Here is a 110,613-nt window from a genome sequence, read left to right on the forward strand (position 1 = left end):
AATCTGACGAAGAACCGGCTGAACACCGAGATTCAGTCCGACATCGACGTCTTCTACGCCCAGCGTGAGGAGGACCTCGGCGAGGAGGCGACCCGCGAACTCGAACGGCGTGTCGTCCTCTCCGTCATCGACAGGCGCTGGCGCGAGCACCTCTACGAGATGGACTACCTCAAGAACGGCATCGGCCTGCGTGCGATGGCTCAGCGCGACCCCCTCGTGGAGTACCAGCGCGAGGGCTTCGAGATGTTCACGACGATGCAGGACGGGATCAAGGAGGACGTCGTCCGCCTCACCGACACCCTCGAGGTCACGGTCAACCGGGCCGAGGGCGCTGGGGACGAGGACGCCGAGGTCGAGGTCGACGCGGCCGAGCTGCGTCACACGACTCCGAAGATGCAGCTCTCCGCCCCGTCCGAGGACGGCGGAACCTCGGTCTCCGAGGACGAGTCGGAAGCCGCAGATCAGCCGCAGCCGGCCAACCGTGCGCAGCGGCGGGCGAAGAAGAAGGCGAAGCGCTGATCCCAGCCAGGCGATGACGACTCGCCCTGTCCCCGCAGCCGTGCGGAGACAGGGCGAGTCTCACATCGTCTGCATCGCCGTCATCGTCCACCGGTTCGTCAGCAGTTCGAGGCGGATCGCGACCGCGCGCACCCGGGTGGCCGTGCGGACCATCACCGTGACCTCGGCGACGCCTGCATGCACCCGGCACACCCTGGCATGTCCGGCCTGCAGCGTTCGGGCAGCTGTGTGCTCGCGCATCGGGGTCGCAGGGGCGATCTCGGCGCGCAGCTGGGCCCTCCGGTCGATCCGGGTGAGCAGATCGGCGTCGACCCAGCGGGCGATCGACTCGCTGCGGCGGATCCCGGAGAAGATCTCCAGGCACGCGATCGCCAGCGACTTCGCCGTCGCTTCGATGCGGTCGGCGTCATCCGTGGGAGGCACGGCCGCGGCGGGTTGTGGGCGCGGATGCACAGCCTGCGATGTTCCCACGGAGGCGCGGCGTGGGCGGGTGAGGACGAGCGGGGCGCTCATGGTCGGATCTCCAATCGCTGTCCGGGCATGATGAGGTCGGGGTCGGCGCCGATGGTCGCGCGGTTCTCGGCATGAATCGCCGCCACAAGTTCGGCCTGATCGGCCGTCGAATCGGTGAACTCCCCGGCGATCGACCACAGACTCTCCCCGGGCTCGACGACGTGGATGCGCGGTGCCCGGTCGGGGGCGGCACGGGGTCCGTCACGGGGTCCGTCGTCCCGCGGTGCCCTGTCATCAGATGCCTCCTCGTCAGGAGACTTGTCCTCGGGTGCCCTGTCAGGAGCTGATTCGTCGGGACCTGGCTCCTCGGGGGAGTCCGCGGGAGGCTGACCGCCGCCGGAGTCCCCGCCGGGGGAATTGCCGTCGGGACCGGTCGTCGGCCAGCCGGGATCACGGGGTGCGGCGGGTACGGTCGGCCAGCCGGGATCGGGTGCGGCCGGTCCTGCCGAGTGCGCGAACTGAGCGGAGCCGGCGACTGCGGTGGTGGCGAGGAGGGTCGAGGCGAGCGTCCGCGGTGCCCAGCGCAGGGCTGCGGCGCGCAGGCGCATCCGCATCCGGCCCGCGGGGAGGAGACGGAGTGCGAGTCCGAGCGCGGCGACGAGCCCGAGCCGGGAGAAGGCGAGCGTCGCAGCCGAGGCGAGGACGAGGACGATGAGATCGCTGACGGAGTACGGCTGGGGGAGTCCCGCCCACAACGCGGCGGTGCCCCCGAGCAGGACCGCCCAGACGGTGGCGCAGAGACCGAGAAGATACATGTCGAACGTCCTTAGTGAAAGTGGTTCCACTAGAGTGACGTTTAATGATGTTTGCTGTCAATAGTTCTTCAATAACTACGTCGCTGTAGTTCGTTGTCCGGCGATCCGTGCTCTTGCGGACGCGCGGAGCCTCGGGCATGCTTCACGATATGGATGAGCGCATCGATGCCTTCCTCGACGACCTCGAAGCCATGCACGCATGGCAGGAACGTCATGCCCGACGCGGCGAGTTCGCCGACGAGCTCGCCGCGCACACCGCCGAACGCACCCTGCTCGAGCGTCTGCGCGGGGCCGTGGGCCAGGAGATCCGGGTCTCGACCGAGTCTCGTGAGATCACCGGAGCCCTGGTCTTCCTCGGGGCAGGGATCATCGTCCTCGACGGGCCGGCGGTGACGATCGTGTCACTCGCAGCCGTGGTCGACATGCGGATTCCCTCCCGCAGGCATCGGGCCGCCGAGGGCGTGCTCGAACGCCTCGGGATCGCCTCGGCGCTGCGCAGGCTGGCCGCGGCAGGCGAGGAGATCGCCGTCGAACTGCGGGCCTCACAGGGGACGATGCGCGGACGCGTCGAACTGGTGGCCGCCGACTACCTCGAGATCGCGGGGCGGATCGTGCCGCTCTCGCGCATCGCCTCGGTCCAGGCGCGGGTGAACCCCTTTGCCTGAGCATCCGGTGCGCGGCGAACCGACGGGACTGCTGTCTCCCGCCGGTCGGACGACGTCAGTCGTCGATGAGGCCGGCCTTGATCTCGTGCTCGGTGCGCTCGTACATGCGCTGGATGTAGGCCTCGATCTCGGCCTTCTCCACGCGCCACTGTCCGCGGCCGCCGACCTTGATGGCGCGGAGGTCGCCGGTGCGCACGAGGGCGCGCGCCTGAGCGATCGAGACATTGAGCAGCTCGGCCACATCGGTGAGCGGCAGGAAGCGGTTTTCGACGACCATGAGCGTTCTCCCAAGTTCCATGCGACGACTGATTTTACCGAAATCATTGCTTTGACCTCGTTTGGTGTTCAATACTATCACTCACAAGCAGTTCCTGTCATGGAAAATTCTGCCGGATCGGAGATGCAATGGAGCTCTCGAGACGCTTTCGCCCTCCCCGCTGGACCGATGCCCGACTCCTCGTCGGCGCCGTCCTCGTCGTCGCGGCGATCATCGCGACGTACCTCCTCGTCAGCGCCGCTACGGCGACGACCCGGGTCTGGGCGAGTGCAGCTGCGCTCGTGCCCGGGCAGACGCTGAGCGCCGACGATCTCGTCGTCGCCGAGGTCAATCTCGCCGACGTCGGGGAGAAGTACCTCTCCGCGGATGCGCCGCTGCCGCAGGGCACGAGCGTGCGCACGGTCATCGCCCCCGGCGAACTCGTGCCCGCCTCGGCGGTGGCACCGATGGCCGAGCTCGAGGGGCGGATCGTCGCGATCGACATCCCCGGCTCGGTGCCCTCGGTCGTCGACACCGGCAGCCTCGTCGATGTCTGGGCCCAGCCCGAGGCCTCGGGGCTCGACGGGCAGACGGCGGATCCCGAGCAGATCGTCAGCGCGGCCCCGGTCGCCCACATCTCCCGCGACGTCGGCAGCTTCGGGGTCGGAGACGGCGCCCGGATCGAGGTCTTCGTGCCGGCCGCAGCACTTGCGAAGGTGCTCGCCGCCCTCGACGGCACGAGCGTGCTCTCCGTCGTCGGCGCCCCCGGCGCCGTGGCCGAGGACTGAGCGCGATGCCCCAGGTCCTCCTCGCCGTCGACTTCGAGTTCGATCTCATCCTCTTCGAGCTCCTGAGCGACCTCGACGACGTCGAGGTCGTCGCCAGACCGGCCGACGAAGTCGAACTCCTCGCGCTGTGCCGGACCGGGGACGCCGACGTGGCGATCCTCGGCGAGTACTTCCCCGGCCTCGACGCCGAGGTCGTCGCCCAGATCCAGGCCACCGGCACGAAGGTGCTCGGCGTCGGCGCAGACGAATCGGCTCTCGCCCGCCTCGGGATCACCGCCTCGGTGCCGGCGACGGCAGAGGCGGCTGTGGTCTCCCGAGCGCTCGACGACGTCCTCCGCAGCGCCGTCGTCCCACCCCGCCCGAGCGCTCCGCCGAGCCGCGGACGGGCGAAAGGGCGGATCATCACGGTGTGGGGGACCGGGTCCTCACCCGGCCGGACGCTCACGGCGGTCAACCTCGCCGATCAGGCGGCCCGGCTCGGGAACCGCAGCGTCCTCGTCGACGCCGACACGGTCGGGGCGATGGCGGCGACGACGCTGGGCCTGACGGAGGAGTCCTCGCATCTGGCGAGCCTGTGCCGGCTCACCGCGGAGAAGTCCCCGCCCACCGAGGTCGCCGCGGTGCCGCATGCGAGTGTGCGTGAGGACTTCCACGTCGTCACCGGTCTCACCCGCCCCGAACGCTGGCCGGAGGTGCGCGGGGCGGTGCTGCGCACCGTGCTCCACGATCTCGCGGGCCTCTACGACGTGGTCATCGTCGACGTCTCCGACCGCCTCGATCCCGACGACGACTTCGCCGACCCCTTCTACGACCGGCACGCTGCGACGCGGTCCGCCCTCGACGCAGCCGACACGGTCCTCGTGCTTGCCTCAGGCGACCCCATCGGACTGCAGAAGCTCGTGCGCCTCCTCGGCACGGATCGGGCCGAGACGCTGCGGGAGCGCATGCGCATCGGGATCACGAAGGTGCGCGCCTCGGCGGTCGGCGCCCCCGCCGAGGCCCGCATCCGCGAGGCGCTCGAGCGGTTCGCAGGCAGGGCGCCCGACTTCGTCTTCAGCGACGACCGGGCGAGCGTCGACGCCGCACTGCTGGCCGGGCGCACCCTGGGCGAGGCCAACCCGCGCTCGGCTCTGACCCGGGAGTTCGCCGAGGCGGCGGCCCAGCTGGTCCCCGCGCACAAGCGCGCCCGTAGGCGCGAGCGGCTGCGATCGTAGGATGGAGCCATGGCCGTACGCTGCTACATTCCCACCACGCTCGCCGCACTCGACAAGGGACTCGACACGGCGATCGCCGTCGCCCCTGACATCGCGGTCGCGGACCTGCGCCCCGACGACGCCGAGGAGTCCGAGTTCGCCGCGATGAGCATCGCCGCGGTCTTCGCCGCGACCGAGGCCCTGGGCGCGGAACCGCCCACGCCGCGTGTCGTCGTCGCCTACGACGCATCGGAGACCGCACCCCGCCGGCCGCTCACCGACGGCTTCGACCTGCTCACCCTCGAGACGGTCGAGACGGACCGTATTGCGAGCTTCCACCTCGACGAGGCCCCGGTCTGGGACGCAGCAGTGCATGCAGGTGGGGTCGAGGCAGGGGAGGACCTCCTCGGCGATTCCGATCTGCTCTGGTACGACCGCAGCGAACTGGGCGACCTGCTGCGCGAACGCGGCTGAGCCGCACCTCGGCGGCTGATCGCCGGGTCTCAGCCGACGGCGATCTCCGCGAGCGCGTCGAGGCGCTCGGTCAGGCGGGCCTCGAGGATGGGCACGAGCGCCTGTTCGATCATCGAGCCGAACAGAGGCACCGAGGAGCTGATCTCGGCGCGGATCTCCAGGGCCGTGCCGGTGCCGCGCCCGGTCAGCGTGATGAGCGCGTCGATCTCGACCGGTACCCCGGCCGCGTGGGCGGTCATCCGCACCTCGGCGGCATCCCCGATGACGTCGCCGGGGACCATGTAGACCTCGACGAGCTCGGCGCCCGCGGGCAGCTGCGAGGCCAGGGTGGAGGGCAGCTCGTTCGCCGGCACCTGAGTGCGCACGGTGACCTCGGTGTCGGGATCGACCCGCTGGGTGCTCGCCCGGGAACCGAGCTCCTCCCACGTCGAGGCGGCGGCGAGGGCGGCGAGGAAGTCGGGGAGTCCGACCGTGTAGTCGTGGCTGAGTGTCAGAGTTCGCATGGTCCCAGTCTGCCAGCCGGAAACGCTCCCGGCGCGGCACGCTGACCGGCGTGCCTTTGTCGCCGATTGGGCATAGTGTTGGGGGTGCCGGCCCGGAGTCGAGCCGGCGACAATCATTGTGCGCTGATCGTAGAGGTGTAAAGGTGTCTCAGGTCTCATTTTCGGACATTGCTGGAGAGTGGAGGAAGCAGAAGGGGCAGGGCGCCCCGGAGAATTTCATCGAAGCGTACTATCCCCGGTTCGAACCGGGCACCGCCGAGGCGGGAGCTGAGGCTCTCGCGGCCGCCGCAGCCACCCACTACGCACTCGGTCTCGAATACGACGGCACGACTCCGGCGATCAGCATCTACAACCCCTCGGTCGACTCCCCGGAGTACCTCGACAACCACACTGTGATCGCCATGGTCCTGCCCGACATGCCGCACCTGGTGTCCTCGATCGTCTCCGACCTCGCCGCGAGCGGCCGCGCGATCCGCCTCGTCCACCACCCGATCATCGCCGTCGACGGCCACGGGGCGAACCTGAGCATCCTCTCGCCCGCCGAGGCCCCGGCCGTGTCCGCCGACACCGCGGGCATCCCCGTGATCAGCGAGACCATCGTCGAACCGACTGCCGACAATCCACATCAGCAGTCGTGGATCCGCCTCGAGATCGACCGCCTGCCCGAAGAGGACTTCGCCGCTCTCGAGACCCAGCTGCGCAGCGTCCTCGACTACGTCGCTGCGGCCGCGAAGGACGGGGAGGCGATGGCCGAGAAGGCGAAGTCGATCGCCGCCGAACTCCAGGCCCGCCCCCCGCGCCCCGAGCTCGCCTCCGAGGCCGAAGCCGCGGCCGAGCTGCTCACCTGGCTCGACGGGCACTTCACCTTCCTCGGCTACCGCGAGTACGACTACAGCCACGACGCCGAGTCGAGCAGCCTCGAACCGATCGAGCACACCTCCCTGGGCATCTCGGCCCTGCGTCCGCTGGTCAAGTCGCCGCTGTCGAACGCAGTCGCGGAGAAGGCGCTCGAACCGCACGTCCTCGTGCTCACGAAGGCGAATTCGCGCTCGCGCGTCATCCGCGGGTCGTTCATGGACTACATCGGGGTCAAGACCTTCGACGAGTCCGGTCAGATCGTCGGCGAACGCCGCTTCGTCGGCGTCTTCAAACCCGAGTTCTACAACGACAGCGTGCTCAACATCCCTGTCATCAACCGCAAGGTGCGCAAGATCCTGTCCGCCAGCGGCTTCCCGACGGGTTCGCATTCGGCCAACGAGCTCCTCGGCATCCTCGAGACCTACCCGCGCGATGACCTCCTGCACGAGGACACGCAGGCGATCTTCGACGTCGTCATGCAGATCGTCGACATGCAGGAGCGCCGCCAGTCCCGCGTCTTCGTCCGCAGCGACCCCTACCAGCGCTTCGTCTCCGTCATCCTCTACCTGCCGCGCGACCTCTACGACACCGCGGCCCGCGTGCGCGTCCAGGAGGTGCTCAAGCAGTTCTACAACGCCGAGAGCGTCGACTTCGACGTCCTGCTCACGGAATCCGCGCTCGCGCGCATCCACTTCGTCGCCCGCGTCGCCCGCGACGAGGAGCTGCCCCAGATCGACCCGGAGACCGTGGAGAAGCGCATCGTCGCCGCGGTCCGGTCGTGGGCCGAGGACGTCCATGCCTTCCTCGCCCCCGCCGAACGCGGCGACAGCGGCACCGCCCTGGCCCGGGCCGACCTGTGGTCGCGGGCCTTCCCGCCCGGCTACGGCGAATACCACACCCCCGCCGACGCCGTCGCCGACGTCGCCCGCTTCGAAGCGCTCGATGCCGGTGAGGGTGCGGCCGTACGCCTCTACCGTCCGAACGACGACGAGGACGCCCCGGTGCGTCTGGCCCTCTACCGTGACGAGCGGGTGGGACTGTCCGCGGTCCTGCCGTTCCTCACCGCGTTCGGGGCCACCGTCCTCGACGAGCGCCCCTACGAACTCGACCTCGCCGACGGCAGCCACCGCTACATCTACGACTTCGGGCTGCGCTTCGACCGCGAACTCGGCGACGGCGACTGCGAACGGGTCGCCCAGGCCTTCATGGCAGGCTGGGAGGGCCGCAAGGAGGCCGGCGTCTTCGACCGGCTCGTCGTCTCCGGCCTCGACTGGCAGCAGGTGACGATCATCCGGGCGCTGGGCAAGTACCTCCGCCAGGCCGGCTTCACCTACTCCGACGCCTACGTCGGGGAGGTCTACAGCGACAACCCGGAGATCTCCCGCCTCCTCGTGGACTACTTCTTCGCGAAGTTCGACCCCGACGCCGATGACGCTGGACGCGATGAGGCGATGATGGGCATCGACCAGGCGATCGAGACCGCACTCGGCGACGTCGCGAGCCTCGACGCCGACCGCGTGCTGCGCTCCTCGCTCGAACTGCTCCGGGCGACCCTGCGCACGAACTACTTCCAGAACGCCTCCGGTCAGCTGCCCACAGCGCTCGTGCTCAAGATCCGGCCCACCGAGCTCAGCTTCGTGCCGAAGCCGAAGCCGGCGCTCGAGATGTGGGTGTACTCCCCGCAGGTCGAAGGCGTCCACCTGCGCTTCGGCACCGTCGCCCGCGGCGGTCTGCGCTGGTCGGACCGGCGCGATGACTTCCGCACCGAGGTCCTCGGCCTCGTCAAGGCGCAGATGGTCAAGAACGCGCTCATCGTCCCCACCGGCGCCAAGGGCGGGTTCTTCCCCAAGCAGCTGCCCCCGATGAGCGACCGCGACGCGTGGATGGCTGCCGGTCAGGCCGCCTACGAGGTCTTCATCGAAAGCCTCCTCGAGGTCGCCGACAACCTCGTCTACGCCGCCGACGGCACCCAGCAGGTCGTCCACCCCGACCGGGTCGTCCGCCATGACGGCGACGACTACTACCTCGTCGTCGCCGCCGACAAGGGCACCGCGCGCTTCTCCGACGTCGCCAATGCGATCGCCGAGCGCCGCGGCTTCTGGCTCGGCGACGCATTCGCCTCCGGCGGCTCCGTCGGCTACGACCACAAGAAGATGGCGATCACCTCCCGCGGTGCGTGGAAGTCCGTCGAACGCCACTTCCGCGAACTCGACGTCAACACCGCCGAAGACGACTTCACGGTCGTGGGCATCGGCGATATGAGCGGCGACGTCTTCGGCAACGGCATGCTCCGCAGCGAGCACATCCGCCTCGTCGCCGCCTTCGACCACCGCGACATCTTCATCGATCCCAACCCGGACGCCGCGACGAGCTTCGTCGAACGACGCCGGCTCTTCGATCTGCCCCGGTCCTCGTGGCAGGACTATGACCGGGACCTCATCTCGGCAGGCGGCGGCGTCTTCCCGCGCTCGGCGAAGTCGATCGATCTCAGCCCCGAGGCGGCGGCCGCCCTCGGCGTCGACCCCGGCAGGCGCAGCCCGGCCGAGCTCATGTCCGAGATCCTCGCAGCCCCCGTCGACCTGCTCTACAACGGCGGCATCGGCACGTACATCAAGTCGAGCTCGGAGAGCCACGGTGACGTCGGGGACAAGTCCAACGACGCGATCCGGATCGACGGCGACGACGTCAGGGCACGGGTCATCGGCGAGGGCGGCAACCTCGGCGTGACCCAGCTCGGCCGCGTCGAGGCGGCACTGAACGGGGTCGCGATCAACACCGACGCCGTCGACAACTCCGCCGGTGTGGACAGCTCCGACCACGAGGTCAACATCAAGCTGCTGCTGCGCACCCTGCTCCACAAGGGCGCGTTCGCAGCCGAGGACCGCGAGACGGTGCTGCTGTCGTTCACCGACGACGTCGCCGAGCGGGTGCTGGCGAACAACTACTCCCAGAACGTCGTCCTCGGTGAGGCGCGTTCGCAGACGGAGTCGATGTCGGGCACCTACGGTCGGATGCTCAGCTACCTCGAGAAGCACGCCGACCTCGACCGTCACGTCGAGTTCCTGCCCAATGCCGAGGAGCTCGCCAAGCGGGAGTTCAGCTCGTACGTCTCCCCGGAGCTCGCGGTGCTGCTCGCGTATGCGAAGATGCACGCCGCCGATGAGATCCTGGGCAGCGTCGTGCCCGACGAACCGTGGATGCAGCGTGAGCTCGCCGGCTACTTCCCCGACGCCCTCGTCGAGCAGTACGGGCAGCTCATCCCCGAGCACCCGCTGCACCGGGAGATCGCCACGGCCAAGCTCGTCAACCGCATGGTCGACCGGGGCGGACTCACCTACGTCTACCGGATGCTCGAGGAGACTCCGGCCTCGGTGCCGCAGATCGCCCGCGTCTTCGTCGTCGTCTCCGAGATCTTCGGCCTCGACGACTTCTTCGACGCGGTCACCGCACTCGACAACGAGGTGCCCACGGCCGTCCAGGTCCAGCTCCAGCACGACTACGTGCGGCTGCTCGACCGGTCCTCGCGCTGGCTCGTCCAGCAGGCCCCGGACACCCTCGACGTCGATTCGGGCATCGAGCTCTACGGCAAGGTCGTCGCCGCCCTGCGGCAGCGCGTGCCCGATCTCGTCGACGGCTTCGACGCCGAGGCGATGGCCGCCAAGGCGCAGGAGTACATCGATGAGGGTGTGCCGCAGGAGCTGGCGTGGCGGGCGGCGGCGCTGCTCGACGAGTTCGCCCTCCTCGACATCACCCAGCTCGCCGCCCGGACGAATGAGTCCGCGGAGGACGTCGCCGAGGTGTACTACGCCGTCAACGACAAGTTCTCCGGGTCGCAGGTGCTCGCGGCCATCGGCGATCTCGACCGCTCCGATCGCTGGTCGGCACTGGCCCGCGGTTCGCTGCGCGACGACTTCTACTCCGCGATCCTCTCGGTCGCCGGTTCCGTCATCGCCGCCACGGACACCCCGATCTCGGGGACCCCGGACGAACGCGCCAAGCAGCGCCTGGCCGAATGGCTCGAGCGCAACGAGACCGTCGCCGAGCGTGTGCTCGAGACGATCGAGACCGTGCTCGCCCTCGACACCGTGACGCAGGCGCCGCTGTCGGTGCTGCTGCGCATGCTGCGCGGCGTCGTGCGCTCCTCGGCCTGGGAGTCCGAGCACAGCGCCTGATCGACGGCGGGTCCGGAGCGCTGCTCCGGGCCCGCTGAGGTCTCCCACCGGCTTTCACAGAACAGAGGACCCGTGCTCAACGAACAGCTCGCCGCCGAAGGCATCACCGATGAGGCGGATGTCGAGTACATCCATCTGCTCGTGGGGGACTGGCAGCTCATCGCCGACCTCTCCTTCGCCGACCTCGTCCTCTGGGTGCCCTCGGCCAGCGGCGCCTACACCGTCGTCGCCCATGCCCGTCCGACGACGGGGCCCACGCTGTTCAACCGCGACCTCCTCGGCGCCCGGGCCACGGGCCTCGAACGCGACCTCCTCGGTGCCGCCGTGGCCTCGGGCGCACTCGTCACCGAGACGGCTCCGGCCAAGGATCTCGGGGTCAACGCCGGCACCGAGGAGACCGAGGTGTGCGCCGAGGCGGTCCCGCTCAACCGTCACGGGGAGACGATCGCGATCCTCGTGCGCTATTCGGAGGGCCTGCGCCGGCGGGGATCCTCGCGCCTGGAGAAGCACTACCTGGAGGCCGCTCTCGCCCTGCTGACCATGGTCGCCCAGGGAACGTTCCCCGACCGGGAGGCGCCCAGCGGCGTGCGGCACGGGGAGCCGCGGGTCGGTGACGGGATCTTCGTCCTCGACCGGGACTCCCGCGTCCAGTACGCCTCCCCGAACGCCGTCTCCCTCATGCACCGGCTCGGCCACGGCGGGGAGATCGAAGGCGCCTACCTCGCCGAGGTGGTCTCGAGTCTGAGCACGGAGCTGCGGCAGGTCGACGAGACCCTGCCGCTCGTGCTCACGGGCAGGGCGCCGTGGCGGACCGAACTCGAGGTCGGGCGCACAAGTGTGTCGCTGCGGGCGATTCCGCTCACCGACTCAGGGCAGCGGACCGGGGCGATCGTGCTGGCCAGGGACGTCTCGGAGATCCGGCGGCGCAAACGGGAGCTTCTCTCCCGCGACGCGATGATCAAGGAGATGCACCACCGGGTGAAGAACAACCTCCAGACGGTCTCGGCCCTGCTGCGGCTGCAGACGCGGCGCATCGACTCACCTGATGCGAAGGCCGCGCTCTCGGAGGCGATGCGCCGGGTCTCGATCATCGCCGTCGTCCATGATGTGCTCAGCCAGGGAGTGGAGTCCGAGGTCGACTTCGACGAGGTCGTCGACAAGGGGCTGCGGCTCACCCCTGAGCTGACGAGCCCGCTCGTCCAGGTCAGCCTGCAGCGCAAGGGCAGCTTCGGCACGATCTCCTCGGCCGACGCCACCTCGTTGGCGCTGGCGATCACCGAGCTGATCACGAACGCGATCGAACACGGCTTCCCGCTCGAGAAGCAGGAGAGACTGGCCCCGGGCGAGACGCTCGAAGGACACGTGTGGGTCATCCCCGAACGCGACGGCGACCATCTCCACGTGACGATCGCCGACGACGGCGTCGGCCTCGGCGAGGCGGTGAGCCCGGGCAACGGTCTGGGCACGCAGATCGTGCGCACCCTCGTCTCCGCCGACCTCGCCGGATCGATCCAGTGGCGCGAGCGCGAGGGCGGGGGCACCGAGGCGATCCTCGATGTGCCGCTGCGTCCCGACTCCTACGACTGAGACCCCTCCGCCCCGGACTCCTCTGCCCCGGACTCCGACGTCTGTGCGGGAGCAGGGGCCGGAGTCGGTGCGGACATGACAGAGTCCCCAGCTCGAATCACGGTGATCGTGGTCCGAGCAGGGGACTCTGGTGAGTGCAGGCGACCTCAGCCTGCGCGACGGGCACGGGCCGCACGGCGCTTGAGCGCACGACGCTCGTCTTCGCTCAGTCCACCCCAGACGCCGGCATCCTGACCGGATTCGAGCGCCCACTGGAGGCAGGTCTCGGCCACTTCGCAACGACGGCACACAGTCTTAGCCTCTTCGATCTGGAGCAGAGCCGGACCCGTGTTGCCGATGGGGAAGAACAGTTCCGGGTCCTCATTGAGGCATGCTGCACGATGTCGCCAATCCATGGTGACCTTTCGACGGAGATGATGAAACTCGGTGTGCGCGCACGACAACAGCGGCGCGCAACTCTCACAGTCAAGGTTCACATAACCGTTTTGGGCGCACAAGAGTCTGGCAGTGTGAAGTTTCTGACAAATATTCTGCCCATTCTCCTGCTATGGGGTGCTCGACGCAAATCCGTCCACCGCGCGTCTCACTCTGCAGAAGGAGGATGTCTCAGACGTGAATGGAGTCTGCCGCGGACGTGAAGTCGCCGCGCAGGTCAGCCCCCGAGACGACCCCCGGTTCACGGCGGTTCCGGCAGTAGACTGGCAACGGCTGCCACCGGTCACGACGCTGTGTCCGCGCGGCCGATGACAGCACTGGGACGAGAACCGATGGAGGACTCATGACGGAATCGCAGGCACGCATCATCGCAGTCGGCGGGCACACCCCGCAGATCGACCCCGGAGCGTTCGTCGCCGCCGGTGCGACCCTCGTCGGCGACGTCCGGGTGGAGAAGGGCGCGGGAGTCTTCTACGGCTGCGTGCTGCGGGCGGAGAAGGCCCCGATCACTATCGGCGAGGACTCGAACGTCCAGGACAACACCGTCATGCACACCGACGAGGGCAAGCCCGTCGTCATCGGCAGGCGCGTGTCGATCGGACACCAGGCCCTCGTCCACGGGGCCCGGGTCGACGACGACGTCCTCATCGGCATGCACGCGACCGTGCTCAATGACGCCCGCATCGGCACCGAATCCCTCATCGCCGCTGGCACCGTCGTCCTCGAAGGCACCGAGATCCCGCCCCGCTCCCTCGTGGCCGGGGTGCCGGGCAAGGTGCGGCGGGAGATGACGGAGGAGGGGGTGGCCAAGGTCCGGGAGAACGCCCAGGCCTACGTCGCGCTCTCCGCCCTTCACCGGGACACCGCCGAGGAGGTCGACCCCGCCGACACGGCAGGGCGATCCGCCGACGCAGCAGAGCCGTCCGCCGACACGGCCGAGTACTGAGAGAGTTCATTCGCCCCGGCCAGGGCGATTTGAGAGGATTGGGTCGTGAACGAAGAATTTGAATCCGCAGCAGATCGTGTCGTCATCATCGGCGGGGGACCGGGAGGCTACGAAGCCGCCTTCGCCGCCGCCCAGCTCGGCGCCGACGTCATGCTCATCGAGCGCAACCGCTGCGGCGGGGCCGCGGTCGTCACCGACGTCGTGCCCTCGAAGTCCCTCATCGCCACGGCGGAGATGATGGACGAGATCACACGGTCGGCGGGCCTGGGCATCCGCATCACCGGCAAGGACGAGACGACCGAGGAGCATCCCGACCACGACCGGGTGACCGCGGACCTCAAGGCCGTCAACGAACGCATCGTGTCCCTGGCCAACGCGCAGTCCGACGACATCCACGACGGCCTCATCCGCGCCGGCGTCAAGGTCATCAAGGGCAGCGCGAAGCTCGTCGGCCGTGACCGCGTCGAGGTCGTCGAGCACAACGGCACGGAGTACACGCTGCGGGCCTCGACGATCCTCCTCGCCGTCGGCGCCCACCCGCGTGAGCTCGCCACCGCGCAGCCCGACGGTGAGCGCATCCTCTCCTGGACCCAGCTCTACGAGCTCGAAGACCTGCCCGAACACCTCATCGTCGTCGGCTCCGGCGTCACGGGCGCCGAGTTCGCCTCCGCCTACCGGGCCCTCGGTGCCGAGGTCACGCTCGTGTCCTCCCGTGAGAAGGTCCTGCCCGGTCAGGACGAGGACGCCGCCGACGTCCTCGAGTTCGTCTTCCGCACGAAGGGCATGAACGTCCTCTCCCGGTCCCGGGCGGAGTCGGTCAAGCGCACGGACAACGGCGTCGAGGTCACCCTCGCCGACGGCCGTCGGGTCGAGGGCTCGCACTGCCTCATGGCCGTCGGCTCGATCCCCAACACCGCCGACCTCGGCCTCGAGGCCGCCGGGGTCAAGGTCAACGACGCAGGCTACATCGTCGTCGACGGCGTAGCCCGGACGAACCGTCCCGGCATCTACGCCGCCGGAGACTGCACCGGTGTGCTGCCGCTCGCCTCGGTCGCGGCGATGCAGGGTCGGATCGCGATGTCGCACGCCCTCGGCGATGCCGTGCAGCCGCTCAAGCTGCGCAACGTCGCCTCGAACGTGTTCACGGCCCCGGAGATCGCCACGGTCGGCTTCACGCAGCAGAACTACCGCGAGAACCCCACGGACATCGACACCGTCATGCTGCCCCTGGATACGAACCCGCGGGCGAAGATGCTCGGCATCGAGGACGGCTTCGTCAAGATCTTCGCCCGGCGCGGATCCGGGTCGATCCTCGGCGGCGTCGTCGTCGGCCCACGGGCGAGCGAGCTCATCCTGCCGATCACGATGGCCGTGGAGAACCGTCTCACCGTCGACCAGCTCTCGGCCTCCTTCGTCGTCTACCCGTCGCTGAGCGGCTCGCTCACCGAAGCCTCGCGTCGCCTCCACCGGCACCTGTAGGAGAATCTTTCCTCCTCACCTGCCGATTTCGCCTCCCCCGATGCGTCAGAGTGGTGTCGGACGCTTCTGCCCGGCACCCACGGCGCCGTGTCGGCGTCACGAGAAGAGGAGAGAGACATGAGGTACGCACTGCTGCTCATGGGCAACGTCACCGACGCCGACTGCGGCGAGGACGGCGGTCCCGATCCGAGCGAGTTCATGGCCTTCGACAAGGAGATCACCGACGCCGGCATCGTCGTCGGCGGCTTCGCCCTCGAGGGCCCCGAACACGCCGTGAGGGTCAGCGACTCCGTCGTCACCGCAGGTCCGTTCGCCGAATCCGGTGAGTTCGTCGGCGGCAGCTACGTCATCGAGGTGCCCTCGATCGACGAGGCGATCGCATGGGCGAAGCGCAGCCCGGGATCGCGGTTCGGCCATATCGAGATCCGGCCCGTCGCCGACTACTGATGGAGCCGGCCGAGCCCGCCCGGGTCCTCACCGCGATCGGCGCGGAGGAACGCGGGCGGCTGCTCGCGGCGCTGGCCGCGAAGTTCCACGACCTCGATCTCGCCGAGGAGGCCCTGGCCGAGGCCATGCTCCGCGCTGTCGAGACGTGGCCGGACAGAGGGGTCCCTGACCGTCCGCAGGCGTGGCTGATGACGACGGCGAAGAACCGGGCGATCGACCTCATCCGCACCGACGGCGCCCGGGCCCGCAGTCTCGCCCGGCTGCGCATCGAGGACGAGTCCCGGCCCGGTGACCACGACGATCCTGCCGACCGCCTCGGCGAGGCCCTGAGCACCGCCGACATCCCCGACGAACGGCTGGGACTGTTCTTCACCTGCTCCCATCCGACGCTGGGGGAGAGCGAGCGGATCGCACTCATCCTCCGATTCCTCGCCGGCTGGACCACGCCCGAGGTCGCTGCGGCCTTCCTCGTCGACGCGAGAACCATGCAGCAGCGGATCGTGCGGGCGAAGAGGCGGATCACCGTGACCGGGATCCCCTTCGGCGCCCCCGCACCGGATCAGCTGGCCGAGCGGCTGCCCGGGGTGCTGCGGGCCGTCTACCTCATCTTCACCCAGGGCTTCGTCGCGACCACGGGTCGGTCGCACGCCCGCGTCGACGTGCAGGAGGAGGCGATCGGTCTCAGCCGTCTCCTCGTGCGGCTGCTGCCCGAGCAGGTCGAGGCCCAGGGTCTGCTCGCGCTTCTCCTGCTCACCCGTTCGCGGGCGGGAGCCCGGATCGCCGCCGACGGCGCACCGGTGCCCTTGGCCGAGCAGAACCGGGCGGACTGGGATTCGGCGCTCATCGCCGAAGGGCTCGGACTCGCCCGTGCGGCCGCCGCTCGGGCAGGAACCAGCCGGGCAGGGGCGGAAACGTACACGGTGCAGGCGGCGATCGCCGCCCTCCACGCCGAGGCGGCGTCCTTCGCCGACACCGACTGGCCGCAGATCCTCCTCCTCTACCGGATGCTCGCCCGCCTCGACCCCTCACCGGTGGTCAGGCTCAACCTCGCCGTCGTCCGCGGTCGGGTCGACGGGCCGAGGGCGGCGCTCACCGCCCTCGATGCGCTCGCTGATGATCCGCAGCTCTCCCGCCATCGCCCCTTCCACCTCGCCCGAGCGATCACGCTGCGGGAGCTGGGCCGGGACGCGGACGCCGAGGCGGCGGTCGAGGCGGCGCTTGGGTGCCCCGGCAATGACGCGGAGTCCGAATACATCACTGCCCGGTTCACCGACAGCGGTCGGTGAACCGGGCAGGAAAGCGTGCGACGGCGCGGTGCCTCAGGCGGCGAAGCGGATGATCGGCTCGCCGGACTTCACGGCAGTGCCGGCGTCGACGAGCACCTCGGAGACGGTGCCCGAATGGCCGGCCTTGAGCGGCTGCTCCATCTTCATCGCCTCGATGACGGCGAGGGTGTCACCGGCTTCGACCGTGTCACCGGCGGCGACGGCGACGGAGACGATCGTGCCCTGCATGGGCGCGTTGAGGGCGTTGGACTCGTCGGCGAGCTGAGCGCCCTTGCGGCGCAGGTTGCGCTTGCGGCGGGGCACGCTGGGGCTGGGGACGTGGCCGAGGTCGGAGATGACGTCCTTGGGGACCGAGACCGTCATCCGGCGACCGTCGACCTCGACGACGACGCTGAAGCTGTCGGCAGTGGTGCTCATGTGATCTCCTGTGGTCGGTGCGGCAAGCGGGTTGACGAACGCGGTCTCGAGCCAGTTCGTCCACACGTCGAAGTCACCGGCGAAGGCGGGCTCCGAGACGAGGACGCGGTGGAGCGGCAGCAGGGTCGAGACGCCGTCGATGCGGTATTCGGCCAGGGCGCGCCGCGAGCGTGCGAGCGCCTGGTCACGGTCGGCGCCGGTGATGATGAGCTTCGCGAGCATCGGGTCGAAGTCGGTGCCGACGACGCTGCCCTCGCCGATGCCGGAGTCCAGGCGCACACCCGGACCCGCAGGGGCGCGGTAGTTCTTCACGGTGCCGGTGGCGGGGAAGAACGTCGTGGGATCCTCGGCATTGATGCGGAACTGGATCGCATGGCCGCGCACGGCGGGGAAGGCCTCGGGAAGCTGCTCGCCCGAGGCGATGCGCAGCTGCCAGCCGACGAGGTCGACTCCCGTGACCTCCTCGGTGACGGTGTGCTCGACCTGGATGCGCGCATTGGCCTCCATGAAGATGATGGTGCCGTCGGTGCCGAGCAGGAACTCGCACGTCGCCGCCCCCACGTAGCCGACGTGGGCGAGCACGCGGATCGAGGCTTCGGAGACGATGCGCTCCTGCTCCTCGGTGAGGAACGGGGCCGGGGCCTCTTCGACGATCTTCTGGTTGCGGCGCTGGAGTGTGCAGTCGCGGGTGGAGAGGACGCGGACGTTGCCGAAGGAGTCGGCCAGGCACTGCGTCTCGATGTGGCGGGGGTGGACGATCTGCTTCTCGATGAGGCATTCGCCGCGGCCGAAGGCCGCGAGCGCCTCACGGGTGGCTGCGGTGAACGCAGCTTCGAGGTCGTCGGCGCTCGGGCAGGCGCGGAATCCGCGACCGCCGCCGCCGTGGACGGCCTTGATGACGACGGGGTAGCCGATGCGGTCTGCGACCTCGGCGGCTTCGGCGAGATCGGCGACGGCGCCGACCGAGCCGGGGGCGACGGGGGCTGCGACTGCCTCGGCGACCTCACGGGCCCCCGACTTGTCGCCGAGGAGTTCGATCGCGGCCGGGGGAGGGCCGATCCAGGTCAGCCCGGCGTCGATGACGGCCTGGGCGAAGAGGGCGTTCTCGGCGAGATAGCCGTAGCCGGGATGGATCGCGTCGGCTCCGGAGCGCTTTGCCAAGGCGAGGATCTTGTCGATGTCGAGGTAGGTCTCCCCGGCGCCGGTGCCCTCGAGCAGCCAGGCGTCGTCGGCGAGCGAGACGAACTCTGCGTCCGCATCGGCTCGAGTGTAGACGGCGACCGCTTTCATCCCCAGGTCGTGCGCAGCCCGGATGATGCGCAGGGCGATCTCACCGCGGTTGGCGATGAGGACCCGGCGCACGGGCGCAGTGGGGACGGTGGTGGACAGCGGTGCGGTCGTCTCTTCGGGGAGAACTGTGGTCATGGTGCTCCTTTTGTATGATCACAGATCAATTTAGGGATCGCCGCAAACGCTTTGTAGGACACCGATAAAAACTGGGAGAGAAAACTTCGAACGCCTCGGGCGTGTCCTCTCGACCGCTCCGAGTCTACCGCCGAGGCGTCCAGAGGTCGGGCCAGAACAGGCCGATCTCCTGGGCGAGTTGCCTCACAGTCGGCAGACTGAGGCCGAGCACGGTGAGGTGGTCGCCGTCGAGCCGGTCGACGAAGGCTCCGCCGTAGCCGTCGATCGTCAGCGCCCCGGCGACATGGAACGGCTCCTCGGTGGCGATGTAGGCCTCGAGCTCCTCGGGAGTCGGGGTGCCGATGAGCACGGCCGTCGACGAACGGGCCGAGCGGAGGTCGCGCAGCGCCAGCGGTTCGTCGGTGCTCGCGCGTTCGAGGAGGGCCAGCGAATGCCCCGTGTGCAGGGTCGTCCACTCACCGGCCATGTCGGCCCACACCTCGCGGGTCCTCTCCGCCGTCCCGGGTTTGCCGATCGCCTGGCCTCGATGTTCGAGCAGGGAGTCTCCGGCGATGACGACGCAGCTGAGCTCGTCTGCGAGCGGGGCAGGCAGGGAACCGGGCGGCATCGCGGCGATGCGGTCGACGACGGCGCGGGCCTTCGCCTCGGACAGGGCCGTGGTGAGGTCACCGACGCCGCCGGAGAACGTCTCCTCGATCGCATCCTCGTCGACCTCGGAGACGATGACGGTCGGCTCGATACCGGAAGCCGTGAGGATCGCGCGCCGCGACGGTGACTGCGAGGCGAGGACGACCGGGATCATCCGGCTCGGCCCTCGGTCTGCGGGTCGACCGGGTCGTCGGCAGCGGTCTCCGACGCTGTGTCCTCTGACATGACGCCCTCGGGCATGACGTCCTCGGACGCGACGGTCCCGGCGGCGTCCGACGCTGCGGCCGTGTCCTCGGGCGTCTCGCGGGTGTCGTCGGGAATGTCATGGGAGCGATCGACGGCGATGGGGGCCTCGAGACGTTCGGCGATCGCCGAGAGCACGGTGGAGGCCAGCTGGGCGTAGCCGAGCGCACTGGGGAACCGCCCCGACTCGTTGAGCAGGGACTTCCGGGTCGTGCCGGTGAGCGACCCGGTGGCCTGCAGGGGCACGGCCCGAGCCGAGAGCGCTGCCAGCCACTGGGAGCCGGCGAGGACCCGGGAGGAGCGGCGCAGGGTGGTCTTGAGCGGGTCGCGCAGCCCCGGCAGTCCGCCGAGGTTGGGGCAGACGAGGACGAAGACGGTATAGCGGCCCTCCCGCTGGAGGCGGTTGATCGCCTGGTTGAGTGCGGGAATGCCGATCGGTCCGTGGATGGGATGGATGACGTCGCCGGTGCCGATCGAGATGATCGCGAACCGCCGACGGTCCGACGACGGATCAGACCCGTGGCGGGCGAGCCGACCGGAGCTGAGTATCTCATCGACCTGCTCGGAGAGGGTGTCCGAGAGTGCCGAGGGGCGGGCGGTCGACTGCACGCGCACCGCGGTGCCCAACAGTCGGGCGAGTCCGCGTCCGATGAGCATGGCCGGGGTGTCGGCGGGGTCGTCGACGTCGATGCCGCACACCCAGGAGTCGCCGATGACGGCGAGTGAGGCGGTGCCGCCGTCGTCGTGATCCGGCGGGGCGGAGACCTCCTCGGCGATCGTGGGGAAGGGGCGATCGCCGTCGCCGTCGAAGCCGCGACGCAGGGACGAGGCCTGGTGGCGGAGCAGACCGGCGGCGGAGGCGCCGATGCCGACAGCCGTCCCTGTCATAGTGGCAACGGCGTAGAGCATGCGCTTGCCCACGAGAATCACCCTCCCTCTCGGGTCATCATTCCACCTCGAACGCGTCGTGACCAACTATTGTTGGAGCATGTCAGAGAACGAGAACACGCCGTCGCCGAACCGGCTGCGCGCCGCCTGGGCCTCGCATCGCCGAGGACACGCCGACGCGCAGCCGACCAGCGACGAAGGCCATGCGGGAGAGATCGATCCCGTGGAGATCGCCCATTCCCGGATCGAATCCGCATCCGAACCCTACGTGTCCCCGGGGCTGCGGGTCGCCGCCGCCTGGTCGTGGCGCTCGATCGTCGTCCTCGTGGCGATCGGGGTGGCGTTCTGGCTGCTCGCGAAGGTCTGGCACGTCCTCCTCCCGGTGCTCATCGCGCTCCTGCTCACGGCCCTGCTCGCGCCGCTGACGGGGTGGATGACGAAGAAGGGGATGCCGCGGGTGCTCGCGACGATCATCGCGTTCTTCGGATTCATCATCGTCGTCGCCGGACTCTTCACGCTCGTCGGCCAGCAGATCTACTCCGGGATGCCCGATCTCGTCGGTCAGGTGATGACCGGTTTCTCGAGCATCAGCAGCTGGCTGGCCCACAATCCCTTCGGCCTCGACTCGACGACGATCTCCGGCTACATCGACGACGGGGTGAAGTCGGCGACGGACTTCCTGCAGAACAACAGCTCGCAGCTGCTCGGGGGAGCGTGGGAGGCGACCTCCTCGGTGGGCTCGTTCCTCGCGGGACTGCTCCTGTGCCTGTTCACGACCTTCTTCTTCCTCTACGACGGCAAGCGGATCTTCCGCTGGGTGATGAACCTGCTGCCGGTGCCGGCCCAGCCGGTGGCCATCGGCGCCGCCCAGCGCGGCTGGACGACGCTGACCCAGTACGTGCGGGTGCAGATCCTCGTCGCCGCCGTCGATGCGATCGGCATCGGCATCGGCGCGGCGATCCTCGGCATCCCGCTCGTCATCCCGCTGACGCTGCTCGTCTTCCTCGCCTCGTTCATCCCGATCGTCGGTGCGATCGCCTCGGGCGTCGTCGCCGTCGTCGTCGCGCTCGTGTCGAACGGATTCGTCGCGGCGCTGATCATGCTCGCCGTCGTCATCGGCGTCCAGCAGCTCGAAGGCCACGTCCTCCAGCCGTTCCTCATGGGCAAGGCCGTGTCCGTCCATCCTCTCGCCGTCGTCCTCGCGGTCGCCGCCGGCGGCTTCCTCTACGGCATCGTCGGTGCGCTCTTCGCGGTGCCTGCCGTGGCGGTGATCAACACCGTCGTCAGCTACATCGTCCACGCCAACGGCCCCCGCGGAGGCGGGCCGCTGGACGAAGCCGAGCCCGACACCGAGGCGGAGGCCGTCCTCGAAACCGCGAAGGACAAGCTCGCCGAGGCGATCGACGACGCGGGCGCCGACCACTCCGCCGCACACGCCGCCGGCGGGGATTCCTCAAGTGCGGACGGGGCCGGCGACTCCGCGGGCGCGAACGCAGCCGGGGACTCCGCGGACGCGGCCGGGGCGAAGGGCGTGCAGCCCCCAGGCGCGTCGGGCACATCCGGCACCGGCACCTCCGGGGATTCCGACACCCCCAAGGAATCCGACGCCCCAGAGGGCAAGGAACCTCCGCAGGGCCGCTGAGACACACAACCGCTCGCCAGAAGTCCACACGCGATGGTCATATCCAGCGCGTGTGGACTTCTGTCGAGCGGTTGCCTGCGTGGGGCTCCAGGTACCGGCCCGCGGACGACTCTCCGCACGTCTTCGGGCACGAGTGTCGGCGCAGATCTTCGGGCACGAGCGCCGAGACACGCGTCTGAGGGCAGACATTGAGAAGACCGGTGGGCGGGTGCGATCGCACCCGCCCACCGGTCTTCTCTGCGAGGTCAGCTCAGCCGGAGAAGGCCTCGATGTTCGTCACCTCGACGGCGATCTCCTTGCCGTTGGGGGCTTCGTAGCTCGTCTTGTCGCCCACGGCGACGCCGAGCACGGCCGCGCCGAGCGGCGACTTCTCCGAGAACACGTCGATGTCGGAGTCGCCGGCGATCTCACGGCTGCCGAGCAGGAAGCGCATCTCGTTTCCGGCGACCTTCGCGGTCACGACGGAGCCGGGGGAGACGGTCTTGCCGTCGCTCTCGCTCTCTCCGACCTTCGCCGAGCGCAGCAGCTGCTCGAGCTGGCGGATGCGAGCCTCCTGCTTGCCCTGTTCTTCGCGTGCCGCGTGATAGCCGCCGTTCTCCTTCAAGTCACCCTCGTCGCGGGCGGCTTCGATTTTCTCAGCAATCTCTGCACGTCCCGGTCCGGAGAGGTGTTCAAGTTCCTTCGACAGGCGGTCGAAGGCTTCCTGGGTCAACCATGTCTCTTCCTGGGTGACATCCTCGGTCATGACTTCTCCTTCTTCGGTTCGATGCGCTGACGGCACGTCAGGCAACGAAAAACCGGGCGTGGGATACGCCCGGGCGGTGAATGAAACTACAGTCTAACCCATTTCGCGAGGATTACGATGATCTGGGTCACGATTCGGGCACCCTCGCGGGGAACTCCCATCGGCGTCGCCGTCAGGGAGGATGCACCTCGGCGACGGCAGGGAAGCTTGCGCGATGCCTGCCTCAGCGATGTCGCGACGACAACGAGGTCACTCGAACCAGCAGGCGTCCGCGTGGCCGGAGGAGGCGAGCTGGGTGGTGGCGAGGTCGACGGTGATCGGCCGCGGCTTGGTGGGATCGGCCTGCGGGTCGGCGTCGAGGCTGACCTCGGTGAAGCCGACGATCGCCTCGTTGCTGTTCGTGGCTTGGACGATGCAGTGGACGCTGCGCTCACGGTCCGGGTAGAGGGCCACGGTCACCGTGGTGCTCGCGGAATCGTTGACCGTGTACTCGACGGTCTGCGGATCGTTCGGCTTCGTCGGGGGCTGGAAGGCGACGACGCCGATGATGATGACGACGATGGCAATGACGGCTGTGCCGATGATCGTCGCCCTGCGGCTGAGGCGACGTCGCGGGGTGCGGGCGCGCCCGTAGCGGTCGCCCTGCGGTTCTGCGGCTGTAACCTCAGTCATTGAATTCCTCATCTGTCACTCTCGCGCACTAATCTAGAGTAGTCGATCCGTGATCTGCGATCATGCTCAGGCACGGACAGAGTGAGGAACGGCTCAGCGCCGAACCGAGAGGGGACCACCGAGAAATGACTGCGCTTCCATATCGCGGGCTGCGTCTGCTGGCTGTCCATGCGCACCCCGACGACGAATCGTCGAAGGGCGCTGCCACGAGTGCGAAGTACGCGGACCTCGGCGCACGGGTCCTCATCGCGACGATGACCGGCGGGGAGGCCGGAGACATCCTCAACCCAGCGCTCCTGCAGTCGCCGAAGGCCACCCGTGACATCGCGGGTCTGCGTCGCGAGGAGATGGCCTCGGCCGCCGCGGCGCTCGGCGCCGAACACGTCTGGGTCGGCCACGTCGACTCCGGTCTGCCCGAGGGCGACTTCGAGACCGAGATCCCCGCCGGCTGCTTCTACCGGGTGCCCGACGAGATCGCGATGCTCCCGCTCGTCCACATCATCCGGCAGTTCCGGCCCCAGGTCGTGACCACGTATGACGAGCTCGGCGGTTACCCTCATCCCGACCACATCAAGAACCATGCGGTGACGATGGCGGCCGTCGAGGCTGCGGCCGACCCCGAGGCGCACCCTGAGCTCGGAGAGCCGTGGGCGGTGCAGAAGGTCTACTACAACCAGGACCTGTCGGCGAAGAAGTGGATCACCATCCACGAGAAGATGGAGGCCGCCGGCCTCGAGTCGCCGTTCGCCGAGCACATCGAGGACTTCAAGAAGCGCGACGCCGAACGCGTCAACTGGCTCTCCACGCGCATCGACTGCGGTGAGTACTTCGGCGCCCGCGATCGGGCCCTGATCTCCCACGCCACGCAGATCGATCCCGAAGGCGGTTTCTTCTCCGCCTCACGCAAGGCCGCACGCACCTACTGGCCGACCGAGGAGTTCGAGATCGCCGTCGACCGCACCGGACGCGAACCGATGACCCCGGGCGTGGACTTCCAGGAGTCCGACCTCTTCGCCGGGGTCCGTTTCGACGACGGCCGCGTCGTTCCTGCCGAGGGGATGCTGCCCGCTTCGCCCGCCGACGACCGCCTTGAAGGAGAGAGCGCATGACCGCAGCGATGGAGATCCTCGCCGCCCCCGCGACGATGCTGGCCGCCGGCACCGCGACCCCGAGCGGGGGACCCGACCCGGACCTCGTCACCCCGGGCACGATCGGCTTCCTCACGACCTTCGGGATCGTCGTCATCGCGATCTTCCTCATCCGCGACGCGCTCAAGCGGGTGCGCCGGGTGCGGGCCCGTTCCCGGGCCAGCGACGCCTACCCGATCCCGCTGCGCAAGTATGCGGTGCCCAATCAGTCGAAGCTCTCCGGGGCCAACGCACCTCAGTCGGTCATCGACGGCACGGAGACTCCGACAGGGGAGCGCATTCCCGCCGACCCCGGACCAGGCGATTCGGCGTCAGCGGATGCTCCTAGCTCCGCCGAGGCGGCCGGGAGCGACAGTGCGGCCGAGTCCGATGCGGACCGCGGAGCGGGCTCCGAAAAGTCGTGAACGCAGACCGATTCGATTGACCTGACTCCGGCCCGGTCACAGCACAGCCTCGGTCACAGCACAGCGGGGGGGGGGGGGGGGGNGCAGACGACTGGTCCGGCCCGTGCCGCGGTAGCGGCGACAGCAGGCTGCAAGCTCGGCCGCCCATGACCCCAGCCGGCCACGGCTTCAGTAGGCGCCGACGGCGGCGAAGGCAACGGCCTGCGTATTCGGTCGCGTGCAGGCTCAGTAGGCGGCGACGGCGGCGACGAGGAGTGCCGCGAGGTGGCAGCCATAGCCGGCGATCGTGAGGATGTGGAAGATCTCGTGGAAGCCCAGCCACTTCGGGGCCGGATTCGGCTTCTTGATGCCGTAGATCACGGCACCGGCGATGTAGCACACCCCGCCGGCGACGACGAGGATGCCGACGGTGGGCAGGGTCGCCCAGATCTGCGGGATGTACCCCACTCCGGCGATGCCGAAGCCGACGTAGATGGGAACGAAGAGCCACCTCGGCGCGGTGGTGAAGATCGTCCGGAACGCCACCCCGAGTGCTGCGGCACCCCAGAGGACCGACAGGAGCACGATCGCCTGTCGGGGCTCAAGCATGAGCACGGCCAGCGGGGTGTACGTGCCCGCGGTGATGAGGAAGATGTTCGCGTGGTCGAGACGGCGGAGGACGAGTCTGGCCTTCGTCCGCCAGCGGCCGCGATGATAGACGGCCGAGGTGCCGAAGAGGAGCATGCCGGTGACGGCGAAGACGGAGGCGGCCAGCCGTGATTCGATCGTCGGGGAGATGATGACGAGGGCGAAGCCCCCGAGCATCGCCACGGGGAACGCCCCGGCGTGGAACCAGCCGCGCAGCTTGGGCTTGACCTGCCCGGCGAGTTTGCCGAGTTCGCTGCGCAGAGCCGATCGGCGGCGGGCGATGCGCAGCGGATGCGGGGCGCGGGCAGGGTGCTTCCGACTGTCGGACGCGGGACGATCGAGCGCGGGCGGGTCCGTGACGGGAGCGTTCATGGGATCAATCTATCCGGATCTCCTGGCAGGATGGCGATAGGCCCATGTGGTGGTCATGAGCGTCCGCAGTGCGACCCGGTCGGCACCGGTCGGGGCCGTCGCAGGTGAGGCCGTCCGGGGATAGTACTCTGTATGGTGTTCGACCGACCGATGGGCATGGGGAAAGAGGACGTCGTGGCGCGACCGATGAGTCTGCTCTACCGTCTCTATGAGCGGAGGCTGCTGCGCGAGCTCGAGACCTCGGTGCCCGTCCCCAGGCACGTCGGCGTGATCACCGACGGCAACCGCCGCTGGGCGAAGGAGTTCGGGGCGACGACCGCCGACGGGCATCGGGCGGGGGCCGACAAGATCGTCGAGTTCCTCGGCTGGTGCCAGGAGGTCGACGTCGAGATCGTCACCCTCTATGTGCTCTCGAAGGAGAACCTCGCCCGGTCCGCCGACGAGGTGGCCGTGCTCATCGAGATCATCTCCGACATGGTCGAGCGGATCGCGAAGCTCGACGACGTGTGGGTCCAGCTCGTCGGTGACCTCGAGATCCTCCCACCCGATCTGCGGCAGCGACTCGAAGCGGCGGCATCCTCGGGTGAGGGCGGCATGCGCGTCAACGTCGCCGTCGGCTACGGAGGGCGGCAGGAGATCGTCAACGCCGTGAAGTCCCTGCTGCGCACCCGGCAGGACGAGGGCACCGATCTCGAGACGATCATCGCCGAACTCTCACCCGAGCAGATCGGCGCGCACCTCTACACGAAGGGCCAGCCCGACCCGGACCTCATCATCCGCTCCTCCGGCGAGCAGCGGCTCTCGGGCTTCCTCATGTGGCAGTCGGCGTACTCCGAGTTCTACTTCTGCGAGACGTACTGGCCGGACTTCCGCCGCACCGACTTCCTCCGCGCCGTCCGCGACTACGGTCTGCGCCAGCGCCGCTTCGGCCGGTAGGTCTGTCGCCTGCTCGGCCCGTCAGGGTCTGTCAGGGCCCGCCGTGGCGTCTCCTCTGCCTCACTACAGCTTCTCGGCGACGAAGACCCATTCCCTCCCGGTCCGGTCGGCTGCGTCCCTGACCTCGCGGACGGCGAATCCCGTCTGCTCCAGCGCCGAGGTGATCTCCGCCTTCTCGTGGAAGCGCAGTCGGGACTGCGAGCCGATCATGTCCCCGGTGTCTGCGAATCGGTAGAGATGGGTGAAGGCGACGAAGGGCAGGTCGATCTGGCCGAGGGCGAAGGTCTCGGTGACCTCGCCGATGCCCTCGATCGTGAGGGTCCGCGGTGCCCGCCCAGCCCAGTCCGCCCACGGTCTCACTTCCGGGATCCGGGACTCGAAGACGAGATGACCTCCTGGCCGCAGGCCCCGGGCGCAGTCGGCGAACACCCCGCGCAGCTCGTCGAGGCCGAGGAAGACCTGGGCGACGTTGCCTGTCATCGTCACCAGGTCGGCGTCGAGTGCGGGGATGTCCGCTGACGTGCCGCGCCGGAAGTCGACGTCGGCGGATGCGGATGCGGCGGCCGCCTCGGCGAAGTCGATCGAGGCCTGGGCCGGGTCGATCCCGATGACCCGGAGTCCGGCGGCGGCGAGGGTGCGGGCGAAGACGCCGGTGCCGCACCCGAGGTCGACGACGGTGCGGGCGGAGAACTCCTCGGCGATCGCCCGATAGGCCTCGAGATCGTCACGGTCTCCGTCGAAGGCGTTGTAGACGGCGACGAGCTGCGGGTTCGCGAAGATCGCATCGGGCATGGGCCGAAACTAGCACAGGTGCCTTGCCTCGGTCGCACCCGATCCCATTCACTCGATGTTCACGACGCGACTTGGCAGAAAGTGCGTGCCGCAACGAGAAGTCGCCGCGATCGGGGATAGGTTGACAGTAGTTGGTCGACACCAACCCGGGGTTCGGGTGATGTCAGGATTCGGACCTCGGCGCTACGTACGCCACAGGGGTCCCCATGGCCGAAAAGGTCCACACATACGTTCTCGACACCTCGGTGCTTCTCTCGGATCCGGGAGCACTGCTGAGATTCGCAGAGCATCACATCGTCATCCCTCTCGTCGTCGTCTCGGAGCTCGAGGCAAAGCGGCACCATCCTGAACTCGGCTTCACCGCGCGCAAGGCGCTGCACATCCTCGACGACTTCCGCTCCGACTACGACCGGCTCGACGAGCCGATCCCCGTCGGCGATGCCGGGGGAACGGTCCGGGTCGAACTCAACCACGTCGACGCCACGACGATGCCGGTCGGCTTCGACCGGTCGGAGAACGACACCCGCATCCTCGCCGTCGCCCGGAACCTCGCCGCGGAGGGCCATGACGTCGTCGTCGTGACCAAGGACGTGCCGATGCGGGTGAAGGCCTCGGCGCTCGGCCTCCAGGCCGAGGAGTACCTGGCCGAGCTCGCGACGGATTCGGGCTTCACGGGGATGAGCGAACTCGCACTCGGGGACGAGGAGATGTCGGAGTTCTACGACTCCGGGTCGATCACCACCGATGCCGTGGCCGACGAGGTCGTCAACACCGGCGTCGTCATCACCTCGCCCAGGGGGTCGGCGCTGGGCCGGGTGCGGAGGAACAACACGGTGAGCCTGGTGCGCGGGGATCGCGACATCTTCGGCGTCCACGGCCGCTCGGCCGAGCAGCGGGTGGCCATCGACATGCTCCTCGACGATGATCTGGGCATCGTCTCCCTGGGAGGGCGAGCGGGAACGGGGAAGTCCGCGCTCGCCCTCATGGCGGGACTGCAGAAGGTGCTCGAGGAGAACAAGCACTCGAAGATTATGGTCTTCCGTCCCCTCTACGCCGTCGGCGGCCAGAACCTCGGCTACCTGCCCGGCAGCGAGGGGGAGAAGATGAATCCGTGGGCCGAGGCGGTCTTCGACACGCTCAGCGCCCTGGTGTCGAAGAACGTCATCGACGAGGTCGTCAACCGCGGCATCCTCGAGGTGCTGCCGCTGACCCACATCCGCGGCCGCTCCCTCCACGATGCGTTCGTCATCGTCGACGAGGCACAGTCGCTCGAGCGCAACGTCCTGCTCACGGTGCTCTCACGCATCGGGATGAACTCGAAGGTCGTGCTCACCCACGATGTCGCCCAGCGCGACAACCTGCGGGTGGGACGCCATGACGGCATCGCCGCGGTGATCGAGAAGCTCAAGGGGCACGAGCTCTTCTCGCATGTCACGCTCACCCGTTCGGAGCGTTCGGAGATCGCCGCCCTGGTCACCGATGTCCTCGAGGAGTTCGATCCCTTCCGGTCGTAGGGTCGCCTCGCCGAGGTGGGGAGAGCAGAGAGCACCGGGGCGGTCGGTTGACCGCGCCGGTGCTCTCACTCCGAGGGTGTCGGAAACTTACTTGTAGGTGCCGATCATCGTTGTGACGTCGAGCGCCTTGTCGAGGTCGGCCTCGGTGATCGAACCGTTCTCGACGAAGCCGAGGTCGATCGTCGCTTCCTTGACGGTCATCTTGTTCGCCACGGCGTGCTTGGCGATCTTCGCCGCCGCCTCGTAGCCGATGACCTTGTTGAGCGGGGTGACGATCGAGGGGCTCGCCTCTGCGAGGAAGCGGGCGCGTTCGACGTTCGCGGTCAGCCCGTCGATCATCTTCTCCGCCATCACGGTCGAGGCGTTGGCGAGGAGGCGGATCGACTCGAGGAGGTTCGAGGCCATGACGGGGATGCCGACGTTGAGCTCGAATGCGCCGTTCGTCGACGACAGCGCCACGGTCGTGTCGTTGCCGATGACCTGGGCTGCGACCTGGATCGTGGCCTCGCAGATGACCGGGTTGACCTTGCCGGGCATGATCGAGGAACCGGGCTGGAGGTCCGGGATCGCGATCTCGCCGAGGCCGGTGTTCGGGCCCGAACCCATCCACCGCAGGTCGTTGCAGATCTTCATGTAGCCGTAGGCGATCGTGCGCAGCTGACCCGAGGCCTCGATGAGACCGTCGCGGTTGGCCTGCGCCTCGAAGTGGTTGCGCGCCTCGGTGATCGGCAGGCCGGTCTCCTCGGCGAGGATCTCGACGACCCGTGCCGAGAACCCGTCGGGGGTGTTGATGCCCGTGCCCACGGCGGTCCCGCCCTGCGGAACCTCGGCAACGCGGGGGAGTGCGGACTCGATGCGCTCGATGCCGTAGCGGACCTGAGCGGCGTAGCCGCCGAACTCCTGGCCCAGGGTCACCGGGGTGGCGTCCATGAGGTGCGTGCGACCGGACTTGACGACCGTGGCGAACTCCTCAGCCTTCTTCTCCAGCGAGGTCGCCAGCGTGTCCATCGCCGGGATGAGGGTATTGACCAGGGCATTCGTCACGGCCACGTGCACCGAGGTGGGGAAGACGTCGTTCGACGACTGCGAGGCGTTGACATGGTCGTTGGGGTGGACGCTGATGCCCTTGTCGGCCAGGGCCTTCGAGGCCAGGGTGGCGAGCACCTCGTTGGTGTTCATGTTCGACGAGGTGCCCGAACCGGTCTGGAAGACGTCGATCGGGAAGTCGGCATCGTACTTGCCGGCGATGACCTCATCGGCGGCGTTCTGGATCGCTTCGGCACGGTCGGCGTCGAGGACGCCGAGTTCGAGGTTGGCCTTCGCCGCAGCCTTCTTCACCTGCGCGAGCGCGTGGATGTGGGCGGGTTCGAGGGTCTTGCCGGAGATCGGGAAGTTCTCCACGGCCCGCTGCGTCTGCGCGCCGTAGAGGGCGTCCTTGGGGACCTTCACCTCTCCCATGGTGTCGTGTTCGATGCGAAACTCTTCGCTCATGCGTTGCACGGTCCTTTCGGTGATGAGTGCGCCCGCGCCTGAGCGGGAAGTCCCGCCCGGCCGCGGAACCGGGTCAGGAGGCGTAGGACGAGACCGCGGCCTCGTCGCCCCCGTACTGGGCGACGACGGTCGTGTGACCGTCGTGGAGCTGATAGGTCATGCCGACGATGATGAGTCGCCCCTCATCGACGGCACGCGAGATCAGGGTCGAGAGCTGCATGATCTTCTCGACCGTGTCGATGGTGTTCTGCACGACGGTCTCGTTGACCGTCGTCCGGTTGTTCTTCCGTGCCCGGGCGACCGTGGGCAGGATGCGGGCCACGACGTCGGAGATGAACCCGGGCGGAGTGTCACCGGTGTCGTAGGCGTTGTAGGCCGCGGTCACCGCCCCGCAGCTGTCGTGGCCGAGGACGACGAGCAGCGGAGTGCCGAGGATCTCGACCCCGTACTCGAGCGACCCGAGGGTGACCGGGTCGACGACCTGGCCGGCGTTGCGGACGACGAACATGTCGCCGAGGCCGACGTCGAAGATCATCTCCGCGGCCACCCGGGAGTCGGCGCAGCCGAAGAGGGAGACGAACGGCGTCTGGTCGGCGCTCACCGCCTCACGGCGGGTGATGTCCTGGTTGGGATGTTCGGGCTCATCGTTGACGAAGCGACGATTGCCTTCCTGCAAGCGCTTCCAAGCCTGGTTGGGCATGACGTCCTGACCTGCTTCCGACGGTGGATGGGTGAGTGAGAGCGTCGCAGTCTCAGACGAGACCGCGACGGGCTGCTTCCTCGGCGGCTTCGACGTACGAGCGGGTCTTCGCGGCCTGGTGCTCGGCGAAGACCGAGCGGACCGTGCCCGACTTCGAGCGCATGACCAGCGAATGCGTGGTCACGTGACCGCCTTGGAACTTCACCCCGTCGAGGAGGTCGCCGTTGGTGATGCCGGTGGCCACGAAGTAGCAGTTGTCCCCGGTGACGAGATCGTCGGTGCCGAGCACCTTGTCGACGTCGAGACCTGCCTTGGCCGCCGCCTCGCGCTCACTGTCGTCCTGCGGCCAGAGGCGGCCCTGGATGACGCCGCCGAGGGCCTTGATGGCGCACGCGGTGATGATGCCCTCGGGGGTGCCGCCGATGCCCATGAGCATGTCGACGCCCGTGTCCGGGCGGCAGGCGGCGATCGCACCGGCGACGTCGCCGTCGGTGATGAGGCGGATGCGGGCGCCGGCGGCGCGGATCTCAGCGATCATCTCCTCGTGGCGGGGACGGTCGAGGATCATCACCGTCACCGAGGCGGGATCCTTCGTTCCCTTGGCCTTGGCGACGCGGCGGATGTTCTCCGCGATCGGCAGGCGCAGGTCGACGGCGTCAGCGGCATCGGGGCCGGTGACGAGCTTCTCCATGTAGAACACGGCCGAAGGGTCGTACATCGCGCCGTCTTCGGTCACCGCCATGACGGAGATCGCGTTGGGCATGCCGAGCGCGGTCAGGCGGGTGCCGTCGATGGGATCGACGGCGACGTCGCAGCGGGCACCGCCGCCGTCGCCGACCTGTTCGCCGTTGAAGAGCATGGGCGCTTCGTCCTTCTCGCCTTCGCCGATGACGACGGTGCCGGCCATGCGGACGGAGGAGATGACGTTGCGCATCGCGGCCACGGCTGCGCCGTCGGCGGCGTTCTTGTCACCACGGCCCACCCAGGGGGCGGCGGCGATGGCTGCGGCTTCGGTGACTCGCACGAGTTCGAGGGCGAGGTTGCGGTCGGGGGCTCCGGCTCCGACCTGAGCCTGCTGTGACCATTCGTCGGTCACTGCGACCGGTGGCGCCTCGGCGTCCACGCGGCCCCGGTCATGATGCGATTTCACGTCAACTGTGTCCTGGGAGTCACTCATGCCTCCAATTGTGCCACCCTCGGCAGGCGGGGGAGGACATCGGAGTGCGCTGGGACACGGGCTCAAGCAGGGCTCCCGCTGTGATCCCGGGCACGCTGAGAGTGCGCCGATTGGCTCGCGGACCCTGCCGCGGGGACAATGGGGAGGTGAGTGTCCGCAGCATCGACGAAGCGGGGAGCAGGTCGACGACCGTCGCACCGGCAGCCGCAGTCAAGGGAGTATCCATGTCCGACCAGTCCGGAGTCGTCCTTCCCGGGTCCCGGGAAGAGATGCGTCTGCTGCGGAAGAACTCGAACTGGGTGAATATGACCGTGGCGATCGCCGCCTGCATGGCCCTCGTCGCCGGTGTCCTGCTGCTGGCCCCGCAGCCGGAGGTCAGTCCCGAACGGGTCGTCGACTACAAGGCGATCGCCGAGGCGTCGCAGGCCAACACCGACTTCGACCTCATCGTCCCTGACGTCCCCTCCGGGTGGACGTCGAATGAGGCGAACCTCGATCCGATCAAGGGGTCGGATTCCTCGTCGTGGTACCTCTCGTTCCTCGGACCCGACGATCAGTGGGTGAGCCTCGAGCAGGCGCAGACCTCGGCGAAGTGGGCCGAGGGCAAGGTCGAAGGTGCCACGGCGGCCGAGACGGCTCAGGTCGGGGGACAGTCGTTCCAGATCTATCGTTCCGACGATGCCAAGGAGTACTGGGTGACGTCGAAGGGCGACATGTTCGTCGTCCTCAAGGCCATCGCCTCACCCGACACCATCAACTCCTTCGCCGACCAGGTCGCCGCCCAGCTCAAGTGAGCGCGGCGTCGCTGAAGGCAGCGGCGCACCCAGTTCACGAAGTGCTCAGTCGTCCTCGACTGACTCTTCACGTGCTTTGTCGAGTCGTTCGCGGGCACCGTCGAGCCACGCTTGGCAGCGGTCGGCGAGTGCCTCTCCGCGTTCCCACAGCCGCAGCGACTCCTCGAGGGGAAGGTTCCCGGCTTCGAGGCGCTTGACGGTGGTGACGAGCTCTTCACGGGCCTGTTCGTAGCTGAGCGTGCCGATGTCGGCTTCGTCCTGCTGGGTGACGGGTTCGGTCATGGTCAGCTCCTTGCTTCTTCGGTGGGATTCTCGGTCTTCGTCACCTCGGCGTCGAACCGTCCGTGGGCGACCCGGACGTGGACTGGGGAGCCGACGTGGACTTCGGAGACATTGCGGACGGCGACGCCATCCTCGGTCTGCACGACCGCGTAGCCGCGTTCGAGCGTGCGCAGCGGTGAGAGCGACCGGGCTTGGGAGCGCAGGTGGGTGATCTCGTTCGCACCGTGGTTGAGCAGACCAGTCATCGCCTGCAGGCTGCGACGGCGCAGCATGAGGAGTTCGTCTTCGCGCGCATCGACCATGGTCTGCGGCTCGGCGAGCACCGGCCGGGAGCGCACGGCGGTGAGCATCTCCTGCTCACGGTCGATGATGCGGTTGACGGCGGCGTCGAGGAGGGCACGCGCATTGAGGATGCCCATCGCCTCCTCGGCGACATCGGGGACGATCCGCTTCGCCGCATCGGTCGGTGTCGAGGCACGCAGGTCAGCGACCTCATCGAGGATGGGCCGGTCGGCTTCGTGGCCGATCGCCGAGACGACGGGGGTCGAGGCGTTGGCGACCGCGCGCACGAGCGCTTCGTTGGAGAAGGGGAGGAGGTCCTCCATGCTGCCGCCGCCGCGGGCGATGACGATGACGTCGATGTTCGGGTCGGCATCGAGTTCGGCGAGGTTCTTCATCACGCCAGGCACCGCGTCGGGTCCTTGGACTGCGGTGTTGCGGATCTCGAATTCGGCGGCGGGCCAGCGGACGTGGACGTTGCGCACGACGTCCTTCTGCGCATCGGAGTCGCGGCCGGTGATCAGCCCGATCCGGTTGGGCAGGAACGGCAGCCGCTTCTTCCGGTTGGGGTCGAAGAGGCCTTCAGCGGCGAGCTGCTTCTTCAGCCTCTCGAGCCGGGCGAGGAGTTCGCCGAGGCCGACGGCGCGGATGTCGTTGGCCCGCATCGTCAGCCGCCCGGTCTTCGTCCAGAAGTCGGCTTTGACGTTGGCGACGACGTGGCTTCCCTCCGTCAGCTGGGCGCCGGTGCGGTCGAGGACGTTCTTCCAGATCTGGACGGGCAGGGACATCTCGACGTCGGTGTCGCGCAGGGTGAGGTAACTGGCCTTGCCGCGGTGGTTGAGTTCGACGACCTGGCCCTCGATCCACACGCTCGACATGCGGTCGATGTAGGACTTCATCTTGTTCGAGAGCAGGCTCAGCGGCCACGGGTTGTCCGCGGTGGTCTCGGCAGCGGTGGCCGGCAGCTCCTGCGGGTCGACGGACTCGCCGAGCGTTCCGGGGGTGCCGGATATGCGTTGTGCCATGTCATCTCCTTGTCCCGGCCCAGCCTAGCGAACGGTGCGGACACGGCGGGGCAGGACGCGGCGGGCGGCGCGTGCGGTGGGCTGCTCGGTGTGGAATGGTTCACCTTTGTGGCTGACGTTCAGCCTCGAGACCTAGAATGGCACCGTGACTGCCGTATCTGTTCCCATGCCCACGATCCCGCGCAAGCGCGTCGCCCCGGAGGACATCCGGACGCCGGAAGGCAGCGACCAGAAAGTGCTCCTCGCCGCTCCGCGCGGGTACTGCGCCGGAGTCGACCGCGCCGTGATCGCCGTCGAGCGGGCGCTCGAGCACTACGGTGCTCCCGTCTATGTGCGCAAGGAGATCGTCCACAACCGGCATGTCGTCGAAACGCTCTCCGAGCGCGGTGCCGTGTTCGTCAACGAGACCGACGAGGTGCCGCAGGGCGCACGCGTCGTGTTCTCCGCCCACGGCGTGTCCCCGGCAGTCCACGCCGAGGCGGCCGCCCGTGATCTCTCCACGATCGATGCGACGTGCCCGCTGGTGACGAAGGTCCACCGTGAGGCTGTGCGCTTCGCCCGCGACGGTTACCGCATCCTCCTCGTCGGCCATGCCGGGCATGAGGAGGTCGAGGGCACAATGGGTGAGGCTCCCGAGCACATCACCCTCATCGAGAACCCTGAGGAAGCGAAGACCGTCGAGGTCGAGGACACCGAGCGGCTCGTGTGGATCTCGCAGACGACGCTGAGCGTCGACGAGACCATGGCGACGGTCGACATCCTCCGTCAGCGGTTCCCGCATCTGCAGGATCCGCCCAGCGATGACATCTGCTATGCGACTCAGAACCGCCAGGTGGCGGTGAAGAAGATCGCGCCGCAGGCCGATCTTGTCCTCGTCGTCGGTTCGGCGAACTCCTCGAACTCGGTCCGTCTCGTCGAGGTCGCCCTCGAACACGGTGCGAAGGCCGCCCATCGCATCGACTTCGCCCGTGAGGTTGACGAGACGTGGTTCAACGATGTCGCCACGGTCGGTGTGACCTCGGGTGCGAGCGTGCCCGACGGGCTCGTCCAGGATCTGCTCGGCCTGCTGGCCGACTACGGTTTCGCCTCGGTCGAGGAAGTCGTCACCGCGGAGGAGGATCTCATGTTCTCCCTGCCGCGTGAACTCCGCAAGGATCTCAAGGCCGCGGGCAAGAAGACCTCGAACAAGCGCGATGGCGCTGACCGTCAGCACGACATCATCTGAGCACCCCCGATCGTTCGGCGCCGGTGCGCCCGATCACTGCGTGCCGGTACGCCTTGTCATCCGGTGCGTGTGCGCGAGGTCATTGTGTGCCGGTACGCGGCCTCCTCAGCTCGGTCGCATCATCGCCGAAGCGCGGCCGTGAGAGTTCAGCGGCGCTGATCCCTCGACTGTGCGCATCGAGTTCGGCCACCGTGTCGAGTTCGTCGACGACGATTCCCGTCGACGGGAACTTCCGCGCAGTGACGAGGAATCGCGACTCGAACGACGAGACGAACCGGTTGTAGTCCTCCACCGAGCGGTCGAGGCTCGACCCCATCTTCGACACATGGGACACAAGGGTGCCGACGCGCTCGTAGAGTTCTGTCCCGAGCCGGAGGACGTCCGCCGCCGAGGTGCTCATATCGGCCTGACGCCAGTTGAGGGCGACGGTCTTGAGCAGCACGAGCAGTGTCGCGGGGGAGGCGAGGACGACGTTCTTGCCCAGGGCGTGGTCGATCATCTTCGGGTACGTTGCCGCAGCGGCGGAGAGCAGCCCGTCGGTGGGGACGAAGCAGACGACGAAGTCCGGTGCCGTGTCGAAGGCCTTCCAGTACTCCTTCGATGCGAGGGAGTCGACGTGGCGCAGCAGGGCCCGCGCATGGTTGCCGTCGATCTCGGTGTCCTCGTCCATCCGGGCTGAGAGCGGGGTCTTCGCGTCGATGACGATCGTGCCGCCGCCGGGCAGGTGGACGATCATGTCGGGTCGGTGCCGCTGTCCATCCTTGTCGGCGCTGACCTGGGTGTCGAAGTCGACGTGGGGGAGGAGGCCTGCGTATTCGACGATGCGGCGCAGCTGCACTTCTCCCCAGTCTCCGCGTTTCGTCGTCGAGTTCAGGGCGTTCGCCAGTGATCCCGTCGATTCCTGCAGGCGGAGGTTCTGCTGGCTTAAGTGGGAGATCTGGGCGTTGAGGCGGGTGATCTGTTCGAGCTGCGCCCGGTCCTGGGTCTGCACGCTCTCATGGAGGTGTTTGACGCTCGCGGCGAGCGGACCGATGGCGGCAGTGAGCTCCCCGGCCATCTGCGCGTCGGCTTCGAGATCCTCGGTGCGGTCGGTGAGGATCTTCGAGGTCGTCTCAGCGCGGGTCAGGCGTTCGACGTATCGGGAGCGGGTGATGGCGCGACCGAGGAGGAAGCCGAGGACGGCTGCGAGGACGATCGCCAGGAAGAAGGCGGCGATGACGCCGGCGGCGGGGAATGCGTTCATGGTCTCAGCGTGACAGAGGGCACTGACACGAGGATTCGGGGACCGCCTCGGCGCCGGGATAGACTTGGCTACCGTGGCACTGACAATCGGAATCGTGGGACTGCCCAATGTCGGCAAGTCGACCATGTTTAATGCACTGACCAAGAACCAGGTTCTCGCGGCGAACTACCCGTTCGCGACGATCGAGCCGAATGTGGGCGTCGTGCCCCTGCCGGATGCGCGGCTGACTCGGCTGGCGGAGATCTACTCCTCGGAGCGGATTCTCAACGCCACCGTCGACTTCGTCGACATCGCCGGCATCGTCCGCGGTGCTTCGGAAGGTGAGGGTCTGGGCAACCAGTTCCTCGCGAACATCCGTGAAGCCGATGCGATCTGCCAGGTCATCCGTGGTTTCGTCGATGAGGATGTCGTCCATGTCGACGGCAAGATCAGTCCCGCCGATGACATCGACACGATCAACACCGAGCTCATCCTCGCCGACCTGCAGACGCTGGAGAAGGCGCGGCCGCGCATCGAGAAGGACGTCAAGGGCAAGCGGGCACCCGCCGAGCTGCTCACCGCGATGGACGCCGCCACGGAGATCCTCGAGGGCGGCCGGACGCTCTACCAGGCGATGCAGGCGGATAAGTTCGACGTCTCGGCGCTGCGCGAGCTGCAGCTGATGACGACGAAGCCGTTCCTCTACGTCTTCAACGTCGATGACGAGGTGCTCGGCGATGAGGCGAAGAAGGACGAGATGCGTGCGCTCGTCGCACCCGTCGAGGCGATCTTCCTCGATGCGAAGTTCGAAGCAGAGCTTGCCGAGCTCGACGAGGATGAGGCACGGGAGATGCTCGAATCCACCGGCCAGGAGGAAAGCGGTCTCGACCAGCTCGCCCGGGTCGGCTTCGACACGCTGGGCCTGCAGACCTACCTGACCGCGGGACCGAAGGAAGCGCGGGCGTGGACGATCCCGAAGGGCGCCACCGCCCCCGAGGCGGCCGGAGTCATCCACACCGACTTCCAGAAGGGCTTCATCAAGGCCGAGGTCGTGTCCTTCGACGACCTCGACGCGAACGGGTCGATGGCTGCCGCGAAGTCCGCCGGCAAGGTCCGGATGGAAGGCAAGGACTACGTCATGGTCGACGGGGACGTCGTGGAGTTCAGGACAGGACTTCCGTCTCCGAGCAAGAAGTAGACCGTCATGGTGAATGAGCGAGTTGCCAGAGGCTCGGTTAGGCACGGTGCTACTCGTTCGACGACTACGACGTCGTTGATGAGCCCGTTGCCGCGGCGATATCGAAGGCATCGAGGGCGAACAGGAGGCCAACTGCAGGTTGGTTGAGCTCGCCAGCCTTGTGCGCTGAACGCGATCCGCTTGATTGCCAGGTCGTGACATCGTCGACGTCATACACGCTAGTGGACTGAAAGAAGAAAAACGGATGAGTCAACTTGGGGCATTTATCTGGGGCACCGCCGATGTGTTGCGAGGTCCGTACAAGGCCAGCCAGTACGGCAACGTCGTCCTGCCCATGACGATCCTGCGCCGTCTCGACTGCGTTCTCGCAGAACACCAAGCAATCATCGGACCGTTGGTGGAGCGCTTCGGGAACAATCCTGAACTGCTGTCCGCGCAGGTCCGGCGCGCTACCGGCCTGCCCTTCTACAACACCAGTCCCTGGACACTGAAGTCCCTGCTCGGGGATTCGAAAGGGCTCGAAGCAAACCTGAAACAGTACGTCAATGGGTTCTCCGACAACATGGACGTCTTCGAGCGTTTCAAGCTTGCCGACGAGATCAGCACGATGGCCGAAAAGAACATTCTGTACATCGTTGTGGAACGCTTCGCCAACATCGACTTGCACCCCAAGACGGTCACCAACGCCGAGATGGGTGACCTCTACGAATACCTCATCCGCACCTTCAACGAATCCTCCAACGAGGCGCCCGGCGAGCACTTCACCCCACGTGATGCCATCCGCCTCCTTGTGGACCTTGTCTTCGAAGGTGACGACGAGGCGCTGAGCACTCCGGGCACTATCCGGTCGATCTATGACCCTACGGTCGGCACAGGTGGGATGCTCTCCATCGCAGAAGAGCACCTGATCGGCGGCTCCGACAAGCCCGGACTGAACCCGCAAGCGCAACTGCGACTCTATGGACAGGAGTGGAACGACCACTCCTACGCCGTGTGCAAGTCCGACCTGCTCATCAAGGGGTACGACTCCAGCAATATCCAGCTCGGCGACACCCTCGCCGACGACAAGTTGGCTGGCCAGACGTTTGACTACTGCATGTCGAACCCACCGTACGGCGACGACTGGAAAGCCAGCCAATCCGCCGTCATGGACGACCTTAAAGAGCTCGGCAACGCATCCCGCTTCTACGCTGGCGGTGACAAGCCTAAGCAGAACGTGCCCGCCGTCAGCGACGGACAGATGCTGTTTCTCCAACACGTAGTGAGCAAGCTGCGCCCCAAGATCAAGGGTGGTGGCCGTGGCGGCATCGTCATGAACGGCTCCCCTCTGTTCAACGGAGGCGCAGAGTCCGGCCCGTCAAATATCCGCAAGTGGCTCCTCGAGCACGACCTCATCGACGCGATCGTGGCGCTGCCGACTGACATGTTCTACAACACCGGTATCGCCACCTACATCTGGATTGTGGATAACAACAAGCCCGAAGAGCGCCAAGGCAAAGTGCAGCTGATCGACGGCACCGAGTTCTATGCCAAAATGCGCAAGAAGCTCGGCGACAAGGGCCGTGAACTCACCGAAGGCAACCGCGCCACGATCGTGCGACTCTACGCCGACTATGCCGAGACCGAGCACTGCAAGATCGTCCCGATCGAAGAGTTCGCCTACTGGAGCATCACCGTGGAACGCCCTCAACGCGGCGACGACGGCGGGGTCATCACGAACGCCCGAGGCAAGAAGCAGCCCGACGCGAGCCTGCGCGACACCGAACGGGTCCCGTTCACCTATAACGGCAATACCCACGCGGATGAGGGTCGCAAGGACACCATCAAGGCCTACTTCGATACCGAGGTCAAACCCTATGTACCCGACGTCTGGGTGGATGAGAAGAAAACCAAGATAGGTTACGAGATCCCCTTCACCCGCTACTTCTACCGCTACCAGCCACCACGCCCGCTTGAGGAGATTGATAAAGAGCTCCACCAGGTCACCCGCGAGATTCTTGAGCTACTGAACGAGGTGACGGAGTGATGTTGAAGTTCCGAGGGGAACCCCTCCCAGCTTGGTTTGGAACTCCATCAGCCGACGCCGAGCTAGAGATCCTTCCGGTGGGGTACCTGTTTGAAAAGTTCCGGGAAATCCCAGGTGCAGGAGATGCTGACGCATACCAACGCCTGTCGTTAACCATGAACGGTGTGCTTCCCAGATCGCGAGGGGCGAATGACGGCCTGCAGCCGGAATCATTTGATTCCTACCAGCTGCTGAAGCCGGGTCAACTTGTGTTCAAACTCATTGACCTCCAGAACGTCTCTACGAGCCGTGTCGGCCTGTCCGACGACGAAGGACTCGTAAGTCCCGCATACATCGTAGTTCAACCTTCCGAGAAGGTTCTTCCACGTTACGCATACTGGTATTTCATGGACCTCTACTTTCGGCGAGTCTTCAATAACCTCGGTGAGGACGGAGTCAGAGCATCCCTCGGATGGGAGGGGCTGAAAGAGCTTCCATTCCCGCTTTTGCCGTTCGAGAAGCAACACCAGATTGTTCGGTTCCTTGATGTGGAGACGGTGAAGATCGACCACCTCATAACCAAACAACGCGAACTCCTGGGCCTGCTCCACCTTCGGAATGAGGCTCGCTGGCATGCTGCCTTCACCGGCTTTACTTCCGTGAAGACGCGCCCGTTGAAGCGGTTGCTTGTGAAAATGGACCGACCAGTGGTTGCGGGGGCTGGCGTCGTTACTGCGTTTCGTGATGGTGAGGTGACGCTGCGCTCGAACCGTCGTGAAGAAGGGTTCACGTTCTCCGAGACTGAGGCCGGGTATCAAGGGATTGCAGCGGGCGACCTCGTGTTCCACGGCCTCGATGGCTTCGCCGGTGCTGTCGGCGTCTCCGATAGCGATGGGCAGTCCACGCCCGTCTATCACGTATGTCGACTCCGTGACGAGGATGATGATCTCCGCTTCATCGCCTACTCACTTCGTTACCTTGGGCATAGCGGATTTTTGTCTACTCAGGCACCCAGCGTCCGTCAACGAGCAGTGGACTTCCGAAATTGGCAGACCTTCGGGCAGGTCCCACTTTCGCTACCAGCCGGGAGAGAACAGCAAGGGATTGTTGCGGAACTTGATGCAAGCGCAGCAGCGCTCGCTGATGCCAAGGTCACCATCGAGCGGGCAATTGGACTTTTACAGGAGCGGCGTTCGGCGTTGATTACAGCTGCGGTGACGGGGCAGATCGAGGCTTAGGGAGAAGATCATGGGTGTTCAGCACGAGAAGAGTTTCGAGACGGAGATCTGCGAGCACCTCGCGGCACACGGTTGGCTGTACGAGGAGGGGTTCGCTGGATACGACCAAGAGCGGGCTCTGATCCCGGAGGATGTGTTTGCTTGGCTGCAGGCGACGCAGCCTGAGCAGTGGGCGCGCGTCGTGCCGGACACCGAATCCCAAGTGGAGACTGAGCTCGCTAAGCGGCTACTGCTCGAGCGACTGGTGAAGGAACTGGATCAGCCCCTCGAACATGGAGGCGGTCTGCTTGCGGTGCTGCGTGGAGGATTTAGGAGGACTCCAGCGAAGTTCTCGATGTGCGCGTTCAAGCCCGCGACCTCAATGAACCCCAGGGCTCAAGAACACTACGAGGCGAACCGACTCCGCGTGGTCCGGCAGGTGCACCACTCTGCGAAGCGCCCACAGGACTCCATCGACTTGGTGTTTTTCGTCAACGGTCTGCCGATTGCAACGGCTGAGTTGAAGACGGACAACACGCAGTCGATTGATGATGCGGTGCGTCAGTACCGCAGGGATCGCCCGCCTAAGGGTGAGCCGCTGTTGAAGTTCGGCGCCCGTGCGCTGGTTCATTTTGCGGTCTCCACGGACGAGATTCATATGACCACGAAACTCGATGGTGCGAACACCGTGTTCCTGCCGTTCAACCTCGGTAACAACGGGGGTGCGGGAAATCCGGTCAATCCTGAGGGTGCTGCGACGTCGTATCTGTGGGAGCGGGTGCTGCAGCGTGACAACTGGCTGCAAATCCTGGAACGTTTCGTCAACCTGCAGATCACCGAGAAGGTCGATCCGATTACCGGCGCTCGCTCGCGTAGCCAGCAGATGATCTTCCCGCGCTTCCACCAGTGGGAGGCGGTCACCAGCCTGCTGGACATCACGCAGGCTGAGGGTCCCGGTAAGAAGTATCTGATCCAACACTCGGCAGGCTCAGGGAAGACGAACTCGATTGCGTGGCTCGCGCACGGTCTCGCGAATCTGCACAACAGCGATAACTCGAAGACGTTCGATTCGGTCATCGTTGTCACCGACCGGACCGTGCTTGACGATCAGTTGCAGAAAGCCATCAAGTCGATTGAGGACATCAAGGGCGTTGTGGGAACGGTCAACGCTGACGAGGTCCGTAAGGCATCGGCTTCCTCGAAATCGGCGCTTCTTGCTCAGGAGCTCAGTAGCGGCAAGCTCATCATCATCGTTACGTTGCAGACGTTCCCGTTCGTTTTGGAGGCCCTCGCAGAGCAGGGTGGGCTCGCGGATCGGAAGTTCGCGGTGATCGCGGACGAGGCCCACTCCTCACAGACGGGTACGAGCGCCCAGAAACTGCGCCAAGTCCTCTCGCAGGCCGAGGTCGAGGCGCTCGAGGATGGCGGCGAGGTGAGCGTCGAGGACGTGCTCGCTGCCGAGATGGCTGCCCGCGCTACGGCACAGAACATCTCGTTCTATGCGTTTACCGCGACTCCGAAGGGCAAGACGCTGGAGATGTTCGGACGCCCCGGTGCGGACGGGAAACCGGCACCGTTCCACGTGTACACGATGCAGCAGGCGATCGAGGAGGGCTTCATCCTAGACGTGCTGCGTAATTACACCACCTACAAGACCGCCTTCCAGCTCGCTCGCAAGACCGGCGACGCTGCGGACGGGGATGACCTGGTGGATGAGGGCGCCGCGAAGAAGGGTCTGATGCGGTGGGTGAGCCTGCACCCGACGAATATCGCCCAGAAGGTGCAGATCATCGTCGAGCACTTCCGCGAGAATGTCGCGCACCTGCTCTACGGTCACGCGAAGGCCATGGTGGTGACCTCGAGCCGTGCTGCCGCGCTAAAGTACAAAATGGCGATCGACGCCTACATCGACAAGCACGACTACGAGCTCGGCACTCTGGTGGCGTTCTCCGGCAGCCTGACCTCGGAGCAGATCGAGGACACCATGCCGGGCGTGCAGGAGCCCTACACCGAAGCGAACACGAACCCCGACCTGCGCGGGCGTGGCATCCCGCAGGCATTCGCCGGGGACCAGTTCCGGGTGTTGATCGTGGCGAACAAGTACCAGACCGGGTTCGACCAGCCGCTGCTATGCGCGATGTACGTGGACAAGCGCCTCGATGGAATCGAAGCAGTCCAAACCCTCTCACGCCTGAACCGCACCCTGCCCGCCCGAGGTAAGGACACCACGTTCATTCTCGACTTCGTCAACGACGCCGACACGATCCTCGAAGCGTTCCTGCCGTACTACCGGACTGCTGAGATCGTAGAGACTACCGACCCTGATCTCGTACATGACCTCGCACGAAAGATCGAGACCGTCGGGATTTACACCAGCGACGACGTGGACGAATTCGCGCGAGCGTTCATCATCGACAAGGATCACGGGAAGCACACCGCACCGCTGAAGCGGGCAGCCGACAGGTTCAACGACCGCTACGTCGCAGCAGTGATCGACAAAGCCAAGGCTGAAGTCGACGAGCTCGACTTGTTTCGCAAAGACGTCGGCTCGTTCGTGCGGCTCTACGACTTCCTGTCGCAGATCGTTGATTACCAGGACACCGACCTGGAGAAGCTCGCGCTGTTCCTCCGCCTCCTGCGGCCCCGCCTCACGGGTCGCAAGACCCCAGAGGAGCTGGACTTCAACAACATCGAGCTAACCCACATCAAACAGACCCGAAAGAGTGAAGGAGCTATTCCGCTCGTCGGCGATGGAGAGAAGCTCAATCCGATGGGCGTTGGCGGCGGACGTTCACGCGACCCGCACATGGTGGCGTGGCAAGAGATCCTCGGCAACATCAACTCACTGTTCGAGGATGAGGACTTCGACCCCGGCTCAGTGGAGTCGTGGGTGCAGGGCGTAGTCACGATCCTCGTACAGAACGAAGCGATTAAGGATCAGGTCAACGCCAACTCTAAGGAGCAGTTCCGCGAGTCCCAGACGATGGAAACGGCTGTCACCAACGCGGTGCTCGATCACCAGGACACCCAGAACACCATCTTGGAGAAGTTCTTTGAGAGCCCTCACCGCAGAGGACAGGTTGTTAAGGAGATCTCAGACCTTGTCTACTGGGAACTCCTGCATCAGACGGAAAAGAGGCTGCGACGCGACGACAGCGCAGAGCCAGCTGCCGATAATTCGTGATCTCTACTACGCAGCGGAGTGGCGCGATGCTTCGAGCAGATGTAAGAGCGAGACATCTTCGCGTCTGAATGGGGCTTACGTCTAGTTGTATCCTCGACTCATGACCGAGCCATCCATCGCACCCCGCCACGCAGCCATCTACCTTCGCATCAGCCAGGACCGCGAGATGGACGGACTCGCCATCGACCGCCAGCGCGAGGACTGCGAGAACCTCGCCCAGTTCCGGCGCTGGGACGTCATCGAGACCTACGTGGACCAGTCGAAGAGTGCCACCGACCGAACCGCGATCCGTCCGGATTACGACCGCATGGTTGCGGACTACCTGCTCGGACGTTTCGACGCGATCATCTGCTACGACCTCGATAGGCTCACCAGGCAGCCCCGGCAGTTGGAGGACTGGATCGACGCTGCCGAGCTGCGCGGACTCGCCCTCGTCACGGCCAACGGTGATGCCGACCTCTCCACCGACGGTGGACGTATGTATGCACGCATCAAGGCCGCCGTGGCGCGCGCGGAGATGGAGCGCAAGAGCGCCCGCCAGTCCGCCGCCCAGCGTCAGCGCGCCATGCAGGGGCGTGCTCCGAAGGGCATGCGCCCACTCGGCTACGCCGTAGACGGCGAGGTGATTCCCCACGAGGCAGAGGCCGTGAGGGCGATCTACGACCTGTTCACCAGGATCGAGCACCCCGAGTCGCTGCGTTCGCTCGCGCGGGCGCTCGGCGGCTCCGAGAAGATTGATGGCCTTTCGCCTCTTCCCAAGCACACGCACACCGTGAGTGTCGAGCGCGCCGCCGCCCGCGAGCAGCAGGGCCTCGAACCTCGACCGATCGTTGAGGATGGTCCGTGGTCTCCCTCGACCGTGCTGGGCATCCTGCGGAACCCGCGCTACGCGGCCCTCAGCACGTACACGCCGAAGTTCGCCCAGGCGGACGGGAAGCGCCGCCGGATGTGGAAGGCACAGATCCTCCGCGACGACGCCGGTGAGCCGATCCGGGGGCAGTGGGAGCAGATCGTCGACGACGAGACGTGGTGGAAGGCTCAGCAAGTCCTCGACGATACGGAGCGAGTGACGAACACATCCGGCTCGACTAAGCGCAAGCACCTTGGCAGCGGGCTCTACCGGTGCGGATACGCCGACGAGGAGACCGGCGAGGTGTGCGGGAGGAAAGTGACCGGAGCACCGCGCGGCTACAAGTGCGCAGGGCACATCGTCCGCTCGGGCGCGGCCATCGACGATTTCGTCATGACGGTCATCGCCAAGCGTCTGGCGCGCAAGGACGCGAGGGTCATGGTCGAGACTCCGGACGGCGGGCCGCACGCGGCAGGCATCGACTCGGCGATCAGTGACCAGCGGGCGCGCATTCTGCGCGCTGAGGCCGACTACGACGCCGAGATCATCGAGGCCCGCGACCTCAAGCGCGTACGGGACGCCGCAGAAGCGCGGATCCAGGAGCTGGAAGCCGAAAAGCTCATGCAAGGCCGCGCAGGCGCGCTGTCGCCGATCCTGGGCGTCGATGACCCTGCCTCCGCATTCCGGGAAGCGTCACTTGACCTCCGGCGTCAGACCATCGACGCACTCGCCACGATCACGCTTCTCCCGCAGCCGCGCGGGCGCAAGGGGTTCAGGACCGAGTCCGTCGTCGTCAACTGGAGGTAGACCACCTGGTTGGGTAGCCACGCGGAGCGTGGCCGGGAGACCTCTTGAGAGCGGCGACGTGGCGTAAGCGCGTCGATTCACCGAGCACGACTGCCTGTCGCGCCCGCCGCTCTCCTCAACCACGGAGGAGACCCGCAATGACCGCCCGAACGACCACCGACACCACGCCCCGCGCCTGGATCGGCTGTCTCGCCTGCTACAACAACGCTCGTCTCGTCGGCGAATGGTTCGCTGCCGAGACCGCCGACGAAGTCACCCTTGCTGACGTCCACAGCGGCGCTCACCGCGTGCGCCCTGGATGCGAGGAGCTGTGGGTCATGGACCACGAGAACATCCCCGCCCCGGGCGAGATGAGTCCGTCGGAGGCCGCCGAGTGGGCGCGCGTCCTCCTCGCGGTCCCCGAGCATCAGCGCGATGCTCTGCGCGCCTGGACGGCCTCCGGCAGTTATGTCGCAGAAGGCACCGGAGACCTGCCGTCTGTTCCCGACTTCGAAGAGCGCTTCTGCGGAACCTGGGGCAGCTTCCGGGACTACGCCGAGACCCTCGCCGAGGAGATCGGCCTCATCCCGCAGGACGCCCCGGAACAGCTTCTGCGTTACTTCAACTGGGATGCCTGGACACGCGACCTCGAACACGACTACACGGTTGTCCGAGCCGACGCGATCTCCGTGTACGTCTTCGGGGACCTGTGAAGGGAACGATCATGAGTGCTGAGTCCAACGCCTACAGCCACGCCGAGTCGTTTCGCTGGTGGGTCGGCAACCCCGAGATGAGCGGTGAGGAGGCTCACCTCCATGACCTCCTCGCCCTGCACAAGACAACCGTGGAGCTGATCCGCCAGCAGCGGGACCTTCTCGGGTACCACGACACCGATGCCGAATTGTTCGGCGATGACCCAGACGTCGACTGAGTTCAGAGTGCCCCGTAGCTTCGGCTACGGGGCACTCCCTTTCCGTTGGTTACCAGCAGCGGTAGCTCTCGTACAGCTTCTTTCCGAGCCACCAGAGCAGCCAGGCGAACAGAGCGCATCCGCCGAGGGCGGCGAGGGCAATGAGTGCCTTCGCCCACCAGGCACTCGCGGTGGCGAACGAGTCCCAGGCCCATCCGAGCAGCGGTCCGAGGCCGAGCATCTGCGTGATCCCGCCAACCATCCCCGAGAGCATGATGAACGCGACGGTGAACGGGACCAGGGCAAGGCACATACGACCGACCGTCGCCCAGGTGACCCTCGCCGAGAGTCGCTCGACTCGCCGCTCGGCCCGCCCGACGGCGCTGACCACTTCGTGGGCGCGGCCGGTAAGCTCGGCGAGCTTCTCGGAGCTGAGCCTGACCACCCGCTCTTCGAGCCCCTCGACGGTCTTCTCGACCCTCTGGACGGGAACCTCGACGGCCTCTGCAAGTCGGTCATCGAGTACCTTCACAGCGTGCTCGGTGAGCTTGCCCGTGTCGATACGGACGTGGCCGCGCTTACGGACGGCCTCGGCGAGGTCAGCCGAGGCTGAAGTCGTCGTCTTCAGCTCCTCGCTGATCTTCTGTGTCATCGTGTATGCGGCCAGGTCCGCCCTGGTGACCGAGGACCCGTCGGGCAGCTTCACGACCTCGCTGCTGCTCAGCTGCTGCGCGACGGCGCTCAGCGTCTTCTCGATCTCGTTCAGCCGCTTCTTCGTCTCGGCGTCGAGCGGCAGAGTGGAGGGCAGCTCGAGCTGCCGCGAGGTCGACAGGCGATCCAGCCGCGTCATCTGCTCCTCGTCCATCACCTTCACGTACTCGGTCAGGTCGGCGACGGTGTTCGTCAGCTTCGCGATCTGCTGCATGTTGGCGTCGTGCTGTGAGATCAAGTTCTCCAGGAGCTCCGTAGTCTTCTGCTGCTCGTCGGCCTGCTTGATCCTGTCCAGCGCTCCCATGAGCCTGTCCCTTCTGTGCGTGATAGTCGAAGATCTCTTGAGCACCTCCGGCTGTGAATTCGGGTGTCAGCGCCGAGGCCTTCTTCCGTCCGAGCTTCCCGTTGTCATCCCGGCGCATCTTGTAACTCCAACCGTCGCGGTTCGTCACCGCGAGCTTGACCCCGCGCTCGGCGAGGACGTGCTCGAACGCCTCGCGATTCGTTGAGCGCGAGTCGGTCAGTGCGTCATAGATCTTGTCCCCGAGGGCCTGCTCGAATCCGCCCGGCGCGAAGTCCTCGCGCCGCAGCTCCCAGTCGGGCTTCGGTTCCGCGGGATCGGGGAGCACCCGCAGGCCCTCGTCTGCCATCAGCTCGTCGTTCAGCTGGCGCAGTCCGTGCTTCCACGATGTGTACCGCTGGAGGCTCTTACCGGTGAGGTTGTCGTGGTTGATGACGAGGATGTGCGCGTGCCCATGGCCTCCGGCAGAGTCAGCGTGCACCGCGACAATGTAGTCAGCGCTGTGCATGCGTTCGGCGAGTTCAACGGCCACGTCCCGGATGCGCTCAAGGTCGGCTTGGGAGGTTACGTCGAACTCGTCGGGGTGGAACGCCAGCACATAGCTCTGAAGCTGGTTCGTCCGACCATGAGCAGCAGCGTGCGCCTCGGCACACGCTATGAACTCCGACGGGGTCGTCCCGCCGTCGACCATGGACATCGCATACGCGGCTGCACGCGTCGATCCGACCTTGATGAGCTCCTTTCGCACCTCAGGGTCACGCCCGTAGAGGATGTACCCAACGGCTCCTGCAGCGTTGGTCGAGGGACGGACGTTCACGGTGCTCATGTCCGTGTCCGATCGCCGAGCGAGGCGCGCACCTCGTCCACCGCAACCATCACCGCGTGAAGGAGACTGTCATCGACGACAGCACCCTTGCGGAGCGCCTGGTTCAGGTTCACACCAACTCGACGCAGCTGCTCTACTGCCGGAGCAAGAGACGTAGGCGCAGTCACCTTCACTCCCGCGTTGTTCTCCAGCTGATCGACCTTCGAGGACCTAGAGTCCAGCGCGTCGAGCATGACGGCACGAGCCCATGCGCTCGGCTTGACGCTGAGCACGTGGGCACGGCGGCGGATCGCATCGCGATCAGCCACCGTCAGCCGGACGTCGAGAGAGACCTCCCGACGACGGCTGTTCCGAGGCTCCACCGGAGCCTCGGCCGACCCTGCCCTCTGCGCAGCACCACGACCGGTGTTCACCTGGGGGTCGTGGTGCTGCTCCGCTGCCAGGGCCGGGTCTTCCGCACACCCCTCCGCACGAGCCCGACCAGCGCTGCTTGGGGAGTCGGGCTCGCTCTCCGGGGCGTACGGAAGACGGCCAGCAGGGTTTTTGTCGGACATTTCGCTGACGCTCATGTCCTCCAAGAACCGCTGGCCCTCGTCCTCGGTCGCTGCGCTCCCTGCGGGCGAGGGGGTCCCGGGACACTGACGCAAGTCCCGGATCGGAGTCGTCAGCCGTTCCACTGTGCCGCCTCCTCATGCTCGGGATCGACCGTCTGCGAGGCAGTTCCGTCGTTCACCGATCCCGAAGACGATGCCGCCTTCTTCGCACGCCTCGACCTCTTCGCCTTCTCTGCCTCCAAGGCATCGGCCGCCTCCTCGGAGAGCCGGTCGTAGAGGTCGGGGCTCTGGTCGCGCAGCAGATCGATGACCTTCTCGTCGATGCGGCGCTGCTCGGCAGCGACGGCACGCTTGAGCTTGGTGATGCGCTCGGACGCACGGCGGCGCTCCTGCTCGATCAGCGCGTCGAGATTGGTCGTGGTCTTGTTGCTCATGGTCAGTGCCTTTCGGTTCAGTGACCTTCCGGTCGCAAGTTGTTGATGCACTTCTTGATCGACCAGTTGTCGATCGACCCGTCCTCCCGAAAGACGAGAAAGTTCCTCGTGCCCCACTCAGGGATGAGGGCGACGGTGATCCAGAAGACGCCAGCGCCGTGCTTGCGGTCGGCCTCTGGATGGTGGGCGAGGAGGTCACGGGCGAACGACTCATCGGAACCGCGCAGGACCTCCCCGAGCCCCGCTCGGTTCAGCACGGCACTGGCGTGGTTGGCGACTTTCTGCTTGGTGGCGAAGGCAAGTCCTCCGAGGCTGTAGCTCATCGTCACCACCTCACGAAGCGCCAGCAGAAGCCGACTCGTCAAAGGGGTCGATCGCCTGCATCCACTTGACGTAGGGGCGGATCGCCTCCAGGTCGATGTCGATCTGGCGCTCGGCCTTCGACCGGGCGTGCGACCAGAACCGCTCCTTCACGCGAGGCAGCCCGAATGCCTCGAACGCATCGAGCCTGTCTGCCAGAGGCTGTCCCGGATGGAGCCAAGGGATGTCGATGATCTCCTGGCGGAAGGCGATCACGATGCCTTTGGCGATGTGCTCCAGCTGCTCTGCATGGGCGATCGAACCGTCCTCATCGAGCAGAGCGTCGAGCCGCGCAAAGTAGTCCTTCCACTGCTCGACAGTCCGCCGAACGGGGGAGCGAATCCACACGGGTTCGCCGAGGCCGTCGTCCCACTCCTTGAGGCCCTGGTCGACCGAACGCCCCAACGTGGCCTGCTCGGGAGAATCCCAGGGCACGGTGTGCACATGGGCGACCTCATGCTGGACGCCGTCGATGTCGATGACGTCGACCGACATCCCATCGGGGACGGGGCGGCGCTTTCGGTCGAACTCGATGGTCTGCTCCTTGTGGACCACGCGCGGCGCGAAGTCCAGCCGGTTGTCGATGCGGGTCAGTTCCTGCACCGAGGGAAAGACCTTCATCGTCACCGGGAGTGCGCCCTCACGACTCGCCATGAGCTCGTACATGAGCTCGCGGTCGGCCTGGCTGTCCTGCTCGATGCCGTCTGGAAGCTTGTAGCCACCGTGTGCCAGGACGCCGGCAGGCTGTCGGCTGAAGTTCGCCCGGGTAGTGATGTTGAGCAGGTCGGTCTGCTGGTGCTTGCGCTCCCACATCCCCTGCGAACCGGTCAGCGCGAGCCGGGACTCACGCCAGATCGGACCGAGCCCGAAAAGGTCGAGGCTGTCGACCACGTCCAGATCGGCATCCGTGATGAATCCGTCCGTAGTGCAGGACGGCGTGCTGTAGCCCAGGTTGTGAAGCTGGTTCAGCGTCGCAAGCAGAACCGCGCGCACGAGGCCGGTAGTCATGGACGCGTGCCAGGGTGAGGTGATCGCGGACCCGCCGACCGCATCACGTTCCTGCGCCCAGGCATCCCAGCCCCGCTGGCCCATAACTCCCTGCGCCAGCTTGCCGTAGGGAGAGTTCGCCATCAGCTTCAGGACGTTCTGCTCGAACGACTTCGCACCGAACTCCGCCTTGGCCCGCGCACGGTCATCGAGGAGCTGCTTGTACGCACCCCGGAGAAGCCGAGAGGGCTCACCATGCTCATCGGTGAGGACCCGTCCGAAGTGGCCGATCTGACAGGTCACAGTCGCGCCAAGCGTGAGGGCGAGCCAGACCTCGGGACCGGTTGCCCAGACCCCACGAGCACCACCGCTTGTGAGCGGATAGACCATCGATCCCTCGACCGGAACCGGCAACGAAGGGAACGCGACCGTGCTCGGGAACTCGAAGCTCACGAACCCGAGGAACGGCGTGAGTGGGCTCTTGAAGTCGGACAGCGTGAGGTCGGCGTTGTTCACCGTCTTCAGAATCACGCCATCGGGATGCTGGTAGTCGACATCCCAAATCGTCGAACTGGACGTGGGGTAGCAGGACTGAAGATCGAAGTCACTGGTCACGCGCGCGAACAGCCCAAGCTCGGCAGACATGTTGTACCCGCCTCTAAAGCTCATCGCCGCAGCATGGATCCACGTCGCCGCAGCACCGTCGATCGGCTCCAGCGCCCGGACGCGGTAGAAGTCGAGCTGCTGCTCGTCTACACCGGCAGCACCCTCGCGGGTCTTCGTCACCTTGTGGAGTCCGCCGAAGACGGTATTGAAGTCGCGCCCCTCGCCCAGCTCGTCCTGGATAAGGCCCTTCACCGCCTTCGCCGCAGCAGTGGGCAAGGTCAACGGGACAGCACGGTGATCGCCGTATAGCTGGCTCACGTATTCCAGAGCGATCACGGCATCATTCGCCGCGTAGTCGAGGAACTCCGCAGGATGCACGTCGAAGTATTCGTCCATCCGGGTGATCCAGTCACTAGGAACATCCAGCTTCGGCGCTCCGATCGCCGCACCGAGTGCCTTGAGCGGCTCAGCACCGCTCTGCGCCATCGTGTCGCGGATCGAGACTTCCACCGGCAGCTTCCACCGCCAGTTCTCGCCGGAAAGCACCATGCGGGCGGGCTTGGTCGACACCATGCCCGCGCTGGCCGAGATCACCGTGCGGAGAATGTCCGGGGCGCGACCGTCCAGCCACCGGGCACGTCGACCGTCCCAACCCGCACGATCAGACAGCGTCTTCGACCGACCGGGATACGCCTGGTTCCAGACGTTGATCGCCTTCCGGCGGTCGACGAAAGTAGTCAGGTCGGCGTGCTGGTAGTGCGCGACCAAAGTGATCGGCAACGCCCTGGGCGTCCCCTCGGGACTGTGCTTGAACCACACCGAGGGGTGGGACTTGCCGTCGTCACCGATGGCAGACTGCGCCGAGACGCCCTTGTCAGTCCACCCAACTGCGAGCCTGTGCTCATGAAGACCCAGGCTCATGATTGCGATCTCAAGGCCCTTCTCGAAGGACAGTCGCGCCGTACGAGAGCCGCGCGGCCCCCTGTAGCTCCGGGGGATGACCACGCAGAGCCGGAGCTGGGAATCATCGAGAGGGTCAATCGCGGCGAACTGATAGGACACAATCTTCCGCACCATGTGCTCGTCCTCGCCGACCCATACGCGGTCGGCATCCATCAGATCGACAGTCACGAACTCGGTGTCGAAGCCGATGACGATGGAATCCTGATCCGTGGACATCGCGGCCACCGAGGGGTACTGCCCGAAGCCGGCAGCGCCGCGCGCTCCGCGTGCTATTGAACGAGTCAGGACCTCGAACTCGGCCGGGTGCTTCCGCGACGTCGCCGAGTCCGCCACCACTGTCCGAGACCAGCCCGCCGCATCGACCGGGTCGCGAGCATCGGCGGCGGCGGCGTCATGGGGCTGCTCCCCATACGGCGGTGCCGCCATTGCCGTTCTACCAGGGGTTTCAGTGGTGTCGCGCGTGAAGAAGAGGTCTTTCGTGCACGCGAGCCCGGCGCTCATGCCGCACCGCCGAAGATCGCGCTGAGGCGGCGGACCTGGGCGTCGCTCAGCGGGGGAGCGGAGCTGGCGAGACGTTCTGCGGCGGCCTCGACCTCCTCGAAGGTGGGCTGGCGCTTCGGGACCGCGAGGGCATTAAGGTCAGACCGCAGAACCTTGATGCGGCCTCCAACCTTGACCGCAGGAAGCTTGCCCTGGGCGATGTATCGCCGAAGGGTCTGATACGCGCCGAAGCCAAGTTCGACGGCATCGGTGAGGTTGAGGTAGTGGGTGAGGTCGGACGAGGGAGGCGGGGAGTACCCCATGACAACTCCAGACAGCTTGAACTGTCCGGAGACGGGGGAATAGTTGTCCGGCTACTTTCCCGGTCGCCGTGCGCGATGCTCCACTGGGCCCTGAGGGACCTCCGTGCCTTACGGGAGAAGTCACTCCCTGCCGGGTCGTCTGTATCTCAATCTCGACGTGGTTCCCGGCGCTACCCGGTGCTGACTATGCGCTGCTCACCACAGCCCACGTGGGGTGATCCCTCCTCGAACACCTTGCGGTCGCGGTGATCAAGGACTTGACGCGATCCTACCCGGCCTGTCAAGCGCGCGCAAGTTTGAGCGCTCGTGACGATAGTTCTGTCCATAACGTGGTGGAGTTCAGGTTCAATGTGTAGAAAGCGGCTCTGACCAGGGATTTTAGTCGACGGCTAGATGGTCGAGTTTCGTCCTTTCACCACAGCCGAATCCTGTCGATTCTCGTGGTTTGCCGGAATTGGTAGGCGTAGGCTCGCCATATTCGCGATTGTCCGGTCAGGGCTCGGATGGCCGCGGGGAGGCCGGACATCTGCTGCTGGTGAGCACGAGGAGTGCCGGGCTTGTGAGCGTGTGGTTTGCCAGATGGGTTCCTGTTCGTCCGGCGGCTCGGACGATGAGGATTGCGTGTTGCTCGCTCCCGGTCACGCGGGACGCTCGTTTCGTGATGTGAGCCAGCCCATCAGCTTGTTCTTCTTGCTGTTCTGGAACGCGGCGCAGAGCCAGGTGTCATCGGCCTGACGTTCAAAGACGAAAGTCTGGACCTTATTGAGCGGGACGTTTCGTCCTTTGCTGACTCCGCCCTCGCTCAGGATGATCGCAACATCGTCGCCGATGAAACGGATGCTCGTGACTTGCACTCGCATGCGACTGCCCTTCTGGAACCGAGTTAGGACCGGTTCGTGGTCGCTGGCAATCGCGCTCCTGCCCTTGCTGACCGATCCGAGGAAGGTGACATATGTTGCATCGGTAGTGAAGTAGCTCGCGTAGTTTTCGGCATCTCCGTCGTCCCATGCCTCGACCATCTGGGCGAGCACATGCGCTATATTTGTTTGCATGGGAGTAATGATTGCATGAACGCAAGTAAACGACAAGAGCGGTCTCTTGATCCTGAGCTGTATCGCCGGTACCTCGCGGCTCTGACGCTGTTCCACCAAGCTGCGGCTGACTCGGTCGGACTCTCCGGCACTGACTACCAGGCCAGCAACCTGCTGGAGCTTGATGGGCCGATGGCGAGCAGTGAGCTCGCGCGGCGCCTCGGACTGTCACTCGCTGCGGGGTCGCGACTTGCTGATCGGCTCGTCGAGGCTGGGGTCGCTCGCCGACATGCGGACAGCACTGATCGGCGGCGAGTGATCATCGAGCACTCGGGAGTCCTCCCGGGGGAGCTCGCGCGCACGCTTGACCGGGTTCGAGAACCGATTGCCGCCGCGCTGGCATCAATGTCAAGCGAACAGCTGTCAGGCGTCGCCGCGTATTTGGCAGCCGCCACCAGTGCTTACGCACAGTCAGCACGCTCGCTCAGCGACGTGCCTTGACTTCCACTTCGCCGAATAGACGTCGCTGCTGCCTGAGGTCGCGAGCGGATGGTTGTTCGTCGAACGCGTTGCCGTCGAGACGGTCGAGGTCCAGGATCGGATGTCTGACTTCTGCGCAAGCACGTCCGCGTGGACCCCTGGCGCGCTCTTCGGCCGCGAGTTGATCTGAGAATGCGCGGCGACTCTGCGTGCCTTGCTTGTCCGGCTGCACGCCCGCAAGGGGGTTGAGTGGTACCATGAAGTTGTACCGGTCGACGCAGTGGAAGGGGCCATGATGTCTATCAGCGCAAGTGAGGCACGCAAGACCTTGTTCCCGCTCATTGAGCGAGTGAACGAGGATCGCGATGCCGTCGAGATCGTCTCTCGCAAGGGCAACGCCGTCCTCATGCCCGCTGACGAGTACGCCGCGTGGCAGGAGACAGCATACCTGTTCCGCTCGCCGGCAAACGCTCGCCGCCTGCTCGATGCCTACGAACGTGCCCGCGCAGGGAAGACCGAGCACCACGACCTCGATCGTGCTGATGAGGAAGCCTGAGTGCGTCTGGTTTGGGACGAGTCCGCGTGGGAGGACTACAAGCACTGGCAGACAGCTGACCGTAAGATCCTGAAGCGGATCAACACACTCATTGATGCTTGCTTGCGCGATCCGTTCTCCGGAATCGGAAAGCCCGAACAGCTGAAGTATGGAGCACAGGGCTCATGGTCGCGACGCATCACCGACGAACACCGGCTCGTCTACCTCGCCGTCGATGACGACCTCGTGATCCTGCAGGCCCGTTACCACTACTGAGAGCGAGTGTCCCACCTGGACGTAGTCAGGGGTCTGTGTCCTCGAGACCTGCGGACCCGTTCCCTTGCTCCGTGATCTTCTTGACGGCGTCGACGGTGCGGACCAGTTACTGATCTTTGGATCCTGGCCCGCGCGCCGTGCCGGTCAAAGTGGTGCTTTCCTGAACGATATCGACCTGCTCTTGATCGGAAACGTGCCGCGCTGAGCGCTCGCCTCGATCGCTGCTGCCGCGGGTGAGGAGTTGGATGTTCCCGTGAATGTGACAGGATTGACTGCCGACGAGTGGGATGTGGCCGATCCGTCGCCGTTCGTCGCGACACTCGGGTCGAGGCCGATTGACGACGTGCTGACGGGCGAGGTCCGTGCTTGAGGCCAGCGACGCATCGGGCCGATCACTCCCGGAGAGTTCCTGATGCAGGACTTCATCGAGAGGTACGGCATTACGCAGAACGAGCGCTCCGTGTCGATCGGAGCTCCGCTTGGCGGATCAACGAGATCGTGCGCGGAAAGCGAGGCATCACCGCCGACACCGCGATCCGTCTGGCGCGATACTTCGGTACGTCCGAGGAGTTCTGGATGAACCTGCAGTCGAGCTTGCGAGCTGCGAATGGAACGCAGTGTGCTGCGCGAAAAGGATGCAACGATCACGCCGTTGAAGGTTGCGTGAGCGAGGGCGCCCGTACCCAGGTACTGTAATCCAGGTGAAGATGGAGGCATCCGTCGAGATCGTCCCCCGCGATGACAATCCTGCTGGTACGAAACAAGGTGGAGTTGAAGTTCAATGACTGATGACAGTGTGATCGACGAGGCGGCTCTGCCTCCGTGCCCGGAATGCTCCGAGGCGTACACCTACGAGCAGGGCGCGCTGCTCGTGTGCCCGATGTGCGGGCACGAATGGTCCCCAGATGAGGGCGACGAATCAGCCTCCGATGACGGAGTCATGCGCGATGCCGTCGGCAATGTGCTCGCCGATGGCGATGCTGTCACCGTCGTCAAGGGACTCAAGGTCGCAGGCAGCGGCGGAAGCACCATCAAGGTCGGCACCAAGGTCAAGAGCATCCGTCTGCTCGACGAACCGGTCAACGGCCACGACATCGATGCCTCGGTGCCCGGTATCGGGCGGATCTACCTGAAGTCCTCGGTCGTCAAGAAGGTCTGACGCCTCGATGCGGAGCTCCCCAGTCGGGGAGCCCGGAATGCCGGCACCACAGTCCGGTTCGTGATCGACATCGCGTATCGACGTACACTCGACTGCCCAGGCCTGGCTCCGCGGTGAGCTGCTTCGTTCCGAATCTCGGCGGAATATTGACATAACGCCTAGCGTTATTGACGCGGTGCGTTATATCATTCTTCTGTGATCAGATCGTTCGCCGACCGTGATACCGAGCGTATCTGGCGTCGCGAGTCGGCGAAGAGATTCGATCCGCGCATACACCGGACGGCGAATCGGAAATTGCATCTTCTCGATGCTGCGCCCTCGCTCGACGCTTTGCGGGTACCTCCCGGCAACCGTTTGGAGGCGCTCAAGGGCGATCGGGTCGGTCAGCACAGCATCAGGGTCAACGATCAGTGGCGAATCTGCTTCCGGTGGACCGATGCAGGACCCGAAGACGTCGAGATCGTCGACTACCACTGAGGAGGGGCCATGTCCGAAAAACTCTATCCGCCGATCCACCCGGGCGAGGTCCTGATGGAGGACTTCATCAAAGGGTTCGGCATCACGCAGAACAAGCTCGCCGTGTCGATCGGTGTGCCACCTCGGCGCATCAACGAGATCGTCCACGGCAAACGGGGGATCACAGCCGATACGGCGTTGAGGCTGGGGCGTTACTTCGGAGTGTCACCGCAGTTCTGGCTCAACCTGCAGACTCAGTATGAACTGGAACTTGCTCGGGATCGGCTGTCTGATCAGGTCGAGTCGATCGTTCCCCTGCGCATTGCCTGACCGAGTAGGGAATCGGCTCGATGACCGGGGTTCGGGCTCGCCTGATGATGAGGAACTCGGCTAGGAATCTCAGCCCATCAACTGCGGAGTATCCCGCGAGCACGGCCCGATCGTCTGATGGCGAACGAATACACGAGCGCCCACACGACTCCGATCGGAGCAGTGACCGCGAGAGCGATCCCAGAGACGACCACGACGGGGAAGGGCCACGTGGGTCCGTTTCCGTCCAGACTCGAAACGTTGAACCCGAGCAGCGTGCCGAAGACGAAGAGATACGCATAGGTTCCGAAGAACACAATCGACGCCAGTCCTGCCGCCATCAGAGGGCCGAACGTGGTGAGGACTTCGCGTCTGCTCAACTGGTGCCTTTCGTCGTCATGGAGTGGGCCGGCAATTCCACCTCGAGCAAAGGAATCCGGCTTCGCATTCATCAAAGCCGGTGCCTTCCCGTGTTGCGCCCATCGACACACGAAAGTTGCCGATTCGAAATCTCAGACCTGTTCGCCCCCTTTCGAAGAGCAGCTCGCCAGACGCAGCACGTCATGTCGAACGCACTGCCGCTGTGTGGAAGACTGATCCCGTCCCCGCTGATCTTCCGCAAGGAGCACCCGCATGACCGACAGTGCCGCTGGCCTCATCCGCACCCTGATCGAGAACCTCAAGGAGGCCCCTGACGAGTGGACATCGCTGTCGATGGTCCTCGGTTTCGACCATGAGAAGGTCAACAGCGTCGGCGGCTTCGTCTACGGCGCCGAGGATGTGGTCACGTCGGTGACCGCCTCCCCGTACGATATTCGGCCCGCAGTGAAGGCCTTCACCGACGAACGGTACCCGGACGGGACGCCATTGCCGGTCAGCATGCTCGTCCAGTTCGATTCCCCCACAGGGAACTACGAAGTGACGTTCGAAGACACCGACAGCTCGCGGTGGCAGGTGACACCGGCGAACTTCAAGACCATTCGCGAGGTCTTGCGTCCGAACTTCGCGTGACGCTGCTCGCCTCCGCGCGAGCCGTCCCGCTACGGCATGAACGAACGCCACCGCCGCTTCCGCCGCTCGAACGCGAACCGCTCCGAACGCAGCCGCCGGATCCGATCGACGACGTCCGGGGCATAGCCGAACGCCGCATCCGTGTCGACGAGCCCGTCGAGCACCGCAGCATACCGTTCGACGGGAAGATCGATGCTCCGGCACAGCATCACACGTGCCACCTCGGTGGAGGCCGACTTCTCGAGATCGAGGATCATCCGATCGTGCGCGGAGAGCTCGGTGACGGTTCCAGGGACCACGCGCCCCAGTCTGGCACGCCGGTGCGAGCACCCGCCAAACCCCGAGGTCAGCACCGTCCTCGCCCCCACCCCGGTCACGCCTGCGCCGAGGTGTTTGCGGTCGACGCCGCAGACCACCGCCGCTCACAGGTGACATTGTCACCGCATTTCGATCCGCGAGTCCGCACTCGGGGTTATGATCGTCGCCATGACAGCGACCCCGACGCCCCTGACCCGCTCTCGGCTCGTCCCCATGCGCCCGCGCGACCCCAACGAACCCGGCCGCTCCGCCTCGACGCTCGAACTCTTCTTCGACCTCGTCTTCGTCGTCGCCGTCTCGATCGCCTCGGTGCGCCTCGCCGAGGCGATGACCGAAGGCCACGTCACCGACGGCGTCATCGACTACCTCATCGTCTTCTTCGGCATCTGGTGGGCGTGGATGAACTTCACGTGGTTCGCCACCTCCTTCGACACCGATGACTGGCTCTACCGCCTGCTGACGATCATCCAGATGGGCGGCGTCCTCGTCCTCGCCGCCGGTATCGGCCTCGTCTTCGAAGAGCACAACTTCACCGTCGTCATCATCGCCTACGTCGTCATGCGCTTCGCACTCGTCGCCCAATGGGTCCGCGCCTCGTGGTCATCGCCGTCGGCCCGCAGCACGTGCCGCCTCTACGCGATCGGGGTGAGCATCGTCCAGCTCCTCTGGCTGCTCACCCTCCTCCTGCCCGGCAGCGGCTTCTTCATCGCCCTGCCGATCCTCATCCTCGCCGAGGTGGCCGTCCCCGTCATCGCCGAACGTGCCGGACTCACCCCCTGGCACCCGCACCACATCACCGAACGCTACGGACTCTTCACCCTCATCCTGCTCGGTGAGAGCCTGCTCGCGTCGGCCAACGCCATCATCGAAGCCATCCAGGACTCCGATGCCCTCGGCCCGCTCATCGCCATGGCCGTCCTCACGCTCATCGCCACAGCAGCACTGTGGTGGATCTACTTCTGGCCGCCCCACCACCGGTCGATCCGCGGCCTGCGCAACTCGCTCGCCTACGGTTACGGCCACTACTTCATCTTCGCCGCCGCCGGTGCGTTCTCCGCCGGCATCGAAGCCGAGATCGCCGTCATCACCGACCACAGCAAGCTCGAACCGCCCTTCGCCTCGTTCGCGTACACGATCCCCATCGCCGTGTTCATCCTCGGCGTGTGGGCGATCGCGATCCGCCCGAACGCCGACCGGGTCGTCAACATCGTCGTTCCCCTCGGTGGTCTCCGCGTCCTCATCGACCCGCTCATCCCGGTGCCCTTCGCCCTGACCTCGGTCATCCTCATCGGCATCGTCGTCGTCCTCGTCTGGCGCCCGCCCCTGCCTGACCCCGATGACGAACCCGCCGAGGTGCTCGTCGACTGAACGCTCGACCCTCACCCTTGGGGTCGCCTCAGACACTGAGACTCAACCACCGAGACTCAGTCCGCGGATTCCTCCGGTCGGACGAGACCGGGGTCCTCATCGATGAGGGTGAGCAGTGCCGTGAGCGCCGGAGGCTGCCAGCGGCGGCGCGGCCAGGTCAGGGAGATCCGCCACTCAGGCGTCGGCTCCGGCAGGTCGATGACCCGGATGCCGGTGCGCCCGAGCACGGTCGAGCGCGGCAGCAGGGCGATGCCGAGACCGTGCCGGACGAAGGCAATGATGAGTGCCGCCGTCGACGATTCGGTGCTCACCTGCCGCTGCAGCCCCTGAGCGCTGAACGCCTCGTCGGTGACGGTGCGCTGTCCGAAGCCAGTGGGGAAGTCGATGAACTCCTCGTCGACGATCTCGGGCAGAGTCACTTCGGCGGACCCTGCCAGGCGGTGATTCTCTCCGACGATGACGACGACAGGGGAGCGCGAGATCTCCCGGGAGATGAGCGACGGATGGGCGGTGAGGTCGGTGGAGAACGTCGCGTCGAGACGATTGTCCGTCGTCTCCTGCCGCAGACCGGCCGAACCGGCAGGGGAGGAGATGAGCTGGAGTTCGACGGCAGGATGGAGCTGCCGGTAGCGGCCGATGAGCTGCGGCAGGTCGAAGGGCAGCTCCGAGGTGGGCGTGCCCAGCCGCAGCCGACCGCTGACGACGCCCTCGGCCTGCCTGACCGCGGCCAGGGCCGCCTGCTCATCGGCGAGCAGCGCCCGAGACCGCACGAGCAGCTCCTCACCGGCAGGGGAGAGGTGGAAGCTGCGGGTGGTGCGGATGATGAGCGGCACCCGGGCCTCGCGTTCGAGCGACTTCACCGCAGCGGACACCGTCGACTGGGCGACATGGAGGGCCTCGGCGGCACGCGTGAAGCTGCGCGCCTCGGCGACGGCGACGAAATATTCGAGCTGGCGCAGATCCATCGACCAATCATCGCACAGAACGATTTCTGTCATCCGAATCATTCGTTGGACACGATGAGTGCTGCGGGTGGAAGGTGGAAGCATCCCCTGACGAGTCCCGCAGCATCCCCGTGAGAACAGGAGCGAGCATGAAAGCGACGATGAGCAGCCCTGCAGCATCGGTCAGCCGCCGGCATGGCCGTGGATTCTGGTTCGTCGCCTTCGCCTTCCTCGTCGGCATGGCCTATTCGACCCTGCCGACCCCGCTCTACGCGATCTACGCCGAACGCGATTCGTTCTCCACCTTCGTCATCACGATCGTCTTCGCGATGTACGCCGTCGGCGTCGCCGTCAGCCTCCTGCTCGCCGGACACGTCTCCGACTGGGTCGGCCGCAAGCGCATCATCATCGCAGCCCTGGGACTCGAGATCGCCTCGGCGCTCATCTTCCTCCTCTGGCCCGACCTCCCCGGACTCCTCGCCGCCCGGTTCATCTCCGGTTTCGGCATCGGCATGCTCACCGCTACGGCCACCGCCCATCTCCACGAACTCCACGGCAGGCACCGTCCGGAGGCGAGCTCGGCCCGCTCGGAGACCGTGTCGATCGCGGCGAACATCGGCGGCCTCGGGCTCGGCCCGCTCATCGGCGGGTTCCTCGCCCAATACGTCGCCGGGCCGCTCGTCGTGCCCTACGTGGTCTTCCTCGCCCTTCTCGTCCTCGCGGTCGTCGGCGTGGCTGGGACCCCGGAGACCGTCGAGGTGCTGCCCTCACGGCCGCGGTACCGTCCGCAGCGTCCCGGCGGTGCCGGATCCGGGCGGGGATTCTGGTTGGCGGGGATGGCCGCGTTCACGGCGTTCTCCGTCTTCGGCGTCTTCACCTCGGTGGCCCCCGGATTCGTCGCCGGCGCCCTCCACCAGCCCAACCGGCTCGCGGCCGGGGCGATCACCTTCGTCGTCTTCGCCGCAGCCGCCCTCGCCCAGACGGCCACGCGAAACCTGAGGGCGCAGGTCAGGCTCTCCCTCGGCTCACTCGCCGAGGCGGTCGGCCTGCTCGTCCTCGTGTGGGCGATGCTTGCCAACAGTGCGCCGCTGTTCCTCCTCGGCGGAGCGCTCGCCGGTGCTGGTGCGGGCTTCCTCTTCAAGGGCGCGATCGGCACGGTCCTCGCCTCGACCCCGGCCCGCAGCCGAGGGACGGCGCTGGCCGGTCTCTTCCTCGTCGCCTACATCGGGCTCATCGTGCCCGTCCTCGGACTGGGGCTGGCGGTGACCGTGGTGTCATCGACGGCGGCGATGATCGGACTGAGCATCATCCTCATCGTCATCCTCGCCGCCCTCCAGGTCAGCGCACGCCGCAAGTGAGCGCGCGGCCAGTCAGCGCGGGCCGCCGGTGAGTGCACGCCTCCGGTGAAGGCACTCCGCCGATGAGCGCGCGACGCCGGTGAGCGACAGCTCAGTCTCCGTACTTCTCGAGCAGCGCCGTCACCGAATCCTTGCCGAGCTGATTCGCCGCGAGGGGACTGTCGCCGGTGAGGAGATTCCGGTCGCGCATGGTCGCCCCGGTCATCTCCGTGTTCTCGACGACGATGCCCGCCTTCTCCAGCGCTTCGCCGAGCGCCCAGGGCATCTTGCCGGGCAGGTACCCGATGTCGATGTTCGCGCCTTGATCGAGGGAATCGGGGAAGGCGACGATGCGGTATCCGGAGAACGGGTTCTCATCCCTTCCGACTCCGGAGGCGAGCAGTCCGGCCGGTCCGTGGCAGAGGGTGATGACGAGGCGGTCGTTGTCGAGGAAGAAGTCGAGCGCCTCCCCGAGCACGGCGCTGTCGGGGATGCCGTTCATCGCCCCGTGCCCGCCGGGGATGAAGATCGCGGCGTAGTCGTCAAGCCCCTGCTCGATGACCTCGGCGAGCCTCTTCGGGTCTTTGAACTGCTCCTTCGTCGCCTCCCACGCTGAGCCCACTGCTTCGTCGTCCTTCGGGTAGGCCCACCATTCGAACTTGCCGGGCTCGCCGCTGACGGTGGCGATGTCGATGCCATAGCCGGCCTCGGCGATGTGATGAAGCGGCAGGAGCGTCTCCACGGGATGGTTGCCGGTGGAGAAGAACGTCTCGTTCTGCATGAGCATGTAGCGCTCGTCTGTGGCGATGACGAGGACCTTCCACCGCCCGCCCGTGTACTTCTCATCCGTGCTCAGCCCGTCGAAGTCGGTCTTGTCCGCCGTGTACTGGGACAGCGAGTACGGGGACGGGAAGTAGGCGTTGTTCTCCGCCGGGTCCGGCTTCGGCTGGCGGTCCTGGTCGGCGGGGGTGGTCTCGGACATCTCGTTCCTTCCATCGTCGGTGCCGGGGCACCGGATCTCTCGCCGAGGCGGCCCTCGGCCTGATCATGCAAGTTCGGTTGTCGTGGTGCCGCCCAACCTATGTCAGGTGCTGAGGATGCACAAGGGTGAGGTGGGTCGGGTGCGCAGTGGAGATCCGCCTTGCAGCGTCGGGAGCAGCCGGGCGCACCTGGGCTGTGGGACGATGAGACCATGCCTGTGCCCACACCGACGTTGGTGACCGAACGCCTTCGACTGCGCCCTTTCGCTGCCTCCGATGCCGATGACCTCTTCGCGCTGCAGTCCGATGCGCGAGTGCTCGAGTTCTGGGATTCTCCTCCGTGGACCGATCGCGCGATGATCGAACGGTTCCTGGGCGGATGCCGGACGATGGCCGATGAGGGCACCGGTGGGCGAGTGGCCGTCGAACGCACCGAGGATCGGGCGTTCATCGGCTGGTGCACGTTCAACAGCTTCAACCCGGACTTCCGCAGCGGGTCGCTCGGGTACTGCTTCACCGCCGAGTCCTGGGGGCACGGATATGCGACCGAAGCCGCCGGAGCGGTGCTGAGCTGGGCCTTCGGAGCCTTCGACCTCAACCGAGTGCAGGCCGAAGCCGACACCCGCAATGCCGCCTCGGCGCGGGTGCTCGAAAAACTCGGCTTTCAGCGGGAGGGAACCCTGCGCGAGGACTGCATCGTCGACGGCGTCATCTCCGACTCGTGGGTGTTCGGTCTGCTCAGGCGGGAGTGGAGGGGATGAGGGGCCGCCCTCCGCGCAGGGACAACGGGTCTCCGGGCAGGGACGACGGGATCGGCCAACCACCTCGGCGAGGATTGAAAACGACCGGGGAGAGTGCAAGGATCACTCTTCGTGAACACCGATTCGGGTGAGCAGCCCGAGAACCCGCCGACGCAGGCAGACCCGGCACCACCTGCGACGAAACAGCCGCGCGATCCCCGGCGACTCGCCACCCCGCTGCCGCTGCTCATGCTCGGGGCACTCGGGATCGTCTTCGGTGACATCGGCACCTCCCCGCTCTACGCCCTGCAGACGGTCTTCAGCATCCACCACAACTCGGTCGCCCCCACCGAACAGGACGTGCTCGGAGTGGTCTCCATGGTCTTCTGGTGCCTCATGCTCATCGTCTCCATCGCCTACCTCGGCTTCATCCTCCGCGCCGACAACGAAGGCGAAGGCGGCATCCTCTCCCTGGCCGCGCTCATCAAACGCAAGCTCGGAGCCGGATCCTCCCGCGTCAAGGTCGTCATGGTGCTCGCGATCATCGGCGCCGCCCTCTTCTACGGCGACTCGCTCATCACCCCCGCAGTCTCGGTGCTCAGCGCCGTCGAAGGACTCCACGTCGTCAGCCCCGAGCTCGGCCCGTGGGTGGTGCCGTTGGCCGTCGTCATCCTCGCCACCCTCTTCGCCGTCCAACGGTGGGGGACAGGCTCCATCGGCCGAGCGTTCGGACCGATCATGTTCGTCTGGTTCGCTGTCCTCGCGCTCCTCGGCATCCCCCAGATCATCGCGAATCCGACGATCCTCCGCGCTCTCTCACCGACCTATGCGATCGACTTCGCCCTCGACCGCCCTCTCGTCGCCTTCATCGCCGCCGGCGCCGTCGTCCTCGCCGTCACCGGAGTCGAAGCGCTCTACGCCGATATGGGCCATTTCGGGCGTCGTCCCATCGTCGTGGCCTGGTTCAGCATCATCTTCCCTGCCCTCGTGCTCAACTACTTCGGGCAGGGTGCGATGATCCTCGTCGACCCCTCGGCGATCGAGAACCCGTTCTTCCGCCTCGCCCCCGACTGGGCGCAGATGCCGCTCGTCGTCCTCGCCACCGCCGCCACCATCATCGCCTCACAGGCGGTGATCTCCGGGGCCTTCTCCGTCTCCCGGCAGGCCACCCGACTCTCACTGCTGCCGCGACTCAAGGTCATCCAGACCTCGAAACGCGAAAGCGGACAGATCTATGTGCCGGCGGTCAACGGGATCCTCTTCATCGGCGTCATGGCGCTTGTGCTCTCCTTCAGCTCCTCCCAAGCGCTCGCCTCCGCCTACGGTCTCGCCGTCACCGCGACGCTCCTCCTCGAACTCTCCCTCTTCCTCCTCCTCGCGCTCGAGATCTGGAAGTGGAAGCTGCCGTGGGTGCTCCTCACCGGCCTGGCCATCGGCGGCGTCGAATTCGCGCTCTTCTCCGCCAACGTCGTCAAGATCGCCTCCGGCGGCTGGCTGCCGCTCGCCATCGCCGCGGTTCTCGTCACGATCATGCTCACGTGGAAGAAGGGTTCGGCGCTGATGTTCGGCAGGCGAGCCGAGATGGAAGGACCCATCGAGGACTTCGTCGAGGAGATCGGCCGTGCCCCCGTCCTCCGGGTGCCCGGCGTCGCCGTCTACCCGCACGGCAATCCGGCGACGGCCCCGTTGGCGCTGCGCTCGAACGTCGACTGCAACCACATCCTCCACGAACACGTCGTCATCGTCACGATCAAGAACCTCGGCGTCCCCCACGTGAGCCATGACAGGCGTGTCGTCGTCTCCGATCTCGGCCGTCCCGACGACGGCATCGTCCACGTCCTCTACAGCATCGGATTCAACGACTCGCAGGACGTTCCGAGTGCACTGCGGCAGGCCGTCGGTCGGACACCGGAGCTCGACTTCGACCCGAAGGAGGCGATGTACATCATCTCCGTCTTCCGGATCGAACCCGGCGGCGACGCCCGGATGGCGCGCTGGCAGAAGAGCCTCTTCCGGACCCTCGAGAAAGCCTCGGCCAACCGCACCCACGTCCTCCACCTGCCCGCCGACCGCACGACGGTCATGGGGGAGACCGCCGAACTCTGAGCGGAGTCGGGGCACGGTTGGGGCACTCAGGCGCCGAGGTTGGGGCTGTAGCCGAAGTCGGAGCCGTGATCGAGGCTCGGGTCGCCGGCGGGCGCCTGGAGAGTACACTCGGCCACGTCAGTTCAGTGCGCGTCCACCGGCGAAAGGGGCGAAACCGTGCTCGAGGTTCCACCGCTGGTCATCGGCGTCGTCCTCCTCCTCGTAAGGGGAGTGCTCGCCTTCACGTTCTTCCACGAATCGCTGCTCAAACTCAAGGATGTGCGCGCCTTCGCGAAGAACGACGGACTGCCGCTGCCGCTGGCCTGGTTCGTGCCGATCGCCGAGTTCGCCGCGGCCCTGTCCTTCACCACCGGCGTGCTCGCTCAGTTCGCGGGCATCGGCGTCGTCGTGCTCATGCTCATCACGATCTCGATGCAGAACTTCCGCTGGCACAGCAGGTACTGGGCGGCCGACAACGGCTGGGAGTACGACCTCTTCCTGCTCACCATGGCCGCAGTCATCGCGGTCTTCGGTCCCGGCCCGATCAGCATTCCCGGACTGCTCAGCCTCAGCTGACGAGGTTGAGCCGACGAGGTTGGGCGAACCAGGCTGGGCAGCAGGACCCTCAGTGCAGTTCGCCGGCCGCGTAGGCCGCCTGACCGGCATGCTGTGCGGCATCGTCGACGATCGAGACGAGGCGCACGCCGCGGGTGACCGGCGGTGTCCAGTTCTCGTCGATGACGACGCCGAAGTCCTCAGCCGACAGCGTGTTCGCATAGTCGATGAGAGCGGTCAGGGCGGCCGTGACGTAGTCGGTGAGCAGTCCCTGATCGTTGACGACGATCTCGGACGCCTGCTCGGGCGTGTGTCCGTAGCCGACCGTGTCGCCGATCGCGCCGAGGCCGAACCGCTCACGGTACTTCTCCCACACCTGCGGTTCACCCGAGAGCCCGGAGAGCTGGACGTCGACCTCCCGTCCGATGTGCCACAGCAGCCACGCGATCGAGTTCGGATGCGAACCCGGATGCGCGTTGAGCTGCTCCGGGGTGAGGTCCGGAAGACCCGTGACCGCGTCGATGGGACGGTGGGCGAAGTCGGCGAAGAGCTCGGTGATCGTCATGGCTCCCATTGTGCTCCTCGCACCCGCGGATTTCAGCCCCCGCCGCTGCCCACCTCGGTGTCCACGATTCGGAAGACCGCCTCGGCGAGGGAATAAACCAACCTCCGTTGCGGCTGTTGTGGGCACCATCGAACGTCAACGAAGGAGTCTCACATGAGTCGCGTCGTCATCCTCGGCGGACACGGGAAGGTCGCGCTGCTCGCGGCCCCGAAGCTCGCGGCGGCCGGGTTCGCCGTCGACTCAGTCATCCGCAACCCCGAGCAGGCCGCCGACATCGAAGCCGCCGACGCCCATCCGGTGGTCCTCGACATCGAGACCGCGGACACCGACGCGCTCGCCGAGGTGTTCGCCGGAGCCGATGCCATCGTCTTCTCCGCCGGTGCCGGGGGCGGGAGCCCGGAGCGGACCAAGGCCGTCGACCTCGAGGCCGCCAAGCGAGCCGTCGACGCCGCCGAACAGGCCGGCGTCAAACGCTTCGTCATGGTCTCGTATGCGACGGTGGGCATCGACCTCGACCGCATCGACCCGTCGAACTCGTTCTACCCCTACGTCGAGGCCAAGCACGGCGCGGACGCCTACCTGCGCAATAGCGACCTCGACTACACGATCCTCGGACCCGGACACCTCACCCTCGATCCCTCGAACGCGCTGGTGACGATCGCCGACGAGCGCGGCGACATCGAAGGCCGCACCCCCGGCGACGGTCAGGGCGTGACCTCGCGCGAACTCGTCGCCGACGTCATCACCTACGTCATCGTCAACGACGCCGCCGTGCGGGAGACGGTGAACTTCTACGACGGGTCCGTGCCCCTCGCCGAGGCGATCGGCTGAACCTGCGGCCGCCTCGGCGAGGGTGCGGTGGGGTCGGTCGACGGGCGGCGGGTTCGGGGCTCAGTCGAGTCGATTCCACAGATGGTGGGTCAGCCCGCTGGCGGTGCCCACCGTCTCGAGTGAGAAGCGGTCCGTCAGCGTCTCCGGGTTCTCCCACAGCCGCACCCCGGTGCCGAGGACGATGGGCACCGTGACGGTGTGCATGAAGTCGACGAGTCCCGCGGCGAGGAATTCCTTGACCGAGGTCGGGCCGCCGCCGAGGCGGACGTCGAGTCCGTCTGCGGCGGCCTTCGCCTGCGTGAGCGCCTCGAGCGGATCGGCGTCGATGAAGTGGAAGACCGTGCCGTTGGGGAACTCCATTGGCGGACGGGGGTGGTGAGTGAGGATGAAGCACGGGGTCGCGAACGGCGGCTCCTCGCCCCACCAGCCCCGCCAGCCGTCCTCGGGCCACGGCCCGGTCTGCGGACCGAACTTCTTCCGCCCCATGATCTCGGCCCCGATGCCCTGACCCCACATCGCGAAGAGCGCACGGTCGACGGTCACCGGGTCGGCCGGGGCGCCGTGGACACCTGAGATGACGCGACCGTCGAAGTAGGAGAAGAGGGCTCTGGCTCCGCCGATGGGCTCGTCGAAGGTCACATGGTCCCCGGCCGCGTAGCCGTCGAGGGAGACGAAGAGGTTGTGGACTCGCGTGCGTGCCATGGCTGCTCCTGCCGGTTGCCGAGTGCGGGTGGATCCAGAGTAGGATGAAGCACTTGCAGAGTGCAATCACCTGAGGGAGGAAATGTGGCCAGGGAACCGCGTTCGGGCTGTGCGATCAACGCCGCCGTCGAGGTGCTCGGCGATGCGTGGAGCCTCATCGTGCTCCGTGACATCGTCTTCGGCAACCGCCGGCACTTCCGTGAGCTGCTCGTCGGCAACGACGAGGGCATCGCCTCGAACATCCTCGCTGATCGCCTGAAGAAACTGGTGGACGAAGGGCTCCTGACCAAGGCGGAGGCGGTCCGCGGTCAGAAGGCGAAATACTCGCTCACCGAGTCGGGGATCCAGACCCTGCCGGTCATGGTTGCACTCGGAACCTGGGGGATGACCCACCGCGAGACCTCACCGGAGCTGACGATCCGATCCAGACTCATGACCGAAGACCCCCAGCTCGTCTCCGGCCTCATGGAGGAGCTGAGGGAGACTCACCTCGGCGTTCCGCGTCCCGATCCGGATTCACCGCGCGCTTCGGAACGGCTGCAGGCCGCCTTCGACGCGGAGATCGCCGGAAGCTGAGCCGGTCGTCGAACTTGGTTGCGGCCGGCGCCGATGATCGGGGATTGCCGCGCGGAGGTCGCTGGGACGATTCTGTTGTCTGATCCTTCGAGGTGTGATTCCATGGAATAAGCAGTTGCAATATGCAATCGCTTAATCCCAGTACTGATCCCGAAGGAACGATCATGTTCAGCGGACTCATGGCCGGCATCACCGTCGGCAGCGAGGAGGAAGCGACAGAATGGCATTCCAGTCTCTTCGCGCCCATTCTCCCGATCACCGTTCCGGACGGGAACCAGGTGGTGTTTTTCAGTGAGTGAGTTCGCAGACGATCAGGGCGCACCTGTGACCGCGACGATCAGCCTCGGTGCTGATATCGAGCACCCGGTCTCGACAGTGTGGACTGCCTTCGCCGAAGCAGATCAGCGTGTGCAGTGGGGAGTCCCCGAAGGGGAGGAGATGGTCTGTGACATCGACGAATTCCGCCCCGGTGGATCGATCCGCGCCCGTTGCGGGGCGCCTGGAGCATTGGAGTTCGCATCGACTGGGCAGTACTGCGCTGTCATGCCGGAGCGTCACATCGTGACCACTGAGACTCTCACAAGAGACGATGAGATCCTCTCGACCGCCATCATCACCTGGACCCTGACGGCCACCTCGACAGGCACCAGAGTCGAACTCGTCGACCAGGTCGTTTCCTTCGTCGGTCAGGGGATGATCGACGGCCACCGGAACGGCCACGACATCTGCCTGCGACAGCTCGGCGAATTCCTCAGTTCGTGAGATCCGCAGCCCACGGAATATCGGCGCCGGTACGGCCGACGGTGATCCCGGCCAACGTCGACGCCCTGTCGCCCAATGACGTCAGTTCCGCAGTGCCGAGGTCGGACAACGCTGACGTCGCGGCATGCAGATCGTGGATGAGGGAGACCATGAACGTGTCCCCGGCCCCGATCGTATCCACGACGTCGACCCGAGCCGAAGCCACCGTCGCCCGCGCCGAGGCGGTCGCCAGGACTGCGCCCTCACCTCCGCGAGTCATCGCCACCAGGTCCGGACCAAGGCCGAGCAGACGATCGACCTGCGCTTCTTCAGCGAGGTCGGGGTAGAGCCACTCGGCATCGACATCGCTGAGCTTGACGACGTCGACGCGTGCGGCGAGGTCCTCGAATCGGGCCAGTGCCGCCGTCTGCTCGCCGATGATCGTCGGGCGGATGTTCGGGTCGAACGTCACCAGTCGCGTCGACGGGTGACGGTTGTCGAGCAGGGCGTCGATCGTCGCGGCGCCCGGCTGGAGGAAGGCTGCGATCGATCCGATGTGGATCGCCTCCCACGGTTCGCCTGTGACCGGTGCCGGATCAGGAGCCCACCGCAGGTGGAAGTCGTATTCAGCCGAGCCGTCGGCAGAGAGGACCGCGCGCGCCGTCGACGTGGCTCCTCGCGGCGTCGCATGGACGGTGACGTTCGAGGCGCGCAGGTGGGCCAGCAGGAAGCCGCCGTGGAAGTCATCGCCGACATCGGTGAGCAGAGCGACATCATCGCCGAGGCGGCCGAGCCCGAGCGCGACATTCGCCGGCGCTCCGCCGGGAGCGTATCTGTCCGAGGTGCCAGGAAGAGTGACGATGTCGATGAGCGCTTCGCCGATGACGAGGATGGTCATCCGTCCATTGTATTCACCCAGGTGAACGCTGGTCTCTGCGGCATGAATCGGAGATCGATCGAAGATCGGGGTGATCTGCGTCTCACTCGTGTCAGTGCCCCGTGGCACCGTATGTTCATGGACAACGACACTGTGAGAACAGACATCAGAGAGATCACCAGAAAGACCGCTGAGACCGATTTCAGGCCCCGAGCGGGCGAATGCCTCGTCTGCTACGTTCACCGGCAACTCGGAGTGCACGGCTGCGACGATACCCATCGTTTCGCTGAGAGCTTCCGGGACCAGACGGCACCGCGGGCGACCGCGCTCATCCCACGACTGAGAGGATTCGGCGCGCGCCGGTGCGACTGTGAGCTGCTGCGTGAGGTCTATACCTACGCGCCGAGACCACTCCTGGCTCGCGGCACCGTCGCCGGGACGGTTGGGGCTCGGTTGGGCACCGATGACCTCTTCGACATCGGGGTGCTGAGGAAGGTGAGGGAGTACGAACCCGGCGGCGAATACTGGCGCGAACGGGTCTATGAGGACATCACCCGGTTCGGAAACGCGTGGTCGTACAGGCACGGAGGCGAGTACGGCTGCAGCGACGAGAGTGGGTTCGCCAGTGAGCATAATCTGGTCGCCGGAGAGGGAGCCTACACCGAGCACCAATGGGAGAGTGTCCGCCGGTACGCCGACGCACACTCAGTCGATGTCCCACGCGTGGGTGAATACTCAGCGCCGCACTGGGACGACGGTGGCTTCGGTGGGACCGAATCGGCGGAGTACCCGTATCACTCGAACGGGTATCGACGACACGAGCTCGAGGACCCTGCGGACCCGTTTGGCCCAGGGTTCCGGATTCGGCGTGTCGAGCAGGCGGAGGAGATCTATCTCTGCTGTCAGTATGTTCGTCGAGGCTCCACCCAGCCATGCGGCAACTGGCAGCGCGGCAGACGTCGTCCTCGATGGACCCCGCCGGTTCCGCCATGGGGAATGGAGTCACCGGGATGGAGAATCGAGTCGCCGGAGGAACCTGGACTGCGCGCTCCGTTCTGAGAGTTCTCAGCGCTGAGCAGTCCGGCAGAATGGAGGGATGACTCTGCCGCTCTTCCTCGACTGCGACCCCGGTATCGACGATGCGATCGCTCTGGCCTACCTGCTGTGCCAGGACGACGTCGATGTCGTCGGAATCGCCGCCTCGGGAGGCAATGTCGCCACCGCGCAGGTCGTCGTCAACACACTCGGATGGCTCGAGCTCGCCGGTCGTTCCGACATTCCGGTCCATCCGGGTCACCCCCTGCCGCTGGCCCGGCATGGCGATGACGTACCCGTGACGGCGACAGAGATGGCGGACATCGAATACGCGGACCTCACCCACGGGCAGACCGGCACCGGCTACGCGACCCTGCCGACGCCGACTGTTTCAGCGAGCGCCACCTCGGCGGCACAGGCCTGGGTCGATGCCGCCCGCGCCCACCCGGGCGAACTCATCGGCGTCGTCATCGGACCCTCGACGAATCTCGCGCTCGCCCTCGACATCGAACCGAGACTCCCGCACCTGCTGCGTCGGCTCTTCATCATGGGCGGGGCGTTCAACTACCGCGGCAACACACATCCGACGACCGAATGGAACGTCACCTTCGACCCGGAGTCGACCGCCCGAGTCCTCACCGCCTGGGACCGGGCACGCCACGAGCAGCCCGACCTCGAATATCCTGTCATCGCCCCGATCGAAGCCACCGAGGCCGTGGCGATGACCCCGGAGCGCCTCAGCGCCATCCGGGATTCCGCAACCGGGGAAGCCTGGACGCCGGTGCTCGATCAGCTCGCCGAAGCGCTGCGGTTCTACTTCGAATTCCACGACTGGGACGGACTCGGCTACCTCGCCCACATCCACGACCCCTTCGTCCTCGCGTGCGCCCTCGCCTGGGCACGCAACCCCGACCAGCCGGCGGGAGAACTGCCGTGGGCGCAGACCGCGACGGCACCGGTCGACGTCGAACTCACCGGTACACTCACACGAGGCGAAACCGTCGCCGACTGGCTGGGACGGTGGGGGAAGGAACCCAACGCCGAGATCATCCGCACGATCGACGCCGACTCCTTCCTCGACCACCTCGGCGCCACCCTGACGAAAGGACCACACCATGAGCAAAGACCTGAGAACACGTAGCCTCTCTGGGCAGGGGCCAGCCGCACCGACTGGTCCCGGACAAACCCGCATCCCCGCCCTCGCGCTCACCCTCACCCTCCTCGGCACGCTCGTCATCATCACGACCTACCTCGCCGTCCTCCTCACCCAACCGGCCAACCTCGGCATCGATCTCGGCCACACCACTTTGTGGGTCATGGTCGGTTACCTCGTCGGCGGCGGCCTCCTCGCGGCAGGAACCTTGCCGCTCATTCCCCGCAGCGTCCTCGCGCTCATCCCTGTCGCGATCGCCCTCAACATCGTCATCGGCCAGATCGTCGGCACGATGACCACGATCCCGCTCTACCTCGACTCCATCGGCACGGTGATGATCGGCGTCCTCGCCGGTCCTGCCGCGGGAGCCTTCACCGGGATCCTCTCGAACCTCATCTGGGGTGTCACCCTCAACCCCAGCGTCATCGCCTTCACCACCGGAGCCGCCTTCATCGGTGCGGCCGCCGGGTGGGCCGCCCGCCTCGGCGCCTTCCGCACCCCGTGGTTCGCCGTCCTCGCCGGCGCGATTGCCGGTGTGCCCACCGCTGCTCTCGCCGCCCCGGTCGCCGCGTACGTCTTCGGCGGCGGGCTCGGCATGGGCACCGGGAGCGTCGTCGCGATCCTCCAGGCCACCGGCCAGCAGATGCTCGCCGCGACCCTCACCCAGAGCCTCATCTCCGATGTCCTCGACAAGGCGATCATCTTCGCCCTCGCCTACGTCATCGTCCGCTCCCTGCCCAGGCGGATCCTCGACCGGTATCCCTTCACGGCGCACAGCCTCGCAAAGCGTGCCCGCACCGCTGACCGGCGCTGAATGAGTCCGTCGGTTCTGACCGAGACGGAATCCCGGCGCTGGCACCCGGCCACCGAGATCATCGTCCTCGGATGCGCGCTCGTGCTCGTGTTCGGGATTCCGTCCCCAGTCGTCCCTCTCCTGGTCCTCGCAGGGTCCACCGTCGCGGCCATGGCGTCCCCGAGCGTGAAGGTCGCCACGTGGGCCGCGACCGTCGTCGTCCTCTGCGTGCCGATGCTCATCGTCGTCGGCCTCGTCCAAGGCCTGTTCTACCCGGGGGACGACGTCCATGTGCTCTGGCAGGCAGGACCCGTGCGGTTGAGCATCGAAGGGCTCGCGATAGCCGTCCAATTGTGGCTGCGGGCAACGGCGCTCGTCGCCCTGTGCGCCGTCATCGGCCTAGGCAATGATGCGGCCAGACTCTTCGACGGTCTCATCACCCTGCGCTTTCCTGCCTCGATTGCCTACGTGTGCGCGTCCTCGCTCAGCCTCATCCCCCTCGTCAGCACTCGGGTCCGTGAGGTCCTCGAGGCCCGTGCCGCCCGCGGCTGGGCGACCGACCGCTGGTCGGTGCGCCTCCGCCTGCTGCCCGGCATCGTCACCGGAGTCTTCACCTCCCTTCTCGTCACTGTCGACCAACGACACGAGGTCCTCGAGCAGCGCGGCTTCGCCGCCTCCGACCATTCCGTGTCCCTCCAGGATCATTCCGACAGTCGGTGGCAGCGCCTCCTTCGCCGAGGCGGGCCAGCACTCACCCTCGTCCTCATCGTCCTTTCCGTGCTCGGACTGCTGCCTCTGCCCGGTGCCGAAGACATGCTCGGAGGGCTGCGATGAGAGTGCTCGATCTTAAGTCAGTCGACGTCACCTACCGCGGAACTGAGCAACCCGCGCTCACCGGTCTCGACCTCCGACTCGACTCCGGGCAGATGCATGCGGTCCTCGGTCCACAGAACTCCGGAACGTCGACACTGTGCCGACTGGCCGTCGGGCTGCTCGCCGACCGGGGCACGGTCCACGGCGAGGCGCACGCTGTCGAGGACGCCGTCATGCTCGGTGACGACCCCGAGGCGCAGCTGAGCGGGATGGCCAGCCGAGTCGGTGACGAGGTCCAGCTGCCGAGCCGCCTGCGCGGACGTGACCCGGCGACAGCACGGGACGCCGCGATGCAGGCGCTGGAGTCGCTCGGTGCGGCCGCGCTGTGGGAGCGTCGCCTCGAGACGCTCTCGGGAGGGCAGAGGCAACTCGTGGCTCTCGCCGGACTGCTCGCCCTCGACCCGGCACTCCTCGTCCTCGACCAGCCTGGACTCTCCCTCGACCCTGTGATGCGGGGCGGCCTCGTCGCTGCTTTGCAGGACTACGCCGCCAATGGGGGTACCGTGCTTCTCACCGGCCACCAGTTCGACGAAGTGGCCGCTGCCTGCGGGGCGATCAGCGTCCTCGGCAACGGCCGCATCGTGACGACGCTCGACATGGCAGAACTGACTCCACAGGCGCTGGCCTCCCACGGCGTCTGGAGCGCTCTGCCCACGATCGCACCGGCCGGTGAGTCGAAGGATCCAGAGCGGATCGAGGCGGAGCCGGCTGAGTCCGCGCAGGCGACGCCAGAGCCGGACGAGACAGATACGGCAGTGGCAGCACCGGCTGGATCGGAGACGGCCAGCCGGCGTGTGCTGTCGATCCGCGAACTTCGAGTCGAGCGCGGCGGCAGGGCGGTGCTCGACGGTCTCGACCTCGACATCCGTCCGGGCGAGTTCGTCGCCCTCATGGGTGCCAACGGCGCAGGCAAGTCGACGCTGCTCACGGCCCTGCTCGGCCTCCTCGAACCGGGAGCCGCGGTCACGGGCACGATGACGGTGCACCGCCTCGGCGAGGACATCGCTCTCACGGGGCTGCCGACGCACCGGAGGGCCGCTCATCTCGGCTGGGTCCGTCAGGACCCGGGAACCCAGCTCTCGACTGCCACCGTGCGCGATGAGCTCCTGCGGGCGGCACCGCTGCCGCGGCATCGACGCCGCAACCGGGCGGCGGTTCGCGCGCAGCGGGAGTCGACGGTCGCCTCGGCGCTGGAGGCCACCGGACTCGCTTCCGTTGCCGGGACTCACCCCTTCGACCTGGGCACCGCCCGTCGGAAGGACGTCGTCATCGCGTCCTCGCTCGTGGCTTCTCCACCGATTATGCTCCTCGACGAGCCCACTCAGGGCAGGGATGATGGGGACATGCACAGGCTCACCGGTTTCATCACCGACTTCCTCCGTGGGGGCGGCTCTGTGCTCGCAGCGACCCACGACGAACGGTGGGCGGGAACAGCCCACCGGGTCGTTCGCCTTGATGCGGGCAGACTCACCGAGCGACGGATCGGGGCATGAGCGTGGCGGTGCCGGGCATGGGCATGGCGGTGACGCCGTGAGAGCACATGGCCCCGTGACGTTCTTCGGAGCGTGGGCGCTCCACGATCTCGAAGAGATCGGCGCCTTTCCCGCGACGACGCACCGCTTGGCCGAGGAGACGGGAGCGGACTGGCTGCGCACCTCCGGACGGCAGTCGGCGGTGGCGATCGGGCTCATGGGGGTCGTAGTCGGGGTTGCCTGCGTGCGGGGAGCGGTGACCAACGGCCGCTCGCGCTTCTATCGCCGAACGCTCGCCGGGCTCGACCTGCACGTGTGGTCGCATGTGGCTGCCTCGGTGGTGCTGAGGCGGTACACGGCAGGAGTCCTCACCGCGGTCCCCGTCATGCTTCCCGGCGCATCAGTGGCCAAGCGTGAACTGGCGGCTTCCGGTCACGCCCTGACGCGAGCCGACCGGGCGGTGGGGGCACCGATGATGGTGATCGCGGCGCTCGCCTGCCATGGTGTGACCAGAGCTCTGGTGCGGGAGCGAGCGGTGCCGGAGTGACAGGGGAGGCGGGCGGGAAAGCCAGAGTGCCTGGGTCAGGAGCCGCCGTCAGCAGTCGACGGGCTCAGTAGTCGAAGGACGAGTCGGTGTCGAGCGAGCCGGGGCCGCGGAACTTCTGCAGGTGGATGTGGCGGGCGAAGCGGATGACCGGGCGGATGAGCATCTCGATGCTGCCGAGGACGAAGAGGCAGGTGCCGGCGAACATGAGTTCGTCGGAGAAGAACATGAAGCTGCCGATGAGGAACCACAGGCCGATGAGGACATCGTTGACGATGCTGATCATCTGATAGCGCTGACGGATGACGATCTCGTCGTGTCCGATGTGCATGACGAGATCATGTTCCTGCGTGGTCACGCATTCCTCCGGGGGTGAGGCGAAAAAGGCCAGGACGATCCTATTCGGCCCCGACCGGCTGATGCCAACGAGATCCGCCCGACTCACGGAGCTCGCACCTGATTCTCGGCGGTCACGCGGGTCGTTGAGACCGGACTGATCGATGGGACGTCGATGTCAGGACCGTCGACTAGTCTCGGCGGAAAGGCACACAGCCTGGGGCGCCCGGTCGACGGGCGCACCGTCTGCAGGCCCACCCGAGACGATCTCGATGAGGAGACACCATGAGCCGTTCCGTGCAGATCACCTTCGACAGTCACGACCCGATCCTGCTCGCCAGATTCTGGGCTGAGACGCTCGGCTACGTCGTCCCCGGTCCGCCGGGAGTGACCCTCGGCGAGGACGACGACCCCTTCGACGCGTGGCGGGACTTCCTCTCCTCCCTCGGCGTCGAGATGCGACCCGAGGACATGAGGGCGGCCATCGAGGATCCTGCCGGCCGCGGACCGCGAGTGTTCTTCCAGACGGTGCCGGAAGGCAAGACCGTGAAGAACCGGGTCCACCTCGACGTCCGTGCCGCCCCCGGGCTCCAGGGCGACGACCGGATGAACGCCCTCGAAGCCGAATGCACCCGCCTCGTCGCGTTGGGCGCGACCCGGCTCGAACGCTTCGAACCGAGCCCGCCGATGGAGACCGGCTTCATCGTCATGGCCGACCCCGAAGGCAACGAATTCTGCCTCGACTGACACCGGCAGGACGCGGCCGCCGACCAGCGCCGCCGACGCATTCTGAGAGACCCCGTCCCCAGAACAGCGGCATTGCTACCGTGGCAGGTATGAACACCGCCTCGCCCGCACCGTTCGCCGCCGTCGTCGCCCTCACCTTCAGCCTCACCCTGGCAGGCTGCACCGGAGGAAGTGAGGACGCCCCACCGTCGCAGACATCCGGCGACCCGGTTCCCACGCAGTCCGACGACACCTCCTCAGGTCAGTCCTCGCCCGCACCCTCAGCGAACACCACCGGCCTGCCCGAAGACGCCGACCTCAGCAGGAACTCGCCCCGGGTCACCCCAGATGAGGCGATCGCCACCGCGCAGAAGGCGGCCGGTGACGGAACACTCCACGCGATCGAACTCGACTACGACCGACGCGACGGCGCGTGGCAGTACGAAGTGAAGATCCTCAAGGACCGAACCGACTTCGACATCGACGTCGATGCGGAGACCGGGAAGATCGTCAAGAACGAGAAGGACACGACGAACGACACCGAGAAGGCCATCGACCTCAAGTCGCCGATGATCTACGGCGAGGCGTTCGACCTCGCCTCCGATCAGGGCAAGGGACGCCTCACCGGGTGGAAGCTCGAATCCGACGACGATCGCACCGAGTACCAGTTCGACTTCGACGACAACGGCACCGAGACCGAAGTGAGCGTCGACGTCGACTCCAAGCGCGTCACCGTGGACGGCTGAACCGTCATCCGTCGTAGTCTGGTGCCATGCGCGCACCCACCGGTCGACTCGAAGTGATCACCGGCCCGATGTTCTCGGGCAAGTCCGAAGAGCTCATGCGCCGCGTCCGGCGCGCCCGCATCGCCGGGATCAATGCGCTCGTCATCAGCCACGCCCTCGACACCCGGGCCGAGCTCTTCGCCGTGACCTCCCACATCGGCGTCACCGTCCCCGCCGTTCCCGTCCCGGACGTCACCGCCCTCGCCGAGGCGGCCCGCAGAGAGGACTTCGACCTCATCGCCATCGACGAGGCCCAGTTCTTCGGCCCCGACCTCATCCCCGTCGTCGACGACCTCCTCAGCCGCGGCATCGACGTCATCGTCGAAGGACTGTGCGTGACGTTCGACGGCACGCCCTTCGAACCGCTGCCGAGCTTCATGGCCGTCGCCGAAGACGTCACGAAACTCACCGCCGTCTGCACGATCTGCGGTCGCGACGCCGTCTTCCACGAACGCCTCTCCGCCGATGCGGTCGGCGCAGCCACCGACATCGATGCCAGCCACATCGGCGGCCTCGACTCCTATGTCGCCCGCTGCCGAGAGCACTTCGGAACCGGTACTGAGGGGAACTGACGCCGACGGGGATGACTCAGTCGGTCGAGACGATGTCCGCCCACACCTCACGCCAGATCTCCGCGAGCGCGGGAATGTTGTAGTGCGCGTTGAGTCCGCTCGGCTGCGGCACAACCCGCAGGGAGACGTCCTCGGGCCAGCCCGGAATGAGCGAGGCGTCCTGCACGCCGAGTGTTGCCTTCGGCTGCGAGAACGCGATCCGGAACGACGTGATCCCGGCGATCGCCACCGCCTTCGGGCGGATCTCCGACAGCCGCTCGACGAGCCGCGCCCCACCGGCACGCAGCTCTTCGGCGCGGAGTTCGTCCGCGCGAGCGGTCGCCCGCCCGACGAGATTGGTGATCCCGATGCCCCGGGAGAGCAGATGCTCCTCATCGGCGGCAGAGAGCCCGAGAGAGGCATCGACGAGATGATCGGTCAGCCCGGCCTGGTGCAGCGAGGGCCAGAACCTGTTGCCCGGACGGGCGAACGGGGCATTGACCGCCGCCGTCCACAGTCCCGGATTGATGCCGACGATGAGCAGGGAGAGCTCCCCGGGTCGGGCGGGCAGCACGTCGTCGATCGCGTCGGGACCGTCTGTGGCGAACCGGGCGAGATCGTCTTTCGTCGGTTTCCTCCCCGCCAAGGGCGACGGTCTGCGGGACCTGCGATTTTCCTCGGACACGTCGACCAGACTACCGTCGAAGCACGACGAATCGAACGGACCAGACCATGAGCCACGTGCACACCCGACCGGGTGCCGGCGAATCCCCGCCCTTCCACTTCGAGACGGCCTGGCGCGTCGCCGAGGCGGTCGAACCGGTCTGGGAGGTCCTCTCCGCAATCGACGACTGGCCCCGGTGGTGGCCGGGGATCGCCGAGACTCATGCCCTCGATGGGATGCTCGTGGAAGGGTCCCGCGCCGACATCGTCGTGCGCAGCCCGGTGGGCCTCACCTTGACCTTGCGACTGCGCATCGAGCGCATCGCCCCGCCTCGGCAGGTCGTGCTCGACTGCGACGGCGATCTGCGGGGCCGCGGTGTGTGGACACTCGACAGTTCGGGTCCGCTCACCGTCATCGACGCCGTGTGGTGCGTGACGACGAAACGCCTCCTGCCACGGCTGGTGCGCCCCCTCTCCGCAGGACTGCACTCCGCGGTCATGCGTTCAGGAGAACGCGGTCTCCGCAGCCGACTGAGCGCACTCACCTGAGCTCGAACCGCGGGCACGCGACCCCGAACCGCAGGCGCTCGTTCCCGCACCGCACCCGACTTCGCACCGCGGGTGCCGCACGGTCACCGGTGGTCGGCAGGCGGCAGCGCGTGCGTGATGAGGCCAGTGAGGAAGTCTTCGACGGTGTCGAGTGCCCGAGTGCTGCCCTCGGCCCGGCACACCCCGACCGCGCCCTCGAACGAGCACACGGTGAGAGCGGCGATCCCCTCGGCGTCGTCGTTGTCGACACCCGCCTCGACGAGGCTTACCCGCAGCGCCCTCTCCCAGCGGGAGAAGGACTCCTTCGCGGCGTCGACGGCACCCTGCGTCGATCCGGAGCGCGACTCCGTCACCGCGACCGAGAACACCGGGCACCCGGCTTCGAACTCGCTGTCGATGAGCATCGTGCGCGTGACCGCAAGCAGACTGCGCAGACCGTCGACGGGCCCGTCCTGCAGAGCCGCTTCGAGCATCGTCGAGATCGACTCGCCCGCATACTCGACGGCTTCACGGGCGAGCTGCGGCTTGCCCTCGGGGAAGTAATGGTAGGTCGACCCCAACGGAGTGTCGGCATGACGGGCGAGTTCGCGCACACTCGTGCGCGCCAGTCCGCCCCGGGCGAGCATGTCCGCGGCTCCGGCGACGATCCGCTCGCGGGGGTTGTTCGGCATGGCGCCTCCTCGATCAGAGTTGCCATCGATCATAGTTCGCGCTATGTCGACTGTCATAGAAGGTGATCGTGATTTCAGAGACGATGAAGTCAGCGGGGGCCATTGGGGTCGTCTCTGGTCAGGGCTGCTGGTCGTCAGCCGCGGCCGCAGTCCACGCCTCGATCCCGCCCGCCAATGACCGTAGGCGCACCCCAGCCGGGGCACCGGGCGCCGCCGCCTCGAGAGCCGTGGCCGAACGGACCCCTGACCGGCAGTGAAGGACGATGTCTGCGGCACCGCCGACCGCCTCGGCGAGGGCAGGCCATCCGGAGGCGACGATCGCGGCCAGCGGCACGTGCACAGAGCCGGGAATGCTCACGATCTGCCGCTCCCACGACTCGCGGACGTCGACGATGACGGCCCCACCGCTGCCGTCCCGCACCTCGGCGACAGTCGCCTCGGCCACCGGGGGAGCAGCGGTCACGGCGGGTGCCGCACAGGCCGCAGTCACCTCGGCGAGGTCCGTGACGGCCCTTCGGTCCGGGTCGGCGGAGAAGCGCAGGGTCGTGAACGCCGTGGTCAGCACATCACAGCGGAGGAGGCGGCCGATGAGCGGCTCGCCGATGCCGCAGATGAGCTTGATCGCCTCGGCGGCCATCGTCGACCCGACGAGGCCGCAGAGGACCCCGAGCACCCCGCCCTCGGCGCAGCTCGGCACCGAATCAGCGTCCGGGATGTCGGGGAAGAGGTCGCGCAGCATCGGCCCGTGCCCGGGCACGAACGTGCTCACCTGACCCTCGAAGCGGAAGATCGTGCCCCAGACGAGCGGTGTGTCGGTGAGTTCGGCGGCATCGTTCGACAGGTACCGGGTCGCGAAGTTGTCCGCACCGTCGATGACGAGGTCGTGGGCGGCGAAGAGACTCAGGGCATTGTCCGGGGTGAGCCGGTCGTCGATTGCCTCCACTGACAGGTGCGGGTCGAGACGGACGAGGGCATCCCTGGCCGATTCGACCTTCGGCCGACCGACGTCGGCATCCCGGTGGAGGATCTGGCGCTGGAGATTCGAGGTCTCCACCCGGTCGTCGTCGATGACGCTGATGTGGCCGATGCCCGCCGCCCCGAGGTACTGGAGCACCGGTGCTCCGAGCCCGCCGGCACCGATGACGAGGACCCGGGCCCCGCGCAGGCGCCGCTGCCCGATCTCCCCGACCTCGGGCAGGCTGAGGTGCCGGGCATAGCGGGTCACCTCCTCCCGGGAGAGCTGCGCGACGGGCTCGACGAGAGGGGCGAGGACCGGGGCGCCGCTCACGGTCCCATCACCAGGTTCTCCACCGAGTCGATCAGGCCCGTCTCCGGCGACGAGGCGAGGGCGAGGGGACGCTTGGGGATGCGGCCGGCCGAGGCGGCCAGGCGTCCTGCGTCGACGGCCAGGGCCATCGCCCGGGCCATCGCCGGTGCGTCGTGGGCGCGGGTGACCGCGGAGGCGAGCAGCACCGCCGTGCACCCGAGCTCCATCGCCAGCGCCGCGTCCGAGGCCGTGCCGATGCCCGCGTCGAGGATGACGGGCACCTGCGCGCGGGAGACGATCGTTTCGATGTTGTGGGGGTTGAGGATGCCCAGTCCCGAACCGATCGGGGCACCCGCGGGCATGACCGCCGCGACTCCGGCGTCCTCGAGCCGTTTCGCCAGCGCCGGGTCGTCGTTCGTGTAGGCGAAGACCTCGAAGCCGTCGAGGACGAGTTCCTCGGCGGCGCGGAAGAGCTCGACAGGGTCCGGCAGCAGTGTGTCCTCGTCGGCGATGACCTCGAGTTTGACCCACGAGGTCTCGAGCGCCTCCCTGGCCAGCTGTGCGGTGAGTACGGCGTCGCGGGCCGTGTAGCATCCGGCGGTGTTGGGCAGGGCCCGGATGTGCAGCCGCTGAAGCAGGGCGAAGACCGAGTCCCGGGCTTCGGCGTCGAAGCGGCGGATCGCGACCGTCGTCAGCTCTGTCGCCGAGGCGGTGAGTGCGTCTTCGAGGATGGTCAGGGTGCTCGCCCCACCAGTGCCCATGACGAGGTGGGAGTCGAAGGTCGTGCCGTCGATCGTCCAGCTCATCTCAGCCTCCCTGCACTGCGGTGACGAGGTCGACGGTGTGCCCGCCTTCGATCGTGAAGTCGGCCCAGAGTCCGCGGCGGACGACTTCGCCGTCGATGGCCAGTGCCACACCGAGGCGGCCGCCGTCGGCCGGGGTGCCGTCGGGTGTCAGCTGTCGACCGGTGACGTCTTCGACGAGCGCGCGGGCGGTGGTGCCCGCTTCGAGTTCCCGGCTCTCGCCGTTGAGGGTGATGATCATGGTGTCTTCCTTGCAGTGGTGGGTCGGTGGAGCAGTCCGCAGTGGTGGTCGATGTCAGTGTGCAGGCGCCGGCTCGCGCTCGAACCGTTCGGGGGAAAGACTCTCGAGAGCACCCGGTGGCAGCCATTCGGAGTCGGTGTCGAGGACGAGGTCGGCGCCGAGTCTCGCGCCCAGCGGTGCGAGGAGGACTCCGTGTCGGAAGTATCCGGTGGAGACGACGCAGCCGGGATCGGTGCGCCCGATGATCGGCAGGTCATCGGGGGACCCGGGACGGGCGCGGGCGGTGATCTCCGTGATCTCTGCGCGCAGCAGTCCGGGCACAAGGCGTTCGGCGTCGTGGAGGAGCCGGTGGACGCCTTCGGCGAGGACACCGGGGCGACCGTCCTCGCGTGAGGTGGCCCCGAGGACGAGTTCCCCGTCGGGTCGGGGCACGATGTAGACGGGTCGGCCGGCGACGAGTCCGCGGATCGTGCGGGTGAGCAGCGGCGGCGACTGGGGGTCGCTGCGGAGGCGGATGATGTCGCCGTGGACGGCGCGCAGCGGCAGCAGGGGCGCCTCGGCGATCGCGTTGCCCGCCTCCCCGGCGGCGATGACGACCTGGTCGCCGGTGAGCAGGCTCCCGTCGGACAGGCCCACCCCGGTGGTCCGACCCGCGGTGCGCACGATCTCTATGGCCTCCATGCGCACGACGCGCTCGGCGAGCAGACCGAGCAGGGCAGCGGTCACCCTGCGGGGGTCGATCGCATGGTCGCCGGGGATCCGCACGGCACCGCACACACCCGGCGCCAGCGCCGGTTCGAGAGCACGGGCCTGGGACCCGGTGAGAAGTTCGACCGCGGAACCCGCCCGGATCTGCAGGCTGCGGAGCTCGCGCAGAGTGGTGAGGTCGGCACGGTCGCCGGCGCACACGAGGGTCTCCGCCGCAGTCTCGCCGAGGTCGTCGCCGGAGGCGGCGGCCAACCGGGCTGAGAAGTCGGGGTAGAGCGCGGCCGAGGCGCGCATGAGCGGGAAGAGCGGGGACTGGCCCCAGGCGATCTCTGCAGCTGGGGCGATCATTCCCGCCGCCGCGTACGTCGCTCCCTCACCCGGCTGCGGGTCGACGACCGTGACCGCGGCTCCCCGGGACTCGAGCTCCCACGCCGTGGCCAGGCCGATGATCCCGGCCCCGATGACGATGACGTGCATGCGATTCTCCCTCCGGCGGCATGACCCGCATCAGGTGTGACGGTCGGCACGAAGCCCTCTCAGCCTCCCATGCGAGGCTCCCGCGAACTCCTCTACTCTAGGAGCATGGTTCCCGCGATGACAACGTCCACCGCAGAGCGAGACATCACCCGCGCACAGCGGCAGCGAGCGCTCGCCGACTCCCGCCTCTACCTGTGCACCGACGCCCGCAGGAGACAGGGGGATCTGCCGGAGTTCCTCGACGCCGCCTACGCGGGAGGCGTCGACATCATCCAGCTGCGGGACAAAGCCCTCGAAGCCCGCGAGGAGATCGCCGCCCTCGAGGTCCTCAGGGACGCGGCCCGGCGTCACGGAAGGCTCTTCTCCGTCAACGACCGCGCCGATGTCGCCCTCCTCGTCGGCGCCGACGTCTTCCACGTCGGGCAGGATGACCTCACGAGCGCCCAGGCCCGCCGTGTCCTCGGACCCGACGTCCTCCTCGGCCGCTCCACGCACTCGGTCGACCAGGCGCTCGCCGCCGAGGCGGACCCGGAGATCGACTACTTCTGCCTCGGCCCCGTGTGGGAGACCCCGACGAAACCGGGCCGGCCTGCCGTCGGCCTCGAACCGCTGACGACCATCGCCGGCACCGTGACCACCCCGTGGTTCGCGATCGGCGGGATCGCCTCCGGGCAGCGCCTCGACGCCGTCCGGCAGGCGGGAGCCGAGCGCATCGTCGTCGTCCGTGCCCTCACCGAGGCGGCCGACCCTGCCGCAGCCGCCGCGCAGCTGCGCGGCGAACTCACCCGCAGTCAGGCAGGTGCACTGTGAGGATCCTCATCGCCGGCGCCGGCGCCACCGGCGGAGCTTTCGGCACCCGTCTGGTCGAAGCCGGTCGCGACGTCACCTTCCTCGTCCGCGGCGAACGTGCCGAGGCGCTGCGCGCCTCCGGTCTGCGCTTCATCGGCCCTGACGAGGACCGGACGAACCCGGTGGTCGTGGTCACCGCCGAGGAGCTCGCCGCGACTTCCGAGCTTGCCGACCTCATCCTGCTGGCCGTCAAAGCCGGGGGACTCGAGTCGATCATCGACGACCTGCGGCCCGCGGTGGGTCCGAACACGCTCATCATCCCGTTCCTCAACGGGATGGCCCATATCGACCGGCTGCGCGAGGAGTTCCCGGACCAGGTGCTCGGCGGGCTCGTCAAGATCGTCGGCACGATGCGCGGATACGACGTCGTGCAGATGACGGATCTGGCGACGATGACGATCGGTCGCCTCGGCGGGGGAGAGGTGCCGGCCGCCATCGTCGAGGCCCTCGACGTTCCCGGCTTCCGCCTCCAGGTCATCGACTCCGTCGACGATGCGCTGTGGGAGAAATGGGTGTTCATCGCCGCGGCCGGAGTCGTCACCTGCCTCTTCCGCGCCCCTGTCGGAGCGATCATGGCCGCCGGAGGCGAACCCCACGTCGTGGCGATCATCGACGAACTCGAAGCCGTGGCGATGCGGGCAGGACACCCCGTCTCCGCCCGCGCCCGCGCGGCCACCCTGTCGATGCTCACCGCGGAGGGCTCGTCGTTCACCTCGTCCCTCTACCGTGACGTCACGGCGGGACTGCCGAACGAGACCGAGCACATCCTCGGCCACCTCGCGGCCACGGCGGCCGGACTCGGGGTGGCGACGCCGCTGCTCGACCTCACTCTCGTACAGCTGCGAGCAGGCGAGATCGACCGATCGGACTGACCGGCTCGGCGGCACCGTGGTCGTCCGCGGAACCCGCCGCGGACCGGTCGGGCTGCGTCCCAGCCGACCGGCCTGCCCGCCTTCCGCGCAGACGGCGGACGGCCTCGGCGAGGCCCGTGAGGACGAAGGCGATGCCGACGCCGAGGACGACGCCCCACAGCGGCTGGTCGCGGAACATCGCCCCGCCGAGGAGGCCGATCCCGGCCGCGTAGACCGACCAGGCGAGGCAGCCGATGAAGTCCACGGCGAGGAACCGGCCGAGCGGATAGCGGAGCATGCCCGAGGCGATGGTCGTGGCGGTGCGCCCGCCGGGGATGAACCGTCCGGCGACGAGCATCGCCCCACCGCGCTCACCGAACATCGCCTGCGTCGCGTCGAGGAGACGGCGCAGGCGGGCCGAGCGCACCCACCGATCGGTGACCCGGCTGCCCCCGCGGCCCACACAGTGGGCGGCGAGGTCGCCGAGGAGCGCTCCGAGAGCGGCCGCTGCGATGATGCCCGCCGCATGCGGACTGCCCGTGACCGCATACGCGGCCGCGGTGATGACGACGGTCTCCGAGGGAACGATCGGCACGAGCGAATCGAGACTCGCGACGAGTGCGATGAGGAGGTAGAGCCACGGGGATTCGAGCGTCTGGCGGATGAGGTCGAGAGCGAAGTCCATGTCTCACCACCGTACGCACGCTCGGGCCGCAGCGATACGAGGACGCACCCACGACCGGAGGCGGATCTCCCGACGATGCACTGAGGGAAACCGGAACGAGCGCTGCGGTCAGGCCCCTGCTCGGCCCGGTGCCGCGTTGCTACGATCGAGCCATGCCCTGGCCTGCGACGATTCCCCGCGAACCGCGCATGTTCGCGCGCCGGTGGGTGCTTTCCGTGCTCGGCGTGCTGTGGGGCGGACTGCTGTGCCTGCCGCTCCTCCTCGTCTCCTGCCTTCCGCTCTCGACGCGGTTCTCCCGCCGGATCCTGGGCTGGGAGCGGAGCCGGCAGCAGCGGTGCTTCGGAATCGTCCTCACCGGGTGCGCACCCCGGCGGGGGCCGGTGGCGCTCACCGGGCTTCTCGCGCTGGCTGCCGTCATCCCCGTCCTCAACCTCCTCACCGGCTTCGTCTTCGTCACCGTGGGTTCGCTCCTGCAGGGGCTGTTCGCCGGCGGGGGAGTGACGATCAGCTTCTCCCTGTGGACGATGAGCCAGCCGACGATCCTCGTCGGCGTCCTCTACGGGGCCGCGAACCTCATCGGGGCGGTCGTCCTCGCCGAGCTCGCGAACTGGCTCCACGGTCGCATCGACGCCTCCGTCGCCGTCGTCTCCCGCCCGAACGCCCGACACAGCCGGATCTCCGAACTCCTCACGACCAGGCGCGGCGTCGTCGTCGCCATCGACGACGAGCGCAGACGCATCGAACGCGACCTCCACGACGGGGTGCAGCAGAACGTCGTCTCCCTCTCCGTCCTCATCGCCCGCGCCCAGCGCGCCACCGACCCGGACAAGGTCTCAGCCCTCCTGAACTCCGCGCTCGTCCAGTCCCAGGACCTCATCGACGAGATGCGCGAGGTCGCATGGCGGGTCTATCCGACCGCCCTCGACGACCAGGGGCTCGGCTCCGTCCTCAACCGCATCGCCGATCACTGCCCCGTCCCGGTGAGGATCCTCGAGCTCCCGGACCGGCGCCTGCCGCAGGCCGTGGAGTCCGCAGCGTACTTCTTCGTCCGTGAAGCCGTGACGAACGTCGTCAAGCACGCGGGCGCCCAGTCCATCACCATCCGCGTCCATGATGGTACGGATGGTCTCCTCGCCGAGGTGGTCGACGACGGTCGCGGAGGTGCCGATCCTACTGGGTCGGGTCTTCAGGGGCTGGCCCGCCGGGTCAACGCCCTCGACGGGCAGCTGAGCATCGAGACTGCGACGATGAAGGGAACGACAGTGAGAGCGGAGATCCCCTATGAGTGAGCCGACCACGGGCGATTCGGTAGTGGAGACCGGGAGACTGCGCGTCGTCCTCGCCGATGACGCGGTGCTGCTGCGCGAAGGCGTGCGCAGCCTGCTCGAGGATGAGGGCATCGAGGTCGTGGCCTCGGTCGACGACGGCGTCCAGCTGCTCGCCGCCGTCGACGCGCTCACCCCGCAGCTGGCGATCGTCGACGTCCGCATGCCGCCGACCCATACGACCGAAGGGCTCGAAGCGGCACTGGAGATCAAACGCCGGCACCCCGACATCGGCGTCCTCGTGCTCAGCCAGTACGTGCTGCGCGAATACGCCACCGAACTCCTCAGCTCCGAGATCGTCGGGGTGGGCTACCTGCTGAAGAACCGGGTGACCGACATCGACCGGTTCCTCGACTCCGTGATGCGCATCGCGGTCGGCGGCACCGTCATCGACCCCGAGGTCGTCCGCCAGCTGCTGCGCTCCTCGGAGCAGGCCTCGTCGCTCTCGGCGCTCACCCCGCGGGAGAACGACGTCCTCGAAGCGATGGCCGAAGGACTGTCGAACAGGGGGATCGCCGAACGCCTCTTCGTGTCCGTCAGCTCCGTCGAGAAGGCGATCAGCGCGATCTTCGACAAGCTCGGACTCGAGGCGGGGGAGACGACGAGCCGCCGGGTCGCGGCGGTCCTGCGCTACCTCGACCGCGGCTGAGACTCGCGCATGCGCCTAGCGCGAGCAGGGAGATTCACGCCTCGAGGAGGCGGCGCACGAGCCGGAACTGCTGGTTCGCCAGCGCAGCGACCTCGGCACTGCTCGGCAGAGAGCCGGTGCCCGCGGATGGGTTGCCGCGCTCTTCGGCAAAGCCGCTGTTCTCTGCTGCAGAGTCATCGCTCTGAGCAGCCGAGTCGGCGTCGATGAGGGCGAGCGACCATCGGTCGAACCCACGCAGCAGGGACATGAGCGCGACAGCCTGCAGCTCTGCCGGCGCACCGGCGTCGACGGCTTCGGTGCGCCGGCCCACGTCGAGCACGGCGGAGAGCCATGCGTCGACAGCGGCGTGGAACCCCTCCACGCTCGGATGACGGGGTTCTGCCCACACGATGCGCCAGAGCAGACCCAGTGCTTCGCTCTCCGGCCAGCTGCGCATGGCACCATCCCACATCGACTCCGCGACCGACCAGAAGTCGACGGCGAAGTCCTCGGGGCGAGGCGGTCGCCAGTCCTCGAGCGCCCGCTCGGTCAGGGTGGTCACGACGATGCCGAGGAGCTCATCCTTGGAGTCGATGACGTGGTAGAAGGAGCTCTTGCTCATCCCGCACGCCGCGATGATGCGATTGAGCGAGGCCTCCGCGGCCGGGTGCGCGGCGAACTCGCGGGCGGCGGCGGTGACGAGGGCGTCCCTCTTCTCGGGGGCCATGCGGGCGAACGGGGTCTCGGTCACGGGCCCATCGTAGCAAGCGACGACACCTTCTGGACCATCTGGTCCACAGCGTGCTATCGTGAATGGACCAGGTGGTCCACAACCGTTCGGGGCCGCCGCGGAACAGAAGCGAGGAGAGCCATTATGATCAGTCGACGCAGCGTCGCCGAGCAGTGGACGGACATCGAGGACGGTGAGCTGCGCATCCTCATCGTCGGGGCCGGCATCGCCGGAGTGACGCTGGCCCAGCTCCTGCGCACCCAGGGACGCCATCCCGTGCTCATCGAACGCTCGGCGACCCCCGACCGGATGATCGGCCACGACGCTGCGGGCTACATGCTCGCCCTTCTCCCGCTCATCGACCCCGTCATCGACGAGCTCGGCATCCGCGATGCCTATCGTGAACGCAGTGTCGTCATCGACGACTACGCCTTCCACTCCCACCGCGGTGACGTGCTCAGCGGCGGGGACATCGGTGCGCTGCTCTCCGCGTACGGAGAATATCGGGGGATCGCGCGCGGCGACCTCATCGAGGTGCTCACCACAGCTGAGACTCCCGTCGCATTCGGGACCACTGTGACGGCGATCCGCGAGGATGAGGACGTGTGCGTCGACCTCGTCACCGACGGTGTCGAGCCGGCTGCGTGGACCTTCGACCTCGTCGTCATCGCCGACGGTCTGCAGTCCCGCACCCGTGACCTCGTCGATGCCGGTGACGTCGAGAGATTTGAGACCGGTTGGGGCGGCTGGGTCGTGTGGGCCGACGCCGATGACCTGCCGGGGACGGGCACGGAGGTGTGGGGCGACGGATTCTTCCTCGGCGCCTATCCCGTCAAGGACAGACTCGGCATCTTCCTCGGAGGCCCTGAGGAGATCCGCGAGGGCCGGGTGGCCCGGTTCGCCCGAAAGGTCCGGGGGAGGCTGACGTCGCTGAGCCCACGACTCGACGCGTCTCTGCGTGCCGTCGAGGATGCCGCGGATCCTTACTGGTGGCCGCTGCACGACGTCCGCAGCTCCCGATGGACGACCGGTGCGACCGTCCTCCTCGGCGATGCCGCAGCAGGATTCCTCCCCACCGCCGGGGTAGGGGCGGGAATGGCGATGGAATCGGCATGGGTGCTCAGCGAGACCCTGCGCACCGCCGATCGGATGAGCCTGCCAACTGACCTCGCCCGGTTCGAGGAGATCGCCCGCCCTCGGGTCGAGCAGGCACAGGGCAATTCGCGCTCACTCGCACGCCTGATGTTCCGGTCCTCGACGCTCTTTGCGGCTCTGCGCAGTCAGATCGTGCGCCGCCTCAGCCTGCGCCTCGTCCTCCGTTCGATCATCGGACTGCTCGAACACCGCCTCGAGCGTCCGCAGTCGTCATCGTCGACCTCGTCGTCGCACTGATGTGATAGGAATGGCCGTGGCCCGCAATCGGGTCCGACCGGAACGAGCAAGGGGCAGGATGACTCAGGCGGACACCTCGGCGAAGAAGACCCGCGAACTCAAGCGGGGACTGCACTCGCGGCACCTGCAGATGATCGCGATCGGCGGCGCCATCGGCACCGGACTCTTCCTCGGCTCGGGCGGAACGATCTCCCAGGCGGGACCCGGTGGGGCGCTGCTCGCCTACGCCGCGATCGGCATCATGGTGCTCTTCGTCATGCAGTCCCTCGGCGAACTCTCGACGCACCTGCCCGTGGCCGGGTCGTTCCACACGTACGGATCGCGGTACGTCAGCCCCGCCTTCGGCTTCGCGATGGGCTGGAACTACTGGTTCAACTGGGCGATCACCCTGGCCGCCGAACTCGTCGCCGCCGGCGTCATCATGTCCTTCTGGCTGCCCGACGTCCCCTCATGGATCTGGGCAGCCGTCTTCCTCGCCCTGCTCACCGGACTCAACTTCCTCTCCGCCCGCGCCTTCGGCGAAGGGGAGTTCTGGTTCTCCGCGATCAAGGTCACCGCCGTCCTCCTCTTCCTCATCCTCAGCGTGCTCATGATCGCCGGCATCATCGGCGGCCGCTCACCCGGATTCTCGAACTGGACGACCGGGGAGGCGCCGTTCGTCGGCGGCTGGATGTCGATCATCAGCGTGTTCATGATCGCCGGGTTCTCCTTCCAGGGCACGGAACTCGTCGGTGTCGCCGCAGGGGAGTCGAAGGACCCGCGCCGCGACATGCCGCGTGCCATCCGCACCGTGTTCTGGCGCATCATGCTCTTCTACATCGGCGCGATCGTCGTCATCGGCTTCCTCCTGCCCTACACCGATCCCTCCCTGCTCGCCTCGGCCGACAACAACGACATCACCGCCTCGCCCTTCACCCTCGTCTTCGAACGCGCCGGCATCGCCGTGGCCGCAAGCGTGATGAACGCCGTCATCCTCACCGCGATCCTCTCCGCCGGCAACTCCGGCCTCTACGCCTCGACCCGCATGCTCTACTCGATGGCCAAGGACGGCACGGCGCCGAAGCTCTTCGCCCGCCTCAACGAACGCGGCGTCCCCGTCATGGCGCTCATCGCCACCGCGCTCATCGGCCTCTTCGGCTTCCTCACCGAGGTGATGGGCGACGGGGCGGCCTACACGTGGCTGATCAACGTCTCCGGACTCTCCGGCTTCATCGTCTGGATCGGCATCGCGTGGTGCCACTTCCGGTTCCGGCGGGCCTACGTAAGGCAGGGCCACGATGTCGCGAACCTGCCGTACCGGGCGCCGCTGTTCCCTGTCGGTCCGATCATCGCCCTCATCATTCTCATCGTCGTCGTCGCCGGGCAGAACATCGAAGCCGTCGCCGACGGCCGCGTCATGGAGGTCGCCTCCGCCTACATCGGGCTGCCCGTCTTCCTCCTCGTATGGGGCATCTACCGCTTCGTCAAGGGACCGGCCTCCGGGCTCGTGCCGCTCGAGTCGGTCGACGTCGGCGGACTCGAGATCGCACCGAAGGACTGAGTCGCCAGAGCAGCAAGCAGTCCTGCCGGCCGAGGATTCTGCGCACCCGCGCGTGTGGATTAAGCTAGGCTCACCTAAGGCCGCAGACGCATCCGTGTCAGCGGGACGAACCGAGAAAGAGATCCATGCGCAGAATCCTCGCCCCCATCCTCGCCTCGGCGCTGCTGCTCACCGCCTGCTCCGGCGGCGGCAGCGACCAGGAGGCCGCCCCCGGCGCGACCGTCGACACGAAGTTCGGGGCCGTCGAGGTCCCCGCCGATCCGCAGCGCGTCGTCGCCCTCGGCTGGGGCGACGCGGAGACTGCGCTGGCGCTCGGCGTCCAGCCCGTCGGCGCCTCCGACTGGGTCGAGTTCGGCGGTTCGGGCGTCGGCCCGTGGGCGGAGAAGCTCTACGACACGGCGCCGGAGATCATCGCGACGCTCGAACCCGACTACGAGGCGATCGCCGCCCTCGACCCCGACCTCATCCTCGACGTCAAGAGCTCGGGCGAGCAGCAGCGCTACGACCGGCTCAGCGAGATCGCCCCGACCGTCGGCCCGCCCAAGGGCGGCGACAACTACCTCACGTCGATGGACGACCAGGTGACGATGATCTCCGAGGCGCTGGGCAAGGAGGACGAGGGGAAGAAGCAGCTGAGCGACCTCGACGCGCAGTTCGCCGCCGCGCGTGAGGCCAACCCCGAATTCCAGGGCAAGACGGTGACCGTCGCAGCGAAGACCTCGGAAGGGTGGGGCGCCTACGTCAAGGGCACCGAGAGGGTGCAGTTCATGGAGAAGCTCGGCTTCACCCAGTCGCCGAAGATCGACGCCCTCAAGGCAGAAGGGTTCAGCGCTCCGGTGTCCGAGGAGAAGCTGGGCGACCTCGACGCCGACCTCCTCGTCGCATTCCCGATCTATGTGCCCGACTCCGAGGTCACCGAGGATCCGGGCTTCAAGCGGATCCCCGCTGTCGCCGACGGCCGCTCGATCGTGCTCACGGAGAAGGACGACGAACTGCGCAAGGCCTTCTCACTCAACTCCGTGCTCTCGGCCCGCTACGCGGTCGAGAAGATGCCCGACCTCATCAAGCCGGCCGTCAAGTAGCCGACCCGCAGGGTTGCTCAGCGCAGCCGAGCGAGGCTCACCGCTGCTACCGCTGCTGCGCGCGTTCGGCACGCCAGGCATCGAGACCGACGTCGATGATGCGGGCGTGCCGGATGCGCGACAGGGCGGCGACCGAGATCCACTCCGCCCGATCGGTCGTGCCGTCGACCTCGAGCGTGCCCAGCGTCCCGCCGACGATCTCGGCGAGATAGACGACCCGCACCCCTTTGAACGGGCGGCCGCCTCGGCGCTTCTCGGTGAAGCTGTGGGTCGTCAGGGGACGGAGGAGCTCCGCGTCGAATCCGGTCTCCTCCCGGATCTCCCTCACCGTGCCGGCCTCGATGCTCTCGTCGTAGTCGATGCCGCCGCCCGGCAGCGTCCACAGGGCCCGTGACGGTTCGCCTCCTCCGTTGAACCAGCTGAGCAGGATCTCATTGCTGTCGTTGACGATCACCGCATAGCCGGCCAGGCGGGTGTCGTACTCGGAGAAGTGCAAGTCCATGCCCACACCCTACCCATGTGGCCGCCTTCACAACCGCTCGCCCCGTGCCTAGGCTGAGACCATGGCCGAAACCTCTGCGCGCACCGACGCCTATCCCGACGACAAGATGTCCGCGACCCGAGTCATCCCCGCCGAGGCGGGGGAGATCTTCGCGCTCCTCTCCGACCCCGGCCGCCACCAGGACACCGAACCGGGGGACTGGGTGCGTTCGTCGATCACCTCCGAACCGATCACCCGCACCGGTCAGGTGTTCTCGATGAACATGTTCCTCGAGCAGGCAGGCGGGGCCTACCGGATGGACAACGTCGTCACGACCTTCGAACCCGAGACGGCGATCGCCTGGGATCCCGGGCAGGCAGACGCCGCCGGCGAGGTGGCCACGGGCGGCTGGCGCTGGCGCTACGACCTGCGTCCGGTCGACGCCGGCACCGAGGTGACGCTGACCTACGACTGGTCGGAGACGACGCAGGACGTGCGCGACAAGTTCGGCGGCTTCCCCGTCTTCCCGCCCGCGTTCCTCGCAGCCTCCCTGGCCTCGTTGGAGAAGACGATGACCCGCCGCAGGTGACGGGTAGTCTGGTGGCGTGAGTACGATCGCCAGCAGACGCATCGGGGAGAGCGGGAAGCTCATCGTCTTCCTCCACGGGCTCTTCGGCCGGGGCAAGAACTTCGCCACCGTCGCGAAGGCGCTGACCCCGGAGTTCTCGAGCCTCCTCGTCGACCTCCCCAACCACGGCGACTCCGCGTGGACCGAGGAGTTCAGCTACGTCGACATCGCCGATGCCGTGGCCGCCCACATCGCCGAGGTGACCGCCCCCGAGGAGAGGCCGGTCCACCTCGTCGGGCACTCCCTCGGCGGCAAGGTCGCCATGGTCCTGGCCCTGCGCCACCCCGAGCTCGTCGACCGCCTCGTCGTCGTCGACATCGCCCCGAGCGGGGGAGGGGACGTCGGGACCTTCAATCATCTCCTCTCGAGCCTCGCCGAGCTCGACCTCGGCGCCGTCGTCTCGCGCACCGAGGCGGATCAGGCGCTGCAGGCGTCGATCCCCGACCCGGTCGTGCGCGGATTCCTGCTGCAGAACCTCCGCCCCTCACCGGACGGCTATGCGTGGCAGCCGAACCTCACCCTGCTGCGTGCGAGTCTGCCGACGATCGGCGGATTCCCGGACGCGACGGAACTGACCTCTCGCGCCGGCGGGTCCGCAACCTTCGACCGTCCGGTGCTGTGGATGGCCGGGGCGGAGTCGGACTACATCGACCGCGCACAGCTGCCGCTCATGCGCTCCTTCTTCCCCCGCACCACACTGCTCACCGTCAAAGGCTCGGGCCACTGGGTCCACTCGGAGAAGCCCGAGGCCTTCGTGACGGCCGTGCGGACGTTCCTCGAGCGACCGGAATATGCTGGTTGAGCACACTGTTGAGCAGTATGACCACGAACATCGCTTCCCAGGAGGACCGAGTGAGCACACCGAGTGACCCGACGCCCAAGTTCGCCGACTACGCCGACGGATCCCGACTCGTGAGCACCGACTGGGTGGCCGAGCACGGCAACGACCCCGGCGTCGTCGTCATCGAAAGCGACGAGGACGTCCTCCTCTACGAGACCGGCCACATTCCCGGTGCCGTCAAGATCGACTGGCACACCGAGCTCAACGACCCGGTCTCCCGCGACTACGTCGACGGGGAGGGTTTCGCGAAGCTGCTCTCGGCCAAGGGGATCTCCCGTGAGGACACGGTCGTCTTCTACGGCGACAAGTCCAACTGGTGGGCCGCCTACGCCCTGTGGGTGTTCTCGCTCTTCGGCCACGCCGACGTCCGCCTCATGGACGGCGGCCGGGCGAAGTGGGAGGCCGAAGGACGCGAGTTGACCACGGCCCGACCCGAGCGCACGCCGAGCGACTACCCCGTCATCGACCGCGACGACTCGACCCTGCGGGCCTTCCTGCCCGAGGTCAGGGACGGCCTCGGCACCCGACCGCTCATCGACGTCCGCAGCCCCGAGGAGTACACGGGCGAACGCACCCACATGCCGGCGTACCCCGAAGAGGGCGCCCTGCGCGGCGGACACATCCCCGGTGCCCAGTCGGTGCCCTGGGCGAAGGCCGCGAACGAGGACGGCACCTTCAAGACCGCCGAAGAGTTGCGCGCGATCTACACCGAGGGCGCGGGCCTGGGCACCTCCGAGGACATCATCGCCTACTGCCGCATCGGTGAGCGCTCGAGCCACACCTGGTTCGTCCTCCAGCACCTCCTCGGCTACGACCGCGTCCGCAACTACGACGGCTCGTGGACCGAATGGGGCAACGCCGTGCGCGTGCCCATCGCCGTGGGCACCGAACCTGGCGAGGTGCAAAGCCGCTGATGAGCGAGGGCATCGTCACCTCCGACCTGCCGGAATCCTTGGCCGAGATCGTCACCGACTTCGCCGAGACCGACCCGGCCGACCGGCTGCAGCTCCTCCTCGAGTTCTCCTCCGAGCTGCCCGAGCTCCCGGCGCGCTTCGCCGACCATCCCGAGCTGCTCGAACCGGTGCCCGAATGCCAGTCGCCGATCTTCCTCGTCACCGAGGTCGACGATCCGGAGCAGGGTGAGCAGGCGATCGTTCGACTGCACTTCTCGGCTCCGCCGGAGGCCCCGACGACGCGCGGCTTCGCGGGGATCCTCTCCGAAGGTCTCGACGGCCAGTCCGCCTCGGCGGTCCTCTCCGTCCCCGCGGACCTGCCCCTGCGGCTGTCGCTGACTGAGGCGGTCAGCCCGCTGCGCCTGCGCGGGATGAGCGGCATGCTCTCGCGCATCCAGCGGCAGGTGTCTGAGAGAATCGGCACAATCACCTCCGCGTGACGACGACCTCGGTTGGCTGAGCGATCGAAGTGGGCTAGATTGTGGTTAGCCTGCCCTAATCAGCCACCCGAAGGACCTTCGATGACCGGTCTCGCCACCACCGCCTCGGCGACATCCACCGGACAGGCGTCGTCGCGGACGCTGCGGGTCAAGCGCACCGTCGGACTCATCGTCTCCCTCGCGCTCCTCGTCATCGTCGTCCTCGCCTCTCTGGCAATCGGGACCCGGGACATGCCGCTGTCGGAGGTCATCGGCGCCTTCGTCGCGCCCTCGGGCAGCGACGACCAGCTCGTTGTCCTCGAACTGCGGTACCCGCGCACGGTGCTCGGCATCCTCGTCGGCATGGGCCTGGGACTGGCCGGCGGCCTCATCCAGGCGCTCACCCGCAATCCGCTCGCCGATCCCGGCATCCTCGGCGTCAACGCCGGAGCCTCGTTCGCCGTCACCGTCGGCATCGCCTTCTTCGGGATCACCTCGATCGGCGGCTACATCTGGTTCGCCTTCGCCGGGGCGCTGCTGGCGACGACCGGGGTCTACATCATCGGCTCCTCGGGACGCAATCGCACGGTCGACCCGATCCGGCTCACCCTCGCCGGAGTGGCCGTGGCCGCGGTGCTCGCGGGCCTGACGAAGGGCATCCTGCTGACCAACGAGCGGGCCTTCGACGCGTTCCGCTCGTGGGACGTGGGAGCGATCGCCGGCCGCGGATTCGACACCGTGACCGCCGTGGCCCCGTTCATCGTCATCGGCGTCGTCCTCGCCCTCGCGCTGTCCCATTCGCTCAACGCCGTCGCCCTCGGAGACGATCTCGCCGCGAGCCTCGGCACCTCGGTCAACCGCACCCGGATCCTCTCGATCATCGCCGTCACCCTGCTGGCGGGAGCAGCCACGGCCGCGGCCGGTCCGATCGGATTCATCGGGCTGATGATCCCGCACATCGCACGGTGGATCGTCGGACCCGACCAGCGGTGGATACTCGGCTATTCGGTCATCCTCGCCCCGATCCTCCTGCTCGCCTCCGACATCATCGGCCGCGTCGTCATGAAGCCCGGGGAGCTGCAGGTCGGCGTCGTCACCGCGTTCGTCGGTGCGCCCGTGCTCATCGCCCTCGTCCGCCGGAAGAAAGCGAGCGGTCTGTGAAGTCGTCGGAGAGTCCCGTCGCGCTCGTCCCCGGCGGCGAGGTCGCCCCGGGGGAGAGGATCGACTTCGGGCGCCCGATGGTGGTCGCCTTCGGTCGCCGCATCGACGTGCGGGTCGTCGTCATCGCCGGCATCGTCACTCTGCTCGCGTTGGTCTGCGGGTTCCTCGGGCTGCTGCTCGGCAAGTTCGCCCTCACCCCCACCGAGGTGTTCCAGGGGCTCTTCGGCGTCGCCGACAAGCGCATCGTCAACACGGTCGTCGGCGAATGGCGGGCCCCACGGATCCTCGCCGGAATCGTCCTCGGTGCCGGGCTCGGCGTCTCGGGGGCCGTGTTCCAGTCCCTGACCCGCAATCCGCTCGGCAGCCCCGACATCATCGGCTTCTCGACCGGTGCCTACACCGGCGGCATCGTCACGATCATCCTCTTCGGCACGAGCTTCGTGTCCACGGCCTTCGGCGCCATCCTCGGCGGCATCCTCACCGCCCTGCTCGTCTACGTCCTCACATGGAAGGGCGGGGTCCAGGGATTCCGCCTCATCATCGTCGGCATCGCGCTCACAGCTATGCTCAATGCGTTCAATACGTGGCTGATCATGCGCTCCGACCTCGACCTCGCGATGGCCGCGGCGACCTGGGGAGCCGGCACGCTCAACGGCATGGGCTGGTCGACGATCCTGCCGGCGACCGTCGCCGTCATCGTCCTCGGCCTCGGCTGCGGTGTCTTCGCCCGCGACCTCGGGACCTTGGAGCTCGGCGACGACACCGCGAAGGCGCTGGGTGTGCGCAACGAACCCGTGCGCGCGGCCCTCATCCTCATCGCCGTCGCCCTCGTCGCCGTCGTCACCGCGGCTGCCGGGCCGATCGCGTTCGTGGCGCTGGCCGCCCCGCAGATCGGGCGACGGATCGCGAAGTCGCAGGGCACGAGCCTGCTCATGGCTGCGGCCGTGGGCGGTCTGCTGCTCGTCGCCGCCGATCTCATCGCCCAGCACGGGATGGCGCTGACGAACCAGCTGCTCGTGTGGCTGGGTGTCATCGGTGTCGACACGGCGGACGACATCCAGTTCCCCGTCGGCGTCGTCACCGTGTGCATCGGCGGCGTCTACCTCATCTGGCTCCTCATCCACGAAGCACGGAAGGCACCATGAGCGCTCACACCATCTCCGCCGATTCGTCCGACCTGGGCAGCGGCACGGGCACGGCACCTGCTCCGCTCGCCGCGGAGGGCCTCGATCTGGCCTACGACCAACGGCAGATCGTCACCGACCTCGATGTGCGGATCCCGGCAGGGAAGTTCACCGTCATCGTCGGTCCCAACGCGTGTGGGAAGTCGACGCTGCTGCGAGCGCTCGCACGGCTGCTGCCCCCGGCGAAGGGCACCGTGCTCCTCGACGGCGCCGACATCTCGAGGATGAAGACGAAGCAGATCGCGAAGCGACTCGGGCTGCTGCCGCAGTCGTCGATCGCCCCTGAGGGCATCACCGTCGGCGAACTCGTCGCCCGTGGACGGCACCCGCACCAGTCGTTCCTGCGGCAGTGGACGGACGAGGATGAGGCGGCCGTGCTCTCGGCCCTGCGGGCGACGAACACGGAGGTCCTGTCCTCGCGTCTCGTCGACGAGCTCTCGGGAGGCCAGCGGCAGAGGGTGTGGGTGGCCATGGTGCTTGCGCAGGAGACGCCGCTGCTCCTCCTCGACGAACCGACGACGTTTCTCGACGTCGCCTTTCAGATCGAACTGCTCGATCTCTTCGCCCAGCTCAACCATGAGCACGGGCACACCCTCGTCGCCGTCCTCCACGACCTCAATCAGGCGTGCCGCTACGCCGATGAGATCATCGCGATGAAGGACGGTGAGATCGTTGCGCAGGGTGCGCCCGGCGACATCGTCACCGCCGATCTCGTCCATGCCGTCTTCGGCATCGACTGCAGCGTCATCGACGATCCCGTCACCGGGGCGCCGATGATCGTGCCCGGTCCGCCGAAGAAGACCTTCGCCCAGCGTCAGGCCGCCGAGGCGGTCTGATCAGCCGGTCGGAGGCTGATTCCGCGCGGAGTCCGCTGATCCCGTCGCGTCGTCCTTCGCGGTGGTGTCCTGTGCTGCGGTGTTCGTTCCGGCCGCAGCGGGTGCGTCGTGCGTCGTCTCTGCCTCGGGCTTCTTCACCAGCTTCTGGATGCCGATCGCGATTCCCGCGACGATGCTGCCCCAGATCGTACCGAGGATGAGCGAGAAGAACGTGTTGACCAGCCAGCCGAGGATGCCCGCGACCTCGGCAGCGGGAGCCTCGAGGCTGTGGACGAAGTCGTAGATCGCGGTGAAGCCGAGCTCGTCGGTGCCGACGAGGATGATGTGCCCGCCGACCCAGAGCATCGCGAGGGTGCCGATTGTCGAGAGGCCGGCGAGGAGCTTCGGCATCGCCTTGACGAGGAAGCGGCCGAACTTCTGTGAGCCCGGGTTCTCGTGCTTGGTCATGTGGAGGCCGATGTCGTCCATCTTGACGATGAGGCCGACGACGCCGTAGACACCCACGGTGATGGCGAGGGCGACGACGACGAGGATGATCGCCCTGGACAGCAGCGGCTCGGTCGCGACCTCGTTGAGCGCGATGACCATGATCTCGCAGCTGAGCACGAAGTCGGTCGTGATCGCCGACCGGACGATCTTCTTCTCCCGACCCGCTTCGTCTTCGTCACTGGGCTGGGCGGCGGTCGGCTCCTCCTCGTGGTGTTCGATCCAGCCGAGCTTCTCGAAGATCTTCTCCGCGCCCTCGAAGCACAGGTAGGTGCCGCCGATCATGAGCAGGGGAGTGAGCAGCCACGGGAGGAACTGGCTGAGCAGGAGAATGATCGGCAGGATGATGACGATCTTGTTGAACAGCGAGCCGAGCGCGATGCGCTTGATGATCGGCAGTTCGCGCTTCGGATCGACCCCCTCGACGAACTTCGGCGTCACCGCCGCGTCATCGACGACGACACCGACGGTCTTCGCTCCGGCCCGGGACGCACCGGCGGCGACATCGTCGAGGCTGGCCGCAGAGAGCTTGACGAGGGCAGCGACATCGTCGAGGAGGGCGAAGAGACCGCCGGCCATCTACTTCTCCCCACCGGTGTCGCGGATCATCTCGCCGAGGCGGTTCCCGGCATGATCGAGGACGATGAGCGTGTCGCCGTCGACCGTGGCGCGGTGGATTCGGCCGACCCAGGGAGTCATTCCGGGGGCGGCCATCTGCGTGGTGAGGAAGGCATCGACGACGGCTTCATCGCCGTCTGCCTGCCAGCTCGTCGAGATGCGGTTGGCGCCGTCGCTGCCGGAGAGTGCGCCGCCGTCGGCGAAGTCGAGGAAGGCCTTCGATCCGGGTTCGGTCACCCACCGGCCGGTGATGTTCTGTGTCATTTCTCCTTCTCCAATCCGCCGATGACCGAGCCCTGGCCGTCCTTGACGGTCATGACGTCGCCGTCGATCGTGGCACTGGCGGCTTTCGCCAGCCAGGAATCGATCCCTGCGCATGCCTTCTGAGTCGAGGCGAAGGGTTCGAATGCGACCGAGGTCCCGTCGAGTTTCCACGTGGTCGAGATGCGATTGCACCCGTCGGAGCCGGTGACATTTCCGTCGTCAGTGAGCTCAAGGAACGGATTTCCCGCCTCAGGCGAGGTCCACTTGCCGACAGGGTCGATCGTCGCGCTCGCTGAATCGCTCGGAGTGCTCGTGTCGCTCGCCGAGGAGCTCGATGGCTCGGTCGGTTCCGTCCCCGGTCCGCAGGCGGCAAGCGGCAGGGTCGCCGCGAGCGCGACAGCGCCGAGCGCGAATCTGAGGCGGCCCGTAGGGCGGAGCTGCATGAGGGTGTCCATGTCCCGATCATAACGGGCTGGCTTGTCCTCTCGATGGGTTCGGCGCATGCGGTCGGAGAATCCAGGTTTAGTTCGTTTTGTTCACCCGCAACACGCAGACTTGTTGCCCGGCGTCGTTGCCGAACCGTAATCTGGCATGTGGTTGAGAGGCTGTTCTCGTGACCTTGGTGTGATCTTCGGGTGACATTGGTGCGAGGACATCAGCCGATCGTCACCATGTATCCGACCAAGGGAATCCAAGAGTATGCAGAAAAAAATCGTGCAGAGTTCGCTCGCCCTGACCGCCGCAGCGGCGCTCAGCCTGGGCAGCGCGTTCTTCGCGTCGCCGGCGATGGCTGCCGGACCGCAGAAGCTCGACGTGCAGAGCGACAAGCAGATCCAGAAGGCACTGTCAGAGGTCGAAGGCGTCAACGCCTACGGTGAGCGCAACGGCAAGCTCAGCCTCGGCGTTGAGAAGATCACCCCCGAGATCGAAGAGCTGACGAAGAAGTTCTCGAACGTCAAGGTCACCGAGGGCATCAAGGAACTGGAGCCCTACGCGAAGAACGACCTCGTCGGCGGTGCCGGCTACCTCGTCGGCTCGCCCTCCGGCGGCGGCGTGTGCTCGACCGGCTTCTCCGGTTGGGATGACGCGGGCAATCCCGTCGTCCTCACCGCTGGTCACTGCTCGAAGGACTACAACCCGAGCACCGGTGCGATCAAGGGTGCCACGGTGGTCAACGAGACTGAGCTTCCGAGCACGGCTCAGGCCGCCGGCGGAGAGGGCTTCGACAAGTCCGGACTCGGCGTCATCGGCAAGTGGGGCTTCACCAGCTACGGCAGTGGAGATCTCCTCAGCGGCGACCCGAAGACGTGGCCGCTGCCCAAGGAGAGCGACATCGACTTCGCCGTGATCAACGTCGACAAGTCGAAGTACAACGTCAAGAACGGCGTCACCGACTGGACGACCGCGAAGACCGACGATCTGTCGACGAAGCTGGCCACCGACATCGCCAAGGTCGGTCCGCACACCGAAGGCAAGATCCAGAAGTCGGGACGTACGACCGGTCTGACCGAAGGCCAGGTCATTCCGCGCTCGGAGTACGACTTCGACTTCCAGAACGTCGGCGGATACTGGGTGCACGGCTTCGGCGTGACCTCCCCTGCCTCCAAGCCGTTCTCGCAGCCGGGTGACTCCGGTGGCGCGGTCTTCCAGGGTGACACCGCTGTCGGTGTCATCTCGGGCGGCGGACCGCAGGGTGACGGCACCGAGTTCGGCTGGGTTGCCGACCTCGACTACTCGCTCGAGCAGTCCGGACAGTCGTTCAACCTTCAGAAGCCCGGCACCGAGACTCCTGAGGCACCCGCTGCCCCGGTGGTCAAGGACCAGACGATCAAGCCCAACGGCGACGTCAAGGGCAAGGCCGCAGCGAACGCTGAGGTCAAGGTCGACTGGAAGCCCGCCGCGGACGCCGGCACGAACAGTGCGCAGGCAGCTAAGGACGGTTCGAAGACGGTCAAGGCCGATGCCGACGGCAACATCGTGCTCGAAGGCCCTGCGGATGCCGGCGACTACGACTACACCGCGACCGCTATCGTCGGTGGGCAGGAGTCGAAGCCGACCGAATTCACCGTGACGGTCGAGGAGGAGAAGACGGAGACGCCGACCCCGGTCGAGCGGGCCATCACCGTCGATCCGAAGGAGATCGCCGCATCGGACTTCGTCAAGCAGGACAAGGCCGTGAAGATCACGGTCAAGGGCTTCGACGAGGGTGAGAAGGTCTCTCTCAAGGTCGTCGCCGGTCCGAAGAACGTCAAGGGCATCGAGCTCGATGAGACGGCGAACGCCGACGGTGTCGCAAAGTTCTCGATCTACGGCACGAGCGCCTCGGACCCCTCGGTCTACGTCGGCAAGTACGACGTGAGCGTCACGGGTGCCAATGACACCGAGGACGAGTCGGCTCTGACCGGTTCGTTCAAGGTCGTTGCCGATGATCAGGGCAACGGCGGCGGAAGCGATGACGGCAAGGGCGGCGGTGACGGCGGTGGAGATCTGCCCCGTACCGGTGCTGAGCTGACCGGTCTTGCTGCCGGTGCAGGTCTGCTGCTCGTCGGTGGTGCCGCTGTGGTGCTGACGATGCGTCGGGTCAAGAAGAACTGAGGTCTCTGACGGTCACTCTGTGACCAGATGAATGATCTGAGAAGGGCGCTTCCGGTAGTCTCACCGGGAGCGCCCTTCCTCGCGTCTGCACTCGGTGGCGCATCTGTCCGACATCTGTCGTCAAGTGCGCTTGTCGGTCGGTTCAGGCGGCCACGCATGGACGGTGACGTTTCGTTCATTTAGTTCACAGCCAGAAGGCCTGATTCTTGGTGGTTGCTGGGCGCGGACCGTAACCTGTTTGTGACTAAGGTCATCGGTTTGTGACATTAGCAACTCCCCTGAGAAGAGAGACGGAAAGTATGCAGAAGAAGCTCGTGCAGAGTTCGCTTGCTCTGACCGCCGCTGCGGCGCTGGGTCTGGGCAGTGCGTTCTTCGCGTCGCCTGCGATGGCCACCGGCCCGCAGAAGCTCGACGTGCAGAGCGACAAGCAGGTCGAGAAGGCTCTGGCCGACATCGATGCCGGCAATGTCAACGCCTATGGCATCAAGAACGGCAAGCTCAACCTCGGTGTTGAGAAGAAGACCGATGAGATCAAGGACCTCGAGAAGAAGTTCGACAACGTCGAGGTCATCACCGGAATCGGCGAACTCAAGCCCTACGCTGCCAACGACATCGTCGGAGGCGCAGGCTACCTCGTGAAGACTCCTTCCGGTGGCGGTGCGTGCTCAACAGGCTTCTCCGGCTGGGATGACGCCGGCAATCCGGTTGTCCTCACCGCAGGTCACTGCGCGAAGGACTACAACGCCGACACCGGTGTGATCTCCGGGCCCTCGACTGTCGATCAGACCGAGCAGCCGTCCACCGCTCCCGCAGCCGGTGGCAAGGGATTCAATGCGTCGGGACTCGGCGTCATCGGCAAATGGGGCTTCTCCAGCTACGGCAGCGGAGACCTCCTGGTCGGCGAAGATTCGAGCACCTGGCCCGAGCCGAAGGCAACGGACATCGACTTCGCGGTCATGAACGTCGACAAGACGAAGTACGGCGTCAAGAACGGTGTGACGAATTGGGAGAGCGCCAGTTCCAATGATCTCTCGGCTAAGCTCGCCACGAACATCAAGCAGATCGGTTCCGAGCAGCCGGGCAAGATTCAGAAGTCAGGGCGTACGACCGGTCTGACCGAAGGCGATGTCTGGACCGAGTACAACGCGAAATTCCAGTACGCCAACATCGGTGGCTACTGGGTGCACGGATTCGGTGTGCAATCGTCGGTCGAGAAGCCGTTCTCTCAGCCCGGTGACTCCGGGGGCGGCGTCTTCCAGGGTGACACTGCTCTCGGCGTCATCTCGGGCGGTGGACCTGCAAAGGACGGGACCGGTCAGCCGTTCGAGTTCAGCTGGGTCGCTGACCTTGACTACTCGCTCCAGCAGTCCGGCGTCGACTTCACCCTCACCCCGCCGGACAACGGCGGCGGATCTGACGCGAACGCTGACGACTCGGCTGCTGCCAACGCCGATGCCGGTGCTGATGCGAAGGACGCCAACGCTGACGCGGGTGCCGACACCAAGGACGCGAACTCCGACGCTGGTGCGGACACGAAGGACGCCAATGCTGACGCCGGGGCCGACGGTGCCGCTGCGAACTCGGATGCCGGTGCTGACGGTGCCGACTCGAACGCCGGTGCTGACGGTGCCGAAGCCAATGCATCGGACGACGGCAACCCGGAGATGCCGGAAGCACCGAAGGCCGGCGACCAGACCATCGAGCCGGGCGGTCAGGTGACCGGTAAGGCCACCCCGAACGCTCAGGTCGAGGTCTCGTGGGCTCCTGCCCAGTCAGGTCCGCAGATCGCGGCCCAGGCCGCACCCGCTGAAGGCTCCAAGACCGTCACGGCTGATGCCGATGGCAACTTCACCCTCGAGGGTCCTGAGGCCGAAGGCTCCTACGCCTACCAGGCAACGACCGTCGTCGACGGACAGAAGTCCGAAGCCACCACGTTCACCGTGACCGTTCAGGCCACGGACGATTCGGGTGCCGCTGCCGATGGCAACGACGCGAACGCCGATGCCGGTGCCGAAGGCGGCGACAACGCCGACGCCGGTGCCGCAGCTGACGCCAAGGACGCAGGTTCCGACTCTGACGGTTCGAAGGACGGCGAGGCTCCTGCCGAGCGCGCCATCACGATCGATCCGAAGGAGATCGCAGCGTCTGAGTTCGTCAAGAAGGACAAGGGCGTGAAGATCCAGGTCAAGGGCTTCGATGAGGGCGAGACCGTCACGCTGAAGATCATGGCCGGCCCGAAGAATGTCAAGGGCATCGAGCTGACCGAGACCGCGAATGCCGACGGCATGGCCGGATTCTCGATCTACGGCATCTCTGCCTCCGATCCCTCGGTCTACCTCGGCAAGTACGACGTCTCCGTCACCGGTGCCAACGACACCGACGACGAGTCGCCTCTGACCGGTTCGTTCAAGGTCGTTGCCGATGACCAGGGCAACGGCGGCGGAAGCGACGACGGCAAGGGCGGCGGTGACGGCGGCGGCGATCTGCCCCGTACCGGTGCTGAGCTGACCGGTCTTGCTGCCGGTGCAGGTCTGCTGCTCGTCGGTGGTGCCGCTGTGGTGCTGACGATGCGTCGGGTCAAGAAGAACTGAGGTCTCTGACGGTCACCCTGTGACCGGCTGAGGTTTCCAAGGAAGGGCGCTTCCGGTGATTTCACCGGGAGCGCCCTTCCGCATCGCCGACTCGCTGTTGCCGCACTCCAGGCATCACCGCTGTCGGGTTCCACCGCGCAGGTCCACCCTCGAGCTGATGCAGTCGGGCAGTCAGTCATCCCAGCGAACGGGCACGGTCACTCCCGTCTCCCATTCCTCACGCAGGATCGCGTACCCGACAGCGTCGAGCAGAGTTCCGTCCGGCGTGGGCCATGCCCGACGATGGTGCGCCTCCTTCGACCAGCCCGCCCGGTCGAAGACCGTCCTCATCGCTGCGTTGTCCTCCCGCGTCTGCCCTTCGAACCTCGTCGCCGAGGTGGTCGTGAAGACATGATCCGTGGCCGCCTGCAGCGTCGGCACTCCAAGACCGCGGCCCCTGAACCGCTCTGCCAAGCGCAGATCGATCATCGGCGTCGGATCGCCGAGGTCGCCGAACCGGACGAGGCCCACCCTCCCGAGCTCGGAGTCCATCGCCCACAGCGCCGCACCATCGTCACCGACGAAGCCGGCGGAATCGACGAAGTCGGCAGCCTCCTCGGCGGACCGGGCAGTCGCATGGCCATGGAAGGGGAAGGCATTGGACGAGAAGAACTCGATGAGGGGATCACGATCGACTCCACGATGATCAATCGGCTCGAGGACTATGCTCATGGTGACCACCGTACTGTGATGGGGACCAGCAGATGCGGGGAAGGGGCTCACTGGGGCCCATGAATGTATATGGGGCACCGCTCGCAACCCCGCACTATCGGCGCACCCACACCCAACCCTGAACGGTCCCTATACTGTCCCGATGAGCCATGTGGTGCTGATGTGCGGCGCGGCGGGCTCCGGGAAATCCACCGCGGCCCGGGAGCTCGAGGCGCGCGGCATGCTGCGGCTGTCCGTCGACGTGGAGGCCTACGAGCGGGGACTGCGCAGTATGCCGCTGCCCACCGAGATCAATGCGGAGATCATCACCGACCTGCGGCGACGCCTGCTCGACGCGGTCGCGGAGGGACGCGACGTGGTCGTCGACCTGTCCTTCTGGTCCCGGGCGATGCGGGAGGAGTGGCGGGAACTGCTCGCCCCCACCGGCGCCACGGTCGAGATCCTCCACGTTGTCGCCGCTCGCGGCACGGCGCTGGCCCGGCTCCGGGAGCGCGCGGGCGCCCATGCGGACGACTTCACGCTCCCGCCCGGCCTCGCTGAGCTGTATCACGAGAATTTCCAGCCGCCGGGGCCGGACGAGGGGCCGGTGACTGTGCTGCGTACCGACGGCCTGTCGACCGCCTGACTCCGTGCGGCGGACGGCGGGTCAGGACATGTCGGCCGTGACCTTCTCCGGCTGGTGCCGCACCGCCGGCGCACCCACACTCAACCCTGAAGAGCCCGATTACCGCATCACGAAGGCCGGCATGGTCATCATCGGCCGCACTGTCATGGTGGTCGGCGGCAGGCACGCGGCCGCAATCATCCCCAAGCTCGGCATCGACGCCGACTCCGACCAGCAGCTGCTCGCACGCGTCATCGTCGAGGCACTGAGAAGGTCGGGGAGGGAAAGCGCTATGGCCGTTGAAGCAGCCCCAGTATGGGCAGCGGTCGCTGTAACAGCGGACACTGGAACAGCAGAGCAGCGGACAGCGCTGAGGGCGATCCGCACAGAAATGACTTGTCGAACGTTCAGTAATTGGTAATCTGGATCACATGACGACTGAGACCCAGAGCGACTTCGCACGAGCGACCGCAGTGACCGGACGACAGGACTCGACCTTCGCGACCGACCTCGACGGCGCCTGGACGGTCGCCGGCGCAGTCAACGGCGGCTACCTCCTCAGCGTGATCGGCCGTGCGCTGTCGGCGACGGTCCCGGAGTTCCCGGACCCTCTCGTCTTCTCCGCCTACTACCTCGGTCGCAGCGACCCCGGCCCCGCCGAGGTGGCGACCCGGGTCATCCGGGCCGGCCGCTCGAGTGCGACGCTCGGTGCTGATCTCAACCAAGCCGGTGCCCCGACGATCACGGCCCTGGCCACCTTCGGCAGCCTCGGCGCGCTCCCTGACGATGTCGCCACCTCGGCGAGCCATCCGGACCTTCCCGCCCCCGAGGACTGCATGTCGATCGCCGACGGACCCCGGGAATACCTCGACCTTGCCCCGATCGCCAGCCGATTCGATATGCGTTTCGACCCTGCCACGGCCGGATTCGCCACGGGAGCGCCGATCGGGCGCGGACTGCTGCAGGGATGGATCCGCCACAGCGACGGGGCCGACACCGATCCGTTGGCACTGCTCACCTTCCTCGACGCCTTCCCTCCCGCGATGTTCGACCTCGGTCGGTTCGGGTGGGCGCCGACGATGGAGCTCACCGCGCACGTGCGCGCGATCCCGGCGCCGGGATGGATCGCCGTGACCGTGGAGACCCGCAACATCGCCGGTGGGATGTTCGAAGAGGACTGCGAACTCTGGGATTCGACCGGGCGGCTCGTCGCCCAGTCCCGCCAGCTCGCGAGGCAGCCACGCTGACGGCGTGTGACGTCGGACCACGCTTCGTGACCTCAGGACGCGGCAGTGTCAGTGCCGCAGTCTAGAGTGATCTTCAGCACCACAAGCCGACAAACGCCGACGATGTCGTCGAGACCTTGACCGCAGCGGTGAGTCGTTGACGGCAGTGCT

115 protein-coding genes, 2 pseudogenes and 1 riboswitch (1 of these 118 cut by a window edge) are annotated in these 110,613 nt (G+C 66.9%); of the genes and pseudogenes, 71 read left to right on the plus strand and 46 right to left on the minus strand.

All coding sequences use genetic code 11. From position 1 onward, the window contains the following. Positions 1-519: the 3' end of a preprotein translocase subunit SecA gene (secA, locus tag AAHA49_RS01015; RefSeq protein WP_342036886.1), read on the plus strand. The gene continues 2,178 nt to the left of window position 1, outside the view; 519 of the gene's 2,697 nt are visible here — the last part of the coding sequence; the start codon falls outside the window, past its left edge; its stop codon occupies positions 517-519. A gap of 60 nt (positions 520-579) precedes the next feature. On the opposite strand, the gene AAHA49_RS01020 is transcribed toward secA, so the two are convergent. Both AAHA49_RS01020 and AAHA49_RS01025 read right to left on the minus strand, forming a co-directional pair. Further along, a complete protein-coding gene (locus AAHA49_RS01020; RefSeq protein ID WP_339393008.1) occupies positions 580-1,032 on the minus strand; it encodes an Rv3235 family protein in 453 nt (150 codons plus the stop codon). After that, positions 1,029-1,787 carry a LysM peptidoglycan-binding domain-containing protein gene (locus AAHA49_RS01025; protein WP_342036887.1) on the minus strand — a complete coding sequence of 253 codons (759 nt, stop codon included), beginning with the start codon at positions 1,785-1,787 and terminating at the stop codon, positions 1,029-1,031. The genes AAHA49_RS01020 and AAHA49_RS01025 overlap by 4 nt, the downstream gene beginning before the upstream one ends. 149 nt (positions 1,788-1,936) lie before the next feature. Between AAHA49_RS01025 and AAHA49_RS01030 the strand changes: the two genes are divergently transcribed. Continuing rightward, positions 1,937-2,452, plus strand: a complete 516-nt coding sequence (locus AAHA49_RS01030) for a hypothetical protein (RefSeq protein WP_342036888.1) — start codon at positions 1,937-1,939, stop codon at positions 2,450-2,452. 55 nt (positions 2,453-2,507) lie between these two features. On the opposite strand, the gene AAHA49_RS01035 is transcribed toward AAHA49_RS01030, so the two are convergent. After that, positions 2,508-2,729 carry a helix-turn-helix domain-containing protein gene (locus tag AAHA49_RS01035; protein ID WP_009374868.1) on the minus strand — a complete coding sequence of 74 codons (222 nt, stop codon included), beginning with the start codon at positions 2,727-2,729 and terminating at the stop codon, positions 2,508-2,510. A gap of 128 nt (positions 2,730-2,857) precedes the next feature. On the opposite strand from AAHA49_RS01035, the gene AAHA49_RS01040 reads away from it, so the two are divergent. From AAHA49_RS01040 to AAHA49_RS01050, 3 genes are read left to right on the plus strand one after another with little or no spacing between them, the layout of a single operon-like run. Further along, entirely contained in the window at positions 2,858-3,496 is a 639-nt protein-coding gene (locus AAHA49_RS01040; RefSeq protein ID WP_342036889.1) for an SAF domain-containing protein, read from the plus strand. A 5-nt stretch (positions 3,497-3,501) separates the two neighbouring features. Then, complete coding sequence (locus tag AAHA49_RS01045; RefSeq protein ID WP_342036890.1) at positions 3,502-4,710, plus strand: CpaE/TadZ family protein; 1,209 nt, start codon at positions 3,502-3,504, stop codon at positions 4,708-4,710. A gap of 9 nt (positions 4,711-4,719) precedes the next feature. Continuing rightward, a complete protein-coding gene (locus AAHA49_RS01050) occupies positions 4,720-5,163 on the plus strand; it encodes a DUF6912 family protein (RefSeq protein ID WP_342036891.1) in 444 nt (147 codons plus the stop codon). A gap of 29 nt (positions 5,164-5,192) precedes the next feature. Here AAHA49_RS01050 and AAHA49_RS01055 read toward each other — a convergent pair whose 3' ends face one another. Beyond that, entirely contained in the window at positions 5,193-5,666 is a 474-nt protein-coding gene (locus tag AAHA49_RS01055) for a DUF2505 domain-containing protein (RefSeq protein WP_342036892.1), read from the minus strand. Positions 5,667-5,809: 143 nt separating this feature from the next. Between AAHA49_RS01055 and AAHA49_RS01060 the strand changes: the two genes are divergently transcribed. Both AAHA49_RS01060 and AAHA49_RS01065 read left to right on the plus strand, forming a co-directional pair. Continuing rightward, positions 5,810-10,696, plus strand: coding sequence for an NAD-glutamate dehydrogenase (locus AAHA49_RS01060; protein WP_342036893.1), 4,887 nt, complete (start codon positions 5,810-5,812; stop codon positions 10,694-10,696). Positions 10,697-10,768: 72 nt separating this feature from the next. Beyond that, positions 10,769-12,283 carry a sensor histidine kinase gene (locus AAHA49_RS01065; protein WP_339393016.1) on the plus strand — a complete coding sequence of 505 codons (1,515 nt, stop codon included), beginning with the start codon at positions 10,769-10,771 and terminating at the stop codon, positions 12,281-12,283. Positions 12,284-12,429: 146 nt separating this feature from the next. Here the strand turns inward: AAHA49_RS01065 and AAHA49_RS01070 are convergent, their stop codons facing one another. Further along, positions 12,430-12,678: a WhiB family transcriptional regulator gene (locus AAHA49_RS01070; protein ID WP_009374875.1), complete on the minus strand. Its 249-nt coding sequence runs from the start codon at positions 12,676-12,678 to the stop codon at positions 12,430-12,432. Between the two features lie 383 nt (positions 12,679-13,061). On the opposite strand from AAHA49_RS01070, the gene AAHA49_RS01075 reads away from it, so the two are divergent. From AAHA49_RS01075 to AAHA49_RS01090, 4 genes are all read left to right on the plus strand, one after another. Beyond that, positions 13,062-13,664, plus strand: a complete 603-nt coding sequence (locus AAHA49_RS01075) for a gamma carbonic anhydrase family protein (RefSeq protein WP_339393017.1) — start codon at positions 13,062-13,064, stop codon at positions 13,662-13,664. A 45-nt stretch (positions 13,665-13,709) separates the two neighbouring features. Beyond that, a complete protein-coding gene (locus AAHA49_RS01080; RefSeq protein ID WP_342036894.1) occupies positions 13,710-15,143 on the plus strand; it encodes an NAD(P)H-quinone dehydrogenase in 1,434 nt (477 codons plus the stop codon). A 117-nt stretch (positions 15,144-15,260) separates the two neighbouring features. Beyond that, on the plus strand, positions 15,261-15,590 hold the full coding sequence (locus AAHA49_RS01085; protein ID WP_339393019.1) for a YciI family protein: 330 nt from the start codon (positions 15,261-15,263) through the stop codon (positions 15,588-15,590). Continuing rightward, the gene (locus AAHA49_RS01090; RefSeq protein WP_339393020.1) at positions 15,590-16,876 is read left to right on the plus strand and encodes an RNA polymerase sigma factor; all 1,287 of its coding nucleotides are present in this window, start codon (positions 15,590-15,592) and stop codon (positions 16,874-16,876) included. Before AAHA49_RS01085 ends, AAHA49_RS01090 begins: the two co-directional genes overlap by 1 nt. Before the next feature lie 33 nt (positions 16,877-16,909). Here the strand turns inward: AAHA49_RS01090 and AAHA49_RS01095 are convergent, their stop codons facing one another. The 3 genes from AAHA49_RS01095 to AAHA49_RS01105 form a co-directional block, all read right to left on the minus strand. Then, positions 16,910-18,718 (minus strand): acetyl/propionyl/methylcrotonyl-CoA carboxylase subunit alpha, encoded by a 1,809-nt coding sequence (locus AAHA49_RS01095; protein WP_339393021.1) that lies wholly within the window; start codon positions 18,716-18,718, stop codon positions 16,910-16,912. 124 nt (positions 18,719-18,842) lie between these two features. After that, complete coding sequence (locus AAHA49_RS01100; RefSeq protein ID WP_339393022.1) at positions 18,843-19,520, minus strand: Maf family protein; 678 nt, start codon at positions 19,518-19,520, stop codon at positions 18,843-18,845. Beyond that, positions 19,517-20,497, minus strand: coding sequence for an SGNH/GDSL hydrolase family protein (locus AAHA49_RS01105; RefSeq protein ID WP_339393023.1), 981 nt, complete (start codon positions 20,495-20,497; stop codon positions 19,517-19,519). Before AAHA49_RS01105 ends, AAHA49_RS01100 begins: the two co-directional genes overlap by 4 nt. A gap of 100 nt (positions 20,498-20,597) precedes the next feature. Here AAHA49_RS01105 and AAHA49_RS01110 point away from each other — a divergent pair, with 100 nt between their 5' ends. After that, the gene (locus AAHA49_RS01110; RefSeq protein ID WP_342036895.1) at positions 20,598-22,139 is read left to right on the plus strand and encodes an AI-2E family transporter; all 1,542 of its coding nucleotides are present in this window, start codon (positions 20,598-20,600) and stop codon (positions 22,137-22,139) included. 250 nt (positions 22,140-22,389) lie between these two features. Here the strand turns inward: AAHA49_RS01110 and greA are convergent, their stop codons facing one another. Continuing rightward, complete coding sequence (gene greA, locus AAHA49_RS01115) at positions 22,390-22,884, minus strand: transcription elongation factor GreA (protein ID WP_339394040.1); 495 nt, start codon at positions 22,882-22,884, stop codon at positions 22,390-22,392. Positions 22,885-23,133: 249 nt separating this feature from the next. After that, a complete protein-coding gene (locus AAHA49_RS01120; RefSeq protein ID WP_339394038.1) occupies positions 23,134-23,556 on the minus strand; it encodes a DUF4307 domain-containing protein in 423 nt (140 codons plus the stop codon). Between the two features lie 125 nt (positions 23,557-23,681). On the opposite strand from AAHA49_RS01120, the gene mca reads away from it, so the two are divergent. Continuing rightward, positions 23,682-24,665 carry a mycothiol conjugate amidase Mca gene (gene mca / locus AAHA49_RS01125; protein WP_342036896.1) on the plus strand — a complete coding sequence of 328 codons (984 nt, stop codon included), beginning with the start codon at positions 23,682-23,684 and terminating at the stop codon, positions 24,663-24,665. Next, the gene (locus AAHA49_RS01130) at positions 24,662-25,108 is read left to right on the plus strand and encodes a hypothetical protein (protein ID WP_342036897.1); all 447 of its coding nucleotides are present in this window, start codon (positions 24,662-24,664) and stop codon (positions 25,106-25,108) included. Before mca ends, AAHA49_RS01130 begins: the two co-directional genes overlap by 4 nt. 225 nt (positions 25,109-25,333) lie before the next feature. Here the strand turns inward: AAHA49_RS01130 and trhA are convergent, their stop codons facing one another. Then, a complete protein-coding gene (trhA, locus tag AAHA49_RS01135) occupies positions 25,334-26,107 on the minus strand; it encodes a PAQR family membrane homeostasis protein TrhA (protein WP_342036898.1) in 774 nt (257 codons plus the stop codon). Between the two features lie 132 nt (positions 26,108-26,239). On the opposite strand from trhA, the gene AAHA49_RS01140 reads away from it, so the two are divergent. Continuing rightward, complete coding sequence (locus AAHA49_RS01140; RefSeq protein WP_342036899.1) at positions 26,240-27,043, plus strand: isoprenyl transferase; 804 nt, start codon at positions 26,240-26,242, stop codon at positions 27,041-27,043. A 63-nt stretch (positions 27,044-27,106) separates the two neighbouring features. Here the strand turns inward: AAHA49_RS01140 and AAHA49_RS01145 are convergent, their stop codons facing one another. Then, a complete protein-coding gene (locus tag AAHA49_RS01145; RefSeq protein ID WP_342036900.1) occupies positions 27,107-27,835 on the minus strand; it encodes a class I SAM-dependent methyltransferase in 729 nt (242 codons plus the stop codon). Between the two features lie 206 nt (positions 27,836-28,041). Here AAHA49_RS01145 and phoH2 point away from each other — a divergent pair, with 206 nt between their 5' ends. Then, a complete protein-coding gene (gene phoH2, locus AAHA49_RS01150) occupies positions 28,042-29,349 on the plus strand; it encodes an RNA 5'-3' helicase PhoH2 (protein ID WP_339394032.1) in 1,308 nt (435 codons plus the stop codon). 87 nt (positions 29,350-29,436) lie between these two features. Here the strand turns inward: phoH2 and AAHA49_RS01155 are convergent, their stop codons facing one another. The 3 genes from AAHA49_RS01155 to glpX all read right to left on the minus strand — a co-directional run bounded on the left by AAHA49_RS01155 (position 29,437) and on the right by glpX (position 32,717). Next, positions 29,437-30,840 carry a class II fumarate hydratase gene (locus AAHA49_RS01155; protein WP_342036901.1) on the minus strand — a complete coding sequence of 468 codons (1,404 nt, stop codon included), beginning with the start codon at positions 30,838-30,840 and terminating at the stop codon, positions 29,437-29,439. Positions 30,841-30,913: 73 nt separating this feature from the next. Beyond that, on the minus strand, positions 30,914-31,540 hold the full coding sequence (locus tag AAHA49_RS01160; protein WP_009374893.1) for a carbonic anhydrase: 627 nt from the start codon (positions 31,538-31,540) through the stop codon (positions 30,914-30,916). 52 nt (positions 31,541-31,592) lie between these two features. Then, on the minus strand, positions 31,593-32,717 hold the full coding sequence (glpX, locus tag AAHA49_RS01165; protein ID WP_342036902.1) for a class II fructose-bisphosphatase: 1,125 nt from the start codon (positions 32,715-32,717) through the stop codon (positions 31,593-31,595). A 224-nt stretch (positions 32,718-32,941) separates the two neighbouring features. On the opposite strand from glpX, the gene AAHA49_RS01170 reads away from it, so the two are divergent. Then, positions 32,942-33,511: a DUF4245 domain-containing protein gene (locus tag AAHA49_RS01170; protein WP_342036903.1), complete on the plus strand. Its 570-nt coding sequence runs from the start codon at positions 32,942-32,944 to the stop codon at positions 33,509-33,511. A gap of 45 nt (positions 33,512-33,556) precedes the next feature. Here AAHA49_RS01170 and AAHA49_RS01175 read toward each other — a convergent pair whose 3' ends face one another. After that, positions 33,557-33,793 carry an exodeoxyribonuclease VII small subunit gene (locus AAHA49_RS01175; RefSeq protein WP_342036904.1) on the minus strand — a complete coding sequence of 79 codons (237 nt, stop codon included), beginning with the start codon at positions 33,791-33,793 and terminating at the stop codon, positions 33,557-33,559. Between the two features lie 2 nt (positions 33,794-33,795). After that, the gene (xseA, locus tag AAHA49_RS01180) at positions 33,796-35,097 is read right to left on the minus strand and encodes an exodeoxyribonuclease VII large subunit (RefSeq protein WP_009374897.1); all 1,302 of its coding nucleotides are present in this window, start codon (positions 35,095-35,097) and stop codon (positions 33,796-33,798) included. A 166-nt stretch (positions 35,098-35,263) separates the two neighbouring features. On the opposite strand from xseA, the gene AAHA49_RS01185 reads away from it, so the two are divergent. Further along, a complete protein-coding gene (locus tag AAHA49_RS01185; protein WP_009374898.1) occupies positions 35,264-36,322 on the plus strand; it encodes a 4-hydroxy-3-methylbut-2-enyl diphosphate reductase in 1,059 nt (352 codons plus the stop codon). A gap of 79 nt (positions 36,323-36,401) precedes the next feature. Here AAHA49_RS01185 and AAHA49_RS01190 read toward each other — a convergent pair whose 3' ends face one another. Continuing rightward, entirely contained in the window at positions 36,402-37,565 is a 1,164-nt protein-coding gene (locus tag AAHA49_RS01190; protein WP_193338762.1) for a DNA recombination protein RmuC, read from the minus strand. A 73-nt stretch (positions 37,566-37,638) separates the two neighbouring features. On the opposite strand from AAHA49_RS01190, the gene ychF reads away from it, so the two are divergent. The 7 genes from ychF (at position 37,639) to AAHA49_RS01225 (ending at position 47,715) form a co-directional block, all read left to right on the plus strand. Next, positions 37,639-38,742, plus strand: a complete 1,104-nt coding sequence (gene ychF, locus AAHA49_RS01195; RefSeq protein WP_342036905.1) for a redox-regulated ATPase YchF — start codon at positions 37,639-37,641, stop codon at positions 38,740-38,742. Positions 38,743-38,986: 244 nt separating this feature from the next. Beyond that, the gene (locus AAHA49_RS01200; protein ID WP_197931737.1) at positions 38,987-40,768 is read left to right on the plus strand and encodes a type I restriction-modification system subunit M; all 1,782 of its coding nucleotides are present in this window, start codon (positions 38,987-38,989) and stop codon (positions 40,766-40,768) included. Continuing rightward, positions 40,765-41,985, plus strand: a complete 1,221-nt coding sequence (locus AAHA49_RS01205) for a restriction endonuclease subunit S domain-containing protein (protein WP_197931738.1) — start codon at positions 40,765-40,767, stop codon at positions 41,983-41,985. The genes AAHA49_RS01200 and AAHA49_RS01205 overlap by 4 nt, the downstream gene beginning before the upstream one ends. Positions 41,986-41,995: 10 nt before the next feature. Beyond that, complete coding sequence (locus AAHA49_RS01210) at positions 41,996-45,148, plus strand: type I restriction endonuclease subunit R (protein ID WP_197931739.1); 3,153 nt, start codon at positions 41,996-41,998, stop codon at positions 45,146-45,148. Positions 45,149-45,248: 100 nt separating this feature from the next. Next, positions 45,249-46,805: a recombinase family protein gene (locus AAHA49_RS01215; RefSeq protein WP_197931740.1), complete on the plus strand. Its 1,557-nt coding sequence runs from the start codon at positions 45,249-45,251 to the stop codon at positions 46,803-46,805. 137 nt (positions 46,806-46,942) lie between these two features. After that, positions 46,943-47,497, plus strand: coding sequence for an antirestriction protein ArdA (locus AAHA49_RS01220; protein ID WP_197931741.1), 555 nt, complete (start codon positions 46,943-46,945; stop codon positions 47,495-47,497). A gap of 11 nt (positions 47,498-47,508) precedes the next feature. Then, a complete protein-coding gene (locus AAHA49_RS01225; RefSeq protein ID WP_232254073.1) occupies positions 47,509-47,715 on the plus strand; it encodes a hypothetical protein in 207 nt (68 codons plus the stop codon). A gap of 49 nt (positions 47,716-47,764) precedes the next feature. Here the strand turns inward: AAHA49_RS01225 and AAHA49_RS01230 are convergent, their stop codons facing one another. From AAHA49_RS01230 to AAHA49_RS01260, 8 genes and pseudogenes are all read right to left on the minus strand, one after another. Continuing rightward, complete coding sequence (locus tag AAHA49_RS01230) at positions 47,765-48,709, minus strand: hypothetical protein (RefSeq protein ID WP_197931743.1); 945 nt, start codon at positions 48,707-48,709, stop codon at positions 47,765-47,767. A gap of 340 nt (positions 48,710-49,049) precedes the next feature. Further along, positions 49,050-49,532, minus strand: a pseudogene (locus AAHA49_RS17825) (relaxase/mobilization nuclease domain-containing protein); the annotation flags it as partial. Continuing rightward, entirely contained in the window at positions 49,529-50,101 is a 573-nt protein-coding gene (locus AAHA49_RS01235) for a plasmid mobilization protein (RefSeq protein ID WP_197931744.1), read from the minus strand. The gene AAHA49_RS01235 and the pseudogene AAHA49_RS17825, both read right to left, overlap by 4 nt. 95 nt (positions 50,102-50,196) lie before the next feature. Further along, positions 50,197-50,520, minus strand: coding sequence for a hypothetical protein (locus AAHA49_RS01240; RefSeq protein ID WP_125106242.1), 324 nt, complete (start codon positions 50,518-50,520; stop codon positions 50,197-50,199). A gap of 17 nt (positions 50,521-50,537) precedes the next feature. Continuing rightward, positions 50,538-50,843, minus strand: a complete 306-nt coding sequence (locus AAHA49_RS01245; RefSeq protein ID WP_094394865.1) for a DCL family protein — start codon at positions 50,841-50,843, stop codon at positions 50,538-50,540. A 10-nt stretch (positions 50,844-50,853) separates the two neighbouring features. Continuing rightward, positions 50,854-53,937, minus strand: coding sequence for a DNA-directed DNA polymerase (locus tag AAHA49_RS01250; RefSeq protein WP_259801002.1), 3,084 nt, complete (start codon positions 53,935-53,937; stop codon positions 50,854-50,856). Then, entirely contained in the window at positions 53,934-54,239 is a 306-nt protein-coding gene (locus AAHA49_RS01255) for a helix-turn-helix domain-containing protein (protein WP_009374917.1), read from the minus strand. Before AAHA49_RS01255 ends, AAHA49_RS01250 begins: the two co-directional genes overlap by 4 nt. Before the next feature lie 638 nt (positions 54,240-54,877). Then, positions 54,878-55,291 carry an SgcJ/EcaC family oxidoreductase gene (locus AAHA49_RS01260; RefSeq protein WP_339393713.1) on the minus strand — a complete coding sequence of 138 codons (414 nt, stop codon included), beginning with the start codon at positions 55,289-55,291 and terminating at the stop codon, positions 54,878-54,880. 15 nt (positions 55,292-55,306) lie between these two features. On the opposite strand from AAHA49_RS01260, the gene AAHA49_RS01265 reads away from it, so the two are divergent. From AAHA49_RS01265 to AAHA49_RS01300, 8 genes and pseudogenes are all read left to right on the plus strand, one after another. Then, positions 55,307-55,771, plus strand: coding sequence for a MarR family winged helix-turn-helix transcriptional regulator (locus AAHA49_RS01265; RefSeq protein WP_339393712.1), 465 nt, complete (start codon positions 55,307-55,309; stop codon positions 55,769-55,771). Positions 55,772-56,045: 274 nt separating this feature from the next. Then, on the plus strand, positions 56,046-56,306 hold the full coding sequence (locus tag AAHA49_RS01270; RefSeq protein ID WP_339393711.1) for a type II toxin-antitoxin system Phd/YefM family antitoxin: 261 nt from the start codon (positions 56,046-56,048) through the stop codon (positions 56,304-56,306). Continuing rightward, positions 56,307-56,561 carry a Txe/YoeB family addiction module toxin gene (locus AAHA49_RS01275; protein ID WP_339393710.1) on the plus strand — a complete coding sequence of 85 codons (255 nt, stop codon included), beginning with the start codon at positions 56,307-56,309 and terminating at the stop codon, positions 56,559-56,561. It begins immediately after the preceding gene. A gap of 412 nt (positions 56,562-56,973) precedes the next feature. Then, positions 56,974-57,228, plus strand: a pseudogene (locus AAHA49_RS01280) (HigA family addiction module antitoxin). 114 nt (positions 57,229-57,342) lie between these two features. After that, positions 57,343-57,720: a zinc ribbon domain-containing protein YjdM gene (locus AAHA49_RS01285; protein WP_339393709.1), complete on the plus strand. Its 378-nt coding sequence runs from the start codon at positions 57,343-57,345 to the stop codon at positions 57,718-57,720. Positions 57,721-57,915: 195 nt separating this feature from the next. Beyond that, positions 57,916-58,197, plus strand: a complete 282-nt coding sequence (locus AAHA49_RS01290) for a type II toxin-antitoxin system RelE/ParE family toxin (protein WP_339393708.1) — start codon at positions 57,916-57,918, stop codon at positions 58,195-58,197. 9 nt (positions 58,198-58,206) lie between these two features. Further along, positions 58,207-58,506 (plus strand): HigA family addiction module antitoxin, encoded by a 300-nt coding sequence (locus AAHA49_RS01295; protein WP_339393707.1) that lies wholly within the window; start codon positions 58,207-58,209, stop codon positions 58,504-58,506. A 612-nt stretch (positions 58,507-59,118) separates the two neighbouring features. Beyond that, positions 59,119-59,496 (plus strand): hypothetical protein, encoded by a 378-nt coding sequence (locus tag AAHA49_RS01300; RefSeq protein WP_339393706.1) that lies wholly within the window; start codon positions 59,119-59,121, stop codon positions 59,494-59,496. Positions 59,497-59,525: 29 nt separating this feature from the next. Here AAHA49_RS01300 and AAHA49_RS01305 read toward each other — a convergent pair whose 3' ends face one another. Next, complete coding sequence (locus AAHA49_RS01305; RefSeq protein WP_339393705.1) at positions 59,526-59,795, minus strand: DUF3263 domain-containing protein; 270 nt, start codon at positions 59,793-59,795, stop codon at positions 59,526-59,528. 187 nt (positions 59,796-59,982) lie between these two features. Here AAHA49_RS01305 and AAHA49_RS01310 point away from each other — a divergent pair, with 187 nt between their 5' ends. Next, positions 59,983-61,182, plus strand: a complete 1,200-nt coding sequence (locus AAHA49_RS01310; RefSeq protein ID WP_342036906.1) for a low temperature requirement protein A — start codon at positions 59,983-59,985, stop codon at positions 61,180-61,182. A gap of 56 nt (positions 61,183-61,238) precedes the next feature. Here the strand turns inward: AAHA49_RS01310 and AAHA49_RS01315 are convergent, their stop codons facing one another. Next, a complete protein-coding gene (locus tag AAHA49_RS01315) occupies positions 61,239-62,180 on the minus strand; it encodes a LysR family transcriptional regulator (RefSeq protein WP_342036907.1) in 942 nt (313 codons plus the stop codon). 107 nt (positions 62,181-62,287) lie between these two features. On the opposite strand from AAHA49_RS01315, the gene AAHA49_RS01320 reads away from it, so the two are divergent. Further along, positions 62,288-63,484 carry an MFS transporter gene (locus AAHA49_RS01320; protein WP_342036908.1) on the plus strand — a complete coding sequence of 399 codons (1,197 nt, stop codon included), beginning with the start codon at positions 62,288-62,290 and terminating at the stop codon, positions 63,482-63,484. 91 nt (positions 63,485-63,575) lie between these two features. Here the strand turns inward: AAHA49_RS01320 and hchA are convergent, their stop codons facing one another. Then, complete coding sequence (gene hchA, locus AAHA49_RS01325; protein ID WP_342036909.1) at positions 63,576-64,445, minus strand: glyoxalase III HchA; 870 nt, start codon at positions 64,443-64,445, stop codon at positions 63,576-63,578. Between the two features lie 210 nt (positions 64,446-64,655). On the opposite strand from hchA, the gene AAHA49_RS01330 reads away from it, so the two are divergent. The 3 genes from AAHA49_RS01330 (at position 64,656) to AAHA49_RS01340 (ending at position 67,844) form a co-directional block, all read left to right on the plus strand. Next, positions 64,656-65,204 carry a GNAT family N-acetyltransferase gene (locus AAHA49_RS01330; protein WP_342036910.1) on the plus strand — a complete coding sequence of 183 codons (549 nt, stop codon included), beginning with the start codon at positions 64,656-64,658 and terminating at the stop codon, positions 65,202-65,204. A gap of 111 nt (positions 65,205-65,315) precedes the next feature. After that, on the plus strand, positions 65,316-67,289 hold the full coding sequence (locus tag AAHA49_RS01335) for a potassium transporter Kup (protein WP_342036911.1): 1,974 nt from the start codon (positions 65,316-65,318) through the stop codon (positions 67,287-67,289). A gap of 156 nt (positions 67,290-67,445) precedes the next feature. After that, positions 67,446-67,844 carry a DoxX family protein gene (locus AAHA49_RS01340; RefSeq protein ID WP_342036912.1) on the plus strand — a complete coding sequence of 133 codons (399 nt, stop codon included), beginning with the start codon at positions 67,446-67,448 and terminating at the stop codon, positions 67,842-67,844. A 49-nt stretch (positions 67,845-67,893) separates the two neighbouring features. Here AAHA49_RS01340 and AAHA49_RS01345 read toward each other — a convergent pair whose 3' ends face one another. After that, entirely contained in the window at positions 67,894-68,388 is a 495-nt protein-coding gene (locus tag AAHA49_RS01345) for a mycothiol transferase (protein ID WP_342036913.1), read from the minus strand. Between the two features lie 153 nt (positions 68,389-68,541). Between AAHA49_RS01345 and AAHA49_RS01350 the strand changes: the two genes are divergently transcribed. Further along, entirely contained in the window at positions 68,542-69,219 is a 678-nt protein-coding gene (locus tag AAHA49_RS01350; RefSeq protein ID WP_342036914.1) for an NAD(P)H-binding protein, read from the plus strand. A gap of 60 nt (positions 69,220-69,279) precedes the next feature. Here the strand turns inward: AAHA49_RS01350 and AAHA49_RS01355 are convergent, their stop codons facing one another. Next, entirely contained in the window at positions 69,280-69,921 is a 642-nt protein-coding gene (locus tag AAHA49_RS01355) for a dihydrofolate reductase family protein (protein ID WP_339393695.1), read from the minus strand. Positions 69,922-70,005: 84 nt separating this feature from the next. On the opposite strand from AAHA49_RS01355, the gene AAHA49_RS01360 reads away from it, so the two are divergent. From AAHA49_RS01360 to AAHA49_RS01370, 3 genes are all read left to right on the plus strand, one after another. Next, positions 70,006-70,497, plus strand: coding sequence for a winged helix-turn-helix transcriptional regulator (locus tag AAHA49_RS01360; protein WP_339393694.1), 492 nt, complete (start codon positions 70,006-70,008; stop codon positions 70,495-70,497). Positions 70,498-70,661: 164 nt separating this feature from the next. Next, positions 70,662-70,796 carry a hypothetical protein gene (locus AAHA49_RS01365; protein WP_339393693.1) on the plus strand — a complete coding sequence of 45 codons (135 nt, stop codon included), beginning with the start codon at positions 70,662-70,664 and terminating at the stop codon, positions 70,794-70,796. A gap of 25 nt (positions 70,797-70,821) precedes the next feature. Continuing rightward, positions 70,822-71,259: an SRPBCC domain-containing protein gene (locus tag AAHA49_RS01370; RefSeq protein ID WP_342037029.1), complete on the plus strand. Its 438-nt coding sequence runs from the start codon at positions 70,822-70,824 to the stop codon at positions 71,257-71,259. Here the strand turns inward: AAHA49_RS01370 and AAHA49_RS01375 are convergent. Beyond that, complete coding sequence (locus AAHA49_RS01375) at positions 71,249-72,136, minus strand: carbohydrate kinase family protein (RefSeq protein WP_342036915.1); 888 nt, start codon at positions 72,134-72,136, stop codon at positions 71,249-71,251. The two genes, AAHA49_RS01370 and AAHA49_RS01375, sit on opposite strands and share 11 nt — an antisense overlap. A gap of 117 nt (positions 72,137-72,253) precedes the next feature. Here AAHA49_RS01375 and AAHA49_RS01380 point away from each other — a divergent pair, with 117 nt between their 5' ends. Genes AAHA49_RS01380 through AAHA49_RS01405 form a run of 6 tightly spaced genes read left to right on the plus strand, consistent with a single transcriptional unit; the run spans position 72,254 to position 77,988 of the window. After that, positions 72,254-73,174: a DUF2695 domain-containing protein gene (locus AAHA49_RS01380; RefSeq protein WP_342036916.1), complete on the plus strand. Its 921-nt coding sequence runs from the start codon at positions 72,254-72,256 to the stop codon at positions 73,172-73,174. A 37-nt stretch (positions 73,175-73,211) separates the two neighbouring features. Next, entirely contained in the window at positions 73,212-74,291 is a 1,080-nt protein-coding gene (locus AAHA49_RS01385; protein ID WP_342036917.1) for a nucleoside hydrolase, read from the plus strand. Continuing rightward, positions 74,266-75,117: a histidine kinase gene (locus AAHA49_RS01390; protein WP_342036918.1), complete on the plus strand. Its 852-nt coding sequence runs from the start codon at positions 74,266-74,268 to the stop codon at positions 75,115-75,117. The genes AAHA49_RS01385 and AAHA49_RS01390 overlap by 26 nt, the downstream gene beginning before the upstream one ends. Further along, positions 75,118-75,930 (plus strand): energy-coupling factor transporter transmembrane component T family protein, encoded by an 813-nt coding sequence (locus AAHA49_RS01395; RefSeq protein ID WP_342036919.1) that lies wholly within the window; start codon positions 75,118-75,120, stop codon positions 75,928-75,930. It abuts the gene before it with no gap. Then, on the plus strand, positions 75,927-77,462 hold the full coding sequence (locus tag AAHA49_RS01400; RefSeq protein WP_342036920.1) for an ATP-binding cassette domain-containing protein: 1,536 nt from the start codon (positions 75,927-75,929) through the stop codon (positions 77,460-77,462). The genes AAHA49_RS01395 and AAHA49_RS01400 overlap by 4 nt, the downstream gene beginning before the upstream one ends. Positions 77,463-77,499: 37 nt before the next feature. Further along, on the plus strand, positions 77,500-77,988 hold the full coding sequence (locus AAHA49_RS01405; protein WP_342036921.1) for an HXXEE domain-containing protein: 489 nt from the start codon (positions 77,500-77,502) through the stop codon (positions 77,986-77,988). Positions 77,989-78,052: 64 nt separating this feature from the next. On the opposite strand, the gene AAHA49_RS01410 is transcribed toward AAHA49_RS01405, so the two are convergent. Next, positions 78,053-78,343, minus strand: coding sequence for a YrhK family protein (locus tag AAHA49_RS01410; protein ID WP_339393684.1), 291 nt, complete (start codon positions 78,341-78,343; stop codon positions 78,053-78,055). A 263-nt stretch (positions 78,344-78,606) separates the two neighbouring features. Here AAHA49_RS01410 and AAHA49_RS01415 point away from each other — a divergent pair, with 263 nt between their 5' ends. The 3 genes from AAHA49_RS01415 (at position 78,607) to AAHA49_RS01425 (ending at position 80,404) form a co-directional block, all read left to right on the plus strand. Then, a complete protein-coding gene (locus tag AAHA49_RS01415; protein ID WP_342036922.1) occupies positions 78,607-79,068 on the plus strand; it encodes a VOC family protein in 462 nt (153 codons plus the stop codon). A gap of 89 nt (positions 79,069-79,157) precedes the next feature. Further along, complete coding sequence (locus AAHA49_RS01420; RefSeq protein WP_342036923.1) at positions 79,158-79,793, plus strand: PepSY domain-containing protein; 636 nt, start codon at positions 79,158-79,160, stop codon at positions 79,791-79,793. A gap of 26 nt (positions 79,794-79,819) precedes the next feature. Next, the gene (locus AAHA49_RS01425) at positions 79,820-80,404 is read left to right on the plus strand and encodes a thymidine kinase (protein WP_342036924.1); all 585 of its coding nucleotides are present in this window, start codon (positions 79,820-79,822) and stop codon (positions 80,402-80,404) included. A 16-nt stretch (positions 80,405-80,420) separates the two neighbouring features. On the opposite strand, the gene AAHA49_RS01430 is transcribed toward AAHA49_RS01425, so the two are convergent. After that, positions 80,421-81,068, minus strand: a complete 648-nt coding sequence (locus AAHA49_RS01430) for a mismatch-specific DNA-glycosylase (protein ID WP_342036925.1) — start codon at positions 81,066-81,068, stop codon at positions 80,421-80,423. A gap of 47 nt (positions 81,069-81,115) precedes the next feature. Between AAHA49_RS01430 and AAHA49_RS01435 the strand changes: the two genes are divergently transcribed. Continuing rightward, the gene (locus AAHA49_RS01435) at positions 81,116-81,595 is read left to right on the plus strand and encodes an SRPBCC family protein (protein ID WP_342036926.1); all 480 of its coding nucleotides are present in this window, start codon (positions 81,116-81,118) and stop codon (positions 81,593-81,595) included. An 83-nt stretch (positions 81,596-81,678) separates the two neighbouring features. On the opposite strand, the gene AAHA49_RS01440 is transcribed toward AAHA49_RS01435, so the two are convergent. The 5 genes from AAHA49_RS01440 to thiO form a co-directional block, all read right to left on the minus strand. Then, on the minus strand, positions 81,679-82,266 hold the full coding sequence (locus tag AAHA49_RS01440; protein WP_342036927.1) for a TetR/AcrR family transcriptional regulator: 588 nt from the start codon (positions 82,264-82,266) through the stop codon (positions 81,679-81,681). 118 nt (positions 82,267-82,384) lie between these two features. Next, positions 82,385-83,554 carry a molybdopterin-synthase adenylyltransferase MoeB gene (gene moeB, locus AAHA49_RS01445; protein ID WP_342036928.1) on the minus strand — a complete coding sequence of 390 codons (1,170 nt, stop codon included), beginning with the start codon at positions 83,552-83,554 and terminating at the stop codon, positions 82,385-82,387. Beyond that, positions 83,551-84,339 carry a thiazole synthase gene (locus tag AAHA49_RS01450; RefSeq protein ID WP_342036929.1) on the minus strand — a complete coding sequence of 263 codons (789 nt, stop codon included), beginning with the start codon at positions 84,337-84,339 and terminating at the stop codon, positions 83,551-83,553. The genes moeB and AAHA49_RS01450 overlap by 4 nt, the downstream gene beginning before the upstream one ends. Before the next feature lies 1 nt (position 84,340). Further along, positions 84,341-84,577, minus strand: a complete 237-nt coding sequence (thiS, locus tag AAHA49_RS01455) for a sulfur carrier protein ThiS (protein WP_339393674.1) — start codon at positions 84,575-84,577, stop codon at positions 84,341-84,343. A 54-nt stretch (positions 84,578-84,631) separates the two neighbouring features. After that, positions 84,632-85,762 carry a glycine oxidase ThiO gene (gene thiO, locus AAHA49_RS01460; RefSeq protein WP_339393673.1) on the minus strand — a complete coding sequence of 377 codons (1,131 nt, stop codon included), beginning with the start codon at positions 85,760-85,762 and terminating at the stop codon, positions 84,632-84,634. Then, positions 85,753-85,856: riboswitch (TPP riboswitch) on the minus strand. It overlaps the preceding gene by 10 nt. 23 nt (positions 85,857-85,879) lie before the next feature. On the opposite strand from thiO, the gene thiE reads away from it, so the two are divergent. Next, entirely contained in the window at positions 85,880-86,572 is a 693-nt protein-coding gene (thiE, locus tag AAHA49_RS01465) for a thiamine phosphate synthase (RefSeq protein ID WP_342036930.1), read from the plus strand. Continuing rightward, on the plus strand, positions 86,569-87,483 hold the full coding sequence (locus tag AAHA49_RS01470; protein ID WP_339393671.1) for a ketopantoate reductase family protein: 915 nt from the start codon (positions 86,569-86,571) through the stop codon (positions 87,481-87,483). Before thiE ends, AAHA49_RS01470 begins: the two co-directional genes overlap by 4 nt. Here the strand turns inward: AAHA49_RS01470 and AAHA49_RS01475 are convergent. Further along, on the minus strand, positions 87,437-88,147 hold the full coding sequence (locus AAHA49_RS01475; protein ID WP_339393670.1) for a DedA family protein: 711 nt from the start codon (positions 88,145-88,147) through the stop codon (positions 87,437-87,439). The genes AAHA49_RS01470 and AAHA49_RS01475 overlap by 47 nt on opposite strands. Before the next feature lie 152 nt (positions 88,148-88,299). Here AAHA49_RS01475 and AAHA49_RS01480 point away from each other — a divergent pair, with 152 nt between their 5' ends. Together AAHA49_RS01480 and AAHA49_RS01485 are read left to right on the plus strand one after the other, a co-directional pair. Beyond that, entirely contained in the window at positions 88,300-89,436 is a 1,137-nt protein-coding gene (locus AAHA49_RS01480; RefSeq protein WP_339393669.1) for a sensor histidine kinase, read from the plus strand. After that, complete coding sequence (locus AAHA49_RS01485; RefSeq protein WP_425286490.1) at positions 89,429-90,121, plus strand: response regulator; 693 nt, start codon at positions 89,429-89,431, stop codon at positions 90,119-90,121. The genes AAHA49_RS01480 and AAHA49_RS01485 overlap by 8 nt, the downstream gene beginning before the upstream one ends. Positions 90,122-90,155: 34 nt before the next feature. Here the strand turns inward: AAHA49_RS01485 and AAHA49_RS01490 are convergent, their stop codons facing one another. After that, complete coding sequence (locus AAHA49_RS01490; protein ID WP_339393668.1) at positions 90,156-90,851, minus strand: TetR/AcrR family transcriptional regulator; 696 nt, start codon at positions 90,849-90,851, stop codon at positions 90,156-90,158. Positions 90,852-90,974: 123 nt separating this feature from the next. Here AAHA49_RS01490 and AAHA49_RS01495 point away from each other — a divergent pair, with 123 nt between their 5' ends. The 3 genes from AAHA49_RS01495 to AAHA49_RS01505 all read left to right on the plus strand — a co-directional run bounded on the left by AAHA49_RS01495 (position 90,975) and on the right by AAHA49_RS01505 (position 94,844). Further along, entirely contained in the window at positions 90,975-92,222 is a 1,248-nt protein-coding gene (locus tag AAHA49_RS01495) for an FAD-dependent oxidoreductase (protein ID WP_342036931.1), read from the plus strand. Between the two features lie 58 nt (positions 92,223-92,280). Beyond that, positions 92,281-93,762, plus strand: coding sequence for an amino acid permease (locus tag AAHA49_RS01500; protein WP_342036932.1), 1,482 nt, complete (start codon positions 92,281-92,283; stop codon positions 93,760-93,762). A gap of 125 nt (positions 93,763-93,887) precedes the next feature. Beyond that, positions 93,888-94,844: an iron-siderophore ABC transporter substrate-binding protein gene (locus AAHA49_RS01505; protein ID WP_342036933.1), complete on the plus strand. Its 957-nt coding sequence runs from the start codon at positions 93,888-93,890 to the stop codon at positions 94,842-94,844. Positions 94,845-94,890: 46 nt separating this feature from the next. On the opposite strand, the gene AAHA49_RS01510 is transcribed toward AAHA49_RS01505, so the two are convergent. Then, a complete protein-coding gene (locus AAHA49_RS01510) occupies positions 94,891-95,346 on the minus strand; it encodes an NUDIX hydrolase (protein ID WP_342036934.1) in 456 nt (151 codons plus the stop codon). Positions 95,347-95,407: 61 nt separating this feature from the next. Between AAHA49_RS01510 and AAHA49_RS01515 the strand changes: the two genes are divergently transcribed. The 7 genes from AAHA49_RS01515 (at position 95,408) to AAHA49_RS01545 (ending at position 101,347) form a co-directional block, all read left to right on the plus strand. Further along, positions 95,408-95,914, plus strand: coding sequence for an SRPBCC family protein (locus AAHA49_RS01515; protein WP_342036935.1), 507 nt, complete (start codon positions 95,408-95,410; stop codon positions 95,912-95,914). 16 nt (positions 95,915-95,930) lie between these two features. Next, the gene (locus AAHA49_RS01520) at positions 95,931-96,755 is read left to right on the plus strand and encodes an alpha/beta fold hydrolase (RefSeq protein ID WP_342036936.1); all 825 of its coding nucleotides are present in this window, start codon (positions 95,931-95,933) and stop codon (positions 96,753-96,755) included. Positions 96,756-96,805: 50 nt separating this feature from the next. Further along, positions 96,806-97,708: a sulfurtransferase gene (locus tag AAHA49_RS01525; protein WP_342036937.1), complete on the plus strand. Its 903-nt coding sequence runs from the start codon at positions 96,806-96,808 to the stop codon at positions 97,706-97,708. Further along, positions 97,708-98,187, plus strand: a complete 480-nt coding sequence (locus tag AAHA49_RS01530) for a SufE family protein (RefSeq protein ID WP_342036938.1) — start codon at positions 97,708-97,710, stop codon at positions 98,185-98,187. Before AAHA49_RS01525 ends, AAHA49_RS01530 begins: the two co-directional genes overlap by 1 nt. Positions 98,188-98,268: 81 nt before the next feature. After that, positions 98,269-99,327 (plus strand): iron chelate uptake ABC transporter family permease subunit, encoded by a 1,059-nt coding sequence (locus AAHA49_RS01535; protein ID WP_342036939.1) that lies wholly within the window; start codon positions 98,269-98,271, stop codon positions 99,325-99,327. Beyond that, entirely contained in the window at positions 99,324-100,472 is a 1,149-nt protein-coding gene (locus AAHA49_RS01540; protein ID WP_342036940.1) for a FecCD family ABC transporter permease, read from the plus strand. The genes AAHA49_RS01535 and AAHA49_RS01540 overlap by 4 nt, the downstream gene beginning before the upstream one ends. After that, a complete protein-coding gene (locus AAHA49_RS01545) occupies positions 100,469-101,347 on the plus strand; it encodes an ABC transporter ATP-binding protein (RefSeq protein ID WP_342036941.1) in 879 nt (292 codons plus the stop codon). The genes AAHA49_RS01540 and AAHA49_RS01545 overlap by 4 nt, the downstream gene beginning before the upstream one ends. On the opposite strand, the gene AAHA49_RS01550 is transcribed toward AAHA49_RS01545, so the two are convergent. From AAHA49_RS01550 to AAHA49_RS01560, 3 genes are read right to left on the minus strand one after another with little or no spacing between them, the layout of a single operon-like run. Continuing rightward, a complete protein-coding gene (locus tag AAHA49_RS01550; RefSeq protein WP_342036942.1) occupies positions 101,348-102,412 on the minus strand; it encodes a DUF808 domain-containing protein in 1,065 nt (354 codons plus the stop codon). Further along, positions 102,413-102,715, minus strand: coding sequence for an META domain-containing protein (locus AAHA49_RS01555; RefSeq protein WP_342036943.1), 303 nt, complete (start codon positions 102,713-102,715; stop codon positions 102,413-102,415). Further along, entirely contained in the window at positions 102,712-103,170 is a 459-nt protein-coding gene (locus AAHA49_RS01560; RefSeq protein ID WP_342036944.1) for an META domain-containing protein, read from the minus strand. The genes AAHA49_RS01555 and AAHA49_RS01560 overlap by 4 nt, the downstream gene beginning before the upstream one ends. 244 nt (positions 103,171-103,414) lie before the next feature. On the opposite strand from AAHA49_RS01560, the gene AAHA49_RS01565 reads away from it, so the two are divergent. Beyond that, positions 103,415-105,310, plus strand: coding sequence for a S1 family peptidase (locus AAHA49_RS01565; protein ID WP_342036945.1), 1,896 nt, complete (start codon positions 103,415-103,417; stop codon positions 105,308-105,310). A 299-nt stretch (positions 105,311-105,609) separates the two neighbouring features. After that, positions 105,610-107,901: a S1 family peptidase gene (locus AAHA49_RS01570; RefSeq protein WP_342036946.1), complete on the plus strand. Its 2,292-nt coding sequence runs from the start codon at positions 105,610-105,612 to the stop codon at positions 107,899-107,901. Positions 107,902-108,072: 171 nt separating this feature from the next. Here the strand turns inward: AAHA49_RS01570 and AAHA49_RS01575 are convergent, their stop codons facing one another. Beyond that, positions 108,073-108,612 (minus strand): GNAT family N-acetyltransferase, encoded by a 540-nt coding sequence (locus tag AAHA49_RS01575; protein ID WP_342036947.1) that lies wholly within the window; start codon positions 108,610-108,612, stop codon positions 108,073-108,075. A 142-nt stretch (positions 108,613-108,754) separates the two neighbouring features. On the opposite strand from AAHA49_RS01575, the gene AAHA49_RS01580 reads away from it, so the two are divergent. The 3 genes from AAHA49_RS01580 to AAHA49_RS01590 are packed head-to-tail and all read left to right on the plus strand — an operon-like array spanning position 108,755 to position 110,463. After that, positions 108,755-109,237, plus strand: a complete 483-nt coding sequence (locus AAHA49_RS01580; RefSeq protein WP_342036948.1) for a P-loop nucleotide/nucleoside kinase family protein — start codon at positions 108,755-108,757, stop codon at positions 109,235-109,237. Between the two features lie 28 nt (positions 109,238-109,265). Next, positions 109,266-109,637 carry a hypothetical protein gene (locus AAHA49_RS01585; protein ID WP_342036949.1) on the plus strand — a complete coding sequence of 124 codons (372 nt, stop codon included), beginning with the start codon at positions 109,266-109,268 and terminating at the stop codon, positions 109,635-109,637. A 10-nt stretch (positions 109,638-109,647) separates the two neighbouring features. Continuing rightward, a complete protein-coding gene (locus AAHA49_RS01590; RefSeq protein ID WP_342036950.1) occupies positions 109,648-110,463 on the plus strand; it encodes a thioesterase family protein in 816 nt (271 codons plus the stop codon). Positions 110,464-110,613 lie beyond the last annotated feature (150 nt).

The organism is Brevibacterium ammoniilyticum (assembly GCF_038429965.1).
Lineage (GTDB): Bacteria > Actinomycetota > Actinomycetes > Actinomycetales > Brevibacteriaceae > Brevibacterium > Brevibacterium ammoniilyticum.

Coding starts and splice junctions, on each gene's coding strand:
- glpX (WP_342036902.1), bottom strand. CDS start 32,717: ATGAGTGACTCCCAGGACACAGTTGACGTGAAATCGCATCATGACCGG.
- AAHA49_RS01045 (WP_342036890.1), top strand. CDS start 3,502: ATGCCCCAGGTCCTCCTCGCCGTCGACTTCGAGTTCGATCTCATCCTC.
- AAHA49_RS01040 (WP_342036889.1), top strand. CDS start 2,858: ATGGAGCTCTCGAGACGCTTTCGCCCTCCCCGCTGGACCGATGCCCGA.
- AAHA49_RS01555 (WP_342036943.1), bottom strand. CDS start 102,715: ATGACACAGAACATCACCGGCCGGTGGGTGACCGAACCCGGATCGAAG.
- AAHA49_RS01375 (WP_342036915.1), bottom strand. CDS start 72,136: ATGACCATCCTCGTCATCGGCGAAGCGCTCATCGACATCGTCACTCTT.
- AAHA49_RS01400 (WP_342036920.1), top strand. CDS start 75,927: ATGAGAGTGCTCGATCTTAAGTCAGTCGACGTCACCTACCGCGGAACT.
- AAHA49_RS01220 (WP_197931741.1), top strand. CDS start 46,943: ATGACCGCCCGAACGACCACCGACACCACGCCCCGCGCCTGGATCGGC.
- phoH2 (WP_339394032.1), top strand. CDS start 28,042: ATGGCCGAAAAGGTCCACACATACGTTCTCGACACCTCGGTGCTTCTC.
- AAHA49_RS01210 (WP_197931739.1), top strand. CDS start 41,996: ATGGGTGTTCAGCACGAGAAGAGTTTCGAGACGGAGATCTGCGAGCAC.
- AAHA49_RS01315 (WP_342036907.1), bottom strand. CDS start 62,180: ATGACAGAAATCGTTCTGTGCGATGATTGGTCGATGGATCTGCGCCAG.
- AAHA49_RS01480 (WP_339393669.1), top strand. CDS start 88,300: ATGCCCTGGCCTGCGACGATTCCCCGCGAACCGCGCATGTTCGCGCGC.
- thiO (WP_339393673.1), bottom strand. CDS start 85,762: ATGCACGTCATCGTCATCGGGGCCGGGATCATCGGCCTGGCCACGGCG.
- AAHA49_RS01570 (WP_342036946.1), top strand. CDS start 105,610: ATGCAGAAGAAGCTCGTGCAGAGTTCGCTTGCTCTGACCGCCGCTGCG.
- AAHA49_RS01310 (WP_342036906.1), top strand. CDS start 59,983: ATGACAGCGACCCCGACGCCCCTGACCCGCTCTCGGCTCGTCCCCATG.
- AAHA49_RS01495 (WP_342036931.1), top strand. CDS start 90,975: ATGATCAGTCGACGCAGCGTCGCCGAGCAGTGGACGGACATCGAGGAC.
- AAHA49_RS01550 (WP_342036942.1), bottom strand. CDS start 102,412: ATGGCCGGCGGTCTCTTCGCCCTCCTCGACGATGTCGCTGCCCTCGTC.
- AAHA49_RS01155 (WP_342036901.1), bottom strand. CDS start 30,840: ATGAGCGAAGAGTTTCGCATCGAACACGACACCATGGGAGAGGTGAAG.
- AAHA49_RS01450 (WP_342036929.1), bottom strand. CDS start 84,339: ATGAGCTGGACGATCGACGGCACGACCTTCGACTCCCACCTCGTCATG.
- AAHA49_RS01320 (WP_342036908.1), top strand. CDS start 62,288: ATGAGCAGCCCTGCAGCATCGGTCAGCCGCCGGCATGGCCGTGGATTC.
- AAHA49_RS01580 (WP_342036948.1), top strand. CDS start 108,755: ATGAGCCATGTGGTGCTGATGTGCGGCGCGGCGGGCTCCGGGAAATCC.
- AAHA49_RS01245 (WP_094394865.1), bottom strand. CDS start 50,843: ATGAGCTACAGCCTCGGAGGACTTGCCTTCGCCACCAAGCAGAAAGTC.
- AAHA49_RS01215 (WP_197931740.1), top strand. CDS start 45,249: ATGACCGAGCCATCCATCGCACCCCGCCACGCAGCCATCTACCTTCGC.
- AAHA49_RS01230 (WP_197931743.1), bottom strand. CDS start 48,709: ATGGGAGCGCTGGACAGGATCAAGCAGGCCGACGAGCAGCAGAAGACT.
- AAHA49_RS01085 (WP_339393019.1), top strand. CDS start 15,261: ATGAGGTACGCACTGCTGCTCATGGGCAACGTCACCGACGCCGACTGC.
- AAHA49_RS01235 (WP_197931744.1), bottom strand. CDS start 50,101: ATGAGCGTCAGCGAAATGTCCGACAAAAACCCTGCTGGCCGTCTTCCG.
- AAHA49_RS01260 (WP_339393713.1), bottom strand. CDS start 55,291: ATGCAAACAAATATAGCGCATGTGCTCGCCCAGATGGTCGAGGCATGG.
- AAHA49_RS01485 (WP_425286490.1), top strand. CDS start 89,429: ATGAGTGAGCCGACCACGGGCGATTCGGTAGTGGAGACCGGGAGACTG.
- AAHA49_RS01295 (WP_339393707.1), top strand. CDS start 58,207: ATGTCCGAAAAACTCTATCCGCCGATCCACCCGGGCGAGGTCCTGATG.
- AAHA49_RS01415 (WP_342036922.1), top strand. CDS start 78,607: ATGAGCCGTTCCGTGCAGATCACCTTCGACAGTCACGACCCGATCCTG.
- AAHA49_RS01500 (WP_342036932.1), top strand. CDS start 92,281: ATGACTCAGGCGGACACCTCGGCGAAGAAGACCCGCGAACTCAAGCGG.
- AAHA49_RS01475 (WP_339393670.1), bottom strand. CDS start 88,147: ATGGACTTCGCTCTCGACCTCATCCGCCAGACGCTCGAATCCCCGTGG.
- AAHA49_RS01265 (WP_339393712.1), top strand. CDS start 55,307: ATGAACGCAAGTAAACGACAAGAGCGGTCTCTTGATCCTGAGCTGTAT.
- AAHA49_RS01385 (WP_342036917.1), top strand. CDS start 73,212: ATGACTCTGCCGCTCTTCCTCGACTGCGACCCCGGTATCGACGATGCG.
- AAHA49_RS01380 (WP_342036916.1), top strand. CDS start 72,254: ATGGACAACGACACTGTGAGAACAGACATCAGAGAGATCACCAGAAAG.
- AAHA49_RS01190 (WP_193338762.1), bottom strand. CDS start 37,565: ATGAACGCATTCCCCGCCGCCGGCGTCATCGCCGCCTTCTTCCTGGCG.
- AAHA49_RS01030 (WP_342036888.1), top strand. CDS start 1,937: ATGGATGAGCGCATCGATGCCTTCCTCGACGACCTCGAAGCCATGCAC.
- AAHA49_RS01075 (WP_339393017.1), top strand. CDS start 13,062: ATGACGGAATCGCAGGCACGCATCATCGCAGTCGGCGGGCACACCCCG.
- AAHA49_RS01330 (WP_342036910.1), top strand. CDS start 64,656: ATGCCTGTGCCCACACCGACGTTGGTGACCGAACGCCTTCGACTGCGC.
- AAHA49_RS01110 (WP_342036895.1), top strand. CDS start 20,598: ATGTCAGAGAACGAGAACACGCCGTCGCCGAACCGGCTGCGCGCCGCC.
- AAHA49_RS01105 (WP_339393023.1), bottom strand. CDS start 20,497: ATGACAGGGACGGCTGTCGGCATCGGCGCCTCCGCCGCCGGTCTGCTC.
- AAHA49_RS01515 (WP_342036935.1), top strand. CDS start 95,408: ATGGCCGAAACCTCTGCGCGCACCGACGCCTATCCCGACGACAAGATG.
- AAHA49_RS01225 (WP_232254073.1), top strand. CDS start 47,509: ATGAGTGCTGAGTCCAACGCCTACAGCCACGCCGAGTCGTTTCGCTGG.
- AAHA49_RS01355 (WP_339393695.1), bottom strand. CDS start 69,921: ATGGCACGCACGCGAGTCCACAACCTCTTCGTCTCCCTCGACGGCTAC.
- AAHA49_RS01095 (WP_339393021.1), bottom strand. CDS start 18,718: ATGACCACAGTTCTCCCCGAAGAGACGACCGCACCGCTGTCCACCACC.
- AAHA49_RS01420 (WP_342036923.1), top strand. CDS start 79,158: ATGAACACCGCCTCGCCCGCACCGTTCGCCGCCGTCGTCGCCCTCACC.
- AAHA49_RS01050 (WP_342036891.1), top strand. CDS start 4,720: ATGGCCGTACGCTGCTACATTCCCACCACGCTCGCCGCACTCGACAAG.
- AAHA49_RS01035 (WP_009374868.1), bottom strand. CDS start 2,729: ATGGTCGTCGAAAACCGCTTCCTGCCGCTCACCGATGTGGCCGAGCTG.
- AAHA49_RS01055 (WP_342036892.1), bottom strand. CDS start 5,666: ATGCGAACTCTGACACTCAGCCACGACTACACGGTCGGACTCCCCGAC.
- AAHA49_RS01185 (WP_009374898.1), top strand. CDS start 35,264: ATGCCCACGATCCCGCGCAAGCGCGTCGCCCCGGAGGACATCCGGACG.
- AAHA49_RS01250 (WP_259801002.1), bottom strand. CDS start 53,937: ATGAGCGCCGGGCTCGCGTGCACGAAAGACCTCTTCTTCACGCGCGAC.
- AAHA49_RS01510 (WP_342036934.1), bottom strand. CDS start 95,346: ATGGACTTGCACTTCTCCGAGTACGACACCCGCCTGGCCGGCTATGCG.
- AAHA49_RS01070 (WP_009374875.1), bottom strand. CDS start 12,678: ATGGATTGGCGACATCGTGCAGCATGCCTCAATGAGGACCCGGAACTG.
- hchA (WP_342036909.1), bottom strand. CDS start 64,445: ATGTCCGAGACCACCCCCGCCGACCAGGACCGCCAGCCGAAGCCGGAC.
- AAHA49_RS01505 (WP_342036933.1), top strand. CDS start 93,888: ATGCGCAGAATCCTCGCCCCCATCCTCGCCTCGGCGCTGCTGCTCACC.
- AAHA49_RS01130 (WP_342036897.1), top strand. CDS start 24,662: ATGACCGCAGCGATGGAGATCCTCGCCGCCCCCGCGACGATGCTGGCC.
- AAHA49_RS01425 (WP_342036924.1), top strand. CDS start 79,820: ATGCGCGCACCCACCGGTCGACTCGAAGTGATCACCGGCCCGATGTTC.
- AAHA49_RS01590 (WP_342036950.1), top strand. CDS start 109,648: ATGACGACTGAGACCCAGAGCGACTTCGCACGAGCGACCGCAGTGACC.
- AAHA49_RS01145 (WP_342036900.1), bottom strand. CDS start 27,835: ATGCCCGATGCGATCTTCGCGAACCCGCAGCTCGTCGCCGTCTACAAC.
- xseA (WP_009374897.1), bottom strand. CDS start 35,097: ATGGCACAACGCATATCCGGCACCCCCGGAACGCTCGGCGAGTCCGTC.
- AAHA49_RS01140 (WP_342036899.1), top strand. CDS start 26,240: ATGGTGTTCGACCGACCGATGGGCATGGGGAAAGAGGACGTCGTGGCG.
- AAHA49_RS01240 (WP_125106242.1), bottom strand. CDS start 50,520: ATGAGCAACAAGACCACGACCAATCTCGACGCGCTGATCGAGCAGGAG.
- AAHA49_RS01025 (WP_342036887.1), bottom strand. CDS start 1,787: ATGTATCTTCTCGGTCTCTGCGCCACCGTCTGGGCGGTCCTGCTCGGG.
- AAHA49_RS01175 (WP_342036904.1), bottom strand. CDS start 33,793: ATGACCGAACCCGTCACCCAGCAGGACGAAGCCGACATCGGCACGCTC.
- AAHA49_RS01285 (WP_339393709.1), top strand. CDS start 57,343: ATGACTGATGACAGTGTGATCGACGAGGCGGCTCTGCCTCCGTGCCCG.
- AAHA49_RS01585 (WP_342036949.1), top strand. CDS start 109,266: ATGTCGGCCGTGACCTTCTCCGGCTGGTGCCGCACCGCCGGCGCACCC.
- AAHA49_RS01270 (WP_339393711.1), top strand. CDS start 56,046: ATGTCTATCAGCGCAAGTGAGGCACGCAAGACCTTGTTCCCGCTCATT.
- AAHA49_RS01100 (WP_339393022.1), bottom strand. CDS start 19,520: ATGATCCCGGTCGTCCTCGCCTCGCAGTCACCGTCGCGGCGCGCGATC.
- AAHA49_RS01435 (WP_342036926.1), top strand. CDS start 81,116: ATGAGCCACGTGCACACCCGACCGGGTGCCGGCGAATCCCCGCCCTTC.
- AAHA49_RS01300 (WP_339393706.1), top strand. CDS start 59,119: ATGACCGACAGTGCCGCTGGCCTCATCCGCACCCTGATCGAGAACCTC.
- AAHA49_RS01350 (WP_342036914.1), top strand. CDS start 68,542: ATGAGTCGCGTCGTCATCCTCGGCGGACACGGGAAGGTCGCGCTGCTC.
- AAHA49_RS01090 (WP_339393020.1), top strand. CDS start 15,590: ATGGAGCCGGCCGAGCCCGCCCGGGTCCTCACCGCGATCGGCGCGGAG.
- AAHA49_RS01565 (WP_342036945.1), top strand. CDS start 103,415: ATGCAGAAAAAAATCGTGCAGAGTTCGCTCGCCCTGACCGCCGCAGCG.
- AAHA49_RS01440 (WP_342036927.1), bottom strand. CDS start 82,266: ATGCCGAACAACCCCCGCGAGCGGATCGTCGCCGGAGCCGCGGACATG.
- AAHA49_RS01255 (WP_009374917.1), bottom strand. CDS start 54,239: ATGGGGTACTCCCCGCCTCCCTCGTCCGACCTCACCCACTACCTCAAC.
- greA (WP_339394040.1), bottom strand. CDS start 22,884: ATGACCGAGGATGTCACCCAGGAAGAGACATGGTTGACCCAGGAAGCC.
- AAHA49_RS01535 (WP_342036939.1), top strand. CDS start 98,269: ATGACCGGTCTCGCCACCACCGCCTCGGCGACATCCACCGGACAGGCG.
- AAHA49_RS01365 (WP_339393693.1), top strand. CDS start 70,662: ATGTTCAGCGGACTCATGGCCGGCATCACCGTCGGCAGCGAGGAGGAA.
- AAHA49_RS01545 (WP_342036941.1), top strand. CDS start 100,469: ATGAGCGCTCACACCATCTCCGCCGATTCGTCCGACCTGGGCAGCGGC.
- AAHA49_RS01020 (WP_339393008.1), bottom strand. CDS start 1,032: ATGAGCGCCCCGCTCGTCCTCACCCGCCCACGCCGCGCCTCCGTGGGA.
- AAHA49_RS01160 (WP_009374893.1), bottom strand. CDS start 31,540: ATGCCCAACCAGGCTTGGAAGCGCTTGCAGGAAGGCAATCGTCGCTTC.
- AAHA49_RS01345 (WP_342036913.1), bottom strand. CDS start 68,388: ATGACGATCACCGAGCTCTTCGCCGACTTCGCCCACCGTCCCATCGAC.
- AAHA49_RS01530 (WP_342036938.1), top strand. CDS start 97,708: ATGAGCGAGGGCATCGTCACCTCCGACCTGCCGGAATCCTTGGCCGAG.
- AAHA49_RS01200 (WP_197931737.1), top strand. CDS start 38,987: ATGAGTCAACTTGGGGCATTTATCTGGGGCACCGCCGATGTGTTGCGA.
- AAHA49_RS01170 (WP_342036903.1), top strand. CDS start 32,942: ATGTCCGACCAGTCCGGAGTCGTCCTTCCCGGGTCCCGGGAAGAGATG.
- mca (WP_342036896.1), top strand. CDS start 23,682: ATGACTGCGCTTCCATATCGCGGGCTGCGTCTGCTGGCTGTCCATGCG.
- AAHA49_RS01395 (WP_342036919.1), top strand. CDS start 75,118: ATGAGTCCGTCGGTTCTGACCGAGACGGAATCCCGGCGCTGGCACCCG.
- trhA (WP_342036898.1), bottom strand. CDS start 26,107: ATGAACGCTCCCGTCACGGACCCGCCCGCGCTCGATCGTCCCGCGTCC.
- AAHA49_RS01560 (WP_342036944.1), bottom strand. CDS start 103,170: ATGGACACCCTCATGCAGCTCCGCCCTACGGGCCGCCTCAGATTCGCG.
- thiS (WP_339393674.1), bottom strand. CDS start 84,577: ATGATCATCACCCTCAACGGCGAGAGCCGGGAACTCGAAGCGGGCACC.
- AAHA49_RS01120 (WP_339394038.1), bottom strand. CDS start 23,556: ATGACTGAGGTTACAGCCGCAGAACCGCAGGGCGACCGCTACGGGCGC.
- AAHA49_RS01575 (WP_342036947.1), bottom strand. CDS start 108,612: ATGAGCATAGTCCTCGAGCCGATTGATCATCGTGGAGTCGATCGTGAT.
- AAHA49_RS01390 (WP_342036918.1), top strand. CDS start 74,266: ATGAGCAAAGACCTGAGAACACGTAGCCTCTCTGGGCAGGGGCCAGCC.
- thiE (WP_342036930.1), top strand. CDS start 85,880: ATGACAACGTCCACCGCAGAGCGAGACATCACCCGCGCACAGCGGCAG.